The sequence below is a fragment of the Dyadobacter sp. CY345 genome, from assembly GCF_021502725.1.
In the GTDB taxonomy this organism is placed as follows: Bacteria; Bacteroidota; Bacteroidia; order Cytophagales; family Spirosomataceae; genus Dyadobacter.
This window is the reverse complement of record NZ_JAKFFS010000005.1, coordinates 576716-662640: the sequence shown is the minus strand read 5'-3', so window position 1 is coordinate 662640 and position 85925 is coordinate 576716. Positions and strand designations below refer to the sequence as shown.

The window sequence follows — 85925 nt, the reverse complement described above, 5'->3', positions numbered from 1 at the left end:
CTAGCCCGAAGATGAATCTTCCACACAAGGGTCGTTGTAGACTACGACGTTGATAGGCTGCAGGTGTACGTGTAGAAATACATTCAGCTGAGCAGTACTAATTACCCAACAGCTTGCACAACTTTTACCTCATTCTCTTTTGCTTCCAATATGACATGAAATTCAATGTCGAATGATATAATGAGTGAATGATAGAATACATTCAAAATTCACTCATTCAAAATTCAACCATTGTACACTCACAAAGATCTTGTTGGTGGCTATTGGCCCGGTGTTCACCTCTTCCCATCCCGAACAGAGAAGTTAAGCCCGGAACCGCCGATGATACTTGGGTCAAACCTGGTAAAGTAGGTAGCCGCCACAATACTATTATAACAAAAAGCCATTCTGAATAGGGTGGCTTTTTTGCGTTGTTTACCTCTTCCCAGGCTGCGCGCCCCGATGGTACGCCATCCCGGCCCGGCTACGCGCCCCGGAACAGAGAAGTTAAGCGCGGCTGGCTAAGCGCGGCTGGCTAAGCGCGGCTGGCTAAGCCGGGGGCGCCCAGATCACCGTGATCCCGGCCAGAACCGCCGATGATACCGGGAGACGCTCTCTTGAACTAGGCGTTCCTGATAAAACCTGGTAAAGTAGGTCGGGCCGCGTAGGCGGGACGCGTAGACTAGTCGCCACAATACCATTGCAATAAAAAAAGACCATCTCGAAAGGATGGTCTTTTTTTGTGCTATTACCACTTTATAATCGATCGCGACTCCGACTCGAATTGGGATAATAAATTAATAAACTAGTCAAAGACAAAAAGCACGTCGAAGCGTACCTTTCGTCTTTTGATAACGAAATTCAATTACTGAAGAAATTTATTGGAATCGATGCTAACATCTAAATCTAGCTAAGTTTCCAGCTTGGTCTTTCGAAGTGACAGGTATATCCACCTGGATTTTTTTGCAAGTAATCCTGATGTTCTTTCTCCGCATTCCAAAAATCAGTAGCCGGTACAACTTCTGTTACTACCTTCCCAGGCCAGATACCCGAAGCGTCCATTTCTGTTATTAAAGAATTTGCGACTTCACGTTGCTCTTCATCCAGGTAAAAAATAGCAGAACGGTATGAAGTTCCAGTATCATTTCCCTGACGGTTACGTGTCGTCGGATCATGGATCTGGAAAAAATATTCAAGCAATGCGCGATAGCTCAGCTTCTCTGGATCGAATACAATTTCAATTCCCTCTGCGTGCGTTCCGTGATTTCTGTAAGTTGCATTTGGAACATCTCCCCCTGTATAACCGACAACGGTTGAAATTACACCGGGATAGTGCCGTATAAGCTCTTCAACTCCCCAGAAGCAACCACCCGCCAAAATGGCTTTTTCAGTACTCATATGATTATATTTTAATTTGTAAACAGGTTTGCACAAATTCTGTGCCCTAAACGATCAGCTAATTCCATTTAATTTTGCTTGTCATTTAAGTTTATACCAAACTTTGCAAAGGATAGTTCGCTCGGTAAACGAATATCTTCCCCTAGCTCAAAGACGAAAAGTATTTCTAACTTTTACAATCGAAATAATGGTGATTAATATGTAAATCTCCAAGTGTATCTAATGTATTAATATCAGACATAAGTAATTGATAAATAGTTTATTATTAATTTCCCATATTCGAATTTAATTATCGGTGCTGAGAATGACTTTTCTTGCGCTCACCGCAGTCCATCTAGCGATTGGCATCATCCATCCTTTTTATTTCAACCTTTATCATATTTATTTTCCGCATACTTTATTTCTTTCGCACTTTTACAATGTTAATCTACAATCCTAGAAAAAATGAAGACATTTCTCCTTGCTATTATTTTTACTGCCTTTCTATCACCTGTGTTCGCTCAGTTTCCAACTGGCGGTGCGAGTCAGCCGAAAGCTTTGCCAGGAACAGCTGGTGATCAGACTCCAAAAGGTACTGCCAAAATTGTAGGAACGCTCGTGGATTCAGCTGCCTCAAAACCGATTGAATTTGGTAGTATTGCGCTCTACAATAAAAAAACCGGGCAGGCCATAGACGGAACCGTGGCTGATGAAAAGGGGAAATTTTCTCTTAACAAAATAGTTGCCGGTGACTTTAAAATTTTGATTTCGTTTATCGGATATCAAAACAAAACAATCGACAATATCACTTTGGCAAAAGGTCAGGAACTTGACTTGGGAACAATAAAAATATCGTCTAACGTAAAACAGCTTGATGAGGTGACTGTAACCGGACAGGCTGCTCTTATAGAGGAGAAAGTGGATCGCCTTGTCTATAACGCTGAAAAAGATATTTCCGCAAAGGGAGGTGACGCTACGGACATCCTACGAAAAGTACCTCTATTAACCGTGGATTTGGACGGAAATGTTTCCCTTCGTGGAAGTCAGAATATTCGTGTTTTGATTAACAACAAACCTAGTACGATCGTCGCCAGCAGCGTCGCCGATGCTTTGAAACAAATTCCTGCTGATCAAATCAAAACTGTTGAGGTCATCACAAGCCCGTCGTCAAAGTATGATGCAGAAGGTTCGGGGGGGATTATTAATATCATCACTAAAAAGAACAGTTTACAAGGGCTCAACCTGAATGTGGACGCCGGAGTAGGTAATCGCGGTTCAATGTTATCTCTTAACGGAGGATACCGAAAAGGAAAAGCTGGGTTTACTATCGGCGGATTTGGACGTGGAATTTATAACACGATCACAAAATCAGAGTTAAGCCAAACCAGTATTGTCGAAGGCGTCGCTACCGAAACTCGTCAGACAGGAGACGGTAATAGTAAAGGGTTGTTTGGGCAATATAATTTGGGTTTCGACTACGATCTTGCCAAAAACCAAAGCATAACAGCCGGTGTCCGATACGGCGTGCGTAACATGATCAGCCAGCAAGATCTGATTACCCGGCTTCTGAGAAATGGCAGTCAGACGGAAAGTTCGGGCAGAAATGTTGATTCGAAAAATCTATCAGGAACTGTTGATGCCAATATTGATTACCTGCATACATTTAAACCCCAGCAAGAATGGAGCATTTCAACGCTTTATAGTCGCAACGATCTGACAAATAATTTCGACGCCGATTTATTAAATGGGAATAATTCAGTGACAACGCGTCAGCGAAATGAAAATAAAAGCATCAATGAGGAATTTACTTTGCAGACTGATTATCAAACACCAATCAAGAAAAACCAACTCCTGGAATTTGGTGGAAAAGCAATTCTTCGTGAGGTGACAAGTGATTATCAATTTCTTATCGCCGAAGCAACGGGAGATTTTGTAAAGGAAAATAGTCAGCCATCTGGCCAATTAACATACCACCAGAATATTGCAGCAGGTTACACCTCTTACACCTATACAACGAAAAGCAGATATACTTTCAAAGGAGGTGTGCGTTACGAACATACCTTTATCGATGCAAGTACGCGCGAAGGAGGTTCGATAGGCGTTGGAGATTACGGAGTTTTGGTTCCAAGTGTTAATGCATCTAAAACGATAAAAGGTACAACGCTGAAACTGGGTTATAACCGCCGGATCCAGCGTCCGGGACTTGCTCAGCTTAACCCTAACTTTAACTCAGCAAACCCACAAAATATTACCATCGGTAACCCGGAACTTAGGCCGGAACTGACGAACAATTTTGAACTTGGCGTTAGCAAGAACATTAAAAAAGTGTTTGTCAACGCGACATTTTTCGGCCGTGTGACCAACAATGCAATCAGTCAGGTTCGTCAGCCGTCAGATAGTTTGCCAGGGGCGATTGTGACAACTTTCGAGAATATTGGTCGGCAGCATGCATATGGCATTAACCTTTTTGCCAACATAGCTGCTACCTCAAAAATTAATTTTGGCGTTTTTGCGAATTCCTTCTATACGACGTTAACGGGACAAACGCTTGGTGAAAATAATGCGGTTGAAAAACTCAGCAATAACGGCATTAACGTTAGTGGGGGGATTTTCTCCCAGGCGCAGTTCAAAAATGGCTGGGGAGCGCAGGCCTTTGGATTTATGCAGGGAACACAAATTCAGCTTCAAGGTACACAGGGTGGATTTGGATTCTATACTGTTGGTGTTAAAAAGGAATTTGGCAACAAGAAGGGAAGTGTTGGTTTAGCGGCAGAGAACTTCCTGAGCAAACGGTATAAAATGCATACTGAACTATTTTCAAATCAGTTCAATCAGGTTAACGATATGTACTTTTATAACCGTGGCGTTCGTTTGACTTTCACCTATAAAATTGGTAAAATGACCATGGATGCGCCAAAAAGAAAAGCCAAATCTGTTAACAATGATGACGTGAAAAGCGATGGTAGCGGCGGTGGACAACAGCAGGGCGGTGCTCCGGGAGCTCAGCCAAAATAAATATTCAAAAGTTATTTATAAATCAGTTTAATCAATTAGCAATTTTACCTACTAAAAATCGACCTGAACAATGAGAACAAACAAACTTTTTATTGCACTCGTGGCAGCCTGCATTTCCACAAGTTCTTTCGCACAAACCGTTGATGAAATCGTTGAGAAACACGTTGCTGCATTGGGTGGCATGGATAAATTGAAAGGTGTTACAACCCTAGTGACTGACCGCTCTATGGCTGTTCAAGGTATGGAAATACCTAATAAAACTACGCTCGTTGTAGGGAAATCGCTAAGAAGCGAATCGACCGTGATGGGAAATTCGATGGTTCAGGTAATTGATAATGCGAAGGGCTGGATGATCCGTCCTACCATGATGGGTGGCACGGGTGAGCCGGAGGATATGCCAGCAGATCAGATTAAACAGCAGGAAAGCCAGCTTGACCCGTTTGGTGGCCTGGTTGATTATAAAGAAAAAGGCAATAAAGTTGAGCTGGTAGGTAAAGAGAAACTCGATAAAAAAGATGTTTATCATTTAAAACTTACATCCAAAGACGGCCAGGTTATTGACGAATTTCTTGACGCCAACACATACCTAATCAGCAAAGTGAAAGCCAATATGAACGGCCAGGACGGCGAAATCACTTTCTCGGATTATAAAGATTACGAAGGCGTTAAGTTTGCCGGATCAATGGATATCACGAACCCTCAAATGGGTGTTATGACATTCATCACGAATAAAGTAATCATCAACAGCAAAGTAGACGAGTCGGTTTTCAAGAAACCAACCAAGTAATAAATTGACAGTGAGCGATTGGCTAGTTGCCAGTTGCTCACTGTTTTACCAATTTTCAGTACGCAGATATTGTTATTTAGGTAGCTTCTCAGAAAATATATATTGCGGCCACGTATTTGCTCCTTCTTCAAAATTATTTCGCTTTCAGAGGCGCCAGCCGGTCGAGCTGGTTAAGAATATGATGGGCAATGGTAACCCGTGCAGTAATAGGATAATTTTTATTTGCTAAAATCACAATACCAATTCTGCGAGCAGGAACAAAAGCAACGTAACCTCCAAACCCATTCGTTGAACCTGTTTTATTGATCAGCACATTTGCATCCGGTTTTACGGGCGGGCTAATCTTCGTCGCCACATTATCTTCAAAGATTATTTTACTGGAATTTCCTGCCAAAAGCTGACTTACTTCAACCGGATAGGGATACTGTTCCCAAATTAGATCCTGAGTCATTTCTCCGATCTTGAAATAGCCGATATGCGTATTTTGAATAGCTGTTTGCAGTTTTTTATCTAATTTCAGAAGCTGTAAATGGGCATCAACATAGTGGATCATATCGTTGGCTGTTGATTTAACTCCGTAAGCTTCGGATGCAAGCGGCCCAGGATTCACGCGTATTGGTTCGTCTGTTTTTGAATATCCATAGGCATAATTCTTCATTTGCGCCTGGGGCACAGTGATATAGCTATGCATCATACCGAGCGCCGGAAAAATTGTTTTTTCCATAATCTTTTCAAAAGGCTGGTCCAAACTCGCGGCGGCTGCCATACCGAGTAAACCTGTGCCCGGATTTGAATAAGAGCGCTGCGTTCCGGCTTCAAATTTGGGTTTCCAGGTTTTGAAGTATTTGATAGCCTGATTATTATCGATTATTTCGTCAGGGAATTGAAGTGGAAGTCCACCGGTAGTGTGGGTAGCAGCATTCAGAACGGAAACCTTATCGAAAGCACTTCCTCGGAGTGCAGGGAGATATTTACTTACATTCTCAGAAAAAGATAGTTTCCCATTAACTTCGGCATAGGCCGCAATGGTCGCAGTAAAGGTTTTGCTGATAGAGCCGATCTCAAAAATTGTCTCGCTGCTAACCGGTTGCTGGGTTTCTTTTGATGCAAAACCGTAGTTATAAAAATAATTTTCTCCGTTTATGGTGACTGCCACTGCGACTCCGGGAATATTAAATTCCTGCATTGCAGGACGGATCACATTGTCCATTTCAACCTGAATCTTCGCATTGTTTTCCTTGTATGTTGCTGATTTATTTTCAGTCTGGGCGCAGGCCAGGTAAGGGATAATAAGAAAAACAGCGATGTAATTTCTAATCATAAAATTTTTGAAATATAGGAGTAAAATTATTTTATCAAGATAGGAATTTATTGAGTTGATATTTGTAATGGCTATAAAATGTTAATTGCTGACAGCTTAACTCAATGTTGCAAAGCTTAGAAACTCGGGCTATTTTTAGTAAAAAAAATTATGACGGAAGAATTTGATGCGTTGCTTGTTAGCCAGCAGGATGCAGTTTTTAAAAATGAGATAAAATCTTTAAAAATTGACGATTTACCAGAAAACGATCTCTTGATCAAAGTGCGTTATTCTTCGCTCAATTATAAGGACGCTCTTTCCGCATCCGGCAATAAGGGAGTAACTAGAAAATTTCCTCATGTTCCTGGTATCGATGCAGCTGGATTTGTTATAGAATCCAAATCGCCGGATTTTAGAGAAGGAGACAAAGTGATCGTGACGGGATTCGATCTGGGCATGAACACGTATGGCGGTTTTGGGGAATATATTCGGGTACCCGCACAGTGGGCGATTATGCTGCCAGATGGTCTCTCTTTAAAAGAATCGATGAGTTTGGGAACTGCGGGTTTAACAGCCGGGCTTTCTATTGACAAAATAATAAGTGCAGGCATAACGTCCGGTGCCGTTGTCGTCAGTGGCGCAACCGGCGGAGTGGGTAGTATGGCTACGGCGATTTTGTCAAAACTTGGATTTGAAGTAACTGCGATTTCCGGGAAAAACGAGAATCATTTCCTTACTTCGGTTCTGGGAGCTAGCAAAATTTTAGATCGGGAAGAATTTTTAGAAAAATACGATACAAAACCGCTTTCACCTGCTGACTTTTCAGCGGGAGTCGACAATGTTGGGGGCCCAATTTTATCCGGAATTCTTAAATCTGTGAGGCAAAATGGAATGGTCACCTGTTGTGGAAATGTAGCTTCTGCTGACTTAGCTACTTCCGTTTTTCCATTCATTTTGCGGGGTGTCACTTTGGCTGGTATTGATTCAGCGCAAGCAGATATCAACCGGCGAAGAAAAGTTTGGAACGCCCTGGCAACGGACTGGAAGCCTTTGCATCTCGACGAAATGATTCAGGAAATTGATCTGCATCAGTTGCCGGAAAAATTGAAAGAACTTCTGGATGGAAAGGCCAGGGGCAGGTATATCCTTAAACATAAAGATTGAAAACTTGTCATTTTTGGCTTTTGTTTTTAGGTCAGCTCTATAAGGGAAACAGTTTTTCACAGGCTTTTATATCAATTATTTACTACGCTTTCAGCTTTTTAAAAAAACAGCAAATTTGCCTCTTCCCGGAAGTTTAGTCTGATTCTTTTTAAATTTTTAAAAATAATTATGATTAGAGCGAACGACGTCTGGCCTTCTGTACGTATCGCTCTAAAATTTTCTTCATGAAAAAGACCTTTTCATTTTTTATCCTGTTCACATTAACAATTTCTGCCTTCGCCCAGCAACCGGGCACACTCAAACTTTGGTATAAAAAACCTGCCGGAAATACCTGGACAGATGCCTTGCCGGTTGGTAATGGCCGGCTTGGAGCCATGGTTTATGGAAATCCGGGACAGGAAATATTGAAATTAAATGAGACATCGGTATGGTCAGGCGGGCCTAACCGGAATGATAATCCGGATGCCTTGGCGGCAATACCTGAAATCAGAAAATTAATTTTTGAAGGAAAACATGCCGAGGCACAAAAGTTGGCCGCGCAGAAGATTGAATCAAAGAAGGCCAACGGCATGATGTATCAGCCGGTTGGAAATCTTAATTTGAAGTTTTCGGGTCACGATTCGTTCACGAATTATTACCGCGAACTCGATATTGAAAATGCGGTGGCCACGACTTCCTATACCGTCGATGGCGTGAAATACACCAGAAAGGTCATAGCGTCTGTTCCCGACCAGGTAATTGCGATTCGTTTGACCGCAGACAAGCCAGGAAAATTGAGCTTCACCAGTTTTTTGAATAGTCCGCAAAAGGGAAAAACGATAACAGATAAAAATGGAAAATTGATCTTTTCGGGGATCAGTGGTGACAGAGAAGGAATCAAAGGGCAGGTAGCTTTCAATGCACACGTAAAAGTATTAAATGAGGGAGGGGAAATAATTTCTGGTGATACTTCGATCGTGGTTGATGGGGCGAATGCGGTAACTATCCTGGTTTCAATCGGCTCCAATTTTGTTGATTATAAAACTTTGACAGCAAATCCTGAAACAAAAGCGGATATGTTTCTTCAGAAAGCAGAGAAAAGGTCTTTCGTTGCCATTTTCAAGGATCATGTCACGGCTTACCAAAAATATTTTAACCGTGTAAAGCTCGATCTTGGAACGTCTGCGTCCGCCAGTCTTTCCACTGACGAAAGAATTGAAAAGTTTGCTGGCGGGAATGACCCAGGTTTGGTCTCACTATATTTTCAATTTGGAAGATACCTTCTGATCTCGTCGTCGCAGCCCGCACAAAATGGTATGCCGGTAGGTCAGGTTGCCAATCTGCAAGGTATCTGGAATCAGGAAATGAGACCTCCATGGGGCAGTAAGTATACGATCAACATCAATACGGAAATGAATTACTGGCCTGCGGAGGTAACAAATCTGACGGAAATGCATGATCCGCTCGTACAGATGATTAAGGAACTTTCAGTGACGGGGCAGCAGACTGCAAAGGAAATGTACGGAGCAAATGGTTGGGTCGCACATCATAACACTGATATATGGCGCATAACTGGTCCGGTGGATCCGATTTTCTACGCGATGTGGCCGATGGGAGGTGCCTGGCTGAGTCAGCATGTTTGGGAAAAATACAATTATTCGGGAGATAAAAATTATTTAAAATCGGTTTATCCTGCCATGAAAGGTGCAGCGCAGTTTTTCGTTGATTTTCTTATAGAAGAACCTACAAAAAAATGGCTGGTTGTCGCGCCGAGTATGTCGCCTGAAAACGCACCTGCTTCACGGCCGGATGTGACTATTGGTGCCGGGCATACAATGGATAACCAGATTGTCTTTGACATTTTTACAAGCACATTGCGTGCGGCCGAGGTACTGGGAATAGATCCTGAGTTTGTAAAAATATTAAAAGAGAAAAGAGCCCGGTTAGCGCCAATGCAAATTGGCAAACATGGTCAGTTACAGGAGTGGCTGGAAGATCTGGATAACCCCGAAGATAAACACCGACATATTTCACATTTGTACGGTCTTTTTCCTTCACATCAGCTTTCGGCATACCGGACACCAGAACTTTTCGGTGCGGCGCGCACATCTCTTGAACATCGTGGTGATGTGTCGACCGGTTGGTCAATGGGCTGGAAAGTGAATTGGTGGGCTAGACTTCAGGATGGTAACCGCGCATACAAGTTGATCACAGACCAACTTACTCCGGTAAATGTAGCAGGTAAAAAAGGCGGCGGTGGCACCTATACCAATCTTTTTGACGCTCATCCTCCATTCCAGATAGACGGGAATTTTGGCTGTACTGCCGGTATCGCCGAAATGCTTTTGCAAAGTCATGATGGCGCGATTCACTTTTTGCCTGCGCTTCCTGACGGTTGGAAAATCGGAAGTATCAGCGGACTTCGTGCACGGGGTGGTTTTGATATTGTTTCACTGGAATGGAAAGATGGAAAAGTCTCGAAATTAGTGATCAAATCAAATCTCGGAGGAAATTGCCGCTTACGAATTCCGAATAAATTGAATGGGAATAATTTTCAGTTAAAAATCGCTACCGGGGAAAATTCTAATTTGTTTTATCAGACAGATCCGGTTTTAGATCCGATTATATCATCGGCAGCGAAAATCAACAAACTTCCGATTAAAGAGACCTTACTTTATGATTTTCCGACTCAGGCAGGTAAAACCTATACACTTAATATGTGATCGGTATTAAAAATAATTTATCCGTTATCAAATTACCTTCTGATTTTTCAGATGAAATTTGATAACGGATAAGAATTTTTTGTAAAGTCATCAGTCTACTCATTTTTTAAACTGTTGACGGGATTGGTCATCGCAGCTGTTATGACTTTGTAACAGACTGTCATGAGCGTTATTGCAAGAATTATTATTCCGCCCGAGGCTAAAATCCACCAGTCGAGATCGATCCGGTAAGCAAAATTGTTTAGCCATTTTGTCACTGCATACCAGGCAACAGGTGCTGACAATATAAACGCCAGTGCCACCAAAGCGATGAATTCCTTGCCAAAAAGCGTTACAATACTGTCAACGCTTGCACCTAAAACTTTCCGGATGCCAATTTCCTTCGTTCGCTGCGAAACCATAAATGATACCATTCCATATAATCCCAATGCGCAGATGAGGATAGCAATGCCGGCGAATGCCTCTATAAGCGTAGTTAACAATTCTTCCTTTTCATAAAATTTCGCAATTTTCTCATCAACAAACTGATTTTCGAAAACTTCATTCGGATAAATTTCGGACCATGCTTTTTGAATATTTTCAAGCGTACGGGAGAGGTTTTTGGTATCCATTTTGATGGCCACTTCTTTGTATAATTTGGGATTTGCAAATATTGCACAAGGTTCGATGGCTTCCTGCAATGACTTCAAATGAAAACTTTTAACGACACCGACAATCGGTCCTTTAAATCCCGAGTTGCCATCTTCCAATGTTTTACCTAAAATCTTCTGCGGATCATGAATCCCAAGACGCCGCATAAGCTCTTCATTTATAACAAATTCAGTCACCGAATCTTTATCCATAAAACTGCGGCCGGCCATAAGCTTCATTTTATAAGTATCCAGATAGTTTTCGTCTCCGAACCGGTCGCGTATTACAAATTTCTCCCATTCAAGGCGATTGTCGAAACGCACAGATCCGCCATATCCCATCGTCGAAGTCGGTGCTTCAAATTGATAGCTAACTGAGACTATGTCTGAATACTGTAAAAGTTCTTGTTTTAAGGATTGAGTAATTTTGTGAGTCGCGTCCTGTTTTGGTAGTGAAAGAGTGACAACCGCTTGCTGATCAAAACCAATATCTGCATTCCTGAAAAATTTCAGTTGGAGGTATAAAACCAGTGATCCTATGATAAGAATTTGTGCGATCGCGAGCTGAACTGTGACGAGGGAACGGCGTAAACCCAATCCGCCAACCTGGCTGTTTCCAATTTTTCCTTTTAAAGCTGAGACTGGACTGAAACCTGATATTATTACAGAAGGGTAAAATCCGGCTATTAAAACTGTTACTGAAAGAGAAATAAACCAAAAAAGTAAAAATTGGGTTTGAAACAAAACGCTTAGATGATAAGCCCTGGTTTGTGTAAGATTGTTCATGAAAGGCATAAGCGCTGCCACTAAAATCACAGACAGTATGGAGGAACTGAAAGCAATGAGAGCGGTCTCACTCATAAATTGCCAGAAAAGCTGCTGTTGTGTGCCTCCTAAAACCTTTCGGACGCCAATTTCTTTTGCCCTTTTTAATGCCTGAGCCGTTGCCAGATTTATGAAGTTAATGCAGGCGATTGATAACAAAAACACGCCAACTCCGCCCAAAATCCAGAGGATAGATTTACTGATTTTCCCATCATATTTTTCGTCAAAGTGAATCTCGGACAACGGTTGAAATTTATGCTGATAATATTTCGAATCTGCTCCATAATACTTTGCGCCATTTCGAAGAACAAGCTTTTCTAACAGTTTATGGTCACTTCCGGATGCCAATTTGACAAATGTGTAATTTCGGCTGCTGATCCATCCAAATTGTTGCTGGTCATATTCAGGATCTATTATTTTCAAAGTGGGAAGCGAAATTAAAATTTCGAAATCAAGATCAGTAGGACGATCCTGGCTTGTGAAAACACCAGCAATTTTAAGATTAACTGCATTATTCAAACGCAAAATTTTCCCGCTTACCTCCTTTTTGCCAAAATATTTTAACGCAATTTTCTCGCTGATCACAACAGTGGAGGGTTCTTTCATGGATGAGATATCAAAGTCCGTCAGCCAGTCAAGTGCGAACATATTTATGTAATTGTAATCAGCATAAGCGGTATTGGACTTTTCAATAAACCGTTTTGTATCCTTCCCGCTTTCTGCCGAGATAGTAACATCTGGCATTTTACCAATAAAACCAGCTTTTTCAATTTGAGGAAAATCTCGTGTCAGTGCAGCGCCCAGAGGAACTGATGACCCGGGCTCATGTTCCGTGTTTTCTTCAAGATGAAGATCCAGAACGACGCGATACAATCGATTCTCATCCGGCTGGTGCTGGTCAAAACTAAGGTGATATTGGAGGAAAATGAAGATCAGAATGGCACATGAAACGCCAAGGGTCAGTCCCGCAATATTTAAAATGGTATAGGTTTTATTAGCACGGAGATTTCTGGTTGCAATTTTCAGATAGCTCTTTATCATTGAAGGCTGTTTGGTTTAGTGATTCATAGCAATTTATTAAATTAGGTTTTTAAAGAGCCTGGTGATTATATATTTTAACAAGATTTAACGTTTGGTAGATTGCTGATTTAGAGCACGATATAAAATAACATTCATGTCGTGAATATTTAACTATTTTATTAGTTTAAAAACTAATAAAATAGTCTTAAATTTGATAAGTGTATTTCAAACCTTTATAAATGCAAACGGGCCAAAAATGGATTACTTGATTTACGCAGGAAAGGTTAATCTTTATTGGATCTTGTTTTATGGTTGTTACTGGCTGTTTTTCCGAAAATTCACATTTTTTGGAGCAAATCGTTATTACCTGATCACGACGCTGCTCATCGCGCTGATTTTACCAGTTTTTACTTTTACATACATAACGCAAGAGATTGTTCCGCAAACAGTTATGCAAGTTTCTTCGACGCAATTGATTGATGGACCTGTCTCAATTTCAGAGCCAGTCACGGGTTTAACAGACTACTTTTTCATAGTTTATTTAAGTGGTGTGGTTTTGATGATTAGTAAATTAATGCATGGACTATACCAAATTTTCAGATTAAGCCAAAAAGGCGAGTTAATAGAGACGGAGAACTATAAAATGGTTCTTCTCCCTGATAGCAATTCCAGACAAAGCTCCGTCAATTCCTGTTCATTTTTATTCTGGATGTTTGTCAGTCGGCATGATTATGAGCATAATCTCGACACGATAATTCGCCATGAATACGTTCATATAGCACAGCGACACTCGTACGATATCCTGCTGATTGAAGTACTCAAAGCATTTTTCTGGTTTAATCCCATACTGTGGTTTTACAAATATTCGTTGCAGGAAGTACATGAATTTCTTGCAGATAAAGGCTTCACGGATCGTGACCGATATGCATCGTTTTTGATTTCCTATGCTTCGAAGGAGCCGGGAAAATTGTTAACCAACCGTTTTTTTAATCCCTCATTACTTAAAAACCGAGTACAAATGATGTATAAAAATCGCACTTCAAGCTGGTCTGGTGCCAGATATCTTTTTGTCATTCCTATCGCAGGTATGATGTTATTGCTTACCGCTGCGAAGGAAAAAACTATTCCGGCTAGCCCAGTGGAAATGACTGTCTTGTCAGAGGATGTTATTTCAGTAAAAGGACGAATTACGGATCAAGCAGGGAATGCGATATCTGGTGCTTCAATTAAGATAAAAAACAGCTCCAAGGTTTCGAAATCAGATGTTGCCGGGGTTTTTGAACTTACAGATGTGCCGTTGAAAAGTATCATTATAGTAAGTCATCCGAGATTTTCCGGAGAGGAATTTAAAATTTCTAAACCTAAACCTTATTACAGAATTGTTTTGAAAAGCAAAGGCGATCAGGTTTCTTCGCTTTTGAAAACGGAAAGGTATATTGCCAAAAGCACTGGCTTAATCAAAAGTAAAGAAGAGAAAGAAATAGAATCTTACTTAACTAAGCCGTTGGATAATTCCCGAAAAAAGGATTATCGCAAGCCTTATTATTACAACGCAGCGGTCCTCGTAAAAGAGGTAGACCCCACTTTTCCCACGATTCGGGAAATTGGGAAATACCTGAATAAGGCGATAGATTTCTCAGCTGATCAACCTCAGCCGGCAAATTATCCCTCGATTGTAGCTTATGAAAAACTGGCTCCGTCGATTTACAGAAAGCCTGATGCAGTTCGCTTCGGTATCAGAGGGAGGGAGGCATATTGACAAATGGTAGAGAAATCTGGCCCGAAGTATCATTCCCGCATGACTAATGCCTGGAAATTACTCGGTTATTCTGGATAATATTTGTTATATTTATGATAATAAAAATAACATCATTAACCGGAGAATTCCTAATCGCATGAAAAATCCAGCATATTTATTGTTAATTCTGACGATTGGCTTGTTTTTTCAATGTAAAAAGGATTCGGCCAATGAAGAAGTCACTCCTCAACCCGAAATAGTAATCCCTGTTGATGAGACCCAAATATTAAGAAAACTTACTGTCCCCGAAGCTGAATCTATAACCTTTGATTCTGTTGGGTCAAATTTCCTTATTAAACTTCCAGCTGCGTTTTCCGGCGATGAAATCAATATCAACTTGTCTCTTTACGATGATGTGAAACTCCTTGACAGTGCGTCGATAGAGACGACTAACACAGCTCTGAAATTTTTGTACAAAGGCAGCAGACCTTTGACGCTTTTTCTTAAAAAGAACGGGCTTGCAGCACCCGGCAGATATTACATCTATGTGGAGGCTCAGGGAGATCCAAAAATTGAACTTACAAGCAAAGAAATTTCAATTCGACAAGGTGTTTCCTATATTCCCTTAAAAATAATTTCCGGGCTGGGTACGCTTCCTTCCAGGCCAGAAATGATAAATCCGGTAATAAGATTGTCTGATCGCACAACGAATACAGTTTTCGAAGGGACAGTTCAAAATATTTTGCAGAATATATATTTTGAAGATATAACCAGTTTGATTAATTCAACTAGTGTCGGACTTGAACTTACATTTGAAGGTGCCAGTCCGTTGAATTTTGAGGGGTTGCAAGTAAAAAGAGGACTTCCTGGAGCTAGTATAAGCAATTTGCCATTTACTTTCGTCAAAGCGGATACTCTCAAACTTATTGGCGGCTATTTTGATCCGAAATCAACCTACACGGTGGGTCTCACGAATGATTTCTCACAAGGACAGAAGATTCTTAATTTGACTTTCCAGGCGAAAGAAAATTTGACAGCAGACTTCACAACTGACATTCCGGAGGGTTCTTATCTTGCTACTTTTTATGAAAATGGGAAGGAAATGGGGAAGGGTGCTTTTGAGTTTTCCACTTCAAAAACGAATACGCTTGAGACGATCTGGAAGGGTGATCTTAATCAGGTATTTAAGCGAAATACACAGCCATTAATCTTTAACAAAAGTGATATGTTTTATGCAAAACCTTCCCTTGCACAATATGTCTGGGGTAGCAATTTGCCTGCTTCTTCATTTGACATCAAACTATTGCCAACACTTCGGCTTGCCAGCGGCGGTAACACAATTAACATTGCTCCGGAAATTGAAGTGATATCCTGGGCTGTTGCCGGCGTGAGTTATGCCGTCGGTAAATACAAACTGCCAGAAAACCTTTCATCTGGTTCCTATACCGTGACTGCTCTTTATGCCAATCAGCCTGAATCAAAGCCTTATTGGTCGAAAATGCAGGTCAGGTAACCAATAGGTTAATTGTCTCTATTAGATTTTGAACCAAAATCGTCATTCGGAAACAGATGCGTTTTTATCTTATATACGCATGATAATTTTTCCAAATTGCTCTGAACTTTTTAGTCTTTCAAATGCTGTTTGAACCTGTTCCAAATCAAATACCGAATCAATTATCGGATGGATTTTATGATAAAGAATATAATATAACATACTTCTGAACTCATCGTCGCTGCCCATGGAGGTACCTATGATCGAAATTTGCTTCCTGAATAAAAGTTGGGGATCAAAGGCTGGAATAGCCCCTGCTGTTCTTCCAAAATTAATTATTTTTCCGCCAGCCTTCACCAGGTGTAATAACTTTTCAAAACCATTTCCAGCCGCACCATCCAGAATTAGGTCAAACAAACCTGCTTGTTCCTGCAATTCCATTCTCCAATTAACATTTTTGTAGTTAACTCCACCGCTTGCTCCGGCCATGATGGCTTTTTGTATTTTTGCGTCAGTACCAGAGGTAACATATACTTTTGCATCCATTTTTAAGGCAAATGTCAAGGCCCACATGGCAACACCACCACCAATTCCTGTGATCAATATTTTGCTTTTTCGGTTCAGCAGACCTTTGGTAAATAAAGCACGGTACGCCGTCAGGCCAGCCATAGGAACTGCTGCGGCTTCTTCATAAGACAGGTGCAAAGGAATTTCATAAATATACCGCTCCTCAATAGCGATATATTCTGCAAAAGTCCCGTTTTTGGGGTAGCCTAGAATCTCAAAATTATTACCGAAAACATTTCTGCTGGAACCCCAGTTTAAGGATGGATTGATTACCACCCTTTTGCCCAGCCACGATTTTTCTACATCCCCGGCAATATCTACCACCTCACCCGCACCATCGGCGCCCGGAATTATTTTGAAGTTAGCAAGCCGGCTTTTTTTCCTAATAGGCCATAATTCATGATGGTTCAGACTTGCAGCTTTAAGTTTGATAAGAGCCTGACCCGCCTTTAATTCAGGAATCAATACTTCTTCAATACGGAGAGAAAATTCCGATTGATCTAAAACAGCTGCTTTCATAATTAATAGATTATAGTGATGTGTGGAGCGGGGTAGGTATGCATTGTGCAAATTTTAACAACAGATTCTGTGCGTTACACTTTGCATCGATCTACTAATTTACATCATGGAAACAGCAAATCCCAGGAATTGCGAGAGAATCAAGTTAACGGTTTTGGCTACCAATAAATGTTTCATTTTAACATATAATTGTATCGTGGGTGAGGTAGATGTTGACGCACGGAGACGAGGACTTAAAGTGCTAAAAAGCTGTTTTCTTTAACCGTCCGGTGAGATGAGAATTTGATGGCTTTGCAAACCTGCTAAAATAATCAGCACATCTGTTCGTACTAATTCAGGAATTTGTCGCGTTTTGCCCGTTTATCCGCTTTGAGTGCATTCAAACGAATAAATGTAGGAAGCAACCAACAAATATCTTTATATTGGTGACCAATTAGCCTCAATACAATATTATAATCGATGAAGAAATATTTTTATTTGCTTGCTTTGTTATTCCTTGCTCTCAGCTGCTCGAAAAAAGAGCAAAAGGAAGAAAAGGCACCTGTTAAAGAAGTTGGCAAGATTAACTTTTTTATGGAAACCTCAGCCAGTATGGCTGGTTATTTCAGCGGCTCTACGCAATTTGTAAAAGACATTCCAAATCTTCTTGTTGATATCGAAGGAAAGGAATCTTTTGGAAAAGGACCTCTGAAAATTTACTACGTTGCTGATTCACTTACGCCATATAAAGGCTCCACAAAAGATTTTATCCGGGAAATTTCTACAACAAAAGTTGCAGGTGAGAAAAGCTCGGAGATGCACAAAATCCTGGAAATGATCGCCAGTAAGACCGATTCAAATGACATTTCGCTTTTTGTATCCGACTGTATTTTGTCCTATCCGGATAATGTGATCAAAACGAATCCCGAGATCAACAAACAAAAGGCACCAGGAGAACTGAAAGCGTTGGTGAAATCTACTTTTTTGAAATTAAAAAGAGATAACATTTCCGCTTCTTTGTACGGGTTCAATTCTGCGTTTTATGGTAATTATTATACTTATCAGAATGCGAAATTGAAGCTTGATGGGCAGGAAAGGCCGTATTATTTATGGGTTATTGGTAATAAGGAACTTGTCAGCAAATTCAACAAAAACCTGGCTGATCTGAATAATTTTAAACCTGTGCTGGATCTTAATTTCGGATTGTTTGAGAAAACCATTGAAGATTTTGAAACTTTCTATACCTACGAAAGAGTGGGAAACTGGAAAGCTGAGGATAAGAGCATTTCTGATCTGGAAGCAAGCAAAAAGAAACCTTCCACATTTGCCATCGCGGTAGATCTGTCTGCACTGCCAAATTCGATCAGCGCGCCGGATTATTTAACTCAACACCTGAAAACTTCATCTGAAAATCTGGATTTTAAGATCAAAAATATTCTATTGAAGAAGAATCTTGACAAGTCCGTTTTAAAGCCGAGAGAGAAGGAGTTTCTGGAAAATAATACGCACGTGATCGTAATAGAAGTTTCTGATATCTACAAAGACAAAGGAAATATCGACCTGAAACTTCCGTTGGTTTATGACAATGGATATAAGGCAATGTCTATCATGGATGACAGAAATCTGGATTCTATTCCCGCAAAAACCTTCGCATTTGAGCACCTGATCGATGGCGTTCGCGAGGCTTATGAAAACGCAAATGATAACTTTATTCACATTTCAATACCTGTAAAAAAATAGCTTCAATGTTTGAATTTCTTTATGAGCTGCTTTGCGGACAAAATCCGGATCCCATTTTTGCATCAGATATTTACCCTTTTGTAGGCCTGTTTACGCTGGTTTTCGCATTTGCGTTTGCCGTTGTTTTCTACATCGTGCTGGGAAGGGCGAGGCCGGTTTGGGACAAAACCGTGCACTGGGTGATCACAATGGTCATTTTACTGATCATTGCTTTTGGCTTAGCCTATAACCATGCACAGACTGTTACAGAAGAGGAAGAGAATTCTTTCTTCTATACGTTTGCAATGGTCAACACGCTCTACGCGTTTATTTATTACATACTTTTTTCAATCCTATTGAAAAGGTTCTCAATTTTCGCAAAACGCACTCCCTTTTAACCCGTCGATACAGCACAGATTATGCCTACAAGAAATACGTTTGTTTTTGGAATTGGAGGAACAGGGGCGAGGATTGTTCGATCGCTGACAATGCTGCTTGCCGCAGGTACAAAACTTAATGACACCAATAAAATTATTCCCATCATCATCGATGTAGATGCTGATAATGCCGATACAAGCCGGGCACTGGCAGCGCTCAAAACATATAAATATATCCGATCCCACGGTTACAGTAATACCGAAGAAATTCGAGATGGTTTCTTCAATGCTAACCTGAATACGCTGAGTTCGATTACAAATGAAAATGATTATTCAGAGGGTCTGGATGACTCTTTTCAGCTTCAATTTGAAAATCTTGAAAAGTCGTTCATCGAATATCTTGATCCGCGCGGTGAGCTGGTAGGTGATATCAACATGGATTTGTTGGAAGCGCTATATGACAATTCCGGCCACGACGATCCGAATACTGAACTTAATTTGAAACTGAATCAGGGTTTTAAAGGAAATCCGAATATTGGTTCAGTGGTATTTAATAACCTGGCGAACACCAAAGAATTCAAGTTTGTATTAAAAAGTATAGGCGAAAATGACCGGATATTCATTGTCAGCTCAATTTTCGGCGGTACCGGTTCTTCCGGTTTTCCGCAACTGGTGAAATTGCTGCAACAGGAAGAAAAACTGCGTGGAAATAAATATGGAGCGCTTACGGTGATGCCATATTTTAACGTTACGGACGATAGTAAAAGTGCAATCAACTCGGATATGTTTAATTCCAAAACAGAGGCTGCACTTTCTTATTATCTGAAATATCTGAACGGCAAGATCAACTGTTTTTACCAGTTATGGGACCGGCCGTTGAAACAATATGAAAACAAACAAGGCGGAATTGAGCAGAAAAACAGCGCGCATTTAATAGAATTAATTGGCGCGACTGCGATTATTGATTTCGTGAATAAACCGGATGGGAATTTTGCCTCCAAAGGTCAGACCCAGTATTTTGATTTTGGTATTAAAAAAGAAGATCAGGTTATTGATATAAGGCATTTTTATCCCAATACGGCAAAAACAGTAATGGAGCCGCTTACGCTGCTGACTTACGCGATGAAAATTTACCTGGAAACATTGCCTGAGTTCCGTAATGAGGCGTTTTATAAAGAATTAAACCTCGCAGATAAATATTCAAACAACGAATTTTATCAGAATCTTACCGCATTCTTTTCAGTACATTATAAAAACTGGCTGGTAGAAATGTCTGGTAACGAGCGGACTTTTCAACCTTTCAACCTGACGCAGGATTTGAATGCGCTGGTGCGGGAAAAACCGATAGAAGTAAAAAAAGTTTTAGGGATCGTCACCAAGCCTGGGATTTCAGAAGCATTTTTGAAAACCGAACTTGGGAAACTGGAAGACGAATTGAAGAAAAGTATACCTGATCAGGATAAACGTTTCTTCAAATTGCTCAACCGTATTGCTATGGAGTGCTACAAAAAACTGGAAGCACTTCCATCCATGATCTAATCTTACAGCCATGTCTTCATACATTTTTAGAAAATATCCGGGTTATAACCCCAACGAAATACAGGATTGGAGTCAAAGCACAGGCATCGATCCTGCGAGTTTTGATCCTGAAAATATAGCTTTTGGAAGGGGCGCGTCCAAAGCCGGAACGTCGATTCCGTCACCAATGGCGAGGCTCGAACTTTTTGATACGGCCTTTCAAATCGTCGCTTCTGATCGTGGAAATCTGGATGGGAACACCATTTATCATCAATTGGTATCAGATTGTCTGGATGTTTTTCAACTCTTGTTCAATTCCAAAAATTCTGAAATTGGATCTGGTAAAAAGATCTGGTTCAAGGAATGGAAGGTGCAGGAAAACATCGGCAGACTAAAAGAAAAAGGTAAAGACCATCCGCATACTTTGCTGGCCAAATCGCTGGAACAGATTTTTAACGACAGAGACAACAGCAGATTTTCAGAAATGGATAGTCTGTTTCTGATCTTTTATGAAAACAAATTATTAGGCGGAACTTCCCCGTTATCCTTGTTTTTTACAACGCCAAACTGGGCGCGGTATATCAAAAACAATGACATCAAAACAGTTCCGCAAAGCTCGGATGGGAAGGTATTTTTTAGCAACGATTACCGTCCGCTGTTTAAAAGAGACCACGAGTTCATCGAATATATCTACAAACTTTCGCTTCAATTTAAACCTGCATTTGCCAAAGCAGACGGCTTCCGGAAGTATCTTAATAAAACAGTAGACCGCTATTTTCCGGATTTCAGACATCAGTTCCCTGACTATCAGCAGGCAGGAACAAGCCTGATGGATAATGAATACAGCAAAATTAAAACCAATGTTGATGGTAAGTTTCTGACCGTCAACGGACTTTTCTTTTTCCACCAGAAAGAAGAAAAAGAAAAAGAAAAAATCAAGTCGGTCAGCGATTTTATCATCCGGGCTACGGAGAGCAAATACCGGGATCAATACAATGACAAAAACGAGCAGCAGCTTGTAGAACCGCCATTGGTTCTGGTCGATGGGATGAATATTCCTGGTGACTATATGGAAAAAAATATTCCATGGAATTCTTCAACCCGAATTAAAGATTTTTACCACCGCGGTGTGCCTTTGTTTGAAAGAAAATTGCCTCAGGGAAATGCGTTGACAACGGTTACTTACCCATTTCTTACCATCGATGATTTTCTGGAAGATGCATTGGTAGAAATGCCTTATAACATCAACAGAGGGAAATTTTATACCGGTTTTGGTGGAGATTTCAAATATTTGCTGCCCATCAAAAAGGAGTATTTTAACTTTTTCAACCTGGCGGATTTAAAATATAATTTGTCTACCGAGGTTAATGACGGGCAGGTCACTGTAAATCTGAAAATACCTGTAAAAAACCGCAGAGGTGTATCTGAAATCGTGTTTTCAAGAAAATATGAAAAAGGTAAATCCATTGTGGAGTACCGTTCAGATTTAGGGATTTTTCCTTTTTATCAGATCAATGATCCGGATCCGAGATTAAAAGATCTGAACGATTATACCATTCTGCTGGCGGAACGGAATGAGCGAATGACACTGAAAGCATTGGAGTTTTATTCTTTCAAAAATTTCGCTTCTGATACCACAAACCTGATCACAAGCGTCGACGAACGTTCAAACTGGGCTGATATTAACGCAGGAAATTCCGGTTCAACTTCCAGATTTTACAAAATTAAGGAGGCTTTTGATTATATCCAGTTGGCCTATACGGATCCAAACGGCATCGATTCCGGTGGATTGATCATCCCGAATTTTGAAACGAAAACTTTCAATAAAGACAACCTGACTAAGGCGTTTACCTTCGCCATAGATTTCGGGACATCGAATACGCATATTGCCTATATGCAAAATGGTGAAGCTTTGCCAAAACCGTTTGATATCGGTGAGCTGGATCAGCAGATGGTTTTGCTTAATGCACCAGGGAAAAATGAATCGGGGGGAAACAAATTTGATGTCTACGGAAGCGCAACCTGGATGGATTTGACGTTAAGAAGGGAATTTTTGCCACCACTTTTAGGACCGGGCCAAAACATTTCTTATCCCTTCAAAACGGCAACCTGCGAGATTGTTTCTTTTAATAATATTCAAAACAAATCTCTGTTCAGTCACATTAATATTGGTTATTATATTGATCAGGAAGAAGTTCAGGCAAGCAATATCAATTACACAACTAACCTGAAATGGTTGCTGGAAAACAACAATAACGATTCAAACAAGAGCCGTGTAAGTGCATTTTTGAAACAGCTTTTGCTTCAAATCAGAGCAAAAATTATTCTGAATTATGGTAATCCTGCTGACCTGAAAGTGGTATGGTCTGTTCCGCTAAGTATGGAACGTGGCATTAAGTCAGAACTGCGAAAAGTATTGGACGGCGCTTTTAAGGATGTGTTTAAAAATTCTGGCGCCAAATTACTGGACCCGATTCCGGAATCTGTTGCGCCTTATTTCTTTCTGACCAAATCTGATACGGATATTCAGGATACAGCCAATGTGGTAAACGTAGATATTGGTGGCGGAACGACGGACGTGATGATGTTTATGGAATCATCCGGTAACCGGACTGATAAGTATCTGACTACTTCATTCCGTTTTGCAGGAAGTGATATCTGGGGAAATGGCTATCGTAATAAATTGAAGGACAACGGTTTTATCCGAAATTACCTGAGTTATCAGAAGAAAAATTACATCAGTCCGAATGAGATTAAATATTTCAACAAAGTAAAGGATGATACAAATCTCAGCGCGGACGATCTTGTAAGTTTGTTGTTCCGTTATGATGATTTTAAATTCAGCGATTCCATTACGATCGGAAATCCGGATCTGCTGATTATTCCTTATCTGCATTACAGCGCCATTATTTTCCATTTGGTACAACTGATTGAGATTAAGGATTATCCGTTGCCAAGGTATTTGTCATTTACCGGAAAAGGAAGTCAGTATATCAAATTGCTTTGTGGCGGAGATGAGCGGGATCTGGAAGATTTTACGCGTTTGCTCATTAATGCCTACACAACCAAAACGCTGCAATCCGGATTCAAAATTCACCTGAATACGAATCCAAAGGAGATAACGGCCAATGGTTCGATTCTGTATGCGCTGGCTTCGGAGGATGAGAAGGAAAAATATAGAAAAAATATGGACTTCATTCATCCGGGTTTTGATCCTAAAACGAATTCGGAACTTGAATTGAAGCTTTCTACCGGCTCCGGCAAATTTAGTATTTCCGAGACTTTTGAAATTGATAGTCCGCTGAATGTGGCTGTGCTGAATAATCTGAATTCGTTTTTGGAGAAAACACTTAACAATACCGAGATCACAAGATTCCTGAAAGACTTCAAAATAAATGGGCTTAAAGAGTCATTAAGACTTTTGCAGTGGAACAATAATATTTTCAACGGTGAAGGTTTGATCTACGACAGTTACCGTAAAGTTTTGCAGGATTTACACAAACAGGAAGGTGAAAATGAAATTTCAGAATCACTGTTTTTCTTTGCCTTGAAAGACGCTTTATATCGCCTTTCAAAAAGTATAACGGAAATTAAACCAGTTGTTTAATGAAGAAGTGGGTGATTTTGGTTGTGCTTTTGGTCTGTCAGATTACATCTAACGCACAAGGCGGCGCAGATAAGCAGATTTCAGAAGCAAAATTTCAGATCGTAAAAGAAACGGTCGAGTTTCTGGCTTCGGACAAAGAAACTTTCAAGGATGTAAAAGAAAAACAGTGCACGAATTGCAAAGGATATAAAGATCTTTTGCAATTCGTAGAAAAAAATAAGATCAAAAAAGCGGATGGCTTGATTGCTGAATGGAAGAAAATTAAAATTGATACAAGTTTTGACGGATGGAAAAACAGCATTCAAAAATTCAAAAATCAGGTAGTTGGCGATATAACTTCGGGAGCGAAAAGTAAGCGGAAGAATTTTCAGAATTATAGTGCATACGTGGGCCGTCTCGAATCAACTATTGAAAAAGTATCTATTGCTGAACCGATTGAAGATGTGCCGGATATTCAAAAAATAGAGGAAGAGCCAGGACCTGTTGTTGAATCAAAAGTAACAGAACCAGAAAAAGTAATGTCAGAAAAATCATCAGAATCAGCAAGTTTTTTTGCGTTTTTACTAGATCTTTCCAAGGATATGTCATACACGATCATGCTGCTTTTGGTAGCTGGAATTCTGTTTTTACTGTGGGTGCTTCGCAACAAAAATCAGGTTATTGAAAGAAATGAGAAAACTTTGAATGATCATTTGCACAGGAGCGGAAGTACAGAATTTCAGTCGAAAAATTTAAGTAACGAGTTGAAATCTGTTAAACAAAAATTAAAAGAGGCGGAGGCGGAAATTGCGATTCTTCAGGATAATGTGAGGGCCGAGATGGAAAGGAATGAGAGGCTTTCTGTCGTTCCGGAAATTGAAAAAACCTTGGAGCAAGTGCCGGTTTTGGCGTCGGAATCTTCTATAAAATATGCCCGGTACGCCGATTTGGGAGATGGATTTTCGGTTCAGGAATTGCTGGACGAAGAGGATAGCGAGACCATATTTGAGATCAATTTAATAACCCCAGCTACGGCCACTTTTAAAATATCAGGTAATCAGAACGCCCAGCGTTATGCACTTTCAAACTCACCATATTTTCTCGGGAAGACTAGTCAGTATGATACTTTTCCATCCGGTAACAGTTTGATTAATACGGATATACCTGGTGAATTAAAACTACAAGGTAACAAATGGCTGATCGTTAAGCCGATCCAGATTAGTTTTAGTTAACAGAAATATTCAACAAAAATGGCGTTATTAGAAAGCCTGAGGCAGCAATTAAGGGACCTGCTTATTTTAAATCATGGCGATATTAAAATAACAGAATATCCCAATCTGGTGTCTGATGGGAGAGACCTTGATCTTACTCTGGGACAATTAAATCAACTTATTCAGCAGATTTATTCAGAAATTGACTGGCGGCCTTATGAGTTAATCAATGCAAAACTTGAACTTGTTTTTCGCAAAGGTATCCTCACTACGGATCAGTTTGAAGAGATCGTATTCCTCGTTAGGGATAGCGTTAACAGAAACATTGTTGAGCAATATATTATTTCCGAATTAGGTAAGCGAAATTTTAAACCACGTGAAGTCAACCATGCTGATCCGTTATCGATCCAAAATAAATGGATGACGGATTCCATCTGGCTGGAATATAAGGAAAGTCTGATTGAGGTAGAATGGCTTGGAGAGAAGGCAAATACGCTGGGTAAACTTGGTGATATCTCATTCAACAATAAGGACGATGCAAAGTATTTTCTGAGGAATGGGAATTATCTGCCAGGTCTGGTAACTGCGCTAACAAAAAGTGCATCAAGAGCGGATGAATTTGCGAGAATAATTGAAGAGGAATTTGATTCGGAAACACGTTATTTACGCATTCTCTACAAATTAAATCCCAATTTACCCTTCCGTTTCGAGGACGAATTATATACTGACGTTTCTGTTTTATTGCAAAAAGCATGTGAAACTTCAAAGGGTTATGAGGCATTACTGGAAACGTATAGAAAAGGAATTCTTCAGATATGGATTTTGGAGTCGGATCCATTGGTGGCAAGAAATCTTTCGACGCAGTACGATCTTAACAGTTTTCTGCAATTCCTGTATAAAACTGATTCTGATCTTCCTTTCTTTATTGAAAATCAGCGATTTTCGACGCCGGAAGCTTTGGCGGAATATGCTAAAAAAGATTTTTCGATCTGGCCTGCTATTGCTGAATCCATGGCTGCCAAGAATATCCAGGAATGGTTTACCGGTATTGGAAAAGAGGATTGGAATGATCAGATAGCTGATAGTTATGCTTTTATCCTGCATACTGGTTATTATTCGGAGCCGGAAATCAGGCTTGGTATGGTTCAGGCTTTGTTTCACATTATAAATTTGCTTTCTGACAAACCGAGACTTCAGATTGACCAGCAAAGAGTGCAGCTATTGTCGATCAATGGTGGTGTTACGGTGAACCACCGTATTCATATCAACCTGAAAAATGAAGGCTATGTTAAGGCAAAAGTGTACTTCAAATTTTTAAAAGAAGGGATTTCGCTCAGCAAGGATATTCTGGAATTTAATAATCTGGAAGGTAAGTTGAGTGAAAATATTGACATCATTATTGATACTGTTTTATTGCAAAAGGAGGAGCTTTACCATCTTGAACTGGTAGTTTCCTCAGTTTACGAAGACATTGTCATTCCGGTCGATATAAAAGTTGTTTTCCCTAAAAAAGCATACATCACAAAACTTGCCCTTTACGGTTTTCTGACGGCCTGTTATTTTGGTGCTTTCAGGTTTCTGTTGGGCGTTTTTACAAATTATAAAGGCTGGCTGGTACACAATCCAGAAATCGGTAACCCTGACGATATTATTAGAGATTCGCCGTTGCTGTCCTTTTTTTTGTTTGTCCTATTTATTTTAGGAGGGATAATTTCTTTCAGTCTGGTTAAAAAATATGAGAAGATATGAAAGACGGAAAATCTATATTTGTGGTATTGGTGCTGATCGTATTTGTGGTTTATGTGATGCGCAATTTTCTCGGGAGGGTAAGCGCATTTTTCTTCGTTCCGATAGATAATTTACTATTCATCTCCCACAGCATTCCACCGGTTCTGATGTGGATGATTTTCGGGTTGTTGATTGGAGTTATCTATGGTTCTTTTATCGCAATTAAAAAGTACCGACTTGATTTCAAGTTACTTATCTCTCCTGTACTTGCTTTACTTGTTGGTATAAGTTTGATCTTACTGGCTTCATTTGTTGTGAAAAAGTTTAACAAAAAACCGGATGAGAAAGTAACTGACAAGGTTGTGATTGACGGTGGCGATCGATAAAAAATAGTTCTTTTAAGAGTGGTATTTAATTTCGTTTGTGATTTGTTGAATTATTTCTGCAATGTCGCCAAATCTCTGTAAGCGATTAACTGAACTCCTTTTTCTTTGATCGCAGCTTTTACTTTATTGCTGGTAAATAGATCAGTCACACCTTGTCTATCCTCGGCAACATTTTCGTATCCTATGTGAGAGATGGCTTTCAGTTCCGCATCATCCAGTCCGGGATGGTCGACAAAAATGTATGTTTTGCCGGCTTCAAGTTTATCAAGCATCTTGATAAAACTATTGAATTTGTCCCCGGACGTTTTGCGAGGACCGTCATAACTTACATAACCATCCACTTTTGGCTCAGGGTCAATGGGTATTTTGTATTCTTTGGCAAGCTTTCTTGTCAGTGCTTTAACTTCTTCGGTAATACCTGCACAGCCCATGTGAGACGATATATGACTGATACGTGGTATCTTTTTCATTGCCATTTCAATTTGTGCGCGAAACTCCTTTTCAATATCAGATAGCTGCCAGTCGTTCTCAATAACCGACCTCTTAGGATAATTTTTATTCGGGTAAATCATAGGAAGGAAATAACCATCTGAATCTTTCAAACTACTGCAATCGGTCAGTGGTCTCCATTTAACATTGTCCCATTCACTGGTTATAGCCAGATGAATTCCCACATCTGCTGTTGGATTTTCATTCAATAATTTCACAGCCTCCGGGAACCACGGAGACGGGACGATTACTTCAATTGAAGTTTGGATGCCTTCTTTGAAACACTTTATGAGTGCAAGATTCCCCGAGTGAGAATAACCCATATCATCGCCTCTGACAATAAGCCGGGGCGGATTCTTTTGTGCGAAAGCTCTTGTTGACAAAATAACGAACACCAAAAAGTAAAGGGATTTTTTCATGAGAATGTATCGTGAAATATGGTAATGGAAATTTACAATTGGTTTATGAAAAAGCAAGACATTCCCAATGGCTAAAGCCTGCGGCTCGTCGCGAGTTTGCGGCTCCCAGGGCTGAAGCCTTGGGTTAGTTTAGCTGCATGTTGAATATCCTTTGGCTAACGAGTCGCAATTCAAAACAAAGTCCACTCCGCAGCGTCTTCGTAACCCAGGGCTTCAGCCCTGGGTGGCTAGCACTCAGATATATCCGGCTTTAGCCATTGCGGTCACGAACAGCTTAACAATTTTTCCGTAAGCCAACCTATCGTTCCAATTTCGAAAATCCCTACTTTTGACGTAATTAAAAATCAGAACGATGGATGTAAAAGTAATTGCGTTTGATGCGGATGACACGCTGTGGGTTAACGAGCCTTATTTCAGACGCGCTGAAGAGGAGTTTTGCAATCTTCTCAGTGAATATTTGCAACCGCATGCCTTGGAACGAGAGTTGCTGAAAATCGAAATTGATAATTTGCCGCTTTATGGGTATGGAGTCAAAGGTTTTATGCTGTCAATGATCGAAACGGCTTTGAAAATCTCCGACAAAACGATCAGCATGGAACATATAGAAAAAATCCTTGATTTGGGTAAAAACCTGCTCAATGAGCCCATTGATCTGTTGGATGGTGTGGAAGAAGTGCTGGAAACTTTAAAAGATAAATACCGGCTGGTTGTCGCGACGAAAGGTGATCTCCTGGACCAGGAAAGAAAGTTGAAAAAATCCGGATTAAGCCATTATTTTCATCATATTGAAATCATGTCTGAGAAGGACGATGCTAATTATCGGAAATTGATCAAACATCTGGATATTCTTCCAGAGAATCTGGTGATGGTCGGTAACTCTTTAAAATCAGATATTTTACCAGTTTTAAATATTGGCGGATATGGGGTTCACGTGCCTTACCATATCACATGGGTACATGAGCAAATTGAACATACCATAGAAAATAAAAACTTTCGGAGTGTCGAAAATATTAAAGAGATTTTGCAATTTCTTTAACTCCATGACATTTTCAAAAAAAAACATAGCTCAGGCACTCTATTTTTAGTGTTTCCATACCAGTCAACTTTCATGATTATCGTCATGACCGATTGAGTGGCATTTTAACTCATTATGATTTTATGAAGACAACAATTAGAACAGTTATGATGCTTTTTGCGCTGGCACCTTTGTCCACCATGGCGCAACAGCTCATCACAACCTCAAACAAATGTTTCAAGCAAATTCAGGAAGGCAATAAGCAGAATGATCAGGGGCAGTACCAGGAAGCGCTGGTTACTTTTAAAAAAGTTTTGAAAGACTGTTCAGCGAAGGATGCGAAGGAAGATGGAAATATTGGTATGGCAATTGCGTCGAACGGTCTGAAAGAATATGACGATGCTATTACCTCCGCGAACAATGCGATCAAGGTTGGCAAGGAAAAAAATGTAACGGCGTATTATGCCAGAAGTTTTGCATACAACAAGTTAGGAAGGACGGAAGATGCAAAAGCAGATATCGTCAAGATAACAGATCTGACCAAAAAGAACAAGGATATTAAAGCACGTGCGAAAATGTTTGCACAGCTCGCACATTTGGATTTTCAGCTTAATATGCTGGCAGAAGCGGATACCAATTTGACAAAAGCGATAGAACTTGATCCGGAAAATCCTTCATTTTATACCCAAAAAGGAGATATGATGATCAAGATCAATAATTATGACGACGCTTTTGTTGCTTATGACAAAGTATTGGAACTAGGTAAAAATGATCTTGAAATCTATCAGATCAGAACGGAAGCCAGACTCAAACAAATGCAGCAGAAATATGTTACGACCGACATAAATGAGTTATCTAAAAGAATGACTAAGCAAGAAAAAGGCACTGTTTGTGTCGATATTAAAAAAGCGTTGGATCTTGGATTAAGAAACTTGCAGCTTGATTTGCTAGCGAGTACGATTTGTGAATAATTATTGGAAAATTAAAAATTAAAATTGTGAGAAAAAACAGCGTTATAATATTAGTGTTAGCCTTTTTGATCGGCTGTAAAAGTTTGAATAATACACAAAAGGGAACTGGTATCGGTGTAGCAGGAGGGGCGGCGGCCGGTGCTGCGATTGGTGGACTACATAACAAAAACAGCGTAATTGGAGCATTAATTGGTGCGGCTGTCGGTGGTACCGCCGGATATCTCATCGGTAAGAATATGGATAAGCAGGCGCAGGAGTTGAAACAAGCCATCCCTGATGCGACTGTTGAAAGAGTGGGAGAAGGCATTAATCTGACATTTAATTCGGGATTGTTATTTAAAATTAATTCAGCGGAGCTAAGTGAGGATGCAAAGCAGGAGTTGAAAAAAGTGGGTGGGATTTTAGCTAAATATGAAGACACGCAGATTCTTTTGGAAGGCCATACGGACGACACTGGCTCTGACGATTTAAATATGAATTTGTCTGAACGCCGGGCAGAATCAGTGTCATCTTATCTGGAAACTCAAAATATACCTTCGTCAAGACTTAAAACGAAATGGTATGGTGAATCGCAGCCTAAATATCCCAATGACAGCGAAGCAAATCGTGTGAAAAATCGTCGGGTTGAGTTGGCGATTTATGCAAATGATGATATGAAAAAAGATGCTGAGAAGGGAGAATTGAAGTAAGGTTTCACGCAAAGGTACAGAGTTAAAAAACGCAAAGGGCGCAGAGTTTTAAACTTTGCGCCCTTTGCGTTTAATCTTTCCTTCTTTGCGTGAAAGTGAAACCTTAATGGATTATCCCACACTAACTTCCTGAGAATGAACTTCCGGCTTTTTTTTCTCAAAACGCGCCTTAATCCGGTCCACGACCAGATAGGCCGAAGGCACAAGCAATAACGTCAAAACCAGCGAACTTGTCAGACCTCCTATAATTACCCAGGCCATGCCATTTTTAGTTTCCGCTCCTGCACCACTCGCCAGAGCAATTGGCAACATACCGAAAACCATCGCCAGGGTGGTCATCAAAATTGGTCGCAGACGCTCTTTTCCAGCTTCCACCAGCGCATCGACAACATCATGTCCCTGTTCTTTTAAGTGGTTTGTAAAGTCAACGATTAGAATCGCGTTTTTCGCTACAAGACCCAGAAGCATAATCATACCGACGATTGCAAATACGGTTAAACTTTCCATCGTTAAGGCCAGCGCTAAAAGTGCACCGATGAGGGCAACAGGAATTGAAAAGAGTACAACAAACGGATAAACCACACTTTCATACAGACCAACCATAATAAAGTAGACCAGTAAAATCGCAATAACCAGCGCCAATCCAAGGCTACCAAACGCGTCTCCCTGTTGTTGAAGTTGACCAAGATACTGAATTGAAATGCCGTTTGGTAGTTTCAAAGTTGCCACTTTTGCCTGGATATCCGAACCTACCGTTCCAACAGGGCGGCCAACAACTTGCGCATTTACCGAAATGGATGAAAGTCTGTCAATCCGCTGCAAAACACTTTCTCCGATCTGTTCTTCAACCGTTGCAAATTGTGATAATTGGAAGGATTGTCCCTGACTATTAACAAATGAAAGCTGGCTGATATCGGAAGCATTCGTACGGTCAAACTGATCAAGACTAATCAGAATATCATACTCTTTTCCGTTCTGTTTGAATTTGGAACGGTCATCTCCACGGAAACCGTTTTGCAAGGCGACGCCAACTTCTGCTGCATTTATTCCGAGCTGAGCCATGCGGTCGCGATCCAGATTTACTTTTACTTCCGGCTTGGGATCTTGTACAGAAAACTTTACGTCCTGTGTTCCCGGAACAGATTCCGTCACCTGTTTAACCATCGCCGAAGCCTTACGAATTGAATCCAGGTTGGTACCTTTTACTGCAATCTGAATAGGCGCCTCAGAAGTTCCAACCAAGCCTGTGGGACTTACTGTCACTTTTGTTCCCGGAATTCTTCCAATCTCTTCTTTCACAATCACACTGAATTCTTCCGTGGAAGCAATGCGCTCTTTTTTATCAATCAGTTTGACATTCAGCGTTGATAAATTCCCGTTCGACGAGGACGTTAGGTTATTGCTGCTGTAACCGATATTGCTGAAAACATTCGTAACCTCAGGATGTTTCAACAACATTTGTTCAGCCTGCTGAGCCACTTTATTACTCTCGTAAATCGATGCAGTAGGGGCAAGTTCAATCTGCACAGTAAATTCTCCCTGATCACTTGCGGGCATAAAAGCAGCTCCGATAAAGCCTGTTGGTACCAAAGCGATAGCGCCAACTAACAAGGCAAACACACCAAGGAATACATATCTTTTATGGTTTAGAATATTTACCAAAATTCTTCCATAACCATTTTGCAGCCGCGTCAGGAAGTTTTCAAAACCTAAGTTTAGTTTTCCCCATAAAGACGTTTTGCTCAAAACTTCCAGCTTCCCGAAACGTGAAACGAGCAAAGGAGTCAGTGTGAAAGAAACGAATAAACTCATAAGCGTTGAAAATACCACAACGAGCGAGAACTCACGAAGAATGTTCCCGATAAGTCCTCCGGTCATGGCCAGCGGAACAAAAACCACAACGTCTACAAGAGTGATCGCCAGAGCGGTAAAGCCGATTTCACTACGTCCGTCTAGCGCGGCCTGCCAGCGGTTTTTACCCATTTCCAAATGTCGGTTGATGTTCTCCAAAACCACGATCGAGTCATCGACCAGAATACCGACAACAAGCGAAAGCGCCATCAGCGTCATCAGGTTTAGTGAAAATCCAAGCACATACATCAAAATAAATGTCGGAATAATCGACGATGGAAGTGCCACAAGTACGAACAGAGATGAGCGGAAACTGTGCAGGAACATCAGCATAACAACCGATACAATTGCAACAGCCAGGAATAAATCGAAGACAACCGCATCTGCCGAAGCCAGTGTATAAGTTGACTGATCTGCGGCAATGTTAAATTTCAGTCCGGTTGAGGCATACTGTTTTTCCAGATCAACAATTTTTGCCTTGACCTGTTTGCTTACTTCGACAGCATTTGCATCTGATTGTTTTAACACCTGCAAACCGATCGATGGCATCGCGTTAATGTGATTAATCGCGGTTGGTTTTGCTGTCGCGTCCACCACTTCCGCAACGTCTTTCAGCAAAACCTCGCCGCCGTCTGTTGCTCTGGAAACAACTAAATTTCTGAATCCTTCTGTATTTGCAACGGAAGCATCATATCGGATTGACAATTGTGATGCCCTCGTTTCCAGACTTCCGGCAGGGTAACTCGTATTGGCGTTGTTAATTGCCGCAGCAATTTGCCCGATGGAAAGATTGTACGCTCTCAATTTTTGAGCGTCCACATTAACCTGAATTTCTCTTTCATTCCCGCCAATCAAATCAATCCGGCCCACACCGGCGGCATTGGAGAGCTGCGGTTTCAATTCATCATCAATCAGGTCATAGAGTTTCGAAGGTGAAATATTTGCCGTTACACCCATACGTAGCACGGGAAGTTCGTCAGTCGAAAATTTGTTGATCGTAGGGCGATCTGCTTCATCCGGTAAAAGGTTGATAATCTGCTCCACTTTGCGCTGTGCATCCTGTTGTGCCAGTGTCACATCGATGCCGTTTTTTAGCTGGATTACTACGATGGAGGCACCTTCCTGAGAGGTTGAATTAATTCGATCCAACCCTTCAATCGAAGCAAGCGCATCCTCAATCCTTTTCGTTACGTTGGTCTCAACCTCATCCGCCGATGCTCCGCGATAGGTGGTCGAAACGCTGATTACATTTGCCTCAAATTTTGGCAAAAGGTTATAAGAAAGCTGCTGGTAACTGATCACGCCGAAAAGAATCAAAACGGTGAAAATCGTGGTAATCAACAGTGGTCTTTTAACTGATAATTCGGTTATAGACATAATTTTATATTTAATGGATTTCCGAAAGTCACTTCCGGACTATTTTGAAACTTGAACAGGTTTCCCGTTCGTAAGATTTAGTTGTCCTGTCGTAACCACCTGATCGCCCGGTTGTAATCCGCCCAGTACTTCAATATTATTCCCAAGTTCCCGGCCGATCGTTAATTTTCTTTGCTGCGCAACGTTTTGATTTACAACATATACGTATGGATTTTTAATACTTTCGACCAATGCCACTCTCGGAATTTGCAGCGACTTTTCCTTTGATTTTTGAGAAAAATCTACGTTCACGAATGTGCCGGCTTTCAATTGTCCTGAATTCGGGACCATAATTTCCACCGGATAGCTGTGCCCATCGTTACCCCTCGGCGCGATATAAGAAATTTGTCCACTAAACATTTTTCCAGAAAGCACGTCTGCCGTTACCTTCACTTTTTGACCTTCACGCAGTTGGTAAACATCCTTTTCGTTAACCATAACCTGCACTTTCAGGCGGGATACATCCAGAATCGTGGCAAGTACAGTACCAGCGTTTACAAATTCACCAACCTCGATGTCCTTCTTGACAATACGACCGCTGATTGGAGCTTTTACCGTAGCATCCTGGATTTGTTTTCTGATTTGTTCTGCTTTGTTAACAGCGTTTTCATAGTCAAATTTTGTCTGGTTCAGCTGCAATTCTGTCGTCGCGTTTCCGGCATACAGTTTGTCGTAACGGGCCACATCTTTTTGTAGTTTATCAATGTTCAGCTGGGTAGCCTGTAAAGCGAGTTCGTTTAATTTGTTGTCAATTTGGATCAGTGTAGAGCCTTTCGAAACGTTGGTACCAAGATCAAAATTAACTTTTAAAACCTGCCCCTGGCTTGTCGCCATAAGTGACGTCTCTTTGAAAGGGATGAGATTTCCTGTTTTTAATAACGACTGGCTGACAGTATCTTCTTGTACTTCAACAACCGTCACCGGTATCGCTGCATTTGAAACTGTCACAGGTTTATTTTTTTCGTCAATCGATTTCTTGTTCGAAACCAGCCTGGCGCCGATCAGGATTACGACTGCCAAAACGGCGAGCGAGATTATTATCGTTGTCTTTTTCATTATGTTATGCTTTTGTGATGTCAAAGTTGGTTATAGAAAGGTAGAAGTGTTCCTTGTGCCTGTTCCAGATCGAGTCTTGCCTGATAAAAATTGATTAGCGAATTGACATAGTCAGTTTGCGCCTGGCGATATGAATTTTCTGCATTAATCAGATCTGTCAGTGGTGCAGTGCCCTCTTTGTATTGAAGCGTTGTGATGTCATAAACTTTCCGCGCCAGCTGAACATTTCTGTCATCATTTTCAGTGCTGTATCTCGCCTGTTCCAATTGTGTCTGAGAATTGTTAAAGGCAAGGCGATAGGACTGGACGTTCAACTTTTGCTGTTCTTCCTGAGTCATCACTTTAAGTTTGGCCTGCTGAATCTGGGCATCCCTGCTAAAACCGTCGAAGATTGGAATATTTAAACGAAGTCCGATTGCGCCAAAGCCTGAGAAATTTTTAAAAGCCTGACTGAATTCGTTAGTCAGAGCGAGCTGTCCGTAACGTGCTGTGAAACTCAAACGGGGCAGATATCCAGCTCTGATGCGATCCTGATCAAGTCTGTTCAGCGTAAGTTCATTTTCAATAAGCTGAAAATCAGTCAGGTTCTTTGCATCAAACTGTGCATCCTGGATGTTTGGGATTTGCGACAATAGCAGCGAATCTTTTAAATATAATTCCTGATCCTGATTCAGGCCCATTTGATATTTCAGACGATTCAAAGCTAGTGTGACATTATTTTTAGCCAGCGTCAACTGTGATTTGTTCGAGTTGTAACTAACTTCCGTACGGTCATAATCTACTGGCTGAATTACCCCATTATCACGCTGTAATTTCAAAATATCCAGTACCTGCTGTGTTTTTTTGAGGTTATCTTCCAGCAAGGAAATTTGCTGTTGTGAAACAAAAACCGAGTAATAATTTTTCGCAATCTGATAAATGATTTCCTCCTGCGTTGACCTTTCATTTAGGTCAGCCCGCTCCTGATTGGGCTTGTTTGCCTTTATTCCTATTAACAGAGACTGATCAAAAATCGCCTGTTCCGCAGAAGCTGTGAAATTGGTTTGGAATTTAGTACCCAGCGCCACGCGTGTTGGCTCCGGTCCGAAAATTCCAGCCGGAAGTGCAGTGGTTTGCAGTTTTAAATTGTCATCAAAAGTACCGGCTCCCGAAATCTGAGGTAGATAACTCGACAAAGCCTGCCGCGACAGCTGCCGCGCATTTTCTTTTTGGTATTGAGCAATGCGCACCGTCCCGAAATGTTTCAGTCCGTAATCAATGCAGTTTTTTAAAGACCAGGGAGTTTGTGCCTGAGTTAAGAATGGTAGGGAAAGAAGTATCAGAACCTTACCAAAAAATCCTTTTTTCATACTAATAGGTTGATGTGTCTACTGTGGATATATCAACTATATATCCAATTTTTTTTATTCTTTAATTACATTTGAAATCTTTCTGGAAATTGAAATCAAAGAATCGATTTCCTCCCGGGTAAGTGACGCTGTCATTCTTCTGTCGATATCCTCGATGGATTCCATCATTTTTGTAACGACCAATTTTCCTGCCGGTGTCAGTTCAATCAGATTTTTCCGGCGATCATTCTGGTCTGCAACAATTCTTACGTACCCATCCCGGGCAAGGGTCTGAACAGAGCGTTGTATGCCTCCCTTGTCTTTCTGAGAAAAATTTGCAATTTCCTGTTGCGATGGCGAGTTGCCTTCACGGAGATAAACAACAAATAAAATCTGAAGCTGCTCAACCTGCAAAGTGTAGCCCATTTTGGCCAGCTCCTTGTTTGTATTCCGGCCGACGAGATGGGAGACCGTGATGATATTGAATATCATCATCTTGCTCAGACGCTCATAGTTGGCTTTGTTCAGTTCTTTAACTTCTATATCCATAATACAAAGATAAAATAGGTAGACATATCAACCAAATTTATTATGCTAATATTCACTTTATATTTTCTAATGAAAGAAAAATATACTTATACCTGGATTAAGTTGAAAAAAATATTTAAAAAATCAAGTATTGGGTGAGCAAAATTGTTAATTTAACTGTTGTATTATTTAACTTACGAAGTTATTTGAATTCGATAGCGGCGGGTAGTTTTATCCGTTTGACTTTCAAGAACAAATCCTGAATCAATTATTAACTATTTTCTTTTGAGATGAATCGTAGAGAAGCCGTTCAAAAATTGACCCTTCTGATGGGAGGCGTTATTTCAGCACCTTTAATGGCTGGTGTGATGGGAGAAAGCCTGAATTTTGGCCCATCTGTCGAAGTTTCTGCTGAGCAGGAAGCGCTGCTTGCCGAAATTGCTGATGTTATTATCCCAACTACAAAAACGCCAGGCGCGAAAGCTGCAGGTGTAGAGAAATTTATTACGCGTGTAATGCGTGATTGTTATGTGGAAGAGGAACAGCAGAAATTTTATGCTGGGGTCGAGAGACTGAATAAAAGCAGTAATGATGTTTATGGAAAAGGATTTGCAGCACTTGACGCGACTCAGAAAAATGATATCGTAAAACGCAGCACGACGGCAGACAAGCCTTTTTTTCTGCAAATGAAAGGACTTACAGTAACCGGTTATTTCACATCCGAAATCGGAGCGACACAGGCGTTGGATTATCTTCCGATTCCTGGCAGATTTGAGGGATCCTATCCGATGAAAGAGGGACAAAAAACCTGGGCACTTTAAGATCTTAACCTTTCTAAATCTATTAAAAATTAATTGTCACCATGGCGAATTTAAATGTTAATGCAGTAAAAGATATGACCTACGATGCCATCGTAATCGGTTCGGGAGTTTCCGGCGGTTGGGCAGCGAAGGAATTGACTGAAAAGGGATTAAAAGTTTTGATGCTTGAAAAAGGGAAACCACTTGAACACGTTACAGGCTACGAAAACTCGTTGAAAGATCCCTGGGAAATGAAATATAATGGTCGTTTGACGGTTAAACAAAAAGAAACGCATCCATTCCTTTCCCGCGATTATCCTTATAATGAGATGACGGAAAAGTACTGGATGAACGATTCTGATTCTCCGTATGAAGAAAAGAAAAGATTTGACTGGTTCAGGCCAAATATTGTTGGCGGTAAATCCATTATGTGGGGCCGTCAGTCTTATCGTTGGAGTGATCTGGATTTCGAAGCAAACCTGAAAGACGGAATTGCGGTCGACTGGCCGATCCGTTATAAAGACGTTGCACCATGGTATTCCTATGTTGAAAAACATGTAGGGATTTCGGGTGAAAAACTGGGTTTGCCTCAGCTTCCGGATAGCGATTTTTTGCCGCCGATGGAAATGTATCATGTTGAAAAAGAAGTCCGCAAGAGACTTGAAAAGCAATTTCCTGGTCGTACCATGACCATTGGACGCGTTGCAAACCTTTCACAGCCAGATAAAATCCAGCTGGAAGGCGGCCGTTCTCCATGTCAGTATAGAAACCGTTGCTCATATGGTTGTCCGTATGGGGCCTATTTCAGTACGCAATCAAGTACGCTTCCGCCGGCAGTGAAAACAGGACTTTTGACACTTCGCCCCGATTCTGTTGTTAGAGAAATTGTTTATGATAAAGCAAAACAAAAAGCGACCGGCGTAAAAGTTACAGATTCTGTGACTTTGGAGGAGCGTGAATATTTTGCCAAAATAATATTTGTTTGTGCCAGCGCAATTGGTTCTGCGCTTGTTCTTTTAAATTCAACTTCGGATCGTTTTCCAAATGGTTTGGGCAATGATTCCAGCGAACTGGGACACAACCTGATGGATCACCATTTCCGTACCGGTGCCAGCGGTGTGTGGGAAGGCGATCTGGATAAATATTATTTCGGTCGTCGTGCAAACGGTATTTACGTGCCTCGTTATCAGAATATTGGAAACGATAAGCGTGATTACATTCGCGGATTCGGATATCAGGGAGGCGGCGGACGCCAGGGCTGGCAGCGTAATGTGGCTGAACTTGCTTTCGGTGCAGATTTCAAGGAAGATCTGACAACGCCAGGACAATGGACGATGGGTTTTGGAGGTTTCGGTGAAACATTGCCATACCACGAAAACAGAATGTTCCTGAATAAAGAGAAGAAAGATAAGTGGGGGATGCCAACGGTTGTTTTTGATGCCGAATTACGTGAAAACGAAATGAAAATGCGTAAAGACATGATGAACGACGCAGCTGAAATGCTTGAAAAATCAGGTGTGAAAAATGTAAAAACGCATGATAACGGTTCGTATCTGGGTATGGCCATTCACGAAATGGGAACGGCTCGCATGGGTCGTGATCCAAAAACTTCGGTTTTGAATGGAAATAACCAGTTGCACGCTGTGAAAAATGTATTTGTTACGGATGGCGCTGCGATGGTCTCAGCATCTTGCGTGAATCCATCCTTGACTTATATGGCACTTACGGCGAGAGCTGCGGATTTTGCTGTGAAGGAACTCAAAAAGAAAAATATCTAAACAATTTTCGTCCAGGTCGTATCCCGTCAGCCAATTAACTTGGGTTGACGGGATTTTTTTTTACGAAGTTCATTTGTACTAGGTTGGCTTGATTTTTATGGTTTATCAATAAAAAAGTAAAACTGTATGGCTGCTAAAATCACGCTAAAAGTAAATGGGAAATCGTACCAGGAGGATGTTGACCCTGATATGCCGCTTCTTTATTTTCTTCGAAATAATTTGCAAATGAATGGTCCGAAATACGGATGTGGTATTGAACGCTGCGGCAGTTGCATGGTACTTTTGAATGGAAAAGCAAATCCATCCTGTGTGATTCCTGCCTCCGCGGCGCAGGAGTTTGAGATTACAACGTTAGATGCGTTAGCAAATGGCGAGAAACTGGATATTGTTCAGGAAGCATTTATTGAAGAGCAGGCTGCCCAATGCGGATATTGTCTGAATGGTATGATTATCTCTGCAAAGGCGTTATTAAGCGAAAATAAAAATCCCACAGATATCCAAATCCGGCAGGCGCTGCAACGCGTATTATGCCGATGTGGAACGCATACCAGAATGATCCAAGCAGTGAAAAACGCAGCCCAGAAAATGAATGAATAGTATGGAAAATCATAATAATTTTAATGCTTCCAGAAGAAATTTTTTACAGAGTTCCGGTCAGTTGATTGTAGGATTTAATTTGATCACTTTTCTTGAATTAGACAATACTGAGACTGATTTATCGGGAGAACCTGGTAAAAAAAATATAGTTGATTCCTGGATTACGCTGGATTCGGAGGGCATGGTGACGGTTCTGACAGGCAAGATGGAGTTAGGTCAGGGGATAAAAACTGCTCTGATGCAGATTGCTGCGGAGGAACTTGATGTGGCCATGGAAAAAGTAAAGATTGTTATTGCTGATACCGCCCGAACACAAGACGAACGTTACACGGCCGGCAGTGCTTCCATTGAAGGAAGTGGAAAAGCGATCAGGAACGCTGCGGCCGAAGCCCGGAAATATTTGCTGACTTTGGCTGAGAAAAAGATTGGAACCACAGCGGAAAACCTTTTTGTAGAAAATGGAAAGGTAATATCAAAGACAAACCAGCAAGCGGTTTCTTATCAGGAATTGATTAATGGTAAGCGGTTTGAAATTGAAGTGACCGGAAAGGCACCAGTAAAATCTCCCCAAGACTACAAGTTAATTGGCAAGCCTGTTCCGCGTAAAGATCTGTCGCTTATGGCGTCCGCTCAGCCATACTATGTTCAGGACCTGCGTTTTCCGGAAATGGTGCATGCAAGGGTATTACGGCCGCCGACTTACAACGCGAAACTTTTATCACTGCCAAAAAGCGAAGTTTTGGCTTTACCGGGCGTTTTAAAAGTTGTAGTAAACGGCAGTTTCGTGGCTGCAATAACCACTGAGGAATACCAGAGTATAAAGGCACTTAATCGAATGAAACAAATGGCAAAGTGGGAAAGTCCGTCGGTTTCTCCTTTGCAAAAAGACTTATATACCGATATTCTGAACAACACTAAATCATCAGAAACTGTTGAGGAAAGAGGAAATGTTGAAGAAGCCTTAATAGCGGATTCGAAGAAACATGAAGCAATTTACAAGCGTCCTTATCACATACACGGCTCCATTGGTCCGTCGTGCGCCATCGGTCTTTGGGAAAATAATCAGTTGACAATCTGGACGCATAGTCAGGGAGTTTATCCTTTGCGCAAAACGCTTTCTGATCTTTTGAAAATTTCTGAGGATAATATCCGCACCATTGGTGTTCCGGGAGCTGGTTGTTATGGTCATAACGGTGCAGATGATGTGGCCGCGGATGCTGCATTACTGGCAATGCAAATGGAGGGAAAACATGTACGTGTACAATGGATGCGCGAAGACGAGCATACCTGGGAGCCTTTCGGTTCAGCAATGGTTTTTAAACTAAAAGCAAGTATGGATGATTCAGGAAAGATTAATTCCTGGTATACCGAATTGTGGTCAGACACGCATAGCAGCAGGCCAGGAGGGAAAGCCGGCCATTTTATTGCAGCCCGTGATCTGGAAAAACCTTTTGATTTCCAGACCGGTGGGTTTTCCGGAGGAAGCCATCGAAACTCGATCCCGTTGTATAATCTAAAAAACAGAAAAGTTGTCCTGCATAATTTTAAGGGGCCATTGCGTACGTCTGCGCTGCGTAGTCTGGGTGCATATGCCAATATTTTCGCGCTTGAATCCTTTATGGACGAGTTGGCTGAAAAGGCGGGGGAAGATCCTGTGCAATTTCGTCTGGAACATCTGACGGATGAACGGGCAAAGGAAGTTATTACAACGCTGGTGAATAAAGCTGGCTGGCGGAAAAATAAACAAGAGAATTTTGGTGAAGGGATTGCATTCGCACAGTACAAAAATGCAGCATCCTATTTTGCTGTCAAGGCCGAAGTGACCATTGATCCAATTAAAAAAACTTTCAAAGTGACAAAACTAACTGGATCAATAGATGCCGGGCAGACGATCAACAGCGACGGGATTATCAATCAAACTTCCGGTGGAATGATTCAGGCTGCGAGCTGGACACTTTTGGAACAGGTAATTTATGATGAAAAAGGTGTTCAAAGTAAAACCTGGGAAAGTTATCCAATTCTCCGTTTTGGAGATGTTCCTGATACTGAGGTCATACTAATTGACCGGCCGGAAAAACCTCCGCTCGGTGCAGGAGAGGCGGCGCAAGGACCGACGGCTGCCGCAATCGCCAATGCAATTTTTCACGCGACAGGTTCAAGGCTCCGCGATATGCCGCTTACTGCTGATAAAATAGACTGGACAAAAGTCTGAATTGCAGTTTTCCATTTTGAGAAAAAAATCTAAAAAGCTTATCATTCTGATAGGCTTTTTTTTATGCGGTAATTTAAGTTAACCTGCTATTAAATTGTAAGACAGGTTGTTGTAACGGCCGGTTAAGATTAGGTTCATTTTTGGTATCCACTTTATCATATATCAATTTACAAAAACGATGAAAAGGAAAATATCGAGAGGGATTTACAAGCAGATGCAGAAATTTGCGGACCTCACCCAAACCATGATTGTCAGAGGCAATATATCGCGCGCGAAAAAATGTTTCGCTGTCGCTGAAAATCTGTTTATCAACGGAAATAAAGAAACACAAAGAGCAATCTCAAACGTCTACCTATATTCTGTTTCAGGTATGCTGGAATTGAAACATTTCAACACCGAAAAAATACTTCCAAATGCCTTGAAAAAGGAATACATCAAACAAATCAACGCCTTTTAGGTCATGGAAAAGCTCGAAATGCTGCTTCACTTCAAACCTTTCATTCTGATAAAATCCTATCATTTTGAGTTGCTTTTTTCAGGGTTCAGGTTGGTGTTTATGATGTTATCTTTCTGATTTAAAATAAGTTAAGTAATGGCTGTTTAAGTCGGAATAAATTTGGTATTAATAAATGAAAACTCTATCACTCAATAAATTTTAAAATAGTATGATCACAATCCTTTTAGTATCTGCCGGAATTTTATGTTTCGCGCTTTTCTACAAAACAGTAAACTTCTTTGAAAATATCTAATCATGGCAGCGCTCTTCATAGTCTCAATATGTGTGTTTGGTTATATCTGTTACGTGTTGATCAAACCTGAAAAGTTCTAACCGGATCGAAAACCGGAAAACGAAATCGAATTAAAAAATAGAAAAAATGAACACTGAATTATTTGGAATCATTGCCATGTTTGTCCTTACGGTTGCCTTTGCAATACCGTTCGGTAAGTACATTGCAAAAGTTTACGCAGGCGAAAAAACCTCCTTCGATCCTGTTTTTAATCCTATTGAAAAGCTGTTTTTCAAAATCAGCGGTATCGACCAAAACGCTGAAATGAATTGGAAACAGAATATGTTTTCGCTTATCACGATCAACATGGTCTGGTTTATACTGGGTATGTTTGTTCTGATGAATCAAGGCTGGTTGCCATTAAATCCTGACGGAAATCCCGGACAATCGGCTGATTTGGCTTTCAATACAAGTATTTCATTTGTTGTAAACTGTAACTTACAGCATTACTCGGGCGAATCGGGACTTAGTTATTTGTCTCAGTTATTCCTTATGTTCTTACATTTTGTAACGGCAGGAACAGGTATGGCGGCGGCGGCTGTTTTGTTTATGGCCTTGCGCGAACGCACCACAGAAAAACTTGGCAATTTTTACAATTTGTTAGTGAAATCTTGTGTAAGAATCTTGCTTCCGCTTTCAATTCTTGTCGCTACCATTTTGGCTTTCAACGGTACGCCGATGACTTTTGATGGAAAGGATACCATGATTAATATGCAGGGAGATACCGTTCAGGTTTCTACCGGACCGGTTGCAGCCTTTGTTGCGATCAAACATTTGGGTACAAATGGCGGTGGTTTTTATGGAGCAAATTCCGCTCACCCTTTGGAAAACCCGAACTATCTGACCAACATGGTTGAAATGATTGCACAGATGATTATTCCAATGGCCATGATCTTTGCTTTCGGCTTCTTTCTGAAAAGGAGAAAAATGAGCTGGATGATTTTTGGAGTGATGACAATCGGATTTTTACTTCTGACCGTGCCAACAATAATTTGGGAAAACGGAGGAAATCACGCCATCACCGCCATGGGAATTGATAACAGTTCAGGAGCAATGGAAGGTAAGGAAGTCAGGTTTGGTAGTACTGCTTCTGCATTTTGGAGTATAGCCACCACCGTTATTTCAACCGGATCTATTAATTCCATGCATGACAGCTTCACGCCACTTTCCGGTATGACACAGTTGCTGGCGATGATGACCAATGCTTTTTATGGTGGTGTCGGTGCTGGTATGCTCAACTTTTTCATCTTCATTATTCTGGCTGTGTTTATCAGCGGATTGATGGTGGGTAGAACACCGGAGTTCATGGGTAAGAAAATTGAGGCGCGTGAAATGAAAATTGCGATGATCGTTGCATTGCTACATCCATTTCTGATTCTGGTTGGTACCGCTTTGGCAGCTGCATTTCCTACGATTACTTCTGCTACGCTTGCCAATCCGGGCTTCCACGGATTTACGGAAATGCTTTACGAATATACCTCATCCTCGGCGAATAACGGTAGTGGGTTTGAAGGCTTGGGCGATAACAACCCATGGTGGAATATCACAACGGGTTTTGTCCTGATCCTTTCACGTTACATTCCGATTATCGGCCCGATCGCCATTGCGGGACTTCTGGCTAATAAAAAATACATTCCTGAAAGTGCGGGAACTTTGAAAACAGATTCTTCAACTTTCGGAATTATGATCCTGGCCGTTATTGTGATTATCACAGCGTTATCCTTTTTTCCGGCTCTTACGCTCGGTCCGATCGCTGAATATTTCACGTTACGTTAAGAATCGAATAAAAAAATTTAATAAAGGCTACAAGAAAATCTGTTCAGGCGACTGATTTTCAAAGATCGAAAAAGTAGCCAATACCTAATCGCTAACGGCTAAACGCCATAATGAAATGAAAAATCAAGATACGTCCTTATTTCAGAAGGACTTGGTTAATAAAGCCCTCAAACAGGCATTTGTAAAATTGAACCCCAAAATAATGTTCCGTAATCCGGTGATGTTCACCGTGGAAATCGGAACGGTGATTATGCTGGTGGTAAGTATCTGGACTTTGATGGGTGAAAAATCCCAGGGCAGTTTTGCCTATAACTTCACTGTTTTCCTTATTCTTTTGCTGACACTGCTTTTTGCCAATTTCGCAGAAGGAATCGCGGAAGCAAGGGGAAAGGCGCAGGCGGACAGTTTGCGTAAAACAAGAGAAGAAACACCGGCAAGGCTGGTTATAGAAAACAAACCAGGTTTCTCGGTTTCAACAAGACAGGTAATGTCTGCTTCCATGAAAAAGGGCGATGTTTTTATCTGTGAAGCGGGTGATAATATTGCAACGGACGGTGAGATTATCGAAGGTCTTGCAACGATTGACGAAAGTGCGATCACAGGTGAAAGTGCGCCGGTAATACGTGAAGCAGGCGGTGATAAAAGTAGTGTGACGGGCGGTACGAAGGTTTTGTCCGACAAGATAAAGGTGATGGTAACAACAGAACCCGGCGAAAGTTTTCTTGACAAAATGATCGCTTTGGTAGAAGGTGCCAGTCGCCAGAAAACGCCTAACGAAATTGCGCTCACGATCCTTTTGGCTGGTTTCACGCTTGTATTTATCATTGTCTGCGTGACTTTGAAACCATTCGCAGACCACGCCAATACGCCGATTACGATTGCCGCTTTTATTTCTCTTTTCGTCTGTTTGATTCCGACAACCATTGGTGGTTTACTTTCAGCGATTGGTATTGCCGGGATGGACAGAGCACTTCGCGCCAATGTGATCACAAAATCAGGTAAAGCGGTAGAAACAGCAGGTGATATCGACGTATTGCTTTTGGATAAAACAGGAACAATCACGATCGGTAACAGAAAGGCAACAAATTTTTACGCGGCAAAAGGCGTGACTGATAATCATTTTATCAAATGCGCCGTGCTAAGTTCAATTGCTGATGAAACACCGGAAGGAAAATCAATTCTGGAACTGGCGAATTTGAATCCATCCACTTATGCCAATCTGAACAATCCGACTTTTATCAAATTTACTGCTGAAACGAGAAGTTCAGGTGTTGATTTTGATGAAACCAGAATTCGCAAAGGTGCTTTTGATTCGATGAAGAATCTGACAATAAAAGCAGGAAATAATTTCCCGGCTGATATTGAAGAAAAAACAAAGGCTATTTCGAACAACGGTGGAACGCCGCTTGTGGTTACTGAAAATGAAAAGGTGCTGGGCGTGATTGAATTACAGGATATTATCAAACCTGGTATCAGTGAACGTTTTGAACGTCTGCGTAAAATGGGTGTGAAAACGGTGATGGTGACTGGTGATAATCCTTTGACTGCCAAGTTTATCGCTGAAAAAGCTGGTGTGGATGACTTTATCGCAGAGGCCAAGCCGGAAGATAAAATGAACTACATCAAAAGAGAACAGGAAAGCGGAAAACTGGTTGCGATGATGGGGGACGGTACCAATGACGCGCCGGCACTTGCACAGGCAGATGTTGGAGTAGCAATGAACAGCGGTACTCAGGCGGCAAAAGAAGCAGGAAATATGGTGGATTTGGATAACGATCCAACCAAACTGATCGAGATTGTTGAGATTGGAAAGCAATTGCTGATGACACGTGGTACGCTGACAACTTTCTCCATTGCGAACGACGTTGCCAAATATTTCGCCATCATTCCAGCCTTATTTATAGCTTCAATTCCAGCGCTTCAAGGTTTAAATATCATGGATCTTCATAGTCCGGAAAGCGCGATATTATCAGCTGTTATTTTCAATGCGATCATCATTCCAATCCTGATACCGTTAGCCTTGAAAGGTGTGGCATACAAGCCAATCGGAGCTAGTGCATTGCTGAGAAGAAACCTTTTTATCTACGGTTTAGGCGGTGTTGTTGTGCCCTTTATCGGAATTAAGGTGATTGATATGCTGGTGAGTATCTGGTTTTAATTATTGATCGTAATGTCCATGAACACTAATAACAACGATGTCGTTTTCAGCGACAGGTTTATAAATCAAACGATGTTCGTCTGTAATTCGTCTGCTCCAAAATCCTTTGTACTGATGTTTCAGACCCTCAGGTTTACCAAGTCCTTCGAAAGGGTGTTTGTGGATATCATTGATCAATTCAAAAACTTTTTTAACAAGGCGAGGTTCACTTTTGGACCAGTGTGTGAGATCTTCGATTACCTGAAGAGAGAAAATAGTGTTATTCATTCTTGCGAAATATGCTTGACAAACTTTTCAAAGCTGTCTCCATTAAACGAAACAACATTTCCGCTCTCGAAATCATCGATGGATTTGTCAAGTCGCGAGAAATATTCTTCCCGGCTTTCCTCCCGCAATATTCCAGCAGATATCTTATCAGTTATACTGATCGTAACCTCACTGTCTTTTGAAACACTTAGTAGCGCTTTGATCTTCGAAATCAATTCGTCAGTAAACTCAGAAGATTTAATCTTTAGTACAGCTTCCATAAAATCTAAATTTCTTTAAAGTTAAAATAAATAAAAATGAAAACGAACCTATTTCCCGCAATCAAATTAACCGCAATCACGCTGGTTTTCTTTGCCGGAGTTTATACAATCATAATCTGGGGAATTGCTCAACTTGCTCCAAACCATGGAAATGGCGAGGTGATAACTCAAAACGGAAAAAAATATTACACCAACGTTGGTCAGGCTTTCACTCAGGATAAGTATTTCAATTCCCGCCCTTCTGCTGTGGATTATAATGCAGCCGGTAGTGGTGGTAGCAACAAGGCGCCTTCAAACCCTGAATACCTTCAAATGGTTCAGGCCAGGATTGATACATTTTTAGTGCATAATCCCGGAGTTCAAAAACAAGACGTGCCTGTGGAACTGGTAACGGCAAGTGGCAGTGGACTTGATCCGGATATTTCTCCAAATGCAGCCATTGTTCAGCTTAAAAGAGTTGCCAAAACCAGAAATCTATCAGACGATAACGTGAAAAAACTGATTGATGAAAACACAGAAGCTCCGTTATTAGGACTTCTGGGGCCAGCAAAAGTGAATGTGTTAAAGCTTAATATGGCACTTGATCAGCTTAAATAGATGCCCGGATCACGCAACGTTTTTAAAATTAATTCTCAACAAAAAATCAAGAGTTCAGTACACTTATTAGTATTACAATGAATAAATTAATTTTGTTTGCCGCAGGAATTTTTTCTATTCCTGCTATTGCCCAGGATACCATTTCAATTGAAAAAGCAAAACCAAATCCATTGACTTTTTCAGGTTACGTTGAAGCTTTTTATAGTTATGATTTCAATAAACCAGCCAATCACGAACGACCGGGATTTTTATACAATTTCAACAAACACAACGAAGTCAATTTAAATCTGGGACTTTTTAAGGTTAACTATAATACAGAAAGTGTAAGGGCCAATCTGGCTGTGATGGCCGGTACTTATCCGCAATATAACCTGGCTGCGGAACAAGGATTATTGAAAAATATCTTTGAAGCCAATGTCGGATTTAAAATTTCGAAGAATAATAACCTCTGGATTGACGCCGGAATCATGCCTTCGCACATCGGGTTTGAAAGTGCAATTGGAAAAGACAACTGGAATTTGACACGCAGTATTCTGGCTGAAAATTCTCCATATTATGAAGCAGGTGTAAAAATTGGTTACACCAGTAAAAACGAAAAATTGTATGCCGCAGCCATGTATCTGAACGGTTGGCAGCGTATCCAGAAAATTCCGGGAAACCAGACGCCTGCATTTGGAACACAATTAACATACAAACCGTCTGCAAATGCAACAGTAAATTGGAGCACTTACATCGGGAATGAGCAACCGGACAGTACCAGACAATGGCGTTATTTTAACAACTTTTACGGTCAGTTTCAGCTCACAGATAAATTTGGTCTGACTGCCGGATTTGACATTGGAATGCAACAAAAAAGTAAAGGAAGCAGCAGTTACAATGTGTGGTATACGCCGGTTTTAATTGCCCGGTATATGCCGAATGAAAAGGTCAGGATTGCTGCCAGAGGAGAATATTATGCGGATGAAAAAGGGGTGATTATCAGCACAGGAACGCCAAATGGATTCAAAACTTTTGGTTACTCTGCCAACTTCGATTACCTGCCTGCACAAAATGTAATGTTCAGACTGGAAGCACGGGCTTTTAACAGCAAAGACAATATATTTACAAAGGATGGCCGGGCCGACAACCAGAATTTCTTTGTTACAACATCCGTTGCACTATCATTTTAATGACTGAAAAAGAAAACAACGTAAAACATTTTCTGGACCTGATCAAAAAATCCAGAAAAGGAAAGTTTAAAATCTACATCGGAATGAGTGCCGGTGTAGGTAAAACCTTCCGGATGCTGCAAGAGGCCCACACATTGATGCGAAACGGCATCGATGTGAAAATCGGTTATATAGAAACCCATAACCGGAAAGAAACGCATGAGCTGCTGGAAGGCCTGCCAATAATTCCAAGACGAAAACTTTTTTATAAAGGTAAAGAGCTGGAAGAATTTGATTTGCAGGCTGTTATAAGCCTTCGGCCGGAAATTGTGATCGTCGATGAACTTGCCCATACCAATATTGAAGGTAGTAAAAACGACAAACGCTGGCAGGATGTGATGGAAATTCTGGATGCCGGAATCAACGTAATCAGCGCCGTCAATATTCAGCATATTGAAAGTCTGAATGAAGAGATCAAGCAAATTACGGGAGTAGAAGTAAAGGAAAGAATTCCGGATAGCGTGCTGCAACAGGCCGATGAAGTGGTCAACATTGACCTTACGGCAGACGAATTAATTACGCGTTTGAAGGAAGGTAAAATTTATGCTGCTGAAAAAGTGCCTACTGCACTTAACAACTTTTTTACATCCGGAAATATTCTGCAACTTCGTGAGCTTGCACTGAAAGAAGTGGCAAGTCAGGTGGTAAGAAAAGTAGAGACGGAGGTGATTTCCCGTAGTGTGACGGCTTTAAAAGCGAATAAATTTATGGCCTGTATCAGCAGCAACGCACAAACTTCTAAAAACGTTATCCGTAAAACGGCCCGGTTGGCCAGTTATTATAACAGTCCATGGGTGTTGCTTTATGTTCAAACGCCAAATGAAAGTACCGATAAAATTGCGTTGGATAAGCAACGCCATCTTATCAATAATTTTAAGCTGGCGACTGAACTTGGAGGCGAAATAATTCGAGTTGAAAGTCCGCATGTATCGCGTACGATTATGGAAGTTGCCGAGCAAAGACAAATCACAACTATTTGTATTGGTAAGCCACATATGAGTTTGTTTAAAGTAATTTTGGCCACCAATATCTTTAACCAGTTATTAAAAAAACTATCTGTTTCCGAAATTGACCTGGTCATTTTGTCCTGATGAAAATAAAAACCAAATTAACCCTCGGTGTTGGCCTGCTGTTCCTGATGATCATTATCCTGTCATTGGTTGCAGCGCGTTATATCAACGTATTGAAAAATGATACCGAAAATATTCTGGTTGATAATTATAACACACTCGAATATTCCCGTAATATGTTGATGTCGCTGGATCAAACACAGCGTGGAACAAAAGCTTTTTTGACGTTTGAAGATAACCTGAACAAACAACGAAAAAATGTAACAGAAATTGGTGAGCGGGAAGCAACAGATGCTATTTCCGAACATTTGGCTCAGTTAAAACAGGATCCGTCCAATTTGCTGCTTCATCAGGTTATCCGTAAAGATATTACAGAGTTGATGCGTTTGAATATGGAGGCGATTCAGCGCAAAAGTGAGGTTGCGAAAGAAACAGCGCGTTCAGCTAATTTATGGATTGTGATTACTGGAACATTGTGCTTCCTTTTCGCTTTTACTTTGCTGGTCAATCTGCCAAGTAATATCGCCAATCCGATTAAAGAACTGACGGAAAGTATTAAAGAAATTGCAGCAAAAAATTATTCCCAGCGGGTGAATTTTGGAAGCAAAAATGAATTTGGAGAATTGGCAGGTTCATTTAATACGATGGCTGAAAAACTCGAAGAATATGATAGCAGCAATCTTTCTAAAATACTATTTGAAAAGAAAAGAATTGAAACCCTGATCAACAACATGCACGAGCCTGTTTTGGGTTTGGATGAAAATAAAAAGATACTTTTTGCCAACAATGAAGTGTTGAAAATCTCGGGACTTCTGGCGGAAGATGTTGTTGGAAAAGCGGCTGTGGATGTTGCTTTGCACAACGATTTGATCCGTTCACTCGTCCAAGGATTGGTAACGCCAAAACCTGATCATGAAAAAGAAAAGCCACTTAAAATATATGCTGATAATAAGGAAAGCTATTTCGAGAAGGAAATTGTAAATATTACGATTACACCAACAGGGGAAAAGGAAAAGATATTTATTGGTCAGGTGATTGTGTTAAAAAATATAACACCGTTCAAAGAACTTGATTTTGCCAAAACCAATTTCATCGCCACCGTTTCGCATGAGTTAAAAACACCGATTTCTTCAATAAAAATGAGTGTTCAGTTGTTGGAAAATAAACAAACAGGCGAGGTAAATGAAGAGCAGAAACAATTGATTGAAAGTATAAAAGATGACAGTAACAGGCTGCTAAAAATTACAGGAGAACTGCTGAATCTTTCGCAGGTCGAAACCGGAAATATACAATTAAACATTCAGCAGGGAAGTCCGTATAAGATTATTCAATATGCAACAGAGGCGGTAAAAGTACAGGCCGACCAGAAACAGATCAAACTGGTATTGAATGCAGATGAAAATCTTCCGGAAGTAAAAGCAGATACGGAAAAAACGGCTTGGGTATTGATTAACTTTCTTACCAATGCAATACGGTATTCATCGGAAGAAACTAAAATTGAAATTGGTGTTAAGAAGGAAAATAATGGCGTATTATTTTCTGTAAAAGATCAGGGAAAAGGTATTGAAAGCCGTTACCGTGAGAAAATCTTCGACCGCTATTTCCAGGTTCCGGGAAGTCCGAAAACCGGAACGGGACTAGGGCTTGCCATCAGCAAAGAATTTATCGAAGCACAGGGTGGCAGGATAGGGTTGGCTTCGGAAATTGGTATGGGGAGTACTTTTTATTTTAGTTTGAATACCTGATTTGTTAAAACAGAAGGCAGGAGGATGTTTCATTTTTGATGAAAATTTTTTGACCTCGATACACTTTTTCCTTTGAATAAATGTAAAGTATCACATTTATTCAAAGGAAAAAGTGTAAATTAGTGCATATTATCATACGAATAAATGTACTCAAAGAATGGAAAGGAAAGAAATTAGCCAGTTGATAGCGTGGAAAAATTCGGAAAACCGTAAACCATTATTGATACGTGGAGCTCGTCAGGTTGGTAAAACATGGTTAATGAAGGCTTTCGGGAAGCAGGAATACGAACAATGTGTTTATATAAACTTTGAAAGTAACAGGAGACTAGGCACCATATTCGAAACTGATTTTGATATCAAACGAATAATTCTCGCTCTGCAAATAGAAACTGGTATCATCATCAATCCCGAAAACACATTAATTATTCTGGATGAAATTCAGGAGGCACAAGGTGCATTGACGTCACTGAAATATTTTCATGAAAACGCCCCGGAATATCATATCATTTCTGCCGGTTCATTGCTTGGAGTTGCACTTAACAGGCAAACCTCGTTTCCGGTTGGTAAGGTTGAGTTTCTGGATTTACATCCTTTGAGCTTTATCGAGTTTCTACACGCCCTTGGCGAAAGTCCCTTACTTCAACTTTTAGAAAGTCAGGATTGGTTATTGATAAAGACATTTAAAACGAAGTACATACAGTTATTGAAACAGTATTATTATGTTGGTGGCATGCCGGAAACCGTATTGTCATTTTCTAAAAACTCTGATTTTGATAAAGTGAGAGATATTCAGAAGCGAATTCTGGAATCATATGAGCAGGACTTCTCAAAACACGCTCCACGGGAAATTGTCCCCAGAATCAGAATGTTATGGCAGTCAATTCCGGCACAGCTTGCAAAAGAAAATAAGAAATTTATTTACGGAATTATTAAGGAAGGCGCCAGAGCCAAAGAGTACGAATTGGCAATGTCATGGTTAACAGATTGTGGACTAATCTATAAGGTGAACCGAATAACCAAACCTGCTATACCGTTGAAGGCTTATGAAGACTTTGGTGCTTTTAAGCTGTTCATCGTGGATATTGGCCTGTTAGGCGCAATGGTGAATATAGATGTAAAAACGCTCCTGGAAGGAAATGTTTTATTTGAGGAATTTAAGGGTGCCTTAACCGAGCAGTTTGTCATGCAGCAATTAATGACCTTTAAAGAAACATCTACCTACTACTGGTCAGCGGAAAATGCAACCGCGGAAATAGATTTCCTTATCCAATTTTCAGGAAAAATTGTTCCTGTTGAAGTCAAGGCGGAAGAAAATCTGAAGGCGAAAAGTTTAAAAGTATTTTATGAAAAATACAGTCCGGCGTTATCAATCAGAACTTCAATGTCTGATTTTAGAAGAGAAGAATGGTTGGTGAATTTACCGTTATACGCGCTTAGCGAGCTAACTCAGGTAGTATCTAAGAGCTAGTTGAAAGTACAATTATCTGTTATTCTCCATAGATTTATCTGAATAACCTCCGTTCCAAACCGAACAACAGTGTTCATTATCGGACAATGTTGTTCGGTTTTATTTATTTTAATTACTTAATAATCAGTTATTTGTATAGATAAATATTAAGTGGCAAAGTATTTGCGAATCATTCAGTTGTCGGGAAAGAAATAAATAATCTTTCCTGGCGATGTTTCTAAGTTTAGCTTCTCATCTATTAGCCATATTATGATCAGGAATTATTTCAAAATCGCCTTCCGAAATCTCGCCAAAAACAAAGGCTACGGCTTTATCAATATCGCGGGGCTGGCCATGGGAATGGCTGTTGCAATACTCATTGGGCTCTGGATTTTTGATGAGGTAACATACGACCGTTCTCACAACAATTATGCGAGAATCGCGCAGGTTATGCAGCACCAGACATATAATGGGAAGGTCGCAACACAAACAGCTCTTCCTTTCCCGATAGGTGCCGAACTTCGCAAGAATTATGGAAGCGACTTCAAGTACGTACTAATGTCAACATATGGCGGCAGGCATGTTTTAGCATCCGGAGATAATAAACTGGCAAAAATCGGGCGTTTTATCGAAGCACAGGCACCCGATATGCTGAGCCTGAAAATGTTGAGAGGATCGTTAACTGGCCTTAATGATCCGTATTCGATTATGCTTTCGGAGTCAACTGCCAAGTCTTTTTTCGGAGATGCTGATCCGGTTGATAAGGTGATAAAAATGGATAATAAACTGAACGTTAAAATTACCGGCGTTTTTGAGGATTTGCCATATAATTCTTCCTTCAAGGATATGCAATTTCTAGCACCATGGAGTTTATATGAAATTAATTCGCCTTGGATGAAGACTGAAAAAGATCCCTGGCGGGCAAATAGTTACGTCACTTTTGTTCAGTTGAATGATCATGCGGATATTGATAAAATATCTGCAAAAATTAAAGATATCAAAGTAGAAAATATTCGGAAAGAGCAGCAGAAATACAAGCCGGAAGTTTTTCTTAATCCGATGAATCAATGGCATTTATACTCGGAATTTAAAGACGGTCAACGCGTTGGCGGGCAGATAGAATTTGTTTGGCTATTTGGCGTAATTGGTACTTTCGTATTGCTTCTTGCATGTATAAATTTTATGAATTTGAGCACTGCACGTTCAGAAAAACGAGCAAAGGAAGTGGGCGTCAGAAAGGCAATCGGGTCAAAGCGTCAACAGTTGATCGCACAGTTCTTTTGTGAATCGCTGATAGTGGTTGCTCTTTCTTTTATTCTCGCGCTAATCCTCGTCCTCCTTATTTTACCGCAGTTCAACCAGATCGCAGATAAAAAACTGATCATATTATGGAGTAATCCTTATTTTTGGATCGCGGGTTTAGGTTTTAGTCTACTCACAGCGCTAATCGCAGGTAGTTATCCGGCATTATATCTTTCCTCTTTTCAACCAGTAAAAGTTTTAAAAGGTACTTTCCGTGCAGGCAAATTTGCTGCAATTCCTCGGAAAGCACTTGTCATTGTGCAGTTTACGGTTTCAATTATTCTGATTATTGGTACTACGGTCGTTTTTCGACAGATACAGTTTGCTAAAAGTCGGCCGGTAGGGTACGATCGCAATGGATTACTGACCATCAATTTATTAACATTTGACATCCATAACCATTTTGAAGCTGTACGTGACGAACTGAAAAAGTCTGGCGCCGTTTCCGAGATCGCAGAATCAGGAAGTCCTGCTACCGAAATTTGGTCTTCAACAAGCGGGTTATCCTGGAAAGGCAAAGATCCGGCATTATCTGTTGACTTTCATTTCAATGATGTTTCTCATGATTATGGAAAAACGGTAGGCTGGCAATTTAAAGACGGTCGGGATTTTTCAAAAGATTTCGCCTCAGACTCATCCGCGCTGGTTGTCAATGAAGCGGCTGTCAAATTTATGGGATTAAAAAATCCTGTCGGGGAATTGATGACCTGGGATGGCTCGCCGGTCCGGATAATTGGTGTTGTAAAAGATATGATCGTTCAATCCCCTTATGCGGAAGTTAAACCATTATTTTATAGTTTGTCAACCCGGGGAGGAAGTATAGCAAATATTAAATTAAATCCGTCAGAAAGGCCGGCAGAAGCGCTTGCTAAAATTGAAACTGTCTTCAAAAAATACGATGCAGCCTCGCCTTTTGAATACCGGTTTGTGGACGATGACTATGCAAACAAATTTTTTAACGAAGAGCGTGTCGGAAAGCTCACTTCATTTTTCTCTGTTTTGGCAATATTAATCAGCTGCCTGGGAATATTTGGACTCGCATCTTTCACCGCCGAACAGCGTACCAAAGAAATCGGTGTTCGAAAAGTACTAGGCGCTTCTGTCGCTAATCTCTGGCAAATGCTTTCGAAAGATTTTGTTGTCCTGGTTGTTATTTCCTGTATCATTTCAGCACCGGTTGCTTATTATTTCCTCAACAGCTGGCTACAAAAATATGAGTATCGGACGGAGGTTTCCTGGTGGATTTTTGTACTGGCAAGTTTTGGTGCTTTGGTCATAACGCTGATGACGGTGAGTTATCAGGCAATAAGGGCAGCATTGTTAGATCCGGTGAAGAGTTTAAAAAGTGAATAGGATTTAAAAAAAATGCTATGCTAAGAAACTATCTAAAAATTGCCGGGCGCAGCCTTTGGAGAAACAAGGGATTTTCTGCGATTAACATCTTCGGGCTTGCGATTGGAATCGCAGCCTGTTTTTTTATTTTTCAGTATGTATATTTTGAGTCAACCTATGACAGGTTTAATACCAACGCTGCAAACATCTATCGCGTCCCTATTTCATACGCTGGCAGTTTAGCAAATACGCCGGCGACAGCTGCAAATCATCCGGCGGCTGGACCGGCGATGAAGGCAGACTTTCCGGAAGTCTTGGATTTTGTCCGGGTGGTTTCCAATGCCTTGTTCATGAATTCCTACACGCTTTCTTACAAAGATGCGAAGGGCAGGGAAAAGATTCATAGTGAAGCCAATATGTTCCTTGTCGACGCGTCTTTTATCAACATTTTCTCCTATCCATTGCTTTCAGGTGACCGAAAAAGTTGCCTTACCGAGCCTCATAGTATCGTACTTTCTGCCAGCACAGCCAAGAAATATTTTGGAGACACAGATCCCCTGGGCAAAATACTCGATATGAATGGAAGTATGTCCATGAAGGTGACAGGAGTTTTTGAAGATGTTCCTGATAATTCTCATATCAAGTTTGACATGTTAGTTTCTATGTCCTCCATCAAGCACAATTATGGATACGATGACTGGGGATGGCCGGAATTTTACACATATGTCGTCCTTGCTCCTGGCACAGATGTTAAAAAACTCGAAGCAAAATTTCCGGCTTTTACCGATAAATATTTGGGCAAACTGATGAAGGAATTGAATTTCCGGTCGTCATTTCATTTACAGCCAATCTCTGACATTCACCTGAATTCCAATTATTCCAGAGAAGCTGAGGTGAACGGCAGCGAAATTGAAATTTACTTTTTAGGCGTCATCGGCGTTTTTATTTTATTCATTGCCTGGATCAACTATATCAATTTATCGACCGCAAAATCGATGGAACGGGCAAAGGAAGTTGGTATGAGAAAAGTAGTCGGCGCAGGGAAATCGCAGCTGATTACACAGTTTCTCTTTGAATCTTTTATTGTCAATTTATTGGCGCTCGCAGCTGCGTATGTTATTATAGTTTCCTGCACACCCTATTTTAATGATTTTATTGGTAAAGATATTACCACAGGTTTCTTTTCAAATGGCTTGGGTAATGAGCCTTTTTTCTGGCTTTCTGTTTTGTTGATTTTCCTGGTCGGTGCCTTATTTGTTGGCGCTTATCCAGCCTTCGTGATGTCGTCGTCTATTCCGGTTCGTGTGCTGAAAGGATTAAAAACGTATTCGGGTGGGCGTATATCAATCAGGCAGATATTGGTTTCCTTTCAATTCATCCTTTCCATAACTCTTATTGCTTCAACGGTTGTTGTTTTTCAGCAATTTAATTTCATGAGAAACGGTAATCTCGGCTATCAGAAAGATCAGGTTGTTATTGTAAAAGCACCTGTTGTCAAGGGCGACGTCATTGACAATGAGTACCAGATTTTCAAAAGCGAAATTCAGAAACTGACCTCGGTGAACGACGCAACTGCGACGTCCGACATTCCTGGGCACAAGATTCATTTACAAAATAATTTCAGGCGAGCGAATCAGGATAAACAAAATAGTCACGCAACATACCTTCTAGAGATTGATGAAAATTTTATTCCGACCTATCAGATTAAATTGGTTGCAGGACAAAACTTTTTGAGCACTGATAAATCCAAGATGGATAGTGCGAGCATCACGAAAGTTCTAATTAATGAAGAAATGGTCAATACGCTTGGTTTTAAATCACCCGAGGAAGCTGTCGGTCAGATTATTTTCTACATGGCAGGAGACGATGTGCAGTTAAAAGTTGCCGGTGTTATGAAGAATTTCCACCAACGCTCTTTAAAGGAGAAAATCGATCCGATTTTATGCTATTATCCAGATTTTAGCAATTGGAAATACCTTTCAGTAAATCTAAAAGCAAATAATACATCAAAAAGTCTTGCCGAAGTTGAAAAGCTTTACCAAAAAACATTTCCCGGAAGCCCTTTTGATTACTTCTTTCTGGACGAATATTTCAATCGGCAGTATCAGGCAGACGGTCGTCTTGGTAATGTTTTTGGTCTTTTCTCAATTCTCGCCATTATTGTTGCCAGCCTTGGTTTGCTGGGTCTTTCCAGTTTTGTTATTAAACTCAGAACAAAGGAAATAGGAGTTCGTAAAGTGCTTGGAGCTTCTGTGGTTGGTTTGCTTGTCTTGATTTCAAAAGATTTCGTGAAAATGGTTTGCGTTGCATCCCTCATCTCGATCCCCGTCATCTACTATTTGTCCAATGCCTGGCTGGAAAACTATGCCTTTCATATCACGCCTGGCCTTTCCGTTTTCATTATCCCGCCAGTTTTGCTATTGGCTTTAACAATTATCACAATTTGTATACAAAGCCTGAAAACAGCATTTACGAATCCTGTTAAAAGTTTGAGAAGTGAGTAAGATAATAGTTGGAAGAACAGACTAAAAACCAAAAGTGGATTAACATTTATACTACTAAGAAATATAGCTATGATCACAAATTATTTCAAAGTTGCCTGGCGAAATTTATTAAAAAACAGATTCTACTCTCTTATCAATTGCACCGGTCTAACGGTTGGTTTGAGTGTGGGAATATTGATTTTGTTATGGGTCCAGGATGAGCTTAGCTACGACCGTTTTCATGAAAAAGCCGGAGTCATTTACAAACTTGAAAACAAGGTAGGAACAGGATCCACTCAGCAGATATGGACGGAGACCGTTGCTCCAATTGCTGAAATTGCCAAAAGGGAAGTTCCGGAAGTGAAAAACGCTGTCAGGTTGAACTATAATCGTGTGTTTACTTTATTCAAATACAAAGGGAAAGTTTTCAACGAGGAAATCACCATTTTTACGGATCCAGCACTATTTTCAGTTTTTGATTTCAACTTGGTACAGGGAAGTCGGTCTAAACCATTTCCCGATAATCATTCTGTTATATTAACTGAGACGACCGCCAAACGCTATTTTGGCAAAGAAGATCCGATTGGAAAAGTTATTCTTGCCAACAATAATGCCAATTTTACGGTTGCCGGAATTATAAAAGACATACCGAAAAATTCAACTTTGAAAGGGGATATGTTCTTCCCGATTGCGCTGTTTTTTGACCGGATGTATGCGGAAAGACATGATGGCAAAAATTCGGATAATGACTTTATCCAGTTCAATTATGAGACCTATTTACAGTTACAGCCCGGAAAATCATCTGCGGATCTTGCGGTGAAATTAAGGAATATTCATTTGCGCAATAAACCGGACGATACTGATCTGACCTATCTTTTGCAGCCTTTGAAAGACACACATTTGTACCATTCTGATGGAACTGACGGAGGAATTGAAACAGTAAGGATGTTTATAATTATTGCGCTTTTAATATTAATAATCGCTTGTATCAATTACGTTAATCTTTCAACAGCAAGAGCAATTCTGCGTTCGAAAGAGGTGAGTATGCGGAAGATTGTTGGCGCTGCAAAATCACAGTTGTTCTTACAATTTCTTGTCGAAACCATATTACTTTTTTCGCTGGCAACGGCTTTTGCGCTTGTTATAATGTATGCGATACTGCCTGTTTTTAACCAAATTTCAGGCAAATCGCTGATTATTGATTTCACTGATTACGCGATCTGGAAAGTCGTTGGTGTTACAATTTTCGGGACACTGGTTGCTTCCAGTATTTATCCGGCATTATTGTTGTCTTCTTTTGAGCCGTTAAGAGCGCTGAAAGGGAAAGTTTCGGGCAAAATTAACGAGGCGATTTTTCGTAAAACTTTGGTCGTTGTTCAGTTTGCGGTTTCGGTGATATTGGTCGCGGGCACATTTATCATCGGTAGTCAGCTCAATTATATCCGTTCTAAGGAACTCGGTTACGAAAAAACACATGTGCTGTCTTTTTACATGCAGGATATGGGAAAACATTACGAAGCAGTCAAAGCAGAATTGTTAAACCAATCAGGCGTCACGGCAATTACACGTGCAAATTCCAATATCATTAATCTGGGCGGGATGACGGGGAATAACTCCTGGGATGGAAAAGAGGCCGGCGAAACGATGATGCTGCGGACGTTAGCGATTGATAAGGATTTTGTCTCTTTCTTTAAAATGCAGTTATTAAACGGAGCCGGCTTCACAGGTTCTGTATCGGATTCGAGTCATTTTATTTTAAATGAAACGGCCGTAAAAGCAGCGAGAATTAAAGACCCGATTGGTAAGAAATTTAAGCTTTGGAACAGAACGGGAACCATTATTGGCGTGGTAAAAGATTTCCATTATGGGTCGATGAAGCAAATCATTGAGCCTACCATTTTCTTCTATCAACCAAATCAAATGAACCGGATTTTTATAAAAACGACGGGTAAGGATGCGGACAAAGTAATCGCTTCCGCCGGGCGTTTATGGAAACAATATAACGCCGACTTCACTTTCCAATTCGCCTTTCTGGATGATTCTTTCAATGATCTGTATAAAACGGAACAACAAACGGGTCTGCTCTTCAACATCTTTGCTGGTATTGCCATTTTCATTTCTTGTCTGGGCTTGTTCGGACTTGCCGCTTACACGGCGCAGACCCGAACCCGGGAAATTGGCGTAAGAAAAGTTTTAGGTTCAAGCGTTGTCGGGATTGTTGAACTTCTTGCAAAAGATTTTATCAAACTGGTTTTGATCGGCGTTGTAATTGCCGTCCCAATTGCCTGGTATGCCATGAGCAAATGGTTACAGGATTTTGCATACCGTGTTGAAATTCAGTGGTGGATTTTCGCAGTCTCCGGTTTTTTAGCTTTGGCCGTGGCGTTGCTAACCGTTTCTTTCCAAAGCATTAAAGCAGCGCTGATGAATCCTGTCAAAAGTTTACGAAGTGAGTAGTTGAAATTGTCAAAATATTAAAATCAGCATAGGCTTCATTGCCAGTCTAAAAATCTCCGTTTCATTTTGATAAAAACATATCAAAATGAAACGGAGATTTTTTATTTATAAATCATAACCGATTGATATTTAGTAGTTATGGTTGAGCCTTGTTGAATGGCACTGCATTTGAAATAAGGGATAATAGTGAAAATATAATAACACATTAAACCATGATATCGCAGTTAGAAGGCACGAAATTGATTGAATCAGAATTTCCGGAATTAGACCGTTTGTATAAAAGAAATTCTTTGTCCTCAGATATATATAATTCCGTTCAGCGTTTGCTGGATTTCTCTAAAGAAGCTGTTTTAGATTACAATCTTAACTTATCCAGAAAATGTTTTGACCTGGCTAAAAGACTCTATAACCAAGGTGATCTGATTATCAGAAGTGCTATTGAAAAGAGTTTTATTTCTTCATTTTCGACATTTTTGCAAAAAGATGAAGTCGAGAAAAAACGATTGAAATTTTTTATTCCAGACGATTTTTATTCCATCTATTTGAAAGAACTGGATAATTCTCTTGCTTTACGGGAAGGTAACGTGTTGGATTATAGTAATATACAAAATATCACCGTACGTATGGCAACATGTGATGATGCGAAATACGCAAAACAGATCACGGATGAAATGGAGTCTTCTGCAATCATGCGTGGTTGTGGTATTTCGAAACGAACGCCTTCTTCAATCATAAAAAAGATGAAGGAGGGTAAGGCCGTTATTGCATTGACAACTGAAAATGAATGGGTCGGATTTTCGTATATAGAAGTCTGGCAAAATCGCGAGTTTGTATCCAATTCCGGACTTATCGTATCTCCGGCATACCGGAAATGCGGTGTCGCGAAGGCAATTAAGGAGAAAATATTTGACCTTTCCCGGCAGCGGTTTCCGAATGCCAAAATTTTCAGTATCACGACCGGTTTGGCCGTTATGAAAATGAATTCAAAACTAGGTTTTGAAACGGTAACATACAGTGAGATCACGACTGAGAAAAAATTCTGGGAAGGCTGCAAAAGTTGTGTTAACTACAACGCACTTCAAAGCAAAGGATGTAAGAACTGTTTTTGTACGGCCATGTTATATACACCGGTTATACAAAAACAATTTTCAGACAATTAAGTCAACGTACTTAAACTATAAACAAACTGCCTAGACGGTATAAAAAGCTCATTTTTTCACAAATTGTGAAATGGTGAGCTTTTGTAATATACCGTGATTAAGATATTTTAAACTTTCTTTAATCCGGCATTGTTTCATTATCTTCGTGTATAGCTGAAACTTATCTGCCATCCGGGCGATAAAATAGTATTTTGGCATATCATCCGTATGAAATTTCCATTGCCCAGATAGTTGGATGACCAGGATCAGGAAAATGGAAGATCGGATTATTATTTATTTAAAATAATTTTGATAATGAAAGTTGTAATCATAGGAGGCGGGTTTGCAGGCATCAATCTTGCGCTCGATCTTGCTAATAAAGACCAGTTCGAAGTCACGCTTGTAGATAAAAATAATTATAATTTTTTTCCGCCTTTAATTTATCAGGTAGCCACGGCTTTTCTGGAACCATCAAGTATAAGTTATCCTTTTCGCAAACTATTTTCAGGGAAAGATAACCTTCATTTTCGCTTGGGCGAGTTGCTGAAAGTAATTCCTGCTGAAAAGAAAATCGTGCTGAACAATGGTGAACTGGATTATGATTATCTGGTTTTTGCAACGGGCGCAGAGACGAATTATTTCGGGATGGAAAATGTGAAGGCCAACGCCATTCCTATGAAAACGCTCGACGACGCTATTGAAATGCGTAACAAACTTTTGCAGCAAATGGAACAGGCGGCAATCTGTACGGACCCGGAAGAAACAAAAAGATTGTTGACGATCGTTATCGCTGGCGGTGGACCAACGGGCGTGGAGGTTTCGGGTATGTTTGCCGAAATGCGAAATGGAATTTTGAGAAAAGAATATCCCGAACTTGCAGGTAAGGGAAGTGAGATATATCTGGTGGACGGCGGCCATGCGCTGCTTTCACCGATGAGTGAGAAATCACAGAAAAATACATACGATGATCTTCGCAGGCTAGGTGTGAAAATAATGCTCAACTGCCACGTTAAAGATTACGTGAACGACAAGGTGATTTTTGACAACGGACAGGAAATTGATACTAAAAATCTGATATGGGCAGCAGGGGTAACGGCCAAAGTTTTTGAAGGGATACCCACTGAAAGTTACGGGCGCGGAAGACGGATGATCGTCGACGAACATAACAAGGTTCAGGGAGTTGATGCAATTTATGCAATCGGCGATACATGTATCCAACAGAGCGATCCCAACTTCACCGGCGGACATCCACAGGTTGCTCAGGTTGCGATACAACAGGGCAAGAAACTGGCAAAGAATTTCCGTAGAATTTCAGAGGGAAAAGTGCCGGAAGCATTTACGTATTTTGATAAGGGGTCAATGGCCATCATCGGAAAAAATAAAGCCGTAGTAGATTTGCCAAAACCGAAAGTTCATTTCCAGGGCTTCTTCGCCTGGCTTATCTGGTTGTTCATTCATTTGCTGTCATTGATCACATACCGGAACAGAATCAGGACGTTTTATAACTGGATGATCGCTTACTTAACCAAGGATCAATCCCTTCGTATGATTATCAAGCCGTCCAGACAAAATAAAAGTGTGCCTGAAAAGGGAATTCAATAGCTTTGTTTATTGTTGATCACAGTACAATCATCAGGCAATAATTATTGTCTGATGATTGGCTTTTTCAGGTTATAGTAATTCTTGTAATCGTTATAATTGCTTGAAAAAGAAGCTGATATTTAAACATGTTTTCACACTGAAATTGTCAGAAGATGAAGGAAACCGTTCTTGACATATCGCAGCATGTTATTCCAGGTTTGGAAAATGTTGATGTGTCATTATCCTTTCGGAAGTTTATAAGTAATATAGAAGACAGGATCAGAAATGAGAAGACTGTTAAGAAGAAATTCTTTGAATTTGTTCATGAAAGGTTCACAGCCGATCCAAGATTTGCAGAAGATATTGATCTTGATGAGATAGGAGATTTTCAAGAGCAGCTGAGCCTTATATACAACATGTTGGTGCCGGTGATCGCTGATGAAAATGAAACCCTCTGGGCATTGAGTATTCCGCTTTCCCAAACTGTTTTTTACGAAACTTCCGCCTTTCACGACCTGCTGACCGACGAAAGCTCTGGTCATGTCAGATGTGATCTCTTGCGGGAAATTGATATTAGTATTGAAAAGAAGCAGAAAGCGCAAATGATTTATTCATTTCTGCTTGAAAAGTTTTACAATATTCCTGCTGTTCACAGTAACGACCTGGTCATTTCTATTCGGGATGAAAAGACGTGTCTTGCAAAATATTACCGGCTTAACCTGTGTACGGATTTTGTTGAAGTAACGCCCAAAGTTCCACTTCCGGAATTGAACTTTGACGAGATTCAGCAACATATAAATAACGATTTTGACTGGTCTGTTTTAACGAAAATAATCCCGTTGTCCTCGTTTAGTTTCAAGGGATTTACGGTCATTACGTTAACAGATGTGACAGCTGACCAGTCGGTGGAAAATATCAAGAATATTATTCTTAATCCGGTTACTGATACTTTCCAATCATACTATGAAAAGATAATCCACTCATTAAATCTGCTCGTGGGAAGTAGGGAGATTAGTTTTGGATTATTGCCGGAATTGCGCGTGAATAACAAGCTCGTTTTTAATGATGAATTTTGTACGCACAGCATATTGGTGCAAACGTCATTCACGGATGGAATAAATCCTGATGATTTTTTGGCCATGGCGGATGAATATTTCGGGGATCCGAAAATTTATTTTTACAAAAATCTTGCTGACGCGTTAAAAAAGAATGATTTTCTGGCAGTCTTGGAGAAAACAGGTGTGCAATCTTATGCACTTTTGCCGGTTTACAACGCCGCACGACTCGTCGGAGTTTTGGAAGTTTACTCCAAGACTGAGAATCTAATGGACGAAAAAATGCTGTCGAGGCTGGAACCGGCACTGCCGCTTATCGGGCAATTGATGCAGATCGGTATCAATAAATTTGACGCAAAAATTGAAGATATTATTCGAGAGAAGTTCACCTCATTGCAGCCGGCTGTGCAATGGAAATTTAAGGATGTAGCCTGGCATTATCTTCGCGATAACGCTGAACATCTTCCGAAAACGCCCATTGAAGTTATCCAGTTTAAAGATGTCTATCCACTTTACGGAGCGGTCGATATCAGAAATTCTACTATTGAAAGAAATGCTGCACTTCATGCAGATCTTGAAGTTCAATTCGAAGCGTTAATAAAAGTGCTAACTCATATCAAGGAAGATGTAGGGCTTGGGCTTGCTGACGAGGTTATTTTCAAATGCAAGAAATGGATGAGCAAGATCTCGGACCAGACGAATGATCAGGACGAAAGCAAGGTGATGGATTTTCTTGAATACGAAGTATATCCCTTTTTGCATCATTTTAAAGAAAGTAAGGGACGACTGGGTGAAAGCATAAAAGCGTATTATGAGCTTGTAGACAAGGAAAGCGGCATTGCGTTTTTACACCGGAATGCTCTGGAAAATTCCATGCAGAAGATCAATTCCGCTGTCAATTTATATCTTGAACTTTTTAAAAACGAAATTCAGGAAACATATCCTTGTTATTTCGAGAAATTCAGGACTGATGGTGTAGAATATGACATTTATATCGGACAAGCCATTGCGCCGGATAAACCGTTTAACCTGCTGTATTTAAATAACATCAGGTTGTGGCAGTTGACGTCGATGGCGGGAATTGCCAGGATTGCGCACGAATTGATTCCTCAAATAGAGAAGCCATTGGAAACGACGCAGCTCATCTTTATTAATGCCGGAAGTATTGATATAAGTTTCCGGGATGACGAGCGCCGTTTCGATGTAGAGGGATCTTACAATATAAGATACCACGTCATCAAAAAACGGATTGACAAGGTGCACGTGAAAGAAACCGGAGAACGTCTGACGCAGCCAGGAAAGATCGCTTTGGTTTATTTTAATAGTAAATCGGCGGAAGAATATGTTAATTACATAAAATATCTGCAAGAGAAAAATATGCTTAAAAACGACCTGGAATTTCTGGATCTTGAAGAATTACAGGGAGTTGCCGGTTTGAAAGCCTTGCGTATCGGCGTGAATCTTGAAGGTGAGTGGAAGTAAAGTAAAAGTCAGTTTCGCCCTTATTTAAATAATCTTATGAATTATACCAAGCTTCTGGAACATGTGGAGCACCATGTGCTCCATTTTTTTAAAACACATGAGGGAGAGGCGTTAGTTTATCATAATGTAATTCACACACAGGAAGTTGCGTCCAATGCGACTAAGATTGGTCAGCATTACGAGCTGCATGAAAAGGACTTGTTTATAGTAACCACAGCTGCCTGGTTTCATGATATGGGATACTGGACCGGGCAAGCATCCGGACATGAATTCCGTGGGGCAGAAATGGCAAAGGCATATCTGATTGAAAAGGACGTGAAGGATGAGGTTATCGAGGCAGTTCAGGGTTGTATTCTGGCGACTTCTATTCCGCAAAAGCCGAAGAATTTTCTAGAACAAATTGTATGCGATGCGGACCTTTATCATTTTGGAACTGATAAATTTTCTGAGCGAAATAAGCTTATGCGAAAGGAAGTAGAGCAGAGAACCGGGCAGAAAATTGACAAAGCGGAATGGCGGAAAAATACTATCAAGCTGCTGGAAGAACATACTTACCAGACAGATTATTGCCAGACTCTGCTGAATGAAAAGAAGGCCAAAAATCTTCAAAAACTGAAAGAAAAGGATTTGGAAGTTGAAAAGGAAGAAGAGCAGCCGATCAACCTTCTTAAATACACAAATACAATTAAAACCGAACCTCAGCCAGAGATTCAGGATATTAGGAAACCCAAATCAGACCGACCGGATAAGGGGATTGAAACGATGTTTCGGATCAGCTCTAACAATCACCAGCGGCTGAGTGATATGGCTGATAATAAGGCGCATATCATGATCACGACGACATCAATTATTATTTCGGTTTTACTTAGTATTTTGCTGAGAAAATTGGAAGACAATGCATATTTGGTTGTTCCGACGATTCTGTTATTAACTATTTGTGTAATTACCATGGTCTTTTCAATCCTGGCAACTCGTCCAACTATTCCGCAGGGAACATTTACAGAAGAGGACATTACGGATAAAAAAGTGAACCTGCTGTTTTTCGGGAATTTTTACCGGATGAACTATAATGACTATGCAGCTGGTATGCAGGCAATGATGAACGACCGCGATTTTTTATATGGAAGTTTAACGAAAGATGTTTATTCGCAAGGTGTGGTGTTGGGCAGAAAATACCGGTTGCTACGTGTAGGATATAACGTTTTCATGTTTGGGATTGTCGCTTCGGTAGTCTCATTTGTTATTGCTTCTATGTTCTTTGGTAAATAAATTAATATAAAAGATAGAAATAAATTTTACACTCCAAATGGAAGTAGCAGAATCCATATTTATATGAATTGCACTATTAGCAAAATAGTTAGCTCAGCGTTTATGCTGATTTTAATAGGTACTGGATGTACCAATTCACACGAGAATGAACAGACTTTGAAAGATTATAATCTTGAAAGTCCGGAAAAGTTTTTTATGCCTGAAAGCCTTTTCGAAGTTTCAGGCATTGCTTTTAATAAAGGAAGCAATGATACAATTTACGCTGTCCAGGATGAAGAGGGCCGTTTATTCCGGTTGAGCCTGGGTGTGAAAAAACAACTTAACAGCAAGTTCGGGAAAAAAGGGGATTATGAAGATCTCGCAATTGCGAACGATAGAGTAGTCATCTTAAAAAGCAATGGCACAATGTACTCTTTTCCGATGGACGAAGCTGTTTTTCCGGAAGCTGATAGCGTTCAGGAATGGAAAAAAATACTTCCCAAGGGCGAATACGAAAGCATGTATGCGGACGAAGCTACGGACAATATTTTCGTGTTATGTAAAAACTGTCCCGATGATGATTCGAAGAAAAGTGTCACTGGTTATGAATTCCACCTGGGCGACAGTAGTGCGGTAAAAAACTCTTTTCAGATTAATGTGAAAGATATTAAAGCTTTGACGGGTAAGGTTGAAAGGGGTTTTCGCCCGTCAGGTCTAGCGCAAAATCCTCTTACCAAAGACTGGTATATTATTTCGGCGGTTAACAAATTGCTGGTCGTTACGGATAATAAATGGAAGGTTCAGCAAGCTGTCCCGCTGAATGGAAATAAGTTTACGCAGCCCGAAGGAATTGCTTTTGACGCTGCCGGAAATCTGTATATTTCCAACGAAGGTGATGACTTTGCAGAAGGTAATATTCTGAAATTTAAGAAATTGGGCTTATAGTTCAAACGCGGACTTCCGCTGGATTTAAAGTATGAAATTTAATTTTTACTCCGTCTCGTTATTCGTAAGTCTTCTACTGGTCTCTGCGTGTTCGAGTTATAAAAAGTTGCAATATTCCAAAGAAGGAAAAAGCTGGGAGCAATCTGCCCCCGCTCCGGATCTGGTGTTGAAACATACTATGTATCTTATCGGTGACGCCGGAAATGATTCTCCTGAGCACAAAGCGCCTGTACTTTTGTATTTGAAAGACAAGCTTGCCAAAGAATCTAAAAACAGTTCGGCCTTATTTTTGGGTGATAATATCTACGAATATGGTATGCCGCCAGCAGAAGATTCTGCCAAACGCAAAGTGGCTGAATACCGGATCACCTCGCAGCTTGAAACACTGGATGAGTTTAAAGGCAGGCCATTTTTTCTGCCCGGAAATCATGACTGGCGGGGCTGGGGGAGGAAAGGTCTGAAACGCCAGGAAAATTTTATTGACCAGTATCTCAATTCCCGGAAAGGAAAAACGGATAAGGACGAATATGAGAATTATTTCCTGCCACAAGACGGATGCTCTGGTCCGGAGGTTATTGAGTTAAATGATAATGTGGTTATTATCGCCGTTGATTCGCAGTGGTGGTTGTCGGACTGGGATAAGGATACGAAGATTAACGACGGCTGCGAGATCAAAAACCGGGCGACTTTTAAATTTGTATTTGAGAACGTGATCCGCAAATACAGAAATAAAAATGTGGTGATTGCCATGCACCATCCGCCGTATACCTACGGGCCGCACGGAGGGAAATTTACAATAAAACAGCACATATTCCCGCTGACGGAAATGAATCCCAATTTATACGTTCCGTTGCCCATTATCGGAAGTTTGAGTGCTCTTTTTCGCGGAACCGTGGGTTCTCGCCAGGACACGCATAATAAATTGTATAAGGATATGCGTGATGGGATTCTGGCAGCAGCAAGAAAAAATGGAAATTTTATTTTTGCCAGCGGTCATGAGCATGCGTTGCAGTTCATAGAAAATGATGGACAGGAATTTGTCGTTAGCGGAAGCGGCTCTAAAAACAGCCCGATTGGTATGGGGAAAGGGTCACAATTTGCTTCAACTGCCCTGGGATTCAGTACACTTGCTTTTCATGAAGGCGGAGAAACCTGGGTACAATATTGGGAAGTTGACGAGCACGGCAAGAGTGCGAAAATGGTATATCAAAAGAAAATCAAAGATAAGTTGGTGCCTCAGAAAGAGGAGCCGGCCATTGCGTATAAGGAGTATGAACAACATGCAGACAGTTCGCAGCAATTTGTTTTGAAAAACAAAATTACGCCCGTAAATGGCTTTCATAATTTTCTTTTCGGAGCGCACCACCGCGATCTTTATATGGAAAAATATCCGTTTCCGGTTCTTGATTTTGCAACTTTCAAAGGCGGGATAGTTCCTGAAAAACAGGGTGGGGGCAATCAGACAAATTCGCTGCGCGTGAAAGCTGGTGATGGTAAGGAATATGTGCTCAGAGATATGACCAAAGATGTCAGCCGCTTTTTGCCTTTTCCGTTTAATAAAATGATGGCTGCGCAGTTTCTAGCGCAGGAGAATTTTCTTTCTACACATCCTTTTGCGCCGCTTACAATTCCGAAACTTGCCGATGCTATCCAGGTTTATCATACCAATCCGAAAATTTATTATGTACCCGCCCAACCGGGATTGGGCCTTTTTAACTCGATTTTTGGTGGCAGTTTAAGTTTGGTTGAGGAGCGGCCTGATGGCAAGAAGTGGAAAGATGCTGCAAATTTTGGCAATGCGGACAAAATAATCAGTACCCCGGATTTGCTGGAAAATATTCTTGAAAGCAATAAATATAAAGTGGATGAAAAGTGGGCTCTAAAAACCCGTTTTCTTGATTTGATCGTGGGTGACTGGGACCGTCACGATGACCAGTGGACTTGGGCCTCTATCAAGCAGGAGGATGGCTCCAATCTTTATCGACCGATCCCGCGCGACCGCGATCAGGCTTTTTCTAAGTATGATGGTTTGTTTACAAATGTGGCTCGTTTGACTATGCCATTCCTACGTCAGTTACAGGTTTATGGGCCGGAAGTTCCCAATATGAAATGGACGACATGGAGCGCGCGTCTGTTTGACAGAACATTTATTAATGAGCTGAGCTGGGAACAATGGGAGGAACAGGTTAAGTATATCCAGAAAAACCTGACGGATGAAGTCATCGAAAATTCTTTCGCAGACTGGCCCGAAAATGCGAAGGAAATGTCTGCGCCTTATCTCATTAAGAGTATAAAAACGAGGAGAGACAATCTGCTGGAACTTGCCAGGAAACATTATGCTTTTGTAAGTTCTTCGGTGAATGTCATTGGTACTGAGGAAGAGGAGCGTTTCGAAATCGAGCGTATTGACGATAATCATACCAAAGTTACCGTTTCAGAAATTGGGAAAAAAGGACAGCTGAAAAAGCAGAATTACCAGCGGATTTTCGATCATTCCGTAACAAAAATAATCAACGTTTACGGCAATGGGGACGAAGACGAATTTATTATTACCGGCGACGTGAAAAAGGGGATTAAAGTCAGGGTGATTGGTGGGACCGGAAAAGATGTGTTTACGGATAGTTCTGTCGTGAAAACTGGTGGAAAAAAGACCATCGTTTACGACGATCTTGGCAAAAACACAATTCATGCAGGAAAAGAAACGAAGGATAAGCGGACTGGCATGTACCGCTACAATATTTACGACCGACGAAGTGCTGAAAGTGATTATAATATTACTATTCCATTGCCAATTATAGGATTTAATCCTGATGACGGGTTTTTACTTGGGGCCAATTTTAGTATGATCCGGTACGGGTTTAAAAAAGAACCTTATGCTTCTTCTCAGCAATTTGGGGCAAAATATTCGTTTGCGACAAAGGCGGTAAGGGTTAATTATACCGGTGATTTTCTAAATGTGTTCAGAAAATTTGACTTTTACCTTGATACCTATTATCACGGTCCATCTTATGCGTTTAATTATGCAGGGCTGGGAAATAACTCCGAAAGACCAGTGGACAATCCTGATTTTTACCGTGTGCGGCAAAGCGCGTTTCATGTTTATCCGGCAATAAAAAAACATTTCGCCGGGAACAGCGGATTCATCACGTTAGGGCCTTTATTTGAAATTTCAGATGTTGCTTCCACCGCCGGACGTTTCATTACGAGCGATAATAACCAGCTGCCGGACGATATTTTCAAGACTAAATATTACAGTGGCGGGCAGATGTTATTTAATTTCAGCAGTGTCGATAATATCTTCGCTCCGCATTCAGGTATTCGTTTTAGTTCCGGTTTAAACTATACTAAAAACTTAAAAGAAGATAAAAGCTTTGCAGGTTTGAAGGCGCAGCTAGCGTTTTATTTTAGTCTGGACAGGAAGGAGAATATCATATTTGCTTCGCAGATCGGAACAGGCTTGAATTTTGGCAAAGGATTTGAGTTTTTTCAAATGCCAACCATCGGTGGTAATCAGGGATTGCGCGGATACCGGACACAGCGTTTTTATGGAAAAAGCAGCTTATGGCATTCCAGCGATTTGCGTGCGAGATTGGGAAGTAGTATCAATCCAACTTTGCCTTTAACTTACGGACTCTTTGGAAGTTTCGATTATGGCCGGGTTTGGCAGGAACATGATCCGAGTGACAACTGGCATTACAGTTATGGCGGTGGTGTTTGGGTTGCTCCGGTTGATATTCTTACCTTGTCGGTTGGTGCTTTCATACCAAAAGAAAGAAGAGAAGAAAAGCCTCGAATTGCTTTTCAGGTAGGTTTTTGGTTCTAAAAAACAGATGATATGGAGTTGTATAAAACGCACGGAATTTCGGTAATGTTTGTGGCAGGCGCAATCCTGCTCGTGTTGGCGTCTTTACTTTTCCTTAATAAGATCGTTGAAATAAATCTTTACGAGACGTATTTTATCATCAGTAAAAAAACTCTTGCAACGGGTCTGGCTATCGCTTTGTTCTTTTTCGCGCTCGTCTACCTGGTATTTTCAAGAACCGGCCAACCTCTGAATGAGAAGTTTGGATGGATACATTTTCTTCTGACAGTGCTTGGAGGATTGATACTGATATGCGCCCCGATCGCAAATTCAGCTCCCGGCGATTATCAAACAATGAGACAGAATATGGTTTTTTTATCAAAGCTGTCACTCATTAGTTTTGGCGTATTCTGTCTCGGTCAGGTGATTTTAATTATTAATATTGCTCGTTTTTACTTGCAAAAATAATCTCTCGCTTATCTTCTTTTTTGTCACGATGCGGTTTAAGCAGGGGATTATTCTTTTCAATGTTAAGCAATACTAAATTAGAGAAATCGAATCATCATTATGTTTCTGAGAAATAAATAGATGCTGATGGGCCGGGTCTTTGAGAAATATTCCTCAGGGAATAGTAACTTTAAAGTTCACCCATAATCAAGCGTTTAGCCAATGAAATTATTCTTTACTTTTAAAAAGTTAGTCTTCACATTTTTATTATTTATCTGCTTCCATTTTGCACACGCGCAGCATTATGTTTTCTTTCTCCACAACAAATTCATTGAGGAAAATTATTTAAACGACAGCCATCCCGAATATGGAAAGGCTGAATATTTCCAGATCGTCAGCGCATTCAAGCGGCGTGGATTAACGGTCATTAGTGAGATACGTCCTCGAAATACCGATGCACATGATTATGCGGCAAAGGTGGTTACCCAGATTGACAGCTTGTTAAAAATTGGAGCTAGGGCATCGCAGATCACTGTTATCGGGACGTCTAAAGGGGGGTATATAGCGCAGTTTACTTCGAGTTTACTGAAAAATCCTGATGTAAATTATGTGTTCATCGGTTCTTGCGATGAGGAGGATGTTACCAAAATTCCTGAAATCAATTTTAGCGGGAATATTCTGTCGATCTATGAGAAAAGCGACGGTCCGCACTCATGTCAAAATATGAAATTGAAATCTTCAAATGTGGTAGGGCGTTTCGAAGAAATAGAATTGAATACAGGATTAAAACATGGCTTTTTGTTCAAGGCGATGACGGAATGGATAGATCCGGCGGCAAAATGGGCGAAGGGGAAGTATGATATTCATGAGCATCGAAAAGTTATTTCGAAAGTAAAAGTTGACGGGCCGGCAGCCATGGACGCTCTCTTGTCTGCTGAAACAAAGAAGCCTTTCAATGGAATTGTTTTTGTTTCTGAAAATGGTAATAGCAAGTTCTCAAAAACTTACGGCCGGCCATACTTGGATAAACCGACGGCATTTAAGTTTGATGATCAATTCGTGATCGGCTCTATAAGTAAGCAGTTTACGGCTGTTTTGGTATTAAGGGAATATGAAAGAGGACGGGTGAAACTTCATGCCCCTATCAAAACATATCTGCCAGATTTGACGGAAAGCTGGGCAGACACCGTTACTGTTCATCACCTGCTTACACACATGCACGGCATCGTTTCGCTTGACAAACCGCTCACTTTCGAGCCTGGGACGCAATATGCCTATTCACAAATCGGTTACGATCTTCTGGCAAAAATTACGGAGAAAACGAGCGGAAAGTCTTTTGCAGAGCAATCAAGGCGTATGTTTAAAAAGTGTAAAATGTATAATACATTTCATCCTGGTATAAAAGGTTATCGAAACTTGGTGCCTGGATATACCGAAAATGAAAAAGGACAAATTGAGCCTGAGGGAGACACTTTTGAGAATTACGTCGCTGCCGGATCCTTCATTTCCACCGCGCACGATCTGGTAATCTGGAATAAATGTCTGCATGAGGGAAAATTACTGTCGGGGTCAACCTATAAATTAATGACAAGCAAGCAGAAAGGAGCGGTTCGTAATCACCCAATCTTTGGCGTTGTGGAATATGGCTATGGGATAACGGTAGACACAAACGACGGAATTCTGCAATTGGGACAAACCGGATTTTGCCCAGGATTTGTCTCCATGAACTTTTATTTTCCTAAGACCAAAACAAGTATCATAGCACTGGAAAATGTTGTCTGGGACGAAAATAATTTAAAGAAAACTTTCACTTACCATTCCGGCCTTTTGAAAATAATCAGAAGTAGCAACTTTGTAAAAAAAGGTTTGTAAACGGAAAGGCATAAAATCTGGCCGGAGCAGGCAAGTCTTTCATTTATTTAATTTTTTCGATCGTTGATTAATACCACAAATAGTTATTTCTGTCATTTCATACATGGATGTTAAGTATGAAATTTGTAGTACAAAATTCAGAAAGGAGTTAATAATGAGATATGGCTCTGGACTGCAATATTACAAATATAACATACACAGCCTCATTGGCTTAAATTATAGCATACCATGAAACATAACAGGATTTACAGCGTGCTTTTTAACAAATGTCCACGTTGCGCGGAGGGAGATTTTTTTATTACCAAAAGTGCTTACACTCTCAAATTTGATAAAATGAATAAAAAGTGCCCCAACTGTGGTGAGAATTTGGTCCCGGAGCCAGGTTTTTATCAGGGTGCACTGTATATGAGTTATGCTTTTTACGTAATTTTTATGCTGATTTATTTTTTCATATTCGTTAATTTCTTCGGCGAATACCTTGATTATTTTCTTTATAGTATTATCCCGGTGTTGATATTACTAACGCCGTATTTCTATCGTCTGGCAAGAAGATCCTGGCTGGCCATTTTTATATCTCCTCAGGATGTTTCGATTACCCATAAACACTAGTTTTATCCTGCCTAGTGACAAATAATAATCTCCGCAGTTTTCCTTCATTCTTACGAAAATATGGAAGACTGCGGTTTTTTGTTTCCCTACCGGTTTTTTATAAACATCAATAAAAAATTAATTTTTCGACAATGATTTTTTTCTGAACACTTCCGGACTCATACCCACTTCCTTTTTGAAAAATTTGGTGAAATAGGAGTTGTCATTGAAGTTAAGTTTATAAGCTATTTCAGAAATGCTCAGACTTAGATTGACCAAAAGCCGTTTTGCTTCTAACACAACCCTGTCACGAATAATCTCTCCGGCTTGAATCCCCAGATGTTCTTTACAGATGGCGTTTAAGTGGTTTGGAGTAATATGTAAAAGTTGTGCGTATTCACCTGGTAATCTGATTTCGAGATAATTATTTTCGATTAATTTTTGGAAATTTTTCAAAACAGGGTGCGCCTGAAACGGCGTGCTGTTCCGTTGGTCAGTGGACAAACTTTGCTGAACGGTAATAAAAATTTGTATCAGCAAAACTCTGAGCATATCGTTTTTTAAGACATTCTGCTGCTGTGATTCGATAACTAACTTTTCAAAAAGTAATCTGATTGGTTGCTGTACAGCTTCCGGCAGGTCAATAACACTTTCTGTCGAGCCACCGGAAAAGAACGTGAATGAACTGATATATTCCGATTTGAGTAAAAATGACTGCAAAAAACTGCTTGAAAAGTTAACGACGTATCCATCTACGTTCCCCTCAAAATCCCAGGAATGAACCTGGCCAGGCACCATAAAGTAGATTTGGTAAGGCTTCACAGAGAAGTGATTAAAATCGATCGTATGCTTTCCGCCTCCTTCTGAAAAGAATAACAGATGATAAAAACTATGACGATGAGGTGAGGTAAGGTTAGGATGAATAGCCAGATAAGGCGCAAACCGACTGATCAGAATATCGTCGTCGCGGTAGGCAGAAAGCGTGCTGATATCAACTCGTGGAATGTTGGTTTGCATTTCAGATTTGGAATTGTGTTTTTCAAATCTAATAATCATCGGCTGTAAAAGTGAATATTTCCCGGTCAAGATTAAATTATCTTCTGATTTTCCGGAAAATCAATAATAATATTTACCTTTTCGCTGTAAACTATCGCTATTTATCAGCAGAGAAAATGTCAAACATCAATCTGATTATCGAGGAGCGCCCCAGGAATATCGGAAATTTCATGGTCGGAAGGTTGCTGCCTTTTACCGGTAAGCGGATGGTCGGTCCGTTTATTTTTATTGATCATATGGGGCCTGCAAAAATGAATGACCATCAGAATATGGATGTTCCGCCGCATCCCCATATCGGGCTTTCGACGCTTACTTACCTATTTGAGGGGAACGTAATGCATAAAGATAGTCTTGGGACAGAAATTGAAATCAAACCTGGACAGGTGAACTGGATGACTGCAGGGGCGGGAATTGTTCATTCAGAAAGAACACCGGAATATTTGCGTCATTCGGACAAAGAACTTCATGGTCTGCAGATCTGGGTTGCTTTGCCGAAAGAACTGGAACGGATGGAGCCGGAATTTTTCCATGCTTCGGAAGCTGAACTTCCTCATTGGGAATCCGATTCGGTTGCATTTAAATTAATTGCCGGGTCTCTGATGGGCAGACAGTCGCCGGTTCCTGTGTTCAGTCCGCTATATTTTCTTGAAATTAAAAGTAAAGAAGTTAGCAGTGTCAGGATTGGAGGCGACTTATATGGTGAGGCTGGTTTGTATATTCTGGAAGGAAGCATTGAAACCGACGGGAATGTTTACTTGCCGAAACAGCTTTTGGTGGCAAAACAGACACAACTTTGCGAGTTTAATATGGCTGAAAATACGACGGTTTATATTTTTGGTGGTGAGCCATTTGCAGAGGACAGGTTTATTTATTGGAATTTCGTTGCCAGCAGTCAGGAATTGATTGAACAGGCAAAGGAAAATTGGCTTGCTCAAAATTTTAAACCGATACCAGGCGAAACTGATTTTGTGCCGCTTCCTGAGGAACCTAACTATTTAAAAAGAAAATAATGGCAAGAATTCAGGCAAGTATCGGCTCAGTACTTTATAAAACAGAAATAAAGTCTGCAACCAATTCAATTATCTCTGACGAGCCGGTTTCGGCAGGCGGAATGGGTCTTGGATTTTCACCGGAAGAACTACTGGCGTCTGCCCTTGCAGCATGTACCTGCGGGACACTACGCATGTATGCAAACCGAAAGGGATGGGTTGAACTGACGGAAATTAATGTGGCGGTGGAATTTTCCAGGAATGTTCAGTTAAATGTTTCGCAGATGAGCCGCAGTATTGAACTGGTTGGTGATTTATCAGAGGAGCAAAAGGAGCGGCTTCTTACGATTGCAAATAAATGTCCCATTCACAATGCGTTAACCCACACCATTGCCATTGATACGATGCTTATTTAAATATTACTTACGATGAGCCAGCTTGCTCTGGTCATATCCTACGTTTTATTTTTTAACTTATAGTTTTTAATCTCAATTCAGCTTTAAACCATTATGAAAAAAATCTCATTTTTGATTCTTTTGACCGTTTCTTCATTATCTTCTTTTGCGCAAACCTGGAAATCTGACAAAGCCCATTCGCAGCTGAAATTTGATATAACGCATCTGGGTATTTCAACCGTTTCAGGAGCTTTCACAGATTTTGATGCTACGATCAATGCTACAAAACCGGATTTTAGTGATGCTACTTTCACATTAACTGCTGAAACCGCATCCATCAACACAGGCGTAGAAAAACGAAACGAGCACTTAAAATCAGCTGACTTTTTTGACGCAGTTGCGAACCCGGAACTGACTTTTAAAAGCACGAGTTTTAAAAAAGTCAGCGAAAGCAAATATCAATTAATAGGTGATTTGACAATGCACGGTATCACAAAACCAGTTTCTATGGATTTTATTTATCGTGGAACTGTAACCAATCCGGCGAGCAAAAAAGCGGTTGCCGGTTTTAGGGCGACTGGTACGATCAAGCGTTCTGATTTCGGTATTGGTCCAAAATTTGAAGCACCGATGTTGAGCGAAGAAGTTATAATTATCGCTGATGGCGAGTTTGGACAATAATTAATATAACAAAATTTATTACCATGTACAATCTGAAAATTATTACCTCAACTGTCCGCCCCGGTAGAAAAGGTCCGCTTGTGGCAGCCTGGATTAAAGAAATTGCTGCGAAACACGAGGAGTTTAATGTTGAAATTTTGGATCTGGGTGAGATCAAGTTGCCCATGATGGATGAGGCGAATCATCCAACAATGCAGAAGTATGAACATGAGCATACAAAAAAATGGAGTGCTTCTATTGAAGAGGCGGACGCATTTATTTTTGTAACAGCGGAATATGACTACAATTATCCGGCGCCATTGAGAAATGCTTTGGAATATTTATTTCATGAATGGGGCTATAAAGCGGCTGGAATTGTGAGTTATGGTGGCATATCAGCCGGAACCAGAGCCGCGAACAGTTTAAAGGCGGATCTGTCTACTTTTAAAATTGTTCCTGTTTATGAAGCTGTGAACTTACCATTGTTTACGCAGTTTATTAATGAGGAAGGAGATTTTCTTCCTTCGGAAAGTGCTTACAAGTCTGCCGAAGGTATGCTTAAAGAACTTATTCGCTGGACGAAAGGGCTTAAAATTATCAAGGAGAATAAGTAAGCGGAAATCAACAAGAGGTTTAAATAAACAATAAAGGCTCAGCTTTTTTGAAAGCCGTGCCTTTATTGCTTTGTAGCGATATTACTTAATCAACAGCGTAATCCACTTTGTTTTTCTGAAAACTATAAATCAGGTAAAACAATGCAGGAAGAATAAAAACACTTCCAATCAGCAACGCCAGGGCGAGTGCCTGTATCGTTTTGGGATGTCCACTATGTTCAATTAACGACAAATAACCACCGTTTTTCAAAATCACAATATTAGGATAATGACGGTAAGTCGTCGTTAAAAGTATCATGGTAACCTGAAACCCAGCCAGAATCCTGATGAAATAAGAGTTGCCTTTGTACAAAAGGTACCAAAGAAGAATCAGCGACAACGTGGCTGCTGATATCGCGATAATTCCTACAATGTTTCCAAACACCCAGTCAATCAAAGGAATTCCCTCGATCATCGCTGAGATGAAAACCAGAATGCCGCATACAACAGCTGCAATATTAAATGCCTTGGCTTTTAATTCAAACCGTTTTCGGTCAATCGCGCTGTCCGTTTCTCCGATCAGAAAAACTGCTGCCAGGAAACCGCAAATTGATACTGTGAATAGACCCACAGAAACGGAAAACCAGTGAAGCCAACTGAAAATGTAAGCGTCCATAAAGTTTTTGGCCGTTGTGTCAATATGCCCCGAAACTGCACTTCCGGCAATAATTCCCAGAAAAAATGGCGTTATAAAACTTGAATATGCGAAAATAGGATTGTAGATATCCTGCATTTCGTCTTGTACCGCATCATAATGCCGGAACGTAAAAGCTGTTCCGCGGGCTATAATTCCCAAAAGCATAATCGTTAAAGGAATATGCAAATAGACTGACATGGTGCTATAAATGGTAGGGAAACCCACAAACAGAATTACGATGGCAATGATCAGCCACATGTGGTTTGCTTCCCAGATCGGTCCAATCGCCTCGTAAAGCGTTTTTCTGGTCTGGATTTTGTTGGCTTTTGAAGTAAATAATTCAATAATCCCAGCGCCAAAATCTGCCCCTCCCAACAGAAGATAGAGGAGGATCGCTGTCCAGAGAAATATGATGACGACGTATAACATTTTAGTTTTTTGTATAGTAATTAATCGCGGATTGCTATGTTCAAAACTTTTTAGTTAATGCTTTGCTCCGTCGGGCAGATCATAAAGTTTGTCTACCATTTTGATCTGTCTGTATAACATAAAAGTTACAATCATACCCAGCGAAAGGTACATGGCTGTGAACATATAAAATGAATAACTGATACCGGGCATTGGCGTTACGGCGTCGGCAGTTCGCATGACGTTATAGATTATCCAGGGTTGTCTGCCCACTTCCGTGACAGTCCAACCGGCTTCGACAGCTATGAAACCGATTGGCGTGGCGGCTACAAAAAGTTTTAGTAGCCAATCGCTCTGCAGCCATTTTTTCTTCTTCCACAAGGCCAGAAAATATAATAATGAAAGGGTCATCATCGCCATTCCAAGTCCCACCATAATCTGGAAAGCATAATGTGTGATGGCCACCGGGGGCTGGTTTTCTTTCGGAAATTTATCCAAACCGGTAACCTCTGAATTGAAATCGCCATGTGCCATAAAACTTAGAAGGCCGGGAATTTTAATACCATACTTAACTTCCTTAGTTTTTTCATCAGGAATTCCCCCCACAACAAGTCCGGCGGCTTTTTCTGTCTGGAAATGAGCTTCCATCGCTGCCAGCTTTGCTGGTTGTCTTTTTGCTACATCTTTTGCTGAAATATCGCCGCTCAACGGTTGGAGTACCGCGGCGACACATCCAAAGATAGCGGCGATTGTGAATGATTTGGTATGAAAATATACATTCTGCCTTCTTATGATCATGAGGGCATGGACACCGGCGACTGCAAAGCCTGTGGCAGCAAAAGCCGCGATACACATGTGGAGCGACTGCGAAAACCAGGCGTCATTGAACATTGCCTTCATCGGATCCACGTTAAGATATTCGCCGTTCACAAAGTCGAAACCGGCAGGGCTGTTCATCCAGGCATTCGCCGCCACAACCAGTATTCCTGAGGCAAGTCCACTTACACCCACAATGACTCCGGTTACCCAGTGAAACCACTTGTTAAAGCGATCCCAACCATATAGAAAAAAGCCAAGCGCAATAGCTTCAATAAAAAATGCGGTGCCTTCAAGAGAAAATGGCATACCGAAAATCGGCCCGGCATGTTTCATAAACTCAGGCCACAAAAGTCCCAGCTCAAAAGATAGTACTGTGCCAGATACGGCGCCGGTCGCAAAGAAAATTGCGACACCTTTACTCCAAGCTTTTGTTATATTTTTATAAACAATTTTATCCGTTCGAAGATAATAGTAATGTGCAACGGCCATAAAAAATGGCATAACCATCCCAATACAGGAAAAGATTATATGAAACCCCAGAGAAAGAGCCATTTGGGATCTTGCGGCAATGAAGTCATCCATATTCAAGAGATCTATAAATCAGAAAATGTACAGCAGATTTTAAATTTGCATATTACATTAAACTTGATTTTGTTATATTTAATTGCGTTTGAAAAGCGTAGCAAATCTGGCCTTTTTAATCGCCTCAAAGCTACTCAAGACTTTCCAGAAGAACCACTTTATTCACGATTAAAATCGAATAAATAACATTCAGTTTGGAGTAAGAAATAGCGTACGCTACTTTTGAAGCAGTGAGTCTGGAAGTTTGATTTTGTGAAATTAGGAACAGGAATATGAAATTTTTTTTGAATGTGCTTTTCGTTGCTATTGCTTCTTATTCGTTCGGTCAGGTAAATTACATCTACGTCTCTCTGGATGGCAATGATAACAATACCGGAAAGGTAAACAAACCGGTTCAATCCATTAAAAGAGCGCTCGAATTGAGTTATTCTCACGCGGGCAAACGGGTAAGTATTCAGTTGTCTGGCGGAACTTATTATTTGCAAGAGGCCGTTGAAATTGTCAATTCCCCTGACTTTCCATTGGAAATTGAAATTACGGCTTCAAAAGGGCAGGAGGTATTCATAAGCGCAGGTCGACTTCTAAAAACGGATTGGCAACACTTTAAAGGTGGAATTTATCGAACGCCAGTTCCGTCTGGAAGCACATTTGAGCAACTGTTTGTAAATGGAAATTTACAACCGCTGGCGCGTTATCCAAATATCGATTCGACGGCCAAAGTATTTGGGGGAACGGCTGAGGACGCCACCTATTACGTCCGGGTCCTTACCTGGGGGAATCCGGTTGGAGGTTATGTCCATGCGCTGGATGAAAATAAAACGGGGAGTTTACATTATAAGATCACCGGGGTAGACGATACCGATAATCTGGAACTTGAAGGTGGCTGGCAATTTAAAAAACTGGCTCATATGTCTCAAAAAGAACGGTATGTCGAAAATGTGTTCGTAGAACTTGACGAGCCGGGAGAATGGTATCTGGACAAAACGGCTCATGTTTTGTATTATTATCCAACGCTCGGAACGGATCTTTCAAAATCAAAATTTGAAGTTTCCCACCTCAAAAACAGCTTCATAGTAAAAGGCAGTGAAAACAAGAAACTCAAAAACGTACATATTAAAAATTTAAACTATCTCCATAATGAAAGATCTTTTATGGACAGCAAAGATACGTTAACTGGCAGCGACCGTGCGGTTTTCCGGGGTGGGGCAGTAGCGCTGGAAGATACACAAGATTGCAGTATTGAAAATTGTAGTTTTTCTGGTCTTGGTGGAAATGCTGTTGTTTTCAACAACTTTAATGAGCGTGGAACCGTAACCGGATGTTTCATCTCAAATATCGGATCCAGCGGCGTTTCTATGCTAGGCAATTGCAAAGACTGTTTGATCCAGGATAATTTATTCTCTAAAATGGGAACGATTGAAAAACAGGGTGTTGCAGTTTATATGAACGGTGTTAAAAAATCTAGTATTGTGCAAAACACCATAATTAAAACGCCCGGTTACGGCATAAAAATTGAAAATTGTAATCTTGCTGAAATCAAAGTTGTGCAGAACGAGAGCGTTAAAATTTTTCAGGAAATCCGACCAATGGCAGATGATATGACTGAAACCACTGGCGACGGTCATCAGGAATCAAATTCTGGCGTTCAAAAGCCGCGTTTAAAGGCGTTTGTTCCATCCCTGAAAGTTAATCACAAATAATCTGAAATCTGTTTTATAAATTATTGACCTTTCTGTTGCTCATCCTGCTTTTCTTTCAGTTTCTTCTTAACGATATCAGCCGGATATTTGAGTGCTAATTCCCTAATTTCATAACTGAATTGAGCATAAGTCTCTTCCCAAAGTTTTGCTTCTCCGGGCGAATAATCATAAAATCCTTTTCCATTCGCTGTTCCCTTACCGCCGGCATCCACAATGTCCGTAATTAATTTTGGAACTTCCTGGCAGTTGTTCAGCGTGGGCAGTAAGTCTTTCATCACAGCATGATATGCTGGGACGCCGGTAAGATCCATCCATCGAAAAATGCCCACCATTGTCATAAAATAACCAGCATTATTTCGGCAGGACCTGTCAATATCTTCTATAGTTGCATAGCCGCCTTCAACCAGACTAATCGCTTCGCGATACATGGCATACATCAAGCGGTTTGTGATAAATCCAGCAATATCCTTTCTAACCAGAATCGGCTCTTTTGCCCAATAAGAAGACAATTCATATAAAAATTCTCCATGTTCGATATTACTATTGTCACCACAAATTATTTCCAGAAAACGCGTGGTATGAGCAGGAATCGCCCAATGCAAGCCAAAGAAACGCTCCGGATACTTCGTAAGTTTTTGTAAAATACTGATCGGTATTGCAGAAGTGTTGCTTGTCAGAATGGCATCAGAAGCAATAACCGCTTCAACTTTTGCAAAGACGGATTCTTTAATTTTTATGTCTTCCAGTGTGCATTCGATCACCAGTTTGCATGCATACAGATCATCATAGTTTTCAGTAATCAGCAGATTTTCCAGATAAAATTCAGGTGCATTTTGGATAATTCCATTTGCTTGTGATTTGATCAGATCTTCCGTTATTCGTTGTTTGGCATGGAGCAGATCGTTACTCTGTGGGGCCAGTGCAACCACCGGGTGACCGGCTATCAGCATGCAGGTTACGATACTGGATCCCATTAGGCCAAGGCCCACAATTGCTACGGGAATTTCATTAGTGTTCATGTCAGTTCAGGATATTTTTCTTTCAATTTTATGCTTTGAAGTTATTGAAGATATGAATTGAAAATAGTTTGGCAAACTATATATTTTTCTAATTCGGTTATACGAGTATGCAACAAAAAACACCCTGAAAACGAATTTCAGGGTGCTCTACTTACTTATTTCTCTTATATTACTTTGACCAGCTGTCTACTTCACTTTCAACTTCCTGGCGCGTTTTCCCTAATTTGGTTTGAAGTTTTCCAAGAAGTTCGTCTTCTTTTCCTTCTTCATATAGCAAATCGTCATCTGTAAGATCTGCATATTGTTGTTTAAATTTACCTTTCAATTCATTCCAGTTACCTTTTACTTGCTGCGTGAATGCGCTCATAGCTTTAAGTGTTTAAGTTATTGATGATTCCGATGCTTTCTAGATAAGCAATCTCCTAATTACCTAAACAAACTATACCAAATTGACCGGACCATCACAATGCATTGCTCGTATGTAGTATCATTGTGATTAGACGATTCATTTCAAGAATATTGGCTATGAGTGCAATACAGATCGCTGAATAGCATTAAAACAAGATAATTCAATTATGGAATTGAATTATTCTTAAACGATCCTGTCGATTTCGAGGGATAGCTTGTCCAGCAATTTCCCTAAATCGTGTATCTGAATCATGATTAATGCGCAAATTCTCCCCAAATGAATTATCCAGTTTTCACGAGTTTGTCCAGGCGAACGATGCTTTGAACCATAGACCGGACAGAATGATAATTAACTTTCCATGAATGGCTCATATGCGTCCAAATCGGTTCGCCCTGACGTGTAAGAAGCGGTAGCCACTCGCCGACCTCATGATGAATCATTTTTTCAAAAACAAAACGATGTGTGGAATCATAAGCTTTTAAATATTTCTCGTCACCATAAATCCGATAGGCGTCAAGCATACCAATAAGCACTTCGGCTTGTTGCCAGAACTCTTTCTCGCGATCATAAACCTCTCCGGCGTGAGAGCCCTCTACATACACACCTCCAAACTCCCAGTCAATTCCGTGGTCAATGGCGTGATTAAAAGATTTTAAAAGTTGGGTGTTGTAATCGTCGTAAGGGATTTTTGCAATATCCAGTGCGTGCATAAGCAGCCAGGCAAACTCGACATTATGTCCATAACTTGTGTTATCCTCTGCCGAGCTTTTGAGACCGTCCTC

At 40.6% G+C, this 85925-nt stretch carries 63 protein-coding genes and 2 rRNA genes (1 of these 65 cut by a window edge); 48 read left to right on the top strand and 17 right to left on the bottom strand.

Annotated features, from left to right (window positions below; all coding sequences use genetic code 11):
* Positions 1-121 (top strand): 23S ribosomal RNA (locus L0657_RS23305); the annotation flags it as partial.
* A gap of 131 nt (positions 122-252) precedes the next feature.
* Positions 253-364: ribosomal RNA gene (rrf, locus tag L0657_RS23300) — 5S ribosomal RNA — on the top strand.
* 521 nt (positions 365-885) lie between these two features.
* On the opposite strand, the gene msrA is transcribed toward rrf, so the two are convergent.
* A complete protein-coding gene (msrA, locus tag L0657_RS23295; RefSeq protein ID WP_235153173.1) occupies positions 886-1377 on the bottom strand; it encodes a peptide-methionine (S)-S-oxide reductase MsrA in 492 nt (163 codons plus the stop codon).
* Between the two features lie 444 nt (positions 1378-1821).
* Between msrA and L0657_RS23290 the strand changes: the two genes are divergently transcribed.
* Positions 1822-4371, top strand: a complete 2550-nt coding sequence (locus L0657_RS23290) for a TonB-dependent receptor domain-containing protein (RefSeq protein WP_235153172.1) — start codon at positions 1822-1824, stop codon at positions 4369-4371.
* A 70-nt stretch (positions 4372-4441) separates the two neighbouring features.
* On the top strand, positions 4442-5158 hold the full coding sequence (locus tag L0657_RS23285) for an outer membrane lipoprotein-sorting protein (RefSeq protein ID WP_235153171.1): 717 nt from the start codon (positions 4442-4444) through the stop codon (positions 5156-5158).
* A 133-nt stretch (positions 5159-5291) separates the two neighbouring features.
* Here the strand turns inward: L0657_RS23285 and ampC are convergent, their stop codons facing one another.
* Positions 5292-6479, bottom strand: coding sequence for a class C beta-lactamase (gene ampC, locus L0657_RS23280; RefSeq protein WP_235153170.1), 1188 nt, complete (start codon positions 6477-6479; stop codon positions 5292-5294).
* 150 nt (positions 6480-6629) lie between these two features.
* Between ampC and L0657_RS23275 the strand changes: the two genes are divergently transcribed.
* Together L0657_RS23275 and L0657_RS23270 are read left to right on the top strand one after the other, a co-directional pair.
* Positions 6630-7622 (top strand): YhdH/YhfP family quinone oxidoreductase, encoded by a 993-nt coding sequence (locus tag L0657_RS23275; protein WP_235153169.1) that lies wholly within the window; start codon positions 6630-6632, stop codon positions 7620-7622.
* A gap of 224 nt (positions 7623-7846) precedes the next feature.
* Complete coding sequence (locus tag L0657_RS23270; protein ID WP_235153168.1) at positions 7847-10324, top strand: glycosyl hydrolase family 95 catalytic domain-containing protein; 2478 nt, start codon at positions 7847-7849, stop codon at positions 10322-10324.
* A 95-nt stretch (positions 10325-10419) separates the two neighbouring features.
* On the opposite strand, the gene L0657_RS23265 is transcribed toward L0657_RS23270, so the two are convergent.
* Positions 10420-12819, bottom strand: coding sequence for an FtsX-like permease family protein (locus L0657_RS23265; RefSeq protein ID WP_235153167.1), 2400 nt, complete (start codon positions 12817-12819; stop codon positions 10420-10422).
* A gap of 235 nt (positions 12820-13054) precedes the next feature.
* Between L0657_RS23265 and L0657_RS23260 the strand changes: the two genes are divergently transcribed.
* Positions 13055-14557, top strand: coding sequence for a M56 family metallopeptidase (locus L0657_RS23260; protein WP_235153166.1), 1503 nt, complete (start codon positions 13055-13057; stop codon positions 14555-14557).
* 136 nt (positions 14558-14693) lie between these two features.
* Positions 14694-16049 carry a hypothetical protein gene (locus L0657_RS23255; RefSeq protein ID WP_235153165.1) on the top strand — a complete coding sequence of 452 codons (1356 nt, stop codon included), beginning with the start codon at positions 14694-14696 and terminating at the stop codon, positions 16047-16049.
* A gap of 69 nt (positions 16050-16118) precedes the next feature.
* Here L0657_RS23255 and L0657_RS23250 read toward each other — a convergent pair whose 3' ends face one another.
* Positions 16119-17114, bottom strand: coding sequence for a zinc-binding dehydrogenase (locus L0657_RS23250; protein ID WP_235153164.1), 996 nt, complete (start codon positions 17112-17114; stop codon positions 16119-16121).
* A 459-nt stretch (positions 17115-17573) separates the two neighbouring features.
* Between L0657_RS23250 and L0657_RS23245 the strand changes: the two genes are divergently transcribed.
* From L0657_RS23245 to L0657_RS23215, 7 genes are read left to right on the top strand one after another with little or no spacing between them, the layout of a single operon-like run.
* Positions 17574-18833 (top strand): hypothetical protein, encoded by a 1260-nt coding sequence (locus tag L0657_RS23245; RefSeq protein WP_235153163.1) that lies wholly within the window; start codon positions 17574-17576, stop codon positions 18831-18833.
* Positions 18834-18838: 5 nt separating this feature from the next.
* Positions 18839-19210: a hypothetical protein gene (locus L0657_RS23240; RefSeq protein ID WP_235153162.1), complete on the top strand. Its 372-nt coding sequence runs from the start codon at positions 18839-18841 to the stop codon at positions 19208-19210.
* Positions 19211-19231: 21 nt separating this feature from the next.
* A complete protein-coding gene (locus tag L0657_RS23235; protein WP_234650326.1) occupies positions 19232-20728 on the top strand; it encodes a hypothetical protein in 1497 nt (498 codons plus the stop codon).
* 10 nt (positions 20729-20738) lie between these two features.
* Complete coding sequence (locus L0657_RS23230; protein ID WP_235153161.1) at positions 20739-24314, top strand: hypothetical protein; 3576 nt, start codon at positions 20739-20741, stop codon at positions 24312-24314.
* The gene (locus L0657_RS23225; RefSeq protein WP_235153160.1) at positions 24314-25525 is read left to right on the top strand and encodes a hypothetical protein; all 1212 of its coding nucleotides are present in this window, start codon (positions 24314-24316) and stop codon (positions 25523-25525) included. Before L0657_RS23230 ends, L0657_RS23225 begins: the two co-directional genes overlap by 1 nt.
* An 18-nt stretch (positions 25526-25543) precedes the next feature.
* On the top strand, positions 25544-27253 hold the full coding sequence (locus tag L0657_RS23220) for a hypothetical protein (protein WP_235153159.1): 1710 nt from the start codon (positions 25544-25546) through the stop codon (positions 27251-27253).
* Positions 27250-27618, top strand: coding sequence for a hypothetical protein (locus L0657_RS23215; protein WP_235153158.1), 369 nt, complete (start codon positions 27250-27252; stop codon positions 27616-27618). Before L0657_RS23220 ends, L0657_RS23215 begins: the two co-directional genes overlap by 4 nt.
* Positions 27619-27668: 50 nt before the next feature.
* Here L0657_RS23215 and L0657_RS23210 read toward each other — a convergent pair whose 3' ends face one another.
* On the bottom strand, positions 27669-28526 hold the full coding sequence (locus L0657_RS23210; protein WP_235153157.1) for a polysaccharide deacetylase family protein: 858 nt from the start codon (positions 28524-28526) through the stop codon (positions 27669-27671).
* 352 nt (positions 28527-28878) lie between these two features.
* On the opposite strand from L0657_RS23210, the gene L0657_RS23205 reads away from it, so the two are divergent.
* The 3 genes from L0657_RS23205 (at position 28879) to L0657_RS23195 (ending at position 31201) form a co-directional block, all read left to right on the top strand.
* Positions 28879-29562: an HAD family hydrolase gene (locus tag L0657_RS23205; RefSeq protein WP_235153156.1), complete on the top strand. Its 684-nt coding sequence runs from the start codon at positions 28879-28881 to the stop codon at positions 29560-29562.
* 122 nt (positions 29563-29684) lie between these two features.
* Positions 29685-30512, top strand: coding sequence for a tetratricopeptide repeat protein (locus L0657_RS23200; RefSeq protein WP_235153155.1), 828 nt, complete (start codon positions 29685-29687; stop codon positions 30510-30512).
* A gap of 26 nt (positions 30513-30538) precedes the next feature.
* The gene (locus L0657_RS23195) at positions 30539-31201 is read left to right on the top strand and encodes an OmpA family protein (protein WP_235153154.1); all 663 of its coding nucleotides are present in this window, start codon (positions 30539-30541) and stop codon (positions 31199-31201) included.
* Between the two features lie 111 nt (positions 31202-31312).
* On the opposite strand, the gene L0657_RS23190 is transcribed toward L0657_RS23195, so the two are convergent.
* The 4 genes from L0657_RS23190 to L0657_RS23175 are packed head-to-tail and all read right to left on the bottom strand — an operon-like array spanning position 31313 to position 37401.
* The gene (locus tag L0657_RS23190) at positions 31313-34429 is read right to left on the bottom strand and encodes an efflux RND transporter permease subunit (protein ID WP_235153153.1); all 3117 of its coding nucleotides are present in this window, start codon (positions 34427-34429) and stop codon (positions 31313-31315) included.
* Between the two features lie 39 nt (positions 34430-34468).
* Entirely contained in the window at positions 34469-35524 is a 1056-nt protein-coding gene (locus L0657_RS23185; protein ID WP_235153152.1) for an efflux RND transporter periplasmic adaptor subunit, read from the bottom strand.
* Between the two features lie 20 nt (positions 35525-35544).
* Complete coding sequence (locus tag L0657_RS23180) at positions 35545-36873, bottom strand: TolC family protein (RefSeq protein ID WP_235153151.1); 1329 nt, start codon at positions 36871-36873, stop codon at positions 35545-35547.
* Between the two features lie 54 nt (positions 36874-36927).
* Positions 36928-37401 (bottom strand): MarR family winged helix-turn-helix transcriptional regulator, encoded by a 474-nt coding sequence (locus L0657_RS23175; RefSeq protein ID WP_235153150.1) that lies wholly within the window; start codon positions 37399-37401, stop codon positions 36928-36930.
* A 269-nt stretch (positions 37402-37670) separates the two neighbouring features.
* Between L0657_RS23175 and L0657_RS23170 the strand changes: the two genes are divergently transcribed.
* The 8 genes from L0657_RS23170 (at position 37671) to kdpB (ending at position 47489) form a co-directional block, all read left to right on the top strand.
* Positions 37671-38201: a gluconate 2-dehydrogenase subunit 3 family protein gene (locus tag L0657_RS23170; RefSeq protein WP_235153149.1), complete on the top strand. Its 531-nt coding sequence runs from the start codon at positions 37671-37673 to the stop codon at positions 38199-38201.
* 41 nt (positions 38202-38242) lie between these two features.
* The gene (locus tag L0657_RS23165; RefSeq protein WP_235153148.1) at positions 38243-39958 is read left to right on the top strand and encodes a GMC oxidoreductase; all 1716 of its coding nucleotides are present in this window, start codon (positions 38243-38245) and stop codon (positions 39956-39958) included.
* 126 nt (positions 39959-40084) lie between these two features.
* A complete protein-coding gene (locus L0657_RS23160) occupies positions 40085-40555 on the top strand; it encodes a (2Fe-2S)-binding protein (RefSeq protein WP_235153147.1) in 471 nt (156 codons plus the stop codon).
* Position 40556: 1 nt separating this feature from the next.
* The gene (locus tag L0657_RS23155; protein ID WP_235153146.1) at positions 40557-42767 is read left to right on the top strand and encodes a molybdopterin cofactor-binding domain-containing protein; all 2211 of its coding nucleotides are present in this window, start codon (positions 40557-40559) and stop codon (positions 42765-42767) included.
* 178 nt (positions 42768-42945) lie between these two features.
* Positions 42946-43224 (top strand): hypothetical protein, encoded by a 279-nt coding sequence (locus L0657_RS23150; protein WP_235153145.1) that lies wholly within the window; start codon positions 42946-42948, stop codon positions 43222-43224.
* 294 nt (positions 43225-43518) lie between these two features.
* On the top strand, positions 43519-43596 hold the full coding sequence (locus L0657_RS28200) for a potassium-transporting ATPase subunit F (RefSeq protein WP_137340128.1): 78 nt from the start codon (positions 43519-43521) through the stop codon (positions 43594-43596).
* Positions 43597-43642: 46 nt separating this feature from the next.
* Positions 43643-45331, top strand: a complete 1689-nt coding sequence (gene kdpA / locus L0657_RS23145) for a potassium-transporting ATPase subunit KdpA (RefSeq protein ID WP_235153144.1) — start codon at positions 43643-43645, stop codon at positions 45329-45331.
* A gap of 115 nt (positions 45332-45446) precedes the next feature.
* Positions 45447-47489 (top strand): potassium-transporting ATPase subunit KdpB, encoded by a 2043-nt coding sequence (gene kdpB, locus L0657_RS23140; protein ID WP_235153143.1) that lies wholly within the window; start codon positions 45447-45449, stop codon positions 47487-47489.
* Here the strand turns inward: kdpB and L0657_RS23135 are convergent, their stop codons facing one another.
* Together L0657_RS23135 and L0657_RS23130 are read right to left on the bottom strand one after the other, a co-directional pair.
* Positions 47490-47756, bottom strand: coding sequence for a Txe/YoeB family addiction module toxin (locus L0657_RS23135; RefSeq protein WP_235153142.1), 267 nt, complete (start codon positions 47754-47756; stop codon positions 47490-47492).
* Positions 47753-48016: a hypothetical protein gene (locus L0657_RS23130; protein ID WP_235153141.1), complete on the bottom strand. Its 264-nt coding sequence runs from the start codon at positions 48014-48016 to the stop codon at positions 47753-47755. Before L0657_RS23130 ends, L0657_RS23135 begins: the two co-directional genes overlap by 4 nt.
* 36 nt (positions 48017-48052) lie before the next feature.
* Here L0657_RS23130 and L0657_RS23125 point away from each other — a divergent pair, with 36 nt between their 5' ends.
* The 17 genes from L0657_RS23125 to L0657_RS23045 all read left to right on the top strand — a co-directional run bounded on the left by L0657_RS23125 (position 48053) and on the right by L0657_RS23045 (position 75837).
* Complete coding sequence (locus L0657_RS23125) at positions 48053-48613, top strand: K(+)-transporting ATPase subunit C (RefSeq protein ID WP_234650383.1); 561 nt, start codon at positions 48053-48055, stop codon at positions 48611-48613.
* Between the two features lie 77 nt (positions 48614-48690).
* Positions 48691-49782 carry a porin gene (locus L0657_RS23120; RefSeq protein ID WP_235153140.1) on the top strand — a complete coding sequence of 364 codons (1092 nt, stop codon included), beginning with the start codon at positions 48691-48693 and terminating at the stop codon, positions 49780-49782.
* Complete coding sequence (locus L0657_RS23115; RefSeq protein ID WP_235153139.1) at positions 49782-50912, top strand: universal stress protein; 1131 nt, start codon at positions 49782-49784, stop codon at positions 50910-50912. The genes L0657_RS23120 and L0657_RS23115 overlap by 1 nt, the downstream gene beginning before the upstream one ends.
* A complete protein-coding gene (locus tag L0657_RS23110; RefSeq protein ID WP_235153138.1) occupies positions 50912-52636 on the top strand; it encodes an ATP-binding protein in 1725 nt (574 codons plus the stop codon). The genes L0657_RS23115 and L0657_RS23110 overlap by 1 nt, the downstream gene beginning before the upstream one ends.
* A 157-nt stretch (positions 52637-52793) precedes the next feature.
* Positions 52794-54104: an ATP-binding protein gene (locus tag L0657_RS23105; RefSeq protein ID WP_235153137.1), complete on the top strand. Its 1311-nt coding sequence runs from the start codon at positions 52794-52796 to the stop codon at positions 54102-54104.
* 249 nt (positions 54105-54353) lie between these two features.
* Positions 54354-56738 carry an FtsX-like permease family protein gene (locus tag L0657_RS23100; RefSeq protein ID WP_235153136.1) on the top strand — a complete coding sequence of 795 codons (2385 nt, stop codon included), beginning with the start codon at positions 54354-54356 and terminating at the stop codon, positions 56736-56738.
* A gap of 17 nt (positions 56739-56755) precedes the next feature.
* Complete coding sequence (locus L0657_RS23095) at positions 56756-59221, top strand: ABC transporter permease (RefSeq protein ID WP_235153135.1); 2466 nt, start codon at positions 56756-56758, stop codon at positions 59219-59221.
* Between the two features lie 69 nt (positions 59222-59290).
* Positions 59291-61657: an ABC transporter permease gene (locus L0657_RS23090; RefSeq protein WP_235153134.1), complete on the top strand. Its 2367-nt coding sequence runs from the start codon at positions 59291-59293 to the stop codon at positions 61655-61657.
* Positions 61658-61869: 212 nt separating this feature from the next.
* A complete protein-coding gene (locus L0657_RS23085) occupies positions 61870-62817 on the top strand; it encodes a hypothetical protein (RefSeq protein ID WP_235153133.1) in 948 nt (315 codons plus the stop codon).
* 294 nt (positions 62818-63111) lie between these two features.
* Positions 63112-64398, top strand: a complete 1287-nt coding sequence (locus L0657_RS23080) for an NAD(P)/FAD-dependent oxidoreductase (RefSeq protein WP_235153132.1) — start codon at positions 63112-63114, stop codon at positions 64396-64398.
* A gap of 152 nt (positions 64399-64550) precedes the next feature.
* A complete protein-coding gene (locus L0657_RS23075; protein WP_235153131.1) occupies positions 64551-66914 on the top strand; it encodes a GAF domain-containing protein in 2364 nt (787 codons plus the stop codon).
* A 36-nt stretch (positions 66915-66950) separates the two neighbouring features.
* Positions 66951-68183, top strand: coding sequence for a Pycsar system effector family protein (locus tag L0657_RS23070; protein ID WP_235153130.1), 1233 nt, complete (start codon positions 66951-66953; stop codon positions 68181-68183).
* Positions 68184-68285: 102 nt separating this feature from the next.
* Positions 68286-69107: an SdiA-regulated domain-containing protein gene (locus L0657_RS23065; protein ID WP_235153129.1), complete on the top strand. Its 822-nt coding sequence runs from the start codon at positions 68286-68288 to the stop codon at positions 69105-69107.
* A 31-nt stretch (positions 69108-69138) separates the two neighbouring features.
* A complete protein-coding gene (locus L0657_RS23060; RefSeq protein ID WP_235153128.1) occupies positions 69139-72930 on the top strand; it encodes a metallophosphoesterase in 3792 nt (1263 codons plus the stop codon).
* A 12-nt stretch (positions 72931-72942) separates the two neighbouring features.
* Positions 72943-73377 carry a hypothetical protein gene (locus L0657_RS23055; RefSeq protein WP_235153127.1) on the top strand — a complete coding sequence of 145 codons (435 nt, stop codon included), beginning with the start codon at positions 72943-72945 and terminating at the stop codon, positions 73375-73377.
* A 201-nt stretch (positions 73378-73578) separates the two neighbouring features.
* Entirely contained in the window at positions 73579-75228 is a 1650-nt protein-coding gene (locus tag L0657_RS23050) for a serine hydrolase domain-containing protein (protein WP_235153126.1), read from the top strand.
* Positions 75229-75561: 333 nt separating this feature from the next.
* A complete protein-coding gene (locus L0657_RS23045) occupies positions 75562-75837 on the top strand; it encodes a DUF983 domain-containing protein (protein WP_235153125.1) in 276 nt (91 codons plus the stop codon).
* Between the two features lie 117 nt (positions 75838-75954).
* Here L0657_RS23045 and L0657_RS23040 read toward each other — a convergent pair whose 3' ends face one another.
* On the bottom strand, positions 75955-76833 hold the full coding sequence (locus L0657_RS23040; RefSeq protein ID WP_235153124.1) for an AraC family transcriptional regulator: 879 nt from the start codon (positions 76831-76833) through the stop codon (positions 75955-75957).
* Between the two features lie 155 nt (positions 76834-76988).
* Here L0657_RS23040 and L0657_RS23035 point away from each other — a divergent pair, with 155 nt between their 5' ends.
* From L0657_RS23035 to L0657_RS23020, 4 genes are all read left to right on the top strand, one after another.
* Complete coding sequence (locus tag L0657_RS23035) at positions 76989-77882, top strand: pirin family protein (RefSeq protein ID WP_235153123.1); 894 nt, start codon at positions 76989-76991, stop codon at positions 77880-77882.
* A complete protein-coding gene (locus L0657_RS23030; RefSeq protein WP_235153122.1) occupies positions 77882-78277 on the top strand; it encodes an OsmC family protein in 396 nt (131 codons plus the stop codon). Before L0657_RS23035 ends, L0657_RS23030 begins: the two co-directional genes overlap by 1 nt.
* A gap of 93 nt (positions 78278-78370) precedes the next feature.
* Positions 78371-78937 (top strand): YceI family protein, encoded by a 567-nt coding sequence (locus L0657_RS23025; RefSeq protein ID WP_235153121.1) that lies wholly within the window; start codon positions 78371-78373, stop codon positions 78935-78937.
* A 23-nt stretch (positions 78938-78960) separates the two neighbouring features.
* On the top strand, positions 78961-79530 hold the full coding sequence (locus L0657_RS23020) for an NADPH-dependent FMN reductase (RefSeq protein WP_235153120.1): 570 nt from the start codon (positions 78961-78963) through the stop codon (positions 79528-79530).
* Positions 79531-79615: 85 nt separating this feature from the next.
* On the opposite strand, the gene L0657_RS23015 is transcribed toward L0657_RS23020, so the two are convergent.
* Both L0657_RS23015 and L0657_RS23010 read right to left on the bottom strand, forming a co-directional pair.
* Positions 79616-80635 (bottom strand): cytochrome d ubiquinol oxidase subunit II, encoded by a 1020-nt coding sequence (locus L0657_RS23015; protein ID WP_235153119.1) that lies wholly within the window; start codon positions 80633-80635, stop codon positions 79616-79618.
* Between the two features lie 54 nt (positions 80636-80689).
* A complete protein-coding gene (locus L0657_RS23010) occupies positions 80690-82015 on the bottom strand; it encodes a cytochrome ubiquinol oxidase subunit I (protein WP_235153118.1) in 1326 nt (441 codons plus the stop codon).
* A 272-nt stretch (positions 82016-82287) separates the two neighbouring features.
* Between L0657_RS23010 and L0657_RS23005 the strand changes: the two genes are divergently transcribed.
* Complete coding sequence (locus L0657_RS23005) at positions 82288-83715, top strand: right-handed parallel beta-helix repeat-containing protein (RefSeq protein WP_235153117.1); 1428 nt, start codon at positions 82288-82290, stop codon at positions 83713-83715.
* A gap of 20 nt (positions 83716-83735) precedes the next feature.
* Here L0657_RS23005 and L0657_RS23000 read toward each other — a convergent pair whose 3' ends face one another.
* The 3 genes from L0657_RS23000 to L0657_RS22990 all read right to left on the bottom strand — a co-directional run.
* Positions 83736-84734, bottom strand: a complete 999-nt coding sequence (locus L0657_RS23000) for a 3-hydroxyacyl-CoA dehydrogenase family protein (protein ID WP_235153116.1) — start codon at positions 84732-84734, stop codon at positions 83736-83738.
* A 169-nt stretch (positions 84735-84903) separates the two neighbouring features.
* Positions 84904-85101 (bottom strand): CsbD family protein, encoded by a 198-nt coding sequence (locus tag L0657_RS22995; RefSeq protein WP_090338661.1) that lies wholly within the window; start codon positions 85099-85101, stop codon positions 84904-84906.
* A 323-nt stretch (positions 85102-85424) separates the two neighbouring features.
* Positions 85425-85925, bottom strand: the 3' portion of a protein-coding gene (locus L0657_RS22990; RefSeq protein WP_235153115.1) for an AGE family epimerase/isomerase. 771 nt of this gene lie beyond the right edge of the window; only the last 501 of its 1272 coding nucleotides appear in the window; its start codon lies beyond the right edge, outside the window; it ends in the stop codon at positions 85425-85427.

Coding starts and splice junctions, on each gene's coding strand:
- L0657_RS22995 (WP_090338661.1), bottom strand. CDS start 85,101: ATGAGCGCATTCACGCAGCAAGTAAAAGGTAACTGGAATGAATTGAAA.
- L0657_RS23130 (WP_235153141.1), bottom strand. CDS start 48,016: ATGGAAGCTGTACTAAAGATTAAATCTTCTGAGTTTACTGACGAATTG.
- kdpA (WP_235153144.1), top strand. CDS start 43,643: ATGAACACTGAATTATTTGGAATCATTGCCATGTTTGTCCTTACGGTT.
- L0657_RS23070 (WP_235153130.1), top strand. CDS start 66,951: ATGAATTATACCAAGCTTCTGGAACATGTGGAGCACCATGTGCTCCAT.
- L0657_RS23080 (WP_235153132.1), top strand. CDS start 63,112: ATGAAAGTTGTAATCATAGGAGGCGGGTTTGCAGGCATCAATCTTGCG.
- L0657_RS23090 (WP_235153134.1), top strand. CDS start 59,291: ATGATCACAAATTATTTCAAAGTTGCCTGGCGAAATTTATTAAAAAAC.
- L0657_RS28200 (WP_137340128.1), top strand. CDS start 43,519: ATGGCAGCGCTCTTCATAGTCTCAATATGTGTGTTTGGTTATATCTGT.
- L0657_RS23100 (WP_235153136.1), top strand. CDS start 54,354: ATGATCAGGAATTATTTCAAAATCGCCTTCCGAAATCTCGCCAAAAAC.
- L0657_RS23085 (WP_235153133.1), top strand. CDS start 61,870: ATGATATCGCAGTTAGAAGGCACGAAATTGATTGAATCAGAATTTCCG.
- L0657_RS23275 (WP_235153169.1), top strand. CDS start 6,630: ATGACGGAAGAATTTGATGCGTTGCTTGTTAGCCAGCAGGATGCAGTT.
- L0657_RS23050 (WP_235153126.1), top strand. CDS start 73,579: ATGAAATTATTCTTTACTTTTAAAAAGTTAGTCTTCACATTTTTATTA.
- L0657_RS23035 (WP_235153123.1), top strand. CDS start 76,989: ATGTCAAACATCAATCTGATTATCGAGGAGCGCCCCAGGAATATCGGA.
- L0657_RS23075 (WP_235153131.1), top strand. CDS start 64,551: ATGAAGGAAACCGTTCTTGACATATCGCAGCATGTTATTCCAGGTTTG.
- L0657_RS23205 (WP_235153156.1), top strand. CDS start 28,879: ATGGATGTAAAAGTAATTGCGTTTGATGCGGATGACACGCTGTGGGTT.
- L0657_RS23250 (WP_235153164.1), bottom strand. CDS start 17,114: ATGAAAGCAGCTGTTTTAGATCAATCGGAATTTTCTCTCCGTATTGAA.
- L0657_RS23010 (WP_235153118.1), bottom strand. CDS start 82,015: ATGGATGACTTCATTGCCGCAAGATCCCAAATGGCTCTTTCTCTGGGG.
- L0657_RS23060 (WP_235153128.1), top strand. CDS start 69,139: ATGAAATTTAATTTTTACTCCGTCTCGTTATTCGTAAGTCTTCTACTG.
- L0657_RS23175 (WP_235153150.1), bottom strand. CDS start 37,401: ATGGATATAGAAGTTAAAGAACTGAACAAAGCCAACTATGAGCGTCTG.
- L0657_RS23000 (WP_235153116.1), bottom strand. CDS start 84,734: ATGAACACTAATGAAATTCCCGTAGCAATTGTGGGCCTTGGCCTAATG.
- L0657_RS23245 (WP_235153163.1), top strand. CDS start 17,574: ATGAAGAAATATTTTTATTTGCTTGCTTTGTTATTCCTTGCTCTCAGC.
- L0657_RS23170 (WP_235153149.1), top strand. CDS start 37,671: ATGAATCGTAGAGAAGCCGTTCAAAAATTGACCCTTCTGATGGGAGGC.
- msrA (WP_235153173.1), bottom strand. CDS start 1,377: ATGAGTACTGAAAAAGCCATTTTGGCGGGTGGTTGCTTCTGGGGAGTT.
- L0657_RS23285 (WP_235153171.1), top strand. CDS start 4,442: ATGAGAACAAACAAACTTTTTATTGCACTCGTGGCAGCCTGCATTTCC.
- kdpB (WP_235153143.1), top strand. CDS start 45,447: ATGAAAAATCAAGATACGTCCTTATTTCAGAAGGACTTGGTTAATAAA.
- L0657_RS23045 (WP_235153125.1), top strand. CDS start 75,562: ATGAATAAAAAGTGCCCCAACTGTGGTGAGAATTTGGTCCCGGAGCCA.
- L0657_RS23135 (WP_235153142.1), bottom strand. CDS start 47,756: ATGAATAACACTATTTTCTCTCTTCAGGTAATCGAAGATCTCACACAC.
- L0657_RS23005 (WP_235153117.1), top strand. CDS start 82,288: ATGAAATTTTTTTTGAATGTGCTTTTCGTTGCTATTGCTTCTTATTCG.
- ampC (WP_235153170.1), bottom strand. CDS start 6,479: ATGATTAGAAATTACATCGCTGTTTTTCTTATTATCCCTTACCTGGCC.
- L0657_RS23110 (WP_235153138.1), top strand. CDS start 50,912: ATGAAAATAAAAACCAAATTAACCCTCGGTGTTGGCCTGCTGTTCCTG.
- L0657_RS23015 (WP_235153119.1), bottom strand. CDS start 80,635: ATGTTATACGTCGTCATCATATTTCTCTGGACAGCGATCCTCCTCTAT.
- L0657_RS23055 (WP_235153127.1), top strand. CDS start 72,943: ATGGAGTTGTATAAAACGCACGGAATTTCGGTAATGTTTGTGGCAGGC.
- L0657_RS23220 (WP_235153159.1), top strand. CDS start 25,544: ATGGCGTTATTAGAAAGCCTGAGGCAGCAATTAAGGGACCTGCTTATT.
- L0657_RS23240 (WP_235153162.1), top strand. CDS start 18,839: ATGTTTGAATTTCTTTATGAGCTGCTTTGCGGACAAAATCCGGATCCC.
- L0657_RS23190 (WP_235153153.1), bottom strand. CDS start 34,429: ATGTCTATAACCGAATTATCAGTTAAAAGACCACTGTTGATTACCACG.
- L0657_RS23105 (WP_235153137.1), top strand. CDS start 52,794: ATGGAAAGGAAAGAAATTAGCCAGTTGATAGCGTGGAAAAATTCGGAA.
- L0657_RS23155 (WP_235153146.1), top strand. CDS start 40,557: ATGGAAAATCATAATAATTTTAATGCTTCCAGAAGAAATTTTTTACAG.
- L0657_RS23095 (WP_235153135.1), top strand. CDS start 56,756: ATGCTAAGAAACTATCTAAAAATTGCCGGGCGCAGCCTTTGGAGAAAC.
- L0657_RS23030 (WP_235153122.1), top strand. CDS start 77,882: ATGGCAAGAATTCAGGCAAGTATCGGCTCAGTACTTTATAAAACAGAA.
- L0657_RS23215 (WP_235153158.1), top strand. CDS start 27,250: ATGAAAGACGGAAAATCTATATTTGTGGTATTGGTGCTGATCGTATTT.
- L0657_RS23040 (WP_235153124.1), bottom strand. CDS start 76,833: ATGCAAACCAACATTCCACGAGTTGATATCAGCACGCTTTCTGCCTAC.
- L0657_RS23255 (WP_235153165.1), top strand. CDS start 14,694: ATGAAAAATCCAGCATATTTATTGTTAATTCTGACGATTGGCTTGTTT.
- L0657_RS23180 (WP_235153151.1), bottom strand. CDS start 36,873: ATGAAAAAAGGATTTTTTGGTAAGGTTCTGATACTTCTTTCCCTACCA.
- L0657_RS23225 (WP_235153160.1), top strand. CDS start 24,314: ATGAAGAAGTGGGTGATTTTGGTTGTGCTTTTGGTCTGTCAGATTACA.
- L0657_RS23185 (WP_235153152.1), bottom strand. CDS start 35,524: ATGAAAAAGACAACGATAATAATCTCGCTCGCCGTTTTGGCAGTCGTA.
- L0657_RS23270 (WP_235153168.1), top strand. CDS start 7,847: ATGAAAAAGACCTTTTCATTTTTTATCCTGTTCACATTAACAATTTCT.
- L0657_RS23210 (WP_235153157.1), bottom strand. CDS start 28,526: ATGAAAAAATCCCTTTACTTTTTGGTGTTCGTTATTTTGTCAACAAGA.
- L0657_RS23125 (WP_234650383.1), top strand. CDS start 48,053: ATGAAAACGAACCTATTTCCCGCAATCAAATTAACCGCAATCACGCTG.
- L0657_RS23230 (WP_235153161.1), top strand. CDS start 20,739: ATGTCTTCATACATTTTTAGAAAATATCCGGGTTATAACCCCAACGAA.
- L0657_RS23065 (WP_235153129.1), top strand. CDS start 68,286: ATGCTGATTTTAATAGGTACTGGATGTACCAATTCACACGAGAATGAA.
- L0657_RS23025 (WP_235153121.1), top strand. CDS start 78,371: ATGAAAAAAATCTCATTTTTGATTCTTTTGACCGTTTCTTCATTATCT.
- L0657_RS23200 (WP_235153155.1), top strand. CDS start 29,685: ATGAAGACAACAATTAGAACAGTTATGATGCTTTTTGCGCTGGCACCT.
- L0657_RS23160 (WP_235153147.1), top strand. CDS start 40,085: ATGGCTGCTAAAATCACGCTAAAAGTAAATGGGAAATCGTACCAGGAG.
- L0657_RS23265 (WP_235153167.1), bottom strand. CDS start 12,819: ATGATAAAGAGCTATCTGAAAATTGCAACCAGAAATCTCCGTGCTAAT.
- L0657_RS23120 (WP_235153140.1), top strand. CDS start 48,691: ATGAATAAATTAATTTTGTTTGCCGCAGGAATTTTTTCTATTCCTGCT.
- L0657_RS23115 (WP_235153139.1), top strand. CDS start 49,782: ATGACTGAAAAAGAAAACAACGTAAAACATTTTCTGGACCTGATCAAA.
- L0657_RS23260 (WP_235153166.1), top strand. CDS start 13,055: ATGGATTACTTGATTTACGCAGGAAAGGTTAATCTTTATTGGATCTTG.
- L0657_RS23290 (WP_235153172.1), top strand. CDS start 1,822: ATGAAGACATTTCTCCTTGCTATTATTTTTACTGCCTTTCTATCACCT.
- L0657_RS23150 (WP_235153145.1), top strand. CDS start 42,946: ATGAAAAGGAAAATATCGAGAGGGATTTACAAGCAGATGCAGAAATTT.
- L0657_RS23020 (WP_235153120.1), top strand. CDS start 78,961: ATGTACAATCTGAAAATTATTACCTCAACTGTCCGCCCCGGTAGAAAA.
- L0657_RS23165 (WP_235153148.1), top strand. CDS start 38,243: ATGGCGAATTTAAATGTTAATGCAGTAAAAGATATGACCTACGATGCC.
- L0657_RS23235 (WP_234650326.1), top strand. CDS start 19,232: ATGCCTACAAGAAATACGTTTGTTTTTGGAATTGGAGGAACAGGGGCG.